The sequence below is a fragment of the Aeromonas sp. 55A genome (genome assembly GCF_051919665.1).
In the GTDB taxonomy this organism is placed as follows: Bacteria; Pseudomonadota; Gammaproteobacteria; order Enterobacterales; family Aeromonadaceae; genus Aeromonas; species Aeromonas veronii.
Genome location: NZ_JBQBEH010000008.1, coordinates 1,055,766 through 1,157,500 on the forward strand (window position 1 = coordinate 1,055,766; position 101,735 = coordinate 1,157,500).

At 59.2% G+C, this 101,735-nt stretch carries 93 protein-coding genes, 1 tRNA gene, 2 rRNA genes, 1 other RNA gene and 1 pseudogene (2 of these 98 cut by a window edge); 34 read left to right on the forward strand and 64 right to left on the reverse strand.

Annotated elements, in window-relative coordinates; all coding sequences use genetic code 11:
• Positions 1 to 1,258, reverse strand: the 5' portion of a protein-coding gene (mdtD, locus tag ACTG2G_RS08895) for a multidrug transporter subunit MdtD (protein WP_439985377.1). It extends 146 nt beyond the left edge of the window; the window shows 1,258 of its 1,404 coding nt (coding positions 1-1,258); the start codon lies at positions 1,256 to 1,258; its stop codon lies beyond the left edge, outside the window.
• A gap of 11 nt (positions 1,259 to 1,269) precedes the next feature.
• Positions 1,270 to 1,878, reverse strand: coding sequence for a TetR/AcrR family transcriptional regulator (locus tag ACTG2G_RS08900; RefSeq protein WP_005355070.1), 609 nt, complete (start codon positions 1,876 to 1,878; stop codon positions 1,270 to 1,272).
• A gap of 90 nt (positions 1,879 to 1,968) precedes the next feature.
• On the opposite strand from ACTG2G_RS08900, the gene ACTG2G_RS08905 reads away from it, so the two are divergent.
• Both ACTG2G_RS08905 and ACTG2G_RS08910 read left to right on the forward strand, forming a co-directional pair.
• Complete coding sequence (locus tag ACTG2G_RS08905; RefSeq protein ID WP_439985378.1) at positions 1,969 to 3,069, forward strand: efflux RND transporter periplasmic adaptor subunit; 1,101 nt, start codon at positions 1,969 to 1,971, stop codon at positions 3,067 to 3,069.
• Positions 3,066 to 6,173 (forward strand): efflux RND transporter permease subunit, encoded by a 3,108-nt coding sequence (locus tag ACTG2G_RS08910; RefSeq protein ID WP_421387550.1) that lies wholly within the window; start codon positions 3,066 to 3,068, stop codon positions 6,171 to 6,173. Before ACTG2G_RS08905 ends, ACTG2G_RS08910 begins: the two co-directional genes overlap by 4 nt.
• Here ACTG2G_RS08910 and ACTG2G_RS08915 read toward each other — a convergent pair.
• The 5 genes and pseudogenes from ACTG2G_RS08915 to ACTG2G_RS08935 all read right to left on the reverse strand — a co-directional run bounded on the left by ACTG2G_RS08915 (position 6,158) and on the right by ACTG2G_RS08935 (position 15,798).
• On the reverse strand, positions 6,158 to 7,285 hold the full coding sequence (locus ACTG2G_RS08915; RefSeq protein WP_005355076.1) for a CobW family GTP-binding protein: 1,128 nt from the start codon (positions 7,283 to 7,285) through the stop codon (positions 6,158 to 6,160). The genes ACTG2G_RS08910 and ACTG2G_RS08915 overlap by 16 nt on opposite strands.
• 9 nt (positions 7,286 to 7,294) lie before the next feature.
• A complete protein-coding gene (locus tag ACTG2G_RS08920; protein WP_421387549.1) occupies positions 7,295 to 8,689 on the reverse strand; it encodes a D-arabinono-1,4-lactone oxidase in 1,395 nt (464 codons plus the stop codon).
• 162 nt (positions 8,690 to 8,851) lie between these two features.
• Positions 8,852 to 10,437 (reverse strand): annotated as a pseudogene (locus ACTG2G_RS08925) (EAL domain-containing protein).
• Between the two features lie 278 nt (positions 10,438 to 10,715).
• Entirely contained in the window at positions 10,716 to 13,313 is a 2,598-nt protein-coding gene (gene acnB, locus ACTG2G_RS08930; protein ID WP_439985379.1) for a bifunctional aconitate hydratase 2/2-methylisocitrate dehydratase, read from the reverse strand.
• Positions 13,314 to 13,542: 229 nt separating this feature from the next.
• On the reverse strand, positions 13,543 to 15,798 hold the full coding sequence (locus tag ACTG2G_RS08935) for a patatin-like phospholipase family protein (protein WP_407959346.1): 2,256 nt from the start codon (positions 15,796 to 15,798) through the stop codon (positions 13,543 to 13,545).
• A 234-nt stretch (positions 15,799 to 16,032) separates the two neighbouring features.
• On the opposite strand from ACTG2G_RS08935, the gene ACTG2G_RS08940 reads away from it, so the two are divergent.
• Entirely contained in the window at positions 16,033 to 17,943 is a 1,911-nt protein-coding gene (locus tag ACTG2G_RS08940; RefSeq protein WP_439985380.1) for a methyl-accepting chemotaxis protein, read from the forward strand.
• Positions 17,944 to 18,027: 84 nt separating this feature from the next.
• On the opposite strand, the gene ACTG2G_RS08945 is transcribed toward ACTG2G_RS08940, so the two are convergent.
• From ACTG2G_RS08945 to ampD, 6 genes are all read right to left on the reverse strand, one after another.
• A complete protein-coding gene (locus ACTG2G_RS08945; protein ID WP_421387546.1) occupies positions 18,028 to 18,990 on the reverse strand; it encodes a sensor domain-containing diguanylate cyclase in 963 nt (320 codons plus the stop codon).
• Positions 18,991 to 19,114: 124 nt separating this feature from the next.
• On the reverse strand, positions 19,115 to 20,542 hold the full coding sequence (gene lpdA / locus ACTG2G_RS08950) for a dihydrolipoyl dehydrogenase (protein ID WP_005341659.1): 1,428 nt from the start codon (positions 20,540 to 20,542) through the stop codon (positions 19,115 to 19,117).
• A 148-nt stretch (positions 20,543 to 20,690) separates the two neighbouring features.
• Positions 20,691 to 22,577 (reverse strand): pyruvate dehydrogenase complex dihydrolipoyllysine-residue acetyltransferase, encoded by a 1,887-nt coding sequence (gene aceF / locus ACTG2G_RS08955; RefSeq protein WP_421292530.1) that lies wholly within the window; start codon positions 22,575 to 22,577, stop codon positions 20,691 to 20,693.
• A gap of 119 nt (positions 22,578 to 22,696) precedes the next feature.
• The gene (aceE, locus tag ACTG2G_RS08960) at positions 22,697 to 25,357 is read right to left on the reverse strand and encodes a pyruvate dehydrogenase (acetyl-transferring), homodimeric type (RefSeq protein ID WP_439985381.1); all 2,661 of its coding nucleotides are present in this window, start codon (positions 25,355 to 25,357) and stop codon (positions 22,697 to 22,699) included.
• An 84-nt stretch (positions 25,358 to 25,441) separates the two neighbouring features.
• Entirely contained in the window at positions 25,442 to 26,206 is a 765-nt protein-coding gene (pdhR, locus tag ACTG2G_RS08965; protein WP_005336127.1) for a pyruvate dehydrogenase complex transcriptional repressor PdhR, read from the reverse strand.
• Positions 26,207 to 26,484: 278 nt separating this feature from the next.
• Positions 26,485 to 27,060, reverse strand: a complete 576-nt coding sequence (gene ampD / locus ACTG2G_RS08970; RefSeq protein WP_439985382.1) for a 1,6-anhydro-N-acetylmuramyl-L-alanine amidase AmpD — start codon at positions 27,058 to 27,060, stop codon at positions 26,485 to 26,487.
• Between the two features lie 130 nt (positions 27,061 to 27,190).
• On the opposite strand from ampD, the gene ACTG2G_RS08975 reads away from it, so the two are divergent.
• From ACTG2G_RS08975 to yacG, 9 genes are all read left to right on the forward strand, one after another.
• Positions 27,191 to 27,661, forward strand: a complete 471-nt coding sequence (locus tag ACTG2G_RS08975) for a retropepsin-like aspartic protease family protein (RefSeq protein ID WP_005336129.1) — start codon at positions 27,191 to 27,193, stop codon at positions 27,659 to 27,661.
• Between the two features lie 3 nt (positions 27,662 to 27,664).
• Positions 27,665 to 28,540, forward strand: coding sequence for a carboxylating nicotinate-nucleotide diphosphorylase (gene nadC / locus ACTG2G_RS08980; protein ID WP_439985383.1), 876 nt, complete (start codon positions 27,665 to 27,667; stop codon positions 28,538 to 28,540).
• A 314-nt stretch (positions 28,541 to 28,854) separates the two neighbouring features.
• The gene (locus ACTG2G_RS08985) at positions 28,855 to 29,274 is read left to right on the forward strand and encodes a pilin (RefSeq protein ID WP_439985384.1); all 420 of its coding nucleotides are present in this window, start codon (positions 28,855 to 28,857) and stop codon (positions 29,272 to 29,274) included.
• Positions 29,268 to 30,983: a PilB family type IVa pilus assembly ATPase TapB gene (tapB, locus tag ACTG2G_RS08990; protein WP_439985892.1), complete on the forward strand. Its 1,716-nt coding sequence runs from the start codon at positions 29,268 to 29,270 to the stop codon at positions 30,981 to 30,983. Before ACTG2G_RS08985 ends, tapB begins: the two co-directional genes overlap by 7 nt.
• Positions 30,984 to 31,223: 240 nt before the next feature.
• Positions 31,224 to 32,465: a type II secretion system F family protein gene (locus ACTG2G_RS08995; protein WP_005336136.1), complete on the forward strand. Its 1,242-nt coding sequence runs from the start codon at positions 31,224 to 31,226 to the stop codon at positions 32,463 to 32,465.
• A 61-nt stretch (positions 32,466 to 32,526) separates the two neighbouring features.
• Positions 32,527 to 33,399 (forward strand): prepilin peptidase, encoded by an 873-nt coding sequence (locus tag ACTG2G_RS09000; RefSeq protein ID WP_279464203.1) that lies wholly within the window; start codon positions 32,527 to 32,529, stop codon positions 33,397 to 33,399.
• Positions 33,400 to 33,412: 13 nt separating this feature from the next.
• Positions 33,413 to 34,027 carry a dephospho-CoA kinase gene (coaE, locus tag ACTG2G_RS09005; protein WP_236356081.1) on the forward strand — a complete coding sequence of 205 codons (615 nt, stop codon included), beginning with the start codon at positions 33,413 to 33,415 and terminating at the stop codon, positions 34,025 to 34,027.
• Positions 34,028 to 34,064: 37 nt separating this feature from the next.
• Positions 34,065 to 34,787, forward strand: coding sequence for a cell division protein ZapD (gene zapD / locus ACTG2G_RS09010; RefSeq protein ID WP_236356082.1), 723 nt, complete (start codon positions 34,065 to 34,067; stop codon positions 34,785 to 34,787).
• A 9-nt stretch (positions 34,788 to 34,796) separates the two neighbouring features.
• Entirely contained in the window at positions 34,797 to 34,991 is a 195-nt protein-coding gene (yacG, locus tag ACTG2G_RS09015) for a DNA gyrase inhibitor YacG (RefSeq protein WP_005336142.1), read from the forward strand.
• 78 nt (positions 34,992 to 35,069) lie between these two features.
• Here yacG and mutT read toward each other — a convergent pair whose 3' ends face one another.
• The 20 genes from mutT to rsmI all read right to left on the reverse strand — a co-directional run bounded on the left by mutT (position 35,070) and on the right by rsmI (position 57,970).
• Positions 35,070 to 35,474: an 8-oxo-dGTP diphosphatase MutT gene (gene mutT / locus ACTG2G_RS09020; RefSeq protein ID WP_040068921.1), complete on the reverse strand. Its 405-nt coding sequence runs from the start codon at positions 35,472 to 35,474 to the stop codon at positions 35,070 to 35,072.
• A 74-nt stretch (positions 35,475 to 35,548) separates the two neighbouring features.
• Positions 35,549 to 38,269 carry a preprotein translocase subunit SecA gene (gene secA, locus ACTG2G_RS09025; protein WP_005336144.1) on the reverse strand — a complete coding sequence of 907 codons (2,721 nt, stop codon included), beginning with the start codon at positions 38,267 to 38,269 and terminating at the stop codon, positions 35,549 to 35,551.
• 59 nt (positions 38,270 to 38,328) lie between these two features.
• Complete coding sequence (locus ACTG2G_RS09030) at positions 38,329 to 39,234, reverse strand: M23 family metallopeptidase (RefSeq protein WP_005355107.1); 906 nt, start codon at positions 39,232 to 39,234, stop codon at positions 38,329 to 38,331.
• Between the two features lie 140 nt (positions 39,235 to 39,374).
• Positions 39,375 to 40,298, reverse strand: a complete 924-nt coding sequence (gene lpxC / locus ACTG2G_RS09035; protein WP_005336146.1) for a UDP-3-O-acyl-N-acetylglucosamine deacetylase — start codon at positions 40,296 to 40,298, stop codon at positions 39,375 to 39,377.
• Positions 40,299 to 40,397: 99 nt separating this feature from the next.
• Positions 40,398 to 41,549, reverse strand: a complete 1,152-nt coding sequence (ftsZ, locus tag ACTG2G_RS09040; RefSeq protein ID WP_005336147.1) for a cell division protein FtsZ — start codon at positions 41,547 to 41,549, stop codon at positions 40,398 to 40,400.
• 39 nt (positions 41,550 to 41,588) lie between these two features.
• Positions 41,589 to 42,848: a cell division protein FtsA gene (ftsA, locus tag ACTG2G_RS09045; protein ID WP_005336148.1), complete on the reverse strand. Its 1,260-nt coding sequence runs from the start codon at positions 42,846 to 42,848 to the stop codon at positions 41,589 to 41,591.
• Entirely contained in the window at positions 42,829 to 43,581 is a 753-nt protein-coding gene (locus ACTG2G_RS09050) for a cell division protein FtsQ/DivIB (protein ID WP_005336149.1), read from the reverse strand. Before ACTG2G_RS09050 ends, ftsA begins: the two co-directional genes overlap by 20 nt.
• A 97-nt stretch (positions 43,582 to 43,678) precedes the next feature.
• Positions 43,679 to 45,133, reverse strand: coding sequence for a UDP-N-acetylmuramate--L-alanine ligase (gene murC / locus ACTG2G_RS09055; RefSeq protein WP_421387532.1), 1,455 nt, complete (start codon positions 45,131 to 45,133; stop codon positions 43,679 to 43,681).
• Between the two features lie 111 nt (positions 45,134 to 45,244).
• Positions 45,245 to 46,327, reverse strand: coding sequence for an undecaprenyldiphospho-muramoylpentapeptide beta-N-acetylglucosaminyltransferase (murG, locus tag ACTG2G_RS09060; RefSeq protein ID WP_236280266.1), 1,083 nt, complete (start codon positions 46,325 to 46,327; stop codon positions 45,245 to 45,247).
• Positions 46,327 to 47,508, reverse strand: coding sequence for a cell division protein FtsW (gene ftsW, locus ACTG2G_RS09065; RefSeq protein ID WP_107684326.1), 1,182 nt, complete (start codon positions 47,506 to 47,508; stop codon positions 46,327 to 46,329). The genes murG and ftsW overlap by 1 nt, the downstream gene beginning before the upstream one ends.
• Positions 47,505 to 48,788, reverse strand: coding sequence for a UDP-N-acetylmuramoyl-L-alanine--D-glutamate ligase (gene murD, locus ACTG2G_RS09070; RefSeq protein ID WP_335853974.1), 1,284 nt, complete (start codon positions 48,786 to 48,788; stop codon positions 47,505 to 47,507). The genes ftsW and murD overlap by 4 nt, the downstream gene beginning before the upstream one ends.
• A 4-nt stretch (positions 48,789 to 48,792) precedes the next feature.
• Positions 48,793 to 49,875 (reverse strand): phospho-N-acetylmuramoyl-pentapeptide-transferase, encoded by a 1,083-nt coding sequence (mraY, locus tag ACTG2G_RS09075; RefSeq protein ID WP_005355120.1) that lies wholly within the window; start codon positions 49,873 to 49,875, stop codon positions 48,793 to 48,795.
• Positions 49,869 to 51,224 carry a UDP-N-acetylmuramoyl-tripeptide--D-alanyl-D-alanine ligase gene (locus ACTG2G_RS09080; RefSeq protein ID WP_421269953.1) on the reverse strand — a complete coding sequence of 452 codons (1,356 nt, stop codon included), beginning with the start codon at positions 51,222 to 51,224 and terminating at the stop codon, positions 49,869 to 49,871. Before ACTG2G_RS09080 ends, mraY begins: the two co-directional genes overlap by 7 nt.
• A complete protein-coding gene (murE, locus tag ACTG2G_RS09085; protein WP_421387529.1) occupies positions 51,221 to 52,753 on the reverse strand; it encodes a UDP-N-acetylmuramoyl-L-alanyl-D-glutamate--2,6-diaminopimelate ligase in 1,533 nt (510 codons plus the stop codon). The genes ACTG2G_RS09080 and murE overlap by 4 nt, the downstream gene beginning before the upstream one ends.
• Positions 52,686 to 54,440, reverse strand: coding sequence for a penicillin-binding transpeptidase domain-containing protein (locus tag ACTG2G_RS09090; protein ID WP_216952212.1), 1,755 nt, complete (start codon positions 54,438 to 54,440; stop codon positions 52,686 to 52,688). The genes murE and ACTG2G_RS09090 overlap by 68 nt, the downstream gene beginning before the upstream one ends.
• Positions 54,437 to 54,751: a cell division protein FtsL gene (gene ftsL, locus ACTG2G_RS09095; protein ID WP_216952213.1), complete on the reverse strand. Its 315-nt coding sequence runs from the start codon at positions 54,749 to 54,751 to the stop codon at positions 54,437 to 54,439. Before ftsL ends, ACTG2G_RS09090 begins: the two co-directional genes overlap by 4 nt.
• 3 nt (positions 54,752 to 54,754) lie before the next feature.
• On the reverse strand, positions 54,755 to 55,693 hold the full coding sequence (gene rsmH, locus ACTG2G_RS09100; RefSeq protein ID WP_421206666.1) for a 16S rRNA (cytosine(1402)-N(4))-methyltransferase RsmH: 939 nt from the start codon (positions 55,691 to 55,693) through the stop codon (positions 54,755 to 54,757).
• Entirely contained in the window at positions 55,694 to 56,152 is a 459-nt protein-coding gene (gene mraZ / locus ACTG2G_RS09105) for a division/cell wall cluster transcriptional repressor MraZ (RefSeq protein ID WP_013723406.1), read from the reverse strand.
• Between the two features lie 441 nt (positions 56,153 to 56,593).
• An RNA gene (gene rnpB, locus ACTG2G_RS09110) (RNase P RNA component class A) lies at positions 56,594 to 56,980 on the reverse strand.
• 156 nt (positions 56,981 to 57,136) lie between these two features.
• Positions 57,137 to 57,970, reverse strand: a complete 834-nt coding sequence (gene rsmI / locus ACTG2G_RS09115; protein WP_421387527.1) for a 16S rRNA (cytidine(1402)-2'-O)-methyltransferase — start codon at positions 57,968 to 57,970, stop codon at positions 57,137 to 57,139.
• A 199-nt stretch (positions 57,971 to 58,169) separates the two neighbouring features.
• Between rsmI and ACTG2G_RS09120 the strand changes: the two genes are divergently transcribed.
• The 4 genes from ACTG2G_RS09120 to dolP are packed head-to-tail and all read left to right on the forward strand — an operon-like array spanning position 58,170 to position 61,453.
• Positions 58,170 to 59,957, forward strand: coding sequence for a penicillin-binding protein activator (locus ACTG2G_RS09120; protein WP_421387525.1), 1,788 nt, complete (start codon positions 58,170 to 58,172; stop codon positions 59,955 to 59,957).
• Positions 59,899 to 60,270 (forward strand): YraN family protein, encoded by a 372-nt coding sequence (locus ACTG2G_RS09125; protein ID WP_005355127.1) that lies wholly within the window; start codon positions 59,899 to 59,901, stop codon positions 60,268 to 60,270. Before ACTG2G_RS09120 ends, ACTG2G_RS09125 begins: the two co-directional genes overlap by 59 nt.
• 9 nt (positions 60,271 to 60,279) lie before the next feature.
• Positions 60,280 to 60,870 carry a D-sedoheptulose-7-phosphate isomerase gene (locus tag ACTG2G_RS09130; RefSeq protein ID WP_005336275.1) on the forward strand — a complete coding sequence of 197 codons (591 nt, stop codon included), beginning with the start codon at positions 60,280 to 60,282 and terminating at the stop codon, positions 60,868 to 60,870.
• 4 nt (positions 60,871 to 60,874) lie between these two features.
• Positions 60,875 to 61,453: a division/outer membrane stress-associated lipid-binding lipoprotein gene (gene dolP, locus ACTG2G_RS09135; protein WP_043821894.1), complete on the forward strand. Its 579-nt coding sequence runs from the start codon at positions 60,875 to 60,877 to the stop codon at positions 61,451 to 61,453.
• Positions 61,454 to 61,495: 42 nt separating this feature from the next.
• Here dolP and ACTG2G_RS09140 read toward each other — a convergent pair whose 3' ends face one another.
• From ACTG2G_RS09140 to zapE, 8 genes are all read right to left on the reverse strand, one after another.
• Entirely contained in the window at positions 61,496 to 61,921 is a 426-nt protein-coding gene (locus tag ACTG2G_RS09140; RefSeq protein WP_265061980.1) for a ClpXP protease specificity-enhancing factor, read from the reverse strand.
• Positions 61,918 to 62,547, reverse strand: coding sequence for a stringent starvation protein SspA (gene sspA, locus ACTG2G_RS09145; RefSeq protein ID WP_005336279.1), 630 nt, complete (start codon positions 62,545 to 62,547; stop codon positions 61,918 to 61,920). The genes ACTG2G_RS09140 and sspA overlap by 4 nt, the downstream gene beginning before the upstream one ends.
• Before the next feature lie 87 nt (positions 62,548 to 62,634).
• Positions 62,635 to 63,369, reverse strand: coding sequence for a cytochrome c1 (locus tag ACTG2G_RS09150; protein WP_421387521.1), 735 nt, complete (start codon positions 63,367 to 63,369; stop codon positions 62,635 to 62,637).
• Entirely contained in the window at positions 63,366 to 64,583 is a 1,218-nt protein-coding gene (locus ACTG2G_RS09155) for a cytochrome b (RefSeq protein ID WP_005336282.1), read from the reverse strand. Before ACTG2G_RS09155 ends, ACTG2G_RS09150 begins: the two co-directional genes overlap by 4 nt.
• 2 nt (positions 64,584 to 64,585) lie before the next feature.
• Entirely contained in the window at positions 64,586 to 65,176 is a 591-nt protein-coding gene (petA, locus tag ACTG2G_RS09160; RefSeq protein ID WP_005336284.1) for a ubiquinol-cytochrome c reductase iron-sulfur subunit, read from the reverse strand.
• Positions 65,177 to 65,471: 295 nt separating this feature from the next.
• A complete protein-coding gene (rpsI, locus tag ACTG2G_RS09165) occupies positions 65,472 to 65,864 on the reverse strand; it encodes a 30S ribosomal protein S9 (protein ID WP_005336286.1) in 393 nt (130 codons plus the stop codon).
• A gap of 15 nt (positions 65,865 to 65,879) precedes the next feature.
• Positions 65,880 to 66,308, reverse strand: a complete 429-nt coding sequence (gene rplM, locus ACTG2G_RS09170; RefSeq protein ID WP_005336289.1) for a 50S ribosomal protein L13 — start codon at positions 66,306 to 66,308, stop codon at positions 65,880 to 65,882.
• A gap of 266 nt (positions 66,309 to 66,574) precedes the next feature.
• A complete protein-coding gene (gene zapE / locus ACTG2G_RS09175; RefSeq protein ID WP_216952218.1) occupies positions 66,575 to 67,669 on the reverse strand; it encodes a cell division protein ZapE in 1,095 nt (364 codons plus the stop codon).
• Between the two features lie 140 nt (positions 67,670 to 67,809).
• Between zapE and ACTG2G_RS09180 the strand changes: the two genes are divergently transcribed.
• The 3 genes from ACTG2G_RS09180 to degS all read left to right on the forward strand — a co-directional run bounded on the left by ACTG2G_RS09180 (position 67,810) and on the right by degS (position 70,867).
• The gene (locus ACTG2G_RS09180) at positions 67,810 to 68,190 is read left to right on the forward strand and encodes a YhcB family protein (RefSeq protein ID WP_216952219.1); all 381 of its coding nucleotides are present in this window, start codon (positions 67,810 to 67,812) and stop codon (positions 68,188 to 68,190) included.
• 81 nt (positions 68,191 to 68,271) lie between these two features.
• Positions 68,272 to 69,633, forward strand: coding sequence for a Do family serine endopeptidase (locus ACTG2G_RS09185; protein WP_216952220.1), 1,362 nt, complete (start codon positions 68,272 to 68,274; stop codon positions 69,631 to 69,633).
• A 109-nt stretch (positions 69,634 to 69,742) separates the two neighbouring features.
• Entirely contained in the window at positions 69,743 to 70,867 is a 1,125-nt protein-coding gene (degS, locus tag ACTG2G_RS09190; RefSeq protein ID WP_216952221.1) for an outer membrane-stress sensor serine endopeptidase DegS, read from the forward strand.
• Positions 70,868 to 71,013: 146 nt separating this feature from the next.
• Here degS and npr read toward each other — a convergent pair whose 3' ends face one another.
• The 10 genes from npr to ACTG2G_RS09240 all read right to left on the reverse strand — a co-directional run bounded on the left by npr (position 71,014) and on the right by ACTG2G_RS09240 (position 77,830).
• On the reverse strand, positions 71,014 to 71,286 hold the full coding sequence (npr, locus tag ACTG2G_RS09195; protein ID WP_005336318.1) for a PTS phosphocarrier protein NPr: 273 nt from the start codon (positions 71,284 to 71,286) through the stop codon (positions 71,014 to 71,016).
• A 20-nt stretch (positions 71,287 to 71,306) separates the two neighbouring features.
• Complete coding sequence (rapZ, locus tag ACTG2G_RS09200; RefSeq protein ID WP_005336320.1) at positions 71,307 to 72,173, reverse strand: RNase adapter RapZ; 867 nt, start codon at positions 72,171 to 72,173, stop codon at positions 71,307 to 71,309.
• 45 nt (positions 72,174 to 72,218) lie between these two features.
• Positions 72,219 to 72,665, reverse strand: coding sequence for a PTS IIA-like nitrogen regulatory protein PtsN (ptsN, locus tag ACTG2G_RS09205; RefSeq protein WP_005336322.1), 447 nt, complete (start codon positions 72,663 to 72,665; stop codon positions 72,219 to 72,221).
• Between the two features lie 2 nt (positions 72,666 to 72,667).
• Positions 72,668 to 72,955, reverse strand: coding sequence for a ribosome hibernation promoting factor (hpf, locus tag ACTG2G_RS09210; protein ID WP_005336323.1), 288 nt, complete (start codon positions 72,953 to 72,955; stop codon positions 72,668 to 72,670).
• Positions 72,956 to 72,975: 20 nt separating this feature from the next.
• Positions 72,976 to 74,415: an RNA polymerase factor sigma-54 gene (locus ACTG2G_RS09215; RefSeq protein WP_439985385.1), complete on the reverse strand. Its 1,440-nt coding sequence runs from the start codon at positions 74,413 to 74,415 to the stop codon at positions 72,976 to 72,978.
• Between the two features lie 65 nt (positions 74,416 to 74,480).
• Positions 74,481 to 75,206 (reverse strand): LPS export ABC transporter ATP-binding protein, encoded by a 726-nt coding sequence (gene lptB, locus ACTG2G_RS09220; RefSeq protein WP_439985386.1) that lies wholly within the window; start codon positions 75,204 to 75,206, stop codon positions 74,481 to 74,483.
• A gap of 3 nt (positions 75,207 to 75,209) precedes the next feature.
• Complete coding sequence (lptA, locus tag ACTG2G_RS09225) at positions 75,210 to 75,737, reverse strand: lipopolysaccharide transport periplasmic protein LptA (protein ID WP_040068817.1); 528 nt, start codon at positions 75,735 to 75,737, stop codon at positions 75,210 to 75,212.
• Complete coding sequence (gene lptC, locus ACTG2G_RS09230) at positions 75,724 to 76,284, reverse strand: LPS export ABC transporter periplasmic protein LptC (protein WP_047438732.1); 561 nt, start codon at positions 76,282 to 76,284, stop codon at positions 75,724 to 75,726. The genes lptA and lptC overlap by 14 nt, the downstream gene beginning before the upstream one ends.
• Positions 76,281 to 76,835: a 3-deoxy-manno-octulosonate-8-phosphatase KdsC gene (kdsC, locus tag ACTG2G_RS09235; protein WP_335827826.1), complete on the reverse strand. Its 555-nt coding sequence runs from the start codon at positions 76,833 to 76,835 to the stop codon at positions 76,281 to 76,283. Before kdsC ends, lptC begins: the two co-directional genes overlap by 4 nt.
• A complete protein-coding gene (locus ACTG2G_RS09240) occupies positions 76,835 to 77,830 on the reverse strand; it encodes a KpsF/GutQ family sugar-phosphate isomerase (RefSeq protein ID WP_021231835.1) in 996 nt (331 codons plus the stop codon). The genes kdsC and ACTG2G_RS09240 overlap by 1 nt, the downstream gene beginning before the upstream one ends.
• Before the next feature lie 207 nt (positions 77,831 to 78,037).
• Between ACTG2G_RS09240 and mlaF the strand changes: the two genes are divergently transcribed.
• From mlaF to murA, 7 genes are read left to right on the forward strand one after another with little or no spacing between them, the layout of a single operon-like run.
• Entirely contained in the window at positions 78,038 to 78,838 is an 801-nt protein-coding gene (gene mlaF / locus ACTG2G_RS09245) for a phospholipid ABC transporter ATP-binding protein MlaF (RefSeq protein WP_005336343.1), read from the forward strand.
• Positions 78,838 to 79,617: a lipid asymmetry maintenance ABC transporter permease subunit MlaE gene (gene mlaE / locus ACTG2G_RS09250; RefSeq protein WP_005336345.1), complete on the forward strand. Its 780-nt coding sequence runs from the start codon at positions 78,838 to 78,840 to the stop codon at positions 79,615 to 79,617. Before mlaF ends, mlaE begins: the two co-directional genes overlap by 1 nt.
• Positions 79,618 to 79,624: 7 nt before the next feature.
• Positions 79,625 to 80,122: an outer membrane lipid asymmetry maintenance protein MlaD gene (gene mlaD / locus ACTG2G_RS09255; protein WP_005336348.1), complete on the forward strand. Its 498-nt coding sequence runs from the start codon at positions 79,625 to 79,627 to the stop codon at positions 80,120 to 80,122.
• Positions 80,123 to 80,124: 2 nt separating this feature from the next.
• Positions 80,125 to 80,757: an MlaC/ttg2D family ABC transporter substrate-binding protein gene (locus ACTG2G_RS09260; protein ID WP_005336350.1), complete on the forward strand. Its 633-nt coding sequence runs from the start codon at positions 80,125 to 80,127 to the stop codon at positions 80,755 to 80,757.
• A complete protein-coding gene (locus tag ACTG2G_RS09265) occupies positions 80,754 to 81,026 on the forward strand; it encodes an STAS domain-containing protein (protein WP_005336352.1) in 273 nt (90 codons plus the stop codon). Before ACTG2G_RS09260 ends, ACTG2G_RS09265 begins: the two co-directional genes overlap by 4 nt.
• Positions 81,026 to 81,283 carry a BolA family iron metabolism protein IbaG gene (gene ibaG / locus ACTG2G_RS09270; RefSeq protein WP_005306001.1) on the forward strand — a complete coding sequence of 86 codons (258 nt, stop codon included), beginning with the start codon at positions 81,026 to 81,028 and terminating at the stop codon, positions 81,281 to 81,283. Before ACTG2G_RS09265 ends, ibaG begins: the two co-directional genes overlap by 1 nt.
• Positions 81,284 to 81,301: 18 nt before the next feature.
• Positions 81,302 to 82,558, forward strand: coding sequence for a UDP-N-acetylglucosamine 1-carboxyvinyltransferase (gene murA, locus ACTG2G_RS09275; RefSeq protein WP_005336355.1), 1,257 nt, complete (start codon positions 81,302 to 81,304; stop codon positions 82,556 to 82,558).
• Positions 82,559 to 83,136: 578 nt separating this feature from the next.
• Here the strand turns inward: murA and ACTG2G_RS09280 are convergent.
• A complete protein-coding gene (locus tag ACTG2G_RS09280) occupies positions 83,137 to 84,390 on the reverse strand; it encodes a phospholipase D-like domain-containing protein (RefSeq protein WP_421338871.1) in 1,254 nt (417 codons plus the stop codon).
• A gap of 72 nt (positions 84,391 to 84,462) precedes the next feature.
• On the opposite strand from ACTG2G_RS09280, the gene ACTG2G_RS09285 reads away from it, so the two are divergent.
• Positions 84,463 to 84,639 (forward strand): hypothetical protein, encoded by a 177-nt coding sequence (locus ACTG2G_RS09285; RefSeq protein WP_005339947.1) that lies wholly within the window; start codon positions 84,463 to 84,465, stop codon positions 84,637 to 84,639.
• Here ACTG2G_RS09285 and ACTG2G_RS09290 read toward each other — a convergent pair.
• The 3 genes from ACTG2G_RS09290 to tatA form a co-directional block, all read right to left on the reverse strand.
• Positions 84,617 to 86,038 carry a transglycosylase SLT domain-containing protein gene (locus ACTG2G_RS09290; RefSeq protein ID WP_421387511.1) on the reverse strand — a complete coding sequence of 474 codons (1,422 nt, stop codon included), beginning with the start codon at positions 86,036 to 86,038 and terminating at the stop codon, positions 84,617 to 84,619. The two genes, ACTG2G_RS09285 and ACTG2G_RS09290, sit on opposite strands and share 23 nt — an antisense overlap.
• Positions 86,039 to 86,266: 228 nt before the next feature.
• Entirely contained in the window at positions 86,267 to 86,569 is a 303-nt protein-coding gene (locus tag ACTG2G_RS09295; protein ID WP_227341809.1) for a YfcZ/YiiS family protein, read from the reverse strand.
• A gap of 16 nt (positions 86,570 to 86,585) precedes the next feature.
• Complete coding sequence (tatA, locus tag ACTG2G_RS09300; protein ID WP_005339944.1) at positions 86,586 to 86,747, reverse strand: twin-arginine translocase TatA/TatE family subunit; 162 nt, start codon at positions 86,745 to 86,747, stop codon at positions 86,586 to 86,588.
• A gap of 276 nt (positions 86,748 to 87,023) precedes the next feature.
• On the opposite strand from tatA, the gene ACTG2G_RS09305 reads away from it, so the two are divergent.
• On the forward strand, positions 87,024 to 87,992 hold the full coding sequence (locus tag ACTG2G_RS09305) for a LysR family transcriptional regulator (RefSeq protein WP_005357635.1): 969 nt from the start codon (positions 87,024 to 87,026) through the stop codon (positions 87,990 to 87,992).
• A gap of 75 nt (positions 87,993 to 88,067) precedes the next feature.
• Here the strand turns inward: ACTG2G_RS09305 and ACTG2G_RS09310 are convergent, their stop codons facing one another.
• Entirely contained in the window at positions 88,068 to 88,667 is a 600-nt protein-coding gene (locus ACTG2G_RS09310) for a YhgN family NAAT transporter (RefSeq protein WP_013724175.1), read from the reverse strand.
• Positions 88,668 to 88,766: 99 nt separating this feature from the next.
• Positions 88,767 to 89,012: a YecH family metal-binding protein gene (locus tag ACTG2G_RS09315; RefSeq protein WP_005357633.1), complete on the reverse strand. Its 246-nt coding sequence runs from the start codon at positions 89,010 to 89,012 to the stop codon at positions 88,767 to 88,769.
• Between the two features lie 209 nt (positions 89,013 to 89,221).
• On the opposite strand from ACTG2G_RS09315, the gene ACTG2G_RS09320 reads away from it, so the two are divergent.
• On the forward strand, positions 89,222 to 90,505 hold the full coding sequence (locus ACTG2G_RS09320) for a dicarboxylate/amino acid:cation symporter (protein WP_252413143.1): 1,284 nt from the start codon (positions 89,222 to 89,224) through the stop codon (positions 90,503 to 90,505).
• 11 nt (positions 90,506 to 90,516) lie between these two features.
• Here ACTG2G_RS09320 and ACTG2G_RS09325 read toward each other — a convergent pair whose 3' ends face one another.
• Together ACTG2G_RS09325 and ACTG2G_RS09330 are read right to left on the reverse strand one after the other, a co-directional pair.
• A complete protein-coding gene (locus ACTG2G_RS09325) occupies positions 90,517 to 90,831 on the reverse strand; it encodes a putative signal transducing protein (RefSeq protein ID WP_005339933.1) in 315 nt (104 codons plus the stop codon).
• A 10-nt stretch (positions 90,832 to 90,841) separates the two neighbouring features.
• The gene (locus tag ACTG2G_RS09330; protein WP_374807511.1) at positions 90,842 to 91,744 is read right to left on the reverse strand and encodes a LysR family transcriptional regulator; all 903 of its coding nucleotides are present in this window, start codon (positions 91,742 to 91,744) and stop codon (positions 90,842 to 90,844) included.
• Positions 91,745 to 91,840: 96 nt separating this feature from the next.
• Here ACTG2G_RS09330 and ACTG2G_RS09335 point away from each other — a divergent pair, with 96 nt between their 5' ends.
• Together ACTG2G_RS09335 and ACTG2G_RS09340 are read left to right on the forward strand one after the other, a co-directional pair.
• Positions 91,841 to 92,893 (forward strand): HlyD family secretion protein, encoded by a 1,053-nt coding sequence (locus ACTG2G_RS09335; protein ID WP_005348510.1) that lies wholly within the window; start codon positions 91,841 to 91,843, stop codon positions 92,891 to 92,893.
• A complete protein-coding gene (locus tag ACTG2G_RS09340; RefSeq protein WP_123173948.1) occupies positions 92,893 to 94,446 on the forward strand; it encodes a DHA2 family efflux MFS transporter permease subunit in 1,554 nt (517 codons plus the stop codon). The genes ACTG2G_RS09335 and ACTG2G_RS09340 overlap by 1 nt, the downstream gene beginning before the upstream one ends.
• Positions 94,447 to 94,522: 76 nt before the next feature.
• Here ACTG2G_RS09340 and ACTG2G_RS09345 read toward each other — a convergent pair whose 3' ends face one another.
• The gene (locus ACTG2G_RS09345) at positions 94,523 to 95,149 is read right to left on the reverse strand and encodes a lysoplasmalogenase (RefSeq protein ID WP_005348507.1); all 627 of its coding nucleotides are present in this window, start codon (positions 95,147 to 95,149) and stop codon (positions 94,523 to 94,525) included.
• Between the two features lie 175 nt (positions 95,150 to 95,324).
• Here ACTG2G_RS09345 and ACTG2G_RS09350 point away from each other — a divergent pair, with 175 nt between their 5' ends.
• Positions 95,325 to 95,480 (forward strand): hypothetical protein, encoded by a 156-nt coding sequence (locus ACTG2G_RS09350; protein ID WP_143233536.1) that lies wholly within the window; start codon positions 95,325 to 95,327, stop codon positions 95,478 to 95,480.
• A 344-nt stretch (positions 95,481 to 95,824) separates the two neighbouring features.
• Here ACTG2G_RS09350 and ACTG2G_RS09355 read toward each other — a convergent pair whose 3' ends face one another.
• Complete coding sequence (locus tag ACTG2G_RS09355) at positions 95,825 to 96,943, reverse strand: fatty acid desaturase (protein WP_158113647.1); 1,119 nt, start codon at positions 96,941 to 96,943, stop codon at positions 95,825 to 95,827.
• 147 nt (positions 96,944 to 97,090) lie between these two features.
• On the opposite strand from ACTG2G_RS09355, the gene fabR reads away from it, so the two are divergent.
• Together fabR and ACTG2G_RS09365 are read left to right on the forward strand one after the other, a co-directional pair.
• Entirely contained in the window at positions 97,091 to 97,711 is a 621-nt protein-coding gene (gene fabR / locus ACTG2G_RS09360) for an HTH-type transcriptional repressor FabR (RefSeq protein WP_005339921.1), read from the forward strand.
• 19 nt (positions 97,712 to 97,730) lie between these two features.
• Complete coding sequence (locus ACTG2G_RS09365; RefSeq protein ID WP_139732161.1) at positions 97,731 to 98,090, forward strand: YijD family membrane protein; 360 nt, start codon at positions 97,731 to 97,733, stop codon at positions 98,088 to 98,090.
• Positions 98,091 to 98,577: 487 nt separating this feature from the next.
• On the opposite strand, the gene ACTG2G_RS09370 is transcribed toward ACTG2G_RS09365, so the two are convergent.
• The 3 genes from ACTG2G_RS09370 to ACTG2G_RS09380 form a co-directional block, all read right to left on the reverse strand.
• Positions 98,578 to 98,654 (reverse strand) — tRNA-Asp (locus ACTG2G_RS09370).
• A 96-nt stretch (positions 98,655 to 98,750) separates the two neighbouring features.
• Positions 98,751 to 98,865 (reverse strand): 5S ribosomal RNA (gene rrf / locus ACTG2G_RS09375).
• A 123-nt stretch (positions 98,866 to 98,988) separates the two neighbouring features.
• A 23S ribosomal RNA gene (locus ACTG2G_RS09380) occupies positions 98,989 to 101,735 on the reverse strand; it runs 143 nt beyond the window's last position.

Sequence of the window (101,735 nt, forward strand, 5' to 3'; positions counted from 1 at the left end):
CCGAGAAGAGCCCGAGCAGGCTGGCGGCAATCGCCACCCCCAAACTCATGGAGAGCTGCATCACCACCGAGAGCAGACCGTTGCCACTGCTGGCCAGGGTCGGGCTGAGATCTTGCAGCGTGAGAGTGTTCATGGCGGAGAACTGCAGCGAGTTGATGGCGCCGAAGATCGCCAGCCAGCCCAGCAGGACCCCGTAGGGGAGCTGGTTGTCGATAAAGTAGAAGCTGGCGATCATCGCCCCCAGCAACAGGGTGTTGCCGATCAGAATGCGGCGATAGCCCACCTTCGGAATCAGCTTGTTCACCAGTGTCTTGGTCAGCATGGCGCCAATCACGGTGGGGATCATGGTCATCCCTGCCTTGCTCGGGGAGAAACCGAGCCCCAGCTGCAGAAACAACGGAGTGAGGAAGGGCATGGCGCCGCTGCCGAGGCGGGCAAACAGGTTGCCCCAGATGCCGATGGCAAAGGTGGCGGTCTTGAACAGGTTCAGGCTAAAGAGCGGCTGCGGTGCATTGGCGGCATAGAGCCAGTAGCTCGCCATCGCCGCCAAGCCGAAGATCAGTGCAAACAGCGCCCAACCGGTGGAGATGCTGTGCTCCCCCAGCCCCTGCAAGCCGACCGACACCAGCACCATGCCGACGCTGAACAGCACAAATCCCTGCCAGTCGAACCGGGCGGTCTGCTGCCGCAGCTCCGGCATAAAGTGCCAGCTGGCGATAAAGCCGAGCAGCCCCACCGGCAGGTTGATGAGAAACACCCAGTGCCAGCTCGCCACTTCCACCAGCCAGCCACCGAGCGCCGGCCCCATCAACGGGCCAAGCAGCCCCGGAATGGTGACAAACGACATCACCCGCAGCAGCTCGTGCTTGTCATAGACCCGCAGCACCGCCAACCGTCCCACCGGCATCAACAGCGCACCGCCAATCCCCTGAAGCACACGGGCGGCCACCAGCATGGAGAGGGAATTGGAGGCGGCGCAGGCGATCGAGCCGAGGGTAAAGAGCGAGATGGCAGCCAGATAGATGCGGCGGGTGCCGAATCTGTCAGCCAGCCAGCCGGAAGCCGGGATCAGCAACGCCACCGTCAACATGTAGGCAATGATCACCGACTGCATCTGCAGCGGGCTCTCTCCCAAGGTCTCGGCCATGCTGGGCAGGGCGGTGTTGAGAATGGTGCCATCCAGCGCCTGCATAAAGAAACCGACCGCCGCCAGCAGGGGCAGCCACTTGCGCTGGGCATCTGTCACTGTGTGGCTCATTGCCACCTCCATTATTTTTGCGGGGGAGCGGCGGCGGTCAGGAAGAGATCGACACAACTCAGAGTCCAGGCATCCTGCTCGGCAGCGCTCTGGGTCAACGGCAGACCCAGCTCACGGAGCATGCGCTCCTTGCCCTGCCACATGAGCAACAGCTGCAAGGCGGCCTGTTCGCTGTCTTGATGGCACAGCAGGCCTTGCTGCTTCTGCTGCTCCAGCCAGTTGGACAGCATCTCGGTCACATAGAGCGGGCCCGCCTCGAAAAAAAGGGTGGCCAGCTGGGCATCGTTGCAGCTGATGCAGGTGCGAAAGATATTGATGGCATCATCGCTCAGGATCAACTTGCGAAAGCTGCGACCAAAGGCAATCAGGCTCTCCCGTACGTTGTTGCCACGCAGCAACACCTCCGGCATCAGCTCACTGCTGACGCACTTGCTGCCCACCGCTTCGGCAAACAGCGACTCCTTGTTGGCAAAATGGCTGTAGACCGTCTGCTTGGAGACGCCCGCTTCACTGGCCACCATGTCCATGCTGACCAGATGCAGACCGTGCTGACAGAAGAGCCGCCCGGCAGCATCGAGGATCGCAGCCCGCTTCTGCTGACTACGGGGTGAAATGTTCATTTTTCCTCCACAATCAAACTGGACAGTCTAGTTTCGAAAAACTAGACTCACCGGTGTGATTTGATGTTATGTCAACCAGAGGATGATGTCATGACACTTTGCTTAATCCTGCTGGCGCTGTTACTGAGTGGCTGCAGCCCGGTCACAGAGTCAGAAGAAACATCCGCCCTGACCCGGGTGATCGCCCAGCCGCTGCAAGCCAGCGATCACTACCCGGTGCTGCACCGCTTCAATGGCCGGGTGATCGCCCCCGAGCACAGCCAGATAGGCTTCGAGCTGGCAGGGCGGATCGCTACCCTGCACAAGGGACGCGGAGAGCCGGTCGCGGCCGGCGAACTGCTCGCCACACTGGACACCCGGCTGCTGGCAGTGGAAGCCAAAGAGCTGGCCGCCCGGGCCGCCCAGAACGAGGCCGAGCTGACCCTTGCCCGGCAGACGCTCGATCGACTCACCGCCCTGCGCCAGCAGCAGTTCAGCTCCCGTCAGGCGCTGGATGAACAGCAAGGCAAAGTCCGCATGCTGGAGGCAAGCGCCAACCAGCTGGCCGCCGCCCTCGAAGCCAACCGGGTCAAACAGGAGAAATCACAGCTGCGCGCCCCCTTCAACGGGATTGTGGTCAGCCGCGAGCAGGCATTGGGGGCCGTGGTAGCCGCAGGCCAGCCTCTCTTCTCCCTGACCCGCAGCGGCCAGTGGGAGGCCGATATCGGCGTGCCGGTGAAACAGGCCGAGTCCCTGATCGTCGGCCAACACTACCCCCTGCAAAGCGGGGAGCAATCACTGGAGGGGCGCCTGCTTAATCTGGGGGTACAAGTGGACGGGCAGACCCACACCCGCACCGCCCGCTTCCAGCTGATCCGGGGCGGCGAACAACTGGCAGAGGGGCAACTGATCACCCTGCTGCATCAGACCCGCGAGCCCACCCGCGCTTACGAAGTGCCGCTCACCGCACTGACCCAGGGATTGCGCGGCAGCTGGACCCTCTACCTGCTCAACGATGAAACACCACCCCGGGTGGTCAGCCGGGACGTCACCTTGCTGCAGCAAGATGGCGAACGAGCCTGGATCAGTGGAGCCCTGAATGGACAAGAACAGCTGGTGACCGATGGCCTGCATAAACTGGTGCCGGGCCAGCAGGTCACCCTGACAACCAGCGTGGATCATCAGGCGGCGCATCCGGAGCCACAGTCATGATCCGCCCGTTTATCGAGAATGGCCGCCTGCTGCTGTTGACGGTCGCGCTGCTGCTGACGGCCGCCCTTGCGGCATTGCAGACTCTGCCCAGAACCGAAGATCCCCAGCTCACCAGCCGTTTTGCCAGCGTAGTTACCCACTTCCCCGGGGCCAGTGCCGAGCGGGTGGAGGCGCTGGTGAGCGAGCCCATCGAGAACCGGCTGCGGGCCCAGAGCGAGATCAAGCTGATCGAGTCGAGCTCTCGCCCCGGTCTCTCCATCATCAATCTGGAGCTCAAGGATGAGGTCAGCGATGTCGAGCCCGTCTGGTCCAGAGTCCGTGACCGGCTGGCAGATCTTGCCGCCGGACTGCCAGCCGGCGCCAGTGCCCCCAAGCTGGATGACGAGAAGGGCTACCCCTTCACCCGGCTGGTCAATGTGGTCTGGCGCGGGCCGGGCCAGCCGCAGCTGGATCGCCTCGCCCGCTACAGCGCCGAGCTGGAACGCCGGGCTCGCCAGCTGCCGGGCACCGAATACGTCGAGCGGGTCGGGACACCACAGGAGGAGATCGAGGTGCGGTTCGATCCCCTCGCCCTCAGTGCCAGCGGCATGAGTGGCGAACAGCTTGCCCAGGCGCTGAGCGGTGCCGATGCCAAAGTAACCGCCGGAGAGTTGCAGGGCAGCCACAATCGCTTTCAGGTGGAGATCCGCGGCGCCCTCGATACCCTGGAGCGGATCCGCCAGATCCCGCTGCGTACCGGCGAGCAGGGCCAGACCCTGCGCCTTGGCGATCTGGCCGAGGTAAGACGTACCCTGCACCAGCCGGAGAGTCAGCTGGCCTTTGCCAATGGTGAACGGGCCGTGGTGGTCGGCCTGCGGATGGCACAGGATCACCGCATCGACCTCTGGTCGGCACGGGTCGATACAATGCTGGCCAAGCTGCAACAGGACTTGCCGGATAATATCGGCCTCGTCACCAGCTTCGATCAGCAGCGTTATACCGATCAGCGGCTCGATACCCTGCTGCTCAACATTGTGCAGGGCTTCCTCATCATAGTGGCAGTGCTGCTGGTGACCTTGGGAGTCAAGGCCGCCATTATCGTGGCCCTGTCGCTGCCGCTTACCGTGGCGTTCTCTTTCGCCTGCATGAACCTGATCAATCTGCCCATTCACCAGATGTCGGTCACCGGTCTGGTGGTGGCGCTCGGGATCATGGTGGACAACGCCATCGTCATGGCGGATCGGGTGCAGTATCAGCGCCGCCACGGCATGGCCATGAGTGCCGCCGCACTGGAAGCCATCGGCCACCTCTGGCTGCCACTGCTGGGCTCCACCCTCACCACCATGCTCGCCTTTATGCCGATCATTCTGATGCCGGGCCCGGCGGGCGAGTTTGTCGGCGGCATCGCCTGGGCGGTGATCTGTTCGCTGCTGGGATCCTACCTCATCGCCCACACCCTGGTGGCTGGCCTCGCAGCCCGCTGGATTGGCAGTGACCAGGGGGGGCGCTGGTATCAGGATGGCTTGCACCTGCCCCGGGTGAGCGCCCGTTTCCAGCAGAGCATCGCCATGGCGCTGGCTCACCCCTGGCGTACCCTGCTGCTGGTCAGTCTGCTGCCCCTGCTCGGTTTCTGGGTGGCGGGCCGCCTCACCGAACAGTTCTTTCCCCCTGCCGACCGGGACATGATCCACATCGAGGCCGGCCTCTCCCCACAGGCGAGCCTGGCGCGCACCCGCGAGCTGGCTCTGGGGATCTCCGCCGAGCTGGCCAGTCTCCCCGAGCTGATTCGTCAGGATTGGGTGGTGGGCGACAACGCCCCCAGCTTCTACTACAACCTGGTGCCCAGAAAACAGGGGCGGGCCGATTACGCCCAGGGGATGATCACTCTGCAGGATGCCGATGCTGCCGAGCGGCTCATTCCACAACTGCAGCAGCGGCTCGATGCAACATTTCCCGAAGCGCAGATCCTGGTGCGCAAGCTGGAACAGGGGCCACCTTTCAATGCCCCGGTCGAGCTGCGGCTGTTTGGCCCCGACCTTGAACAACTACACCGTCTGGGAGAGGAGCTGCGCAGTCTGCTCGCCAATACCCCGGCCGTGGTGCAGACCCGCGCCACCTTGCAGGCAGGGGCACCCAAACTCTGGTTGCAGGTCGATGAGGAGGCCGCCCGACTGGCAGGCATGAGCCTGACCGATGTTGCCTCCCGGCTGGCTGGCGCACTGGATGGCAGGTTGGGCGGCACTGTGCTGGAAGGCACCGAGTCAATCCCGGTAAGAGTGCGGCTGGCAGAGCCCTTGCGTCAGGATCCGGATGCGCTGCTCAATGTGCCGCTATCGCTCACCGGCACCGGCCAGCAAGGGGCTGCCAATCTCACCTTGCGGGCACTTGCCAGCCCCGAGTTGCTGCCAAGCTGGGGGGAGATCAGCCGTCGGGATGGTGAGCGGGTCAATGTGCTGGAGGCCTATCTGGCGGTCGGCGTACTGCCGCAAACCGTGCTGGAGCAGGTCAAAGAGCGGCTGGCCGCCAAGGCGCTGGCGTTGCCGCCGGGCTATCGACTGGAGTTTGGCGGAGAAGCCGCCAAGCGGGATGAATCGGTGGGCAATCTGATGGCCCATGTCAGCCTGGTCGCCGTGCTGCTGGTGACCGTGCTGGTGCTCAGCTTCAACTCGTTCCGGCTGGCAGGCATCGTCACCCTGGTGGCGATCCAGTCGGCGGGGCTCGGCCTGCTGTGGGTCTGGCTGCTGGGGTACCCCTTCGGGTTTACGGTGATCATCGCCCTGCTGGGACTGATGGGGCTGGCCATCAACGCCGCCATCGTCATTCTGGCCGAGCTGAAGGCAGACCCGCTGGCACAACAGGGCAATCTGCCGCAGATCCGTGACCTGGTGGCCGGTTGCAGCCGCCACATCGTCTCAACCACCATCACCACGGTGGGCGGCTTCATCCCGCTATTGCTGGGGGGCGGCGGCTTCTGGCCCCCCTTTGCCATCGCCATCGCCGGTGGCACAGCGCTGGCGACCCTGCTCTCGTTCTACTTTGTGCCGGTGGCGTTTGTGCTGTTCAACCGTCGCCGTCCTGACCCGATGCAGGAGAGCTGCAACGCGCAAGATCAGTTGTCGGGCTGACCCAGCATGGCTTTGAGCCGCTCTTCCAGAGTGGGCTCGGGGGCCTTTAAGGTCGCCATAAAGAGCTGCTCGATACCGGCCTTGTCCTGACTTTTCACGATAAACACCAGTCGGGACTGGGCCTTGCCCTCCGGCCAGTCGCCCAGCGCCTGCAGCGGATAGAGCTGGCCGTGGACGCCGTGGATCACCACCGGCTGGCTCTCTCCCTCCAGCTGCAAGATCCCCTTGAGCCGCAGCAGGGCATCGCCGTATTGGGCCTGCACCGCATCGATGGCGGCCAGCAGGCGGGAGGGCTTGAGCGGCTCGCCGATACGCAAAGAGAAACTCTCGATGTTGCCGTGCTCGAAGTGGGTGGGCGCAGCTGTGCCCACCTTGGCTGCAAACGGTTGCATCTTCGGCTGCATGGGGGACGCCAGCCCCTGCTTGGGGGATTCGGTGCGCAGCCAAGCAAGGAGCTGGCGCACATCGCGCCCCGCCGCTTCGTTGTAGGCGCCGAGCTTCTCCAGCACTGCTGGCGACAGTTCGCCATTGGTCACCTGCTGGATGGGGGCCGCAGGATTGAGTGCCGCCAGCTGGGCTTCGACCCGTGCCAGCTGTTCGCCATCCACCAGATCCCCCTTGCTCACCACCAGCAGATCCGCCAGCGCCACCTGTTTCACCGCCTCATACTGGGCCGCCAACTGCTGCTCAATATGACCGGCATCCACCACGGTGACGGTGCCATCGAAGCGGTAGCGCTGGGCGATAAAGCCCTCTTCGCGCAGGGTAAAGAGCACGGGAGCAGGATCTGCCAAACCGGTGGTCTCGATAATCAGCCGCTTGAACGGTTTGATTTTGCGCTGGATGGCCTTCATAAACAGCCCCTGCAGCGCCTCCACCAAAGAGCCCTGCACCGAGCAGCAGATGCAGCCAGAGTCGAGCAGCATCACCTGCTCATCCACCTGTTGCACCAGATGGTGATCCAGCCCCACCGAGCCGAACTCGTTGATCAGCACGGCGCACTCACCGAGCTCCGGCTGCTTGACCCAATGGTTGAGCAAGGTGGTCTTGCCGCTGCCGAGAAAGCCGGTCAGCAGGGTCACGGGAATTCGAGTGTCTTGCATATCGGTCATGTCAGATCCTTACCGGTTGGCAAACAGGTCGCTGAGCCAGCGGTTTTCAAAGCGGCCGTGGGGGTCGAGCTCGGCTTTCAACGCAACAAAGTCGTTCCAGCGCGGCAGCAAGGCCGGGAAGTCGTAGAGATCCATCGCCAGATGCTTGCCGAAGTGGGGAATGCCGCCGAGCGGCACCAGCAGTTGCTGCAGCTCGCGCATCTGCTCCATGGAGCCGTTGACGAAGGTGCCGTCCGCAGCCAGATAGACCAGAAAACCGATCCAGCAGACCGGCTGGCCATAAGCGGCGCTGAGCCAGGCCTCGGAAGGGCCAGTGCAGCGCAGGATAAAGGGGTAGTGCAACACGCCGGGGTTGGCCTGCTGCCACGCTTGCAGAGTCTCCAGCGCCTCGTTCATGCGATGCAGCGGCACCGCCACCTCACAGTTGATCTGAGGTGCCGGGATCCCCTTGCAGAGAATTTGGTAGACGTTGCCCACCAGATCGGAGGCATCCTTGAAGCGGCGTACTGTCTCGAAGTGCTCACCGGCCAGCGCCTCATCCTTGGTGTCTTTCGCCATCTTCTGCAAAGTGGCATCAATGGTGGCATTCATGCGGGCGTCGATATCGCCATCCAGCAGCAGCGGCTCGCTGCCACCGGCACGATAACGGGCAACCTCCTCCTCGGAGGCGGGATCCACCAGCCAGATGTGGCTTTCGCCGGTCCAGGCAAACCACCAGCTCTTCACAAAGCCGTGCTCGCGGTTGAGCCGCTCGTTGTGTTCCAGCAGGAAGGGGTAGTCGGTGGTGAACTTGGTGCAGCGCATAATGCGGTTCGGCACGGTACGCAGGGTAACGTCGAGCAGGATGCCGAGCATCCCCATCCCCATCACGAAGGCACCGAAACGCGGGTCGGTGCGATCCACCCGGATGATGTCGCCATTGGCCAGCATAACCGTCATCGCCTCCACCGCATCGCAGAGGGCAGACTGGTGCAGCCCCTGACCGTGGGTGCCGGTGCTGAGGGCGCCGCCCAGGGTCTGGATGCCGATAACGCCGGGGGATGCGGGCAGCATCCGCTCCATGGCGATCAGCCCGGCATAGACGGTATCGAGGGGCGTCCCCGCCTGATAGGTCACGGTATCGGCAGTTTTCGCCAGCTGGCCGCGCAGGTGGTGCAAGTCCACCAGCAGCGCCTGACTGCCTTCGGCATAGACGCTGTGGATGGGTTCAAAAGAGAGGCCGGAGCCGATAAGGCGCAGCTTGCGCTCGGGGTGTTCCCGCAGCAGCGCTTGCAACTCGTCGCGGCTTTTCGGGCGCCACACCTGATCCAGCGCCCCGAGAGGATTGGTTCTCGACCAGTTGAACAGCACCTCCCGATTACCGATCGCCTTGATGCTGTGAAATGCCTGGAACTGAACCGTCATACCGCGCCTCATCTTTTACTGACGTCAAAATGAGCGCTGATTCTACCGAAAAGCGAGCCGCAAGGCATGAAAAACAAGCCCCTGCATTCGAGGGGGGATAGGGATAGAGCACTTCCCTACCCTGCCAGAGGGGAGCTTGGCCGCCCGTCTGTCACCGATAAATCAGGTGGCGTTCGAGATGCCTCGCACCCCATCTGGCTGGCGGGTCTGAGCCTCTTCCGGCAGCAGCTCCTCGCAGAACTGGCGCAGCGGCATGGGGCGGGCAAACAGGTATCCCTGCAGATAATCGACCCCTTTGGCCCTGAGGTAGTCAGCCTGACGCTCGCTCTCCACCCCTTCCGCCACCAGCGCCAGACCGAGCCGGGTCGCCAGATCGATCACGTTGTCCACGATATGTTCCGAGAGCGACTCGGTACCGATGCGGGCGATAAAGGATTTGTCGATCTTGAGGTAATCCACATGGAACTGCTGCAGGTAAGCCAGGCTGGAGTGGCCGGTGCCAAAGTCGTCGATGGCGAGTTTGACCCCCATCTCGTCCAGCTGGCGGAACAGGGAGAGGGTCTGGGGATCTGACATCAGCAGCTCCCGCTCGGTCAGCTCCAGCACCAGTACCACCTTGCCGGGGAGGAAGTGGCCGAGGAAGGCGCGACACTCGGCCAGCAGGGCAAAATCGTGGCAATGGGCTGCGCTGATGTTGAAGCTGATATGAAACCCATCGGGCAACTGCTCCTGAGAGCGGTTCAACCGTGTCGCCACCTGCTTCATGATATGGGTGGTCATGGGAACGATCAGTCCCGACTCCTCCGCTTGCGGAATAAAGAGATCGGGCCGGATCACCCCTTCATTGACATGTTCCCAGCGCATCAGCACCTCGGCGCCCATCATCTTGCCGTCGTGGCTGGCAATCAGCGGCTGCAGATAGGGGACAAACTCCCTGGCCCGCAGGGCTCGTCGCAACTCATCTGTTGGCGAGCCGGGCCGCCCCAGCACCCACCACACCAGCCAGGCCAGCAAAAGCGAGGAAACCGCCAGCCACGACAGCGCCACATGGCGCGCGGCCCACAGCGACTTCCAGTAGACCGGCATGGCATAACCGGCATGGATGGTGAAAGGATAATGGGATGAGGTGAGGGCCTGGCTGATCCCGCGATGGAGGGTGGGCGCCTCGCTCAGATAGCTGCCAGACTCATTGAGCCAGGCCGACCCCACCTGCAGATAAAGCGCACTGGATTTTCCGCTCATGGAGAGCATGAAGCTGAGCTGGGTGCTGTCGATGGCGCTCAAAGCGGCATCCTTGCCCCGCTCGGTGCGCACCACCAGCAGCGGGTGATTTTGCCGCACCCGGTTGCCACTCATCAGCAGCAGCTTGCGGCCGGTGTAGATCTCCGGCTCATCGGCATCATCAGCTTCACCAAACAGCGAAGTGCAATTGATGATGCCGTTTCGCACCAGATTGACCGAACGCAGGAAGGGCTCGATGGCGACCTTCTTGCGCAGCACCAGCAGGTTGTCGCGACAGGGAGCCTTCACCAGAGGCAGCACGGAGCGATTGGCCTGCTCCGCATGATCCAGCATCGACTCCATCAGGGTTCTGGCCTTGTGGGCCGAGGCGCTGGATTCCGCTTTCAGCTCCTGCAGATAAGTACTGTGGATGACCGCCCCCCCCCCAGCAGCGGCAGAGCAAAAACCAGCAAGGCACCGCCGAAGCGTAACCCGGTTCGGGAGAGATCGATCCTGAACAGAAACATAAAGAACCACGCCGCAATTTGTCAGGCCTGCCAACGCAAGCACCCAGTGAACAGATAAACACTTTCCCTCGATAACGATGCCTCATCATTACCGCACATAGCCGAGCAACATAACCCAAAGCGTTTATAAAACGAACCACCCAACAGGTGATTGACCTTCTCGAGCAGGAACATTTAAGCCCCCCCAAGAAAGACGACAAATAACGCTCAAATAAATAATGCCGCGTAAATACGCGGCATTATTGGCTTCTTATCGCGCAAATCGCGCAAGAACTCCGTTAAACGGCTTGCTGCAGGATCACCCCATCGGCCTTCTTGGTGTAGGAGGCGATCTCGTTGAAGTTGAGGTAGCGGTAAGTATCTGCCGCAGTGGCATCGAGCGCCTTGGCGTACTGCAGGTACTCCGCCACGGTCGGGATCTTGCCGAGGATGGCGGCAACGGCGGCCAGCTCTGCTGAGGCCAGATAGACGTTGGCACCTTTACCCAGACGGTTCGGGAAGTTACGGGTGGAGGTGGAGACCACGGAGGCTCCTTCCGCTACCCGCGCCTGGTTGCCCATGCACAGGGAGCAGCCCGGGATCTCGATGCGGGCACCGACGCGACCAAAGATGCCGTAGTAGCCCTCTTCGGTCAGCTGATCCTTGTCCATCTTGGTGGGCGGTGCGATCCACATGCGGGTCGGCAGCTCGCCCTGATACTTCTCGAGCAGTTTACCGGCAGCGCGGAAGTGACCGATGTTGGTCATGCAGGAACCGATGAACACCTCGTCGATCTTGTCGCCAGCCACGTCGCTCAGCAGACGGGCGTCGTCCGGATCGTTCGGCGCACACAGGATTGGCTCCTTGATGGTGGCCAGATCGATCTCGATGATTTCGGCGTACTCGGCATCCTTGTCCGCTTCCATCAGCACCGGGTTGGCCAGCCACTCTTCCATCCCCTTGATACGGCGGGTGATGGTGCGTACGTCGCCGTAGCCTTCGGAGAGCATCCATTTCAGCATCACGATGTTGGACTTCAGATACTCGATGATCGGCTCTTTATCCAGCTTGATAGTGCAACCGGCAGCGGAACGCTCGGCGCTGGCGTCCGCCAGCTCGAATGCCTGCTCCACTTTCAGGGTCGGCAGACCTTCGATCTCGAGGATACGGCCGGAGAAGATGTTCTTCTTGCCCGCTTTCTCGACGGTCAGCAACCCCTTCTGGATGGCGGCATAGGGGATGGCATGGACCAGATCACGCAGGGTGATACCCGGTTGCAGCTCGCCCTTGAAGCGCACCAGCACGGACTCCGGCATGTCCAGTGGCATCACGCCGGTAGCAGCAGCGAAAGCCACCAGACCGGAGCCCGCCGGGAAGGAGATACCGATGGGGAAACGGGTGTGAGAGTCACCACCGGTACCCACGGTATCCGGCAGCAGCATGCGGTTCAGCCAGGAGTGGATGACGCCGTCACCCGGACGCAGAGAGACACCGCCGCGGTTCATGATGAAGTCCGGCAGGGTGTGGTGGGTCTGTACGTCGATGGGCTTCGGATAGGCGGCAGTGTGGCAGAAGGACTGCATGGTCAGATCGGCGGAGAAGCCGAGACAGGCCAGATCTTTCAGCTCGTCGCGGGTCATCGGGCCCGTGGTGTCCTGGGAGCCGACCGTGGTCATCTTGGGCTCGCAGTAAGTGCCGGGGCGAATGCCCTTCACGCCGCACGCCTTGCCCACCATCTTCTGGGCCAGGGTGAAGCCTTTACCGGTATCGGCCACCGGCTGCGGGCGACGGAATACGGTGGAGAACGGCAGCCCCAGCGCTTCGCGGGCCTTGTCGGTCAGGCCGCGGCCGATGATCAGCGGGATACGGCCACCGGCGCGCACTTCGTCGATCAGTACATCGGTTTTCAATTCAAACTGTGCCAGCACCTGTTCGGTGCCGTGTTTGCAGATCTTGCCGGCATAGGGGTAGATGTCGATTACATCGCCCATTTCCAGCTTGGAGACGTCCACTTCGATAGGCAGAGCGCCGGCATCTTCCATGGTGTTGAAGAAGATCGGGGCAATCTTGCCACCCAGACAGACACCGCCAGCGCGCTTGTTCGGCACGAACGGAATGTCGTCGCCCATAAACCAGAGCACCGAGTTGGTGGCGGATTTACGGGAAGAGCCGGTACCGACCACGTCACCCACATAGGCCAGCGGGAAGCCTTTCTCTTTCAGGGCATCGATGGTCTTGATGGGGCCGACGGCGCCATCCTTGTCCGGAGTAATGCCGGGACGGGCGTTTTTCAGCATCGCCAGCGCGTGCAGCGGAATGTCCGGGCGGGACCAGGCGTCCGGTGCCGGCGAGAGATCGTCGGTGTTGGTTTCGCCGGTCACCTTGAACACGGTGACGGTGATCTTCTCGGCCAGCTCCGGGCGGGAGAGGAACCACTCGGCATCAGCCCAGGATTGCATCACTTGCTTGGCGTGGACATTGCCCGCCTTGGCCTTCTCTTCCACGTCGTGGAAGGAGTCGAACATCAGCAGGGTGTGGGAGAGCCCCTTGGCGGCAAGCGGCGCCAGGGTGGCGTGATCCAGCAGGTCGATCAGCGGTTGAATGTTGTAACCACCCTGCATGGTGCCCAGCAGTTCAACGGCTTCGGCGGCAGTCAGGATGGGAGAGTGGGCTTCGCCCTTGGCGACGGCGGTGAGGAAACCGGCTTTGACATAGGCCGCTTCATCAACACCGGGGGGAATACGGGAGGACAACAGCTCTTTCAGAAAGTCTTCTTCGCCAGCGGGCGGGTTCTTGAGCAGCTCAACCAGGGCGGCGACCTGCTCTGCATCCAGAGGTTTGGCAACCACGCCCTCGGCGGCACGTTCTGCGACGTGTTTACGGTATGTTTCAAGCACGACTAATTCCTCTTTGGTCTTTTTTTGGGGTTCGCCCACGCTCGCGGCGATCGTCCTTGCGGGATACCCCGTAGGGTGCTCCCCACTATATAAGTTTTAACGACTAATTAAAATCCAAACCCTGTTTACTTATTCACCACAAAATCGTAACCAATTAAACAGGCTGGTATTTTTTGAAAATTAATTGAACGCCCTCAACCAGAGTTAACAAATTGGCATCATTTCAGCATTATTCGAACGTACTGCCCAATTGCAGATAGAAGACGTCATTGCCCCCCTCAGCCATGCCGTAGCCGAGGAACACAGGGCCGAGGAAGCTCTCCACCCCGACATAAAGCGACCCGGCGGTGAAGGAGCTCTCCAGACTGATATCCTCACCCTTGTTCCAGACCCCGCCCTGCTCCAGAGATCCACCCAGATAGAGCGGCATCTTGAGGGCACCGAAGTCGTTGTCCGCCACCCGATAGATGTAGCGCAGGCCACCAAACAGGCTATAGCGACCGCTCAGCTGGTAGCGTTGGAAACCGGAGAGGCGGAACAGTCCGCCCAGATCCTGAATATGCAGCGGCACCACCTCTTCACTGCCCGAGCCGCCCCCTTCGAGGATCAGGTTGAGGCTGTGCCTGTCCCATGACCAGGGCTTGATCATCGAGAGCTGATAATTCCAACCTTCACTGCGGCCATCTGCTGACTCGAGTCCATCCACACTGACGTGTGAGTGGCCCAGTTTCATATCCCACTTCACCCCCTGATAGGGGAAATAGCGGCTATCCAGATTGTCGTGTTCAAAGCGGACATAGGGGCCCCACGCCGTGGCATCCCCTTGCAGCTCTTTGAAGTTTTTGATCTCGATACTGCCCGTCTGCCCTTCCAGCCCCATAGACAGGCGGCTCCAGGGCTGACGATTCCAGCCGACCGCCAGATCGGCGCTGAAGAAGGAGTACTCGGTATCGAGATAGGTAAATATCGGTTCGTCCGGATCCGGATTAAAGAGGCTTCTCTGGGTCTGGTCATAGGCCAGGCTCGCCTCGCCATAGAAGGTCTGGGAGGGCTCCAGCGGTGTATAGAAGTCGGTCTTGATATGTTTGGCCGTGCCCAGTGATGCCTCGGTCAACCACTCGGCCCCCCACTCGTTGACGTTGGTGAGGGTGTAGGACATGCCGACGTTGTAGTTGGAGGTATTCTCGAAGTCATCGGTGAAACCGAACTGGAAGTTGAGGTAACCAGGCCCCCAGTTCTTCTCGCTGGCATCCACTACCAGCACGTTCTCCCCATCGCGCTCCTCCACTTCATAGGTGATGCGGTCAAACGACTCCAGCGCATAGAGGCGGCGAATGCCAGCCTCCAGACTCTCGTTGGTCTGGATCTTGTCCGGCCGAACCTTCAGCATGGCGTGCACCGTCTCGTCGGAGAGGCGCGACTTGTTGATGATCTCCACCTTGTCGATGAAGTAGGCGGGTTGACCACTTCGCTCGGCACGGCGGCTCAGCTTCTGGTTGCGATAGGCGTTGTACTGCGCCTTGGTGAGCGACAGCTTATCGAGTTGCAGCGACGCCTTGTACGCCGCCGCCTCACCCATTTTGATCCCCTCCGGCATGCGGGCAAAGTCGGCGATCCCCATATCGCCAAACTCGGGAGCGATCAGTATGTCTTTCGGCCCCATCAGCGCCTTCTGCTTGTCGGTACCCACCTGGGTCATGTAGGTGGTGAGCTGGTCGATCATCGCCAACCCTGACTTGAGTGATTCACGGGTACGCAGCTTGGCACCGATATCCACCGCGATCACCACGTCGGCCCCCATTGCCTTGGCGACATCCACCGGCATGTTGTTGACGCTACCGCCGTCCGCCAGGATGTGCCCCTCCCACTCCACCGGCTTGAGGGCACCGGGAATGGACATGGAGGCCTGCATTGCCTTGGCCAGGCTGCCGTGATCCAGCACAAAGGGGGTGACCGTCTCCATGTCGGTCGCCATGGCGCGGTAGGGAATGGGGAGATCGTCGAAGCTCTCCTGTACCGGCAGGTTGGAGGTGGCCCCCCGCAGCAGGCTGGCCATGGATTGGCCCTGGAAAAAACCGTCCGGCAGCTGGGTGGTGTCGCCATTCACCCCGATATCGGTGCGCAGCTGATACTGCTCGTTCTGCTGCTTTTTACGCAACGACAGCTCGTCGCGGCCCACCTTGTCCTGATAGCCCTTGTTCCAGTCGATGGCCAGGGTAGTGCGCTCCACCTCCTCGGCACTGAGCCCCATGGCGTACATCCCCGCCACATAAGAGCCCATGCTGGTGCCGACTATGATGTCGACCGGAATCCGTTTCTGCTCCAGCACTTTGAGGATGCCGATATGGGCCGATCCCTTGGCACCGCCGCCGCTGAGCACCACCGCAATTTTCGGGCGCTCCCCCTGTGCCGCCACAGCCAGCAGCGGGCAGGCCGCCAGCATCACCAAAAGCAGACGGGTCCATCCCGCACCTAAGCTGCGCATCATATTTTCCATATTATTCAGAGGGTCAGTCACCAAGGATGGCCTCTACTATAAGGGGCCCGGCAGTTAGCGCAACCGTCAATCCGCCTCCCGCCTGTGCTGCATGGCGAAGGGGCGAGTCGCCGCCCCTGTGAGCGCAAACGTAATCCGCAAATAAAGGGCTGCAAGCCTCATGGGTAGCGCCGCGCTGCCGCTAATATGAGCGTCGTCAATCTCAACCTTTTGAGCACCTTTATGCTGGCAACCCTCACTCTTAAACAGAAAATACTGGCCACGGTCATCCTGGCCGTGGTCGTCTCCTGCCTGCTGGTAGGCTACTTCAGTCAACGCTCGGCCCAGCAACTGATCGAAAACCGGATGTTCGAGCAGGAGCTCCCCAACCTGACCCAGCGGATCAGCAAGGAGATTGAACAGGATCTCCACGGCATCGCCCAGGCCGCCCGCCAACTGGCCACCGACCGCTTCATTCTCGACTGGGTGGATCGGGGCATGCCCAAAGAGCAGGAGCCGATCCTCATCAACCAGCTCAAGGATGTGGCCAACCAGTATGGTCTGGTGACCGCCTCCTTCGCCGATCGCCAGACCGCAGCCTACTACAACCAGGATGGCTTTCTGCGCAACCTGACCCCAGCGCAGGACGCCTGGTTCTATGACTACACCAAGAGCCAGAAGGAGATGACCCTCAGCATCTTCCGCGAGAGCAACGGCGAGGTGAAGCTGTTCGTCAACTTCCAGCAGCTCAACGGGCGCGGGCTGGCCGGCTTTGCCAAATCCCTCGACACCATGGTGACCATGGTCTCCAACTTCCGGCTGGAAGAGAGCGGCATCGTCTTTATGGTCGATGGCAGCGGCAAGGTGAAGCTGCACCCCGAGGCCAACCGCATCGAGCGTGATACCCTTAGCAACATTGCCAGCGGTGATACCGGCAGCCTGCTGGCCAAACGCCCCTTTGCCGTCATCAACGCCGAGGTAAATGGCGAGCCCATGGTACTGGCCAGCAGCTATATCCCGCTGCTCGACTGGTATCTGGTGGCCCAGGTGCCAGAAGCCGAGATCTATGCCGAACTGGATCAGACCCGCAACGAGATCCTGATGATCTCGCTGGTGATTGCGCTGGCCATGGGGCTGATGGGGATGCTGCTGGCAGGCTCGGTCAGCCGCCCGCTCAACGAGCTGGCCCGCCTGTTCAAGGAGCTGGGCAGCGGCGATGGGGATCTCACCCAGCGCCTCAAGGTGGAAGGACGTGACGAGCTGAGTCAGGTCGCCACCGGTTTCAACAACTTCGTCGCCAAGATCCACGGCTCCATCGAGCAGGTGGCGGAGAACTCCCGCCAGCTCGCGGCCACCGCCAACGAGGTGGCCAACAAGGCGCAGCTGACCCAGCACAACTGTACTGCCCAGCGCGATCGCACCGTGCAGGTGGCCACCGCCATCCACGAAATGGGGGCCACGGTGAGCGAGATCGCCGGTAACGCTTCGCTGGCAGCCGAAGTAGCCAGACAGGCCAACGATCAGGCCGATGCAGGGGCAGTAGTGGTAGCGCAGGCACGCCACGGCATCGTCGACCTCTCCGGTGAGATTGAGCAGGTGGCAGGGGTTATCGAGTCGCTGGCGAGCCAGACCGACTCCATCGGTAGCATCCTCGAAACCATCCGCAGCATCTCGGAGCAGACCAACCTGCTGGCACTGAACGCCGCCATCGAGGCCGCTCGCGCCGGTGAACAGGGTCGCGGTTTCGCCGTGGTGGCAGATGAGGTACGCAATCTGGCCAACCGCTCCGCCGCCTCGACCGCCGAGATCCAGGGGATGATCAACCGCTTGCAGGAGCAGAGTGCCCGCGCGGTCAGCGCCATGGCGCAGGGGCGTAACCAGAGTCTGGAGGTGGTGAGCCAGGCCGATGAGGCCAACGCCGCCCTCGGCCAGATCACCGCCCACATTACCCAAATCAACGACATGAATATCCAGGTCGCCACCGCCACCGAGGAGCAGTCCAGTGTGGTCGGCGAGATCAACCGCAACGTGGAAGATATCAACCAGCTCACCATGGAGACCGCCGATATCGCCCACCAGCTGACCGAATCGAGCCGCAGCCTGCAGCAGCTCTCCGGTCAGCTGGACAAGCTGGTTGGCAACTTCCGACTCTGACCCCGACCTTGACCTAAGTCATCAACAACAGAGAGCGCCGTGGCGCTCTCTGTTGTTTTGGTGGCGACTAATCCGGCATAGCCGTCAGCCCTTGCCCTCCCGTTTGCGCTGATACATCAGCTCATCCGCGCGAGTGAGCAGCTCGGCCAGGGAGACACAGCCGTGCCCGTCATAGCAGACAATTCCGGTGCTGCAGGTCAGCGCATAACCGCAACCACTGTGCTGATTGTGCTCGGCCAACATGGCATTGAAACGCTCATAGGCCAGTTGCGCCTGCGCCTCCACCACATTGGGCAACAGGACGGCGAACTCATCGCCGCCCATGCGGGCAAACACGTCGGCGCCACGAAAAGCCTGCTTGAGCAGAGTGGCAAAGGCGATCAGGGCCCGATCCCCTTCTGCATGCCCCCACCGATCGTTGATCCCCTTGAAGCCATTGAGATCCAGATAGAGCAGTGCCAGTGGCATCTGCAAGCGACTGGCAAGCGAGAGGCTCTTCTCCGCCAGCATCACGAACCCGCGCCGATTGGAGATCAGGGTCAACTCATCAATGGTGGCCAGCTGCACCGCTTCGAGCTCCCGCACCACCATCGCCGCCAGATCCTTGAGCAGCCCCACATCCTCATCGCTCAATTCCCGCGGCACCGTATCGATGATGCAGAGTGTCCCAAGTTTGCAGCCGTTGGCGATCCGCAGTGGCTGTCCGGCATAGAAGCGGATGCCGGGCCCACCCACCACCAGCGGATTGTCGGCAAAGCGGGGATCCTGCGAAGCATCCGGCACGATAAAGGTCTCATCACCCATGATGGCGTGGCCACAGAACGAGATGTCCCGGGCGGTCTCGCGGACCTCCAGTCCGATACAGGATTTGAACCACTGGCGATCTTCATCCACCAGACTCACCAGCGCGATGGGGACATTGAACACCCGTCGGGCCATGCGGGTCAGCCGATCAAACCGCTCCTCAGCCTCGGAATCCAGCAAAGAGAGCCGCCGCAGGGTCTCCAACCGCAATGCCTCATCGGGTGGAATGGGTGCTTCTAGCATCGTGCCTCTCTCGTCAGTGCCAAAACCTATCTTTAGCATATTGGGCTTTGTCGAAGTCGGGGCAGCAAGGAGAAAACAAAAAGCCGCTCATTCGAGCGGCTTTTTAGACAAGCGGGGAAGAAAATTACTTTTTCTTCTTGGCCTTGGCGTTCGGCAGGTCGGTGATGGAGCCTTCGAACACTTCGGCAGCCAGACCCACGGACTCGTGCAGAGTCGGGTGAGCGTGGATGGTCAGCGCGATATCTTCGGCGTCAGCACCCATCTCGATGGCCAGACCGATTTCACCCAGCAGTTCACCACCGTTGGTACCCACGATGGCACCACCGATGACGCGGCCGCTCTCCTTGTCGAAGATCAGCTTGGTCATACCGTCGGAGCAGTCGGACGCAATGGCGCGACCGGAAGCAGCCCACGGGAAGGTGGCGACTTCGAAGTTCAGGCCCTGTTGCTTGGCTTCCTTCTCGGTCAGACCAACCCATGCCATCTCTGGCTCGGTGTAGGCGATGGACGGGATCACTTTCGGGTCGAAGTAGTGCTTCTTGCCGGCGATAACTTCAGCGGCAACGTGACCTTCGTGCACACCTTTGTGTGCCAGCATCGGCTGGCCCACGATGTCACCGATGGCGTGGATGTGCGCCACGTTGGTACGCAGCTGCTTGTCCACCTCGATGAAACCGCGTTCGGTCACGGCAACGCCAGCTTTCTCGGCATCCAGCATCTTGCCGTTCGGCACACGGCCTACGGCAACCAGCACGTTGTCGTAACGAACCGGCTCGGCCGGGGCGTGTTTGCCTTCATAGGAGACGTACAGGCCGTCTTCGCGCGCTTCAACTGCGGTGACCTTGGTCTCCAGCATGATGTTGAATTTCTTGGCCACACGCTTGGTATAGATCTTGACGATGTCTTTGTCGGCAGCCGGAACCAGCTGGTCGGCAAATTCCACCACGTCGATCTCGGAACCCAGAGAGGAGTAAACGGTACCCATCTCCAGACCGATGATGCCGCCACCGATAACCAGCAGTTTGCCGGGAACGGTTTTCAGCTCCAGCGCATCGGTAGAGTCCCATACGCGCGGGTCATCGTGGGGGATGAACGGCAACTTCACCGGACGGGAACCAGCCGCGATGATGGCGTTGTCGAAGGTCACGGTAGTCTTGCCGTCTTCCCCGGTCACTTCGAGCGTGTTCGGGCCGGTAAATTTACCCAAGCCGTTAACAACCTGAACTTTACGCATCTTGGCCATGCCAGCCAGACCGCCGGTCAGCTGGTTGATAACCTTCTCTTTCCACAGACGGATCTTGTCGATGTCGGTCTGCGGGGCACCGAAGACGATGCCGTGCTCGGCCAGCGCCTTGGCTTCTTCAATCACTTTGGCAACGTGCAGCAGCGCCTTGGAGGGAATGCAGCCCACGTTCAGGCAGACGCCACCCAGGGTGGAGTAACGCTCGACGATAATAGTATCCAGACCCAGATCGGCTGCACGGAAAGCAGCGGAATAACCGGCAGGGCCAGCACCCAGTACTACGACCTGGGTTTTGATTTCTTTACTCATCATGACCTCTTTGTCGTTCTTATATCCCCGGACAGCGCAGTCTTATACCGAAACGGGTGGCTGCAGCCGTGAAAAAAACGGGGCAAGTTTACGATCATGTTAATGAAATGAGAAGTAAAAAGGGCAGGCTCTGGGCCCGCCCTCTCACTTACAGGACCAGTCGACGAATGTCGGACAGCACGCCGTTCATAGTGGTGATGAAGCGAGCCCCATCGGCACCATCGATCACGCGGTGGTCGTAGCTCAGAGCCAGCGGCAGCATCAGGCGCGGCGCAAACTCTTTGCCATTCCACTTCGGCTTCATCTCGGACTTGGAGACACCGAGGATGGCCACTTCCGGCGCGTTGACGATCGGGGTAAAGCTGGTACCGCCGATGCCACCCAGGCTGGAGATGGTGAAGCAACCGCCCTGCATGTCGGCAGCGGTCAGCTTGCCGGCACGGGCCTTCTTGGAGATCTCGGCCAGATCGCGAGACAGCTCCATGATGCCCTTCTTGTTAACATCGCGCACCACGGGCACAACCAGACCGTTGGGGGTATCTACCGCCACACCGATGTGGATGTACTTCTTCATGATCAGCTTGCTGCCATCTTCGGACAGGGAGCTGCAGAAGCGCGGGTGAGCTTCCAGCGCCTTGGCGGCGGCTTTCAGGATGAACACCAGCGGGGTGATCTTCACGTCTGCCTTCTGCTTCTCGAGCATCGCGTTCTGCTCTTTGCGGAACGCTTCCAGCTCGGTGGTATCGGCTTCGTCGAACTGGGTGACATGAGGGATCATGACCCAGTTACGGTGCAGGTTCGGACCGGAGATCTTCTGGATGCGGGTCAGCTCGACCTCTTCCACATCACCGAACTTGCTGAAGTCTACTTTCGGCCACGGCAGTACGCCCAGACCGTTGCCACCGGCTACGCCAGCAGAGGCAGGAGCGGACTCGGCACGCTTGATGGCATCCTTCACGTAGGCTTGCACGTCTTCTTTGACGATGCGGCCCTTGCGACCGGAGGCTTTCACCTTGGCCAGGTTGACGCCGAACTCGCGCGCCAGACGGCGTACTGCCGGAGAGGCGTGCACGTAAGCGTCGTTGGCAACGAAATCGGTCGCAGCGGCAGTAGCCTGGGCAACCGGAGCCGGAGCAGCGGCAACAGGTGCTGCAGCGACCGGAGCGGCAGCTTGAGCAACCGGCGCGGCGGCAGGAGCAGCGCCAGCTACTTCGAAGACCATGATCAGGGAACCGGTGGAGACCTTGTCACCCGCCTTCACCTTGATCTCTTTGACCACACCGGCGAACGGCGCAGGCACTTCCATGGAGGCCTTGTCACCTTCCACGGCGATCAGGGACTGGTCGGCTTCAACCTTGTCACCCACCGCAACCATGATCTCGGTGACTTCCACTTCGTCGCCACCGATATCCGGTACGTTGACCTCTTTGGCAGCAGCGGCAACCGGAGCAGCAGCCACAGGCGCGGCAGCTTGAGCCGGAGCAGCAACGGCAGGAGCAGCGCCAGCCACTTCAAATACCATTACCAGAGAGCCGGTAGAAACCTTGGCGCCAGCGGCGACCTTGATCTCGACTACGCGGCCTGCGAACGGTGCCGGTACTTCCATGGAGGCCTTGTCACCTTCCACGGCGATGATGGACTGGTCGGCTTCAACCATGTCGCCCACGGCAACCATGATCTCGGTGACTTCAACTTCGTCACCACCGATGTCCGGTACGTTGACATCTTTGCGCACGGCAGCGGCAGGTGCGGCGGCCGGAGCAGCAGCAACCGGTGCAGCCACTTCAGCAGGGGCGGCAGCGCCTTCGGCTTCGAAGATCATGATCTGGGAACCGGTGGCAACCTTGTCGCCAACCTTGATCAGGATCTCTTTGACGATACCGGCGGACGGGGCCGGTACTTCCATGGAGGCCTTGTCGCCTTCTACCGCGATGATGGACTGGTCCAGCTCGACCTTGTCACCCACGGCCACCATGATCTCGGTGACTTCAACTTCATCGGCGCCGATATCCGGCACCATAATCTGTTTGGACATTGTGCTTTATCCTCTTGCGTCGATCCGCGTGGCTGGCTGATGCCGCCACGCACATCTCGCGTTAACCGTTTTAAATCCTGGCGGGGTCGCGCTGTATGACGGCGCGACCCTTGATCCACTTACGCGTACAGCGGGTTGACTTTGTCGGCATCGATGCCGTACTTGGCGATGGCGTCGGCCACAACCTGCTTGTCTACCTCGCCGCGCTTGGCCAGTTCGGTCAGAGCAGCAACCACCACGTAGAACTCGTTCACTTCGAAGTGACGACGCAGGTTGGCACGGCTGTCGGAACGGCCGTAACCGTCGGTACCCAGCACACGGTAGTTCTCGGTCGGAACGAAGGCGCGAACCTGATCGGCGAAGGACTTCATGTAGTCGGTCGCAGCGATGGTGGCTTCGGAACCCAGTACCTGAGCGATGTACGGTACGCGAGCTTCGGCAGTCGGGTGCAGCATGTTCCAGCGATCCGCGTCCTGACCGTCACGGGCCAGCTCGTTGAAGGAGGTGACGCTGAACACATCGGAACCGATGCCGTACTCGCTGGCCAGGATCTGGGCAGCCTTGCGCACGTGACCCAGGATGGAACCACAACCCAGCAGCTGAACTTTCGCCTTGGCACCGGCTACGGATTCCAGCTTGTAGATACCCTTGCGGATGCCTTCCTCGGCGCCTTCCGGCATGGCCGGCATGGCGTAGTTCTCGTTCAGGGTGGTGATGTAGTAGAACACGTTCTCCGGGTTCTCACCGTACATGCGGCGCAGGCCGTCCTGTACGATCACCGCCACTTCATAGGCGTAGGACGGGTCGTAGGAGATGCAGTTCGGGATGGTGTTCGCCAGGATGTGGCTGTGACCATCTTCGTGCTGCAGACCTTCGCCGTTCAGGGTAGTACGACCGGAGGTCGCACCCAGCAGGAAGCCACGGGCTTGCTGGTCACCGGCTGCCCACGCCATGTCGCCGATCCGCTGGAAGCCGAACATGGAGTAGTAGATGTAGAACGGGATCATCGGGCAGTCGTTGGTGCTGTAAGAGGTCGCAGCAGCCAGCCAGGAGGACATGGCGCCCAGCTCGTTGATACCGTCTTGCAGAACCTGACCCTGCTTGTCTTCCTTGTAGTAGGAGACGATGTCGCGGTCTTGCGGGGTGTACTGCTGACCGTGCGGGCTGTAGATACCGATCTGGCGGAACAGACCTTCCATACCGAAGGTACGGGCTTCGTCAGCCAGGATCGGAACGATGCGCTTGCCGATGGACTTGTCTTTCAGCATCACGTTCAGGGAACGCACGAACGCCATGGTGGTGGAGATTTCGCGCGCCTGCTCACCCAGCAGCGGGCCGAAGGCATCCAGTGCCGGGATTTCCAGCTTGGTGGTGCTTTCGCGCAGACGGGTCGGCACATAGCCTTTCAGGGCAGTGCGACGGTCGTGCAGGTATTTGTGCTCGGCAGAACCGGCTTCGATCTTCAGATACGGCAGATCGGCCAGCTGCTCGTCGGCCACCGGCAGGTTGAAGCGGTCACGCAGGTGACGCACGGAGTCCAGCTCCATCTTCTTGACCTGGTGAGCGATGTTCTTGCCTTCGGCCGCTTCACCCATGCCGTAACCCTTGATGGTCTTGGCCAGAATAACGGTCGGCTTGCCCTTGGTCTGGGTCGCCTTGTTGAACGCGGCGAACAGTTTGCGAGGATCGTGACCACCGCGGTTCAGGGCGAAGATCTCCTCGTCGGTCATGTCTTTGACCAGCGCGGCAGTTTCCGGATAACGGTTGAAGAAGTGCTCGCGGATGTAGCCACCGTCGCGGGACTTCATGGTCTGGTAGTCACCGTCCACGGTCTCGTTCATCAGCTGGATCAGCTTGCCAGAGGTATCCTTGCGCAGCAGCTCATCCCACTTGCGACCCCAGATAACCTTGGTCACGTCCCAGCCGGCGCCCGCGAACAGGCCTTCCAGCTCGTTGATCACCTTGCCGTTACCGACAACCGGACCATCCAGACGCTGCAGGTTGCAGTTGACCACGAATACCAGGTTGTCGAGCTTTTCACGCACGGCAACGGTCAGGGCACCCTTGGCTTCCGGCTCGTCCATCTCGCCATCACCCAGGAAGGCGTAAACGGTCTGCTCGGAGCAATCCTTGATACCACGGTCGGTCAGGTACTTCAGGAAGCGAGCCTGATAGATGGCGGCGATGGGGCCCAAACCCATGGATACGGTCGGGAACTGCCAGAAGTCCGGCATCAGTTTCGGGTGCGGGTAGGAAGGCAGACCCTTGCCGTCTACTTCCTGACGGAAGTTGTCCAGCTGCTCTTCGGTCAGACGACCTTCGGCAAAGGCGCGAGCATAGATGCCCGGGGAGATGTGACCCTGGAAGTAAACCAGATCACCACCATCCTTCTCGTTGCGAGCACGGAAGAAGTGGTTGAAGCAGACATCATAGATGGTCGCAGAAGAAGCGAAGGAAGACATGTGACCACCCAGGTCCAGGTCTTTCTTGGAGGCGCGCAGCACGATCATCATGGCGTTCCAGCGGATGATGGCGCGAATGCGGCGTTCCATCTCCAGATCACCCGGGTAGCCCGGCTCGTCGCTGGACGGGATGGTGTTGATGTAATCGCGATTTGCCTTGGCAGCCACGTCCACACCGCTTGCGCGGGCTTTCTCGGCCAACTGTTCAAGGATGAACTGAGCGCGTTGCGGACCCTCTTCACGCAGCAGGGATTCCAGAGAGGCAAGCCACTCCAGCGTTTCTATCGGGTCCACATCGTTCTTCAGGATATCAGACATGGCTGGTTCCTATGTTGTTGTGATTGCACGGCATTGCACGGCGAAGGGCGCAAGCATTCGACAATAAAAGAAAGCCTTGTGGGATTAGTTTTCCTGCTGACGGATCCGACGCATGGATCGCTGGATCCGGCTGTCTTCCCTCTGCATATCCAACAAGGTGTCCTCGATAAAGGCCAGATGCTCATGACAAGCTGTTCTGGCCCGCTCCGGAGCCCCCGACAGGATGGCTTCGATCAGATTCGCACGATGGCGTCGGATCTTGGCTACCACTCCCGGGCGGCGATTCAAAATCTCGTTATTCTGCAGAATGTTCTGCTCGAGCATCGGGCTCATGGCCCGCAGCAGGTGCAGCAGCACCACGTTGTGGGACGCCTCGGCCACCGCCAGATAGAACTGGGTCACGGCTGCCGATTCGGCCACCAGCGAGCCCAACTGGCCCGCCTCTTCGATGGTGGTTTGCACCTGGCGAATGCGCTCGAAATCAGACCCGGTTCCCCGCAAGGCCGCGTAGTAGGCACAGATGCCTTCAAGCGCGTGACGAAACTCCAGCAGGTCATACTGGGCTTCCGGGTGGGTACTGAGCAGTTCGAACAGGGGATCGGCGATCCCCTTGCTCAGGGCATTCTGCACATAAGTGCCGCCGCCCTGACGGCGATAGAGCAACCCGCGCGCTTCCAGTCGCTGGATGGCTTCGCGCAGGGAGGGGCGCGATACCTGAAACTGGATGGCGAGTTCCCGCTCGGGAGGCAATTTCTGCCCCGGCTGCAAACTGCCTTCCAGAATCATCTGTTCCAGCTCGGCGACAATGGAGTCGGCCAGCTTGGGTTGCGTAATCTTGCGATAGGGCATGAGGCTACTTTGTTAAATTGGTATTACCAATTTCATGGATGGGGCGAAAATTAGCAGAGGCCTTTTGAAAAGTCCACTCAAAAGATGATCTGAGTCAAGAATCCACCTCACCACTTAAGGGGTAAAGCAGAGGAAACATGATTTAGCTCATAGAAAATGGTCTGACCAATATTCTTGACCATGCTCACAAATAACATTTGCGCAACCAGAGACAAAAATGGCCTGCCAGATAGGCAAGCCATTGATTTTAAAATCCAAACTAAATTTGAATATTTGCTTTAGCTGTTTAGCAACTGCCGGTAGTAATCCCACTGGAAACTGGCGCCGGGATCCGTCTTGCGCCCTGGCGCTATATCGCAATGGCCGACAATTTTTTCGTGGGTGATGGCCGGATAGCGCTCCGAAATGGCTCGGGTGAGCCTCACCAAAGCCCGGTACTGAGCCTCGGTATAGGGTATTTCGTCGGTCCCTTCCAGCTCGATGCCGATGGAGAAGTCATTGCATGCCTCCCTCCCCTGCCAGCTCGATACTCCCGCATGCCAGGCTCTGGCACCAAACGGCACATACTGCACCAGTTCACCATCGCGCCGGATCAAACAGTGGGCCGAGACCCGCAGCTGATGGATACCGGCAAAATAGGGATGAGCGTCGGGGTCGAGCCGCCCCATAAAGAGATCGTCGATAAAGGGGCCACCGAACTCCCCCGGTGGCAGGCTGATGCCATGCACCACCAGCAGGGAGATATCATCCGGCGCTGCCCGTTCGTTGTGATGGGGAGAAGGCACCCGGCGCGCCTGCTGGCACCAGCCTGCGGCATCGATAGAGAAACAAGGTTGCGAAGCGAGTTGAGTCATCGGCTACTCGAGTTGGCTGATAAATGGCGATAAAACGAAGATACCTGATAGGCAACCCGGCACCAACACACTGAATCAACGGGAAATGGTATGTTAGGCTGAGTCATCTTCCGCTCGATATGGATGGGGTATGCAGCACACGGCACGCTGGATGTGGTTACTGGCCTGGCTCTCTTTGATGGGCCTGCTGACCCTCTATTTTCACTCCCGCAACCAACCCAGCGTCACCGCCAGCGGCGAGCTGTTGCTGCGGGCCGACCAGAGCGGCCACTATCGTCTGGAGGGTGCCATCAACGGTCAGCCGGTGCAACTGCTGCTCGATACCGGCGCCACCCGTATCACCATCCCGCAGCAGGTTGCCGAGCGGCTCGGCCTGACCGCTTATGGCAGCAGCCAGGTCAATACCGCTGCGGGGCAGATCCGGGTCGGCAACGGCACCATCGAAACGCTGGCGATGGGGCCATTGACCTTGTACGATCTGGCCATCTTTATCAATCCGGCGGCAGACGGTGACGAAGTGCTGGTTGGCATGAACGCCCTCGGTCGGCTGGAGCTGGTTCAAAAGGAGCGGCAACTGCTGCTCAGACCCTTGCAGGAATAAGGCATGTTTCAACAGGATGTCAGCCGCGCCGTGCGCGCCGCACTACTCGAAGATCTGGGCGATGCCCTCACCACGCTGGACCAACCGGATGCCAGCGTAGATATCACCGCCCAGCTGATCCCGGCCGACCGGATGGCCAGCGCCCGGGTGATCACCCGCGAAGCCGGCATATTCTGCGGCCAGCCTTGGGTGGATGAGGTCTTCTTGCAACTGAAGACCCAACTCGGCGGCGAGGTGAAGGTGGAATGGAAGGTGCAGGATGGGGAGGTGCTCTCCCCCAATCAGGAGCTGTTCCGCCTGCACGGCCCTGCCCGCCTGCTGCTGACCGGCGAACGCAATGCGCTGAACTTTGTCCAGACCCTCTCCGGCGTCGCCACCCTCACCGCCCGCTATGTGGCAGAGCTGGAGGGCACCGACTGCCGGCTGCTCGACACCCGCAAGACCATCCCCGGCCTGCGCACCGCCCAGAAGTACGCGGTCACTTGTGGCGGCGGCAAGAATCACCGCATCGGCCTCTATGACGCCTACCTCATCAAAGAGAACCATATCCTCGCCTGTGGCGGCATCGCCGAGGCAATTAGCGAGGCTCGCCATCTCAATCCGGGCAAACCGGTGGAGGTGGAAGTGGAATCACTGGCAGAACTCGAACAGGCGCTGGCGGCAAAGGCCGATATCGTGATGCTGGACAACTTCGAGGTGACCATGATGCGGGAAGCGGTCGCCATCAATCAGGGCCGCGCCAAGCTGGAAGTCTCCGGCAATGTCACCCTCGACACTCTGGCCGAGTTTGCGGCCACCGGCGTCGATTTTATCTCGGTCGGGGCGCTCACCAAGCATGTGCGGGCGCTCGATCTCTCCATGCGTTTTATCCAGCAGTGAGATTCCCCCCACAGGCTTGAGCAAACACTCGATATAACCGGACAAACAACTTGCAAAAGGCGCCAGAGGCGCCTTTTCTTTATGCAGGATCCCTCGGCAAAGGAGTGTACAGACGGACCCTAATCCGGCCACAGAAAGAGTCATAGGAAGCCACTTCTTTTATGACACGCATCAAGTTTTTGCTAAATGAAAGAAGTGTAATTAACAAAATGGACAATCTCTGTTGCCACCCCTGACAGCTCGGATAAGATACTGACGTGCGGATGGTTTTCTACCGCCACTTCCCAGGAACCAAGGACAAAAGGATAGTTGAAATGAAAAAACAATCAGGCTTTACCCTTATTGAATTGATGATCGTGGTCGCGATCATTGCCATTCTGGCCGCCATTGCGCTACCCGCCTATCAAAACTATACCGCTAAAGCTAAAGCCACGGCAGTGTTGGCAGAAGCTGCGCCTTACAAAACAGCGGTTGCCGTTTGCTTCCAGACTAACTCCGCTCTCGACCTATGTGATGGCGGTTCAAGTGGTGTCCCCGCTGCATCCTCTGCTGCAGGAACTTTAGGTGTTAATAAAGTTGATAACGGTACAATTACTATGAGCATTCCTCTTGGCCCCGTCTCTGCGGCAAAAGTAACTCTGAAGCCAGACACCAGCGATACAGCCAAAATGACATGGGAGATTACGTCTACTTCGGAGTGTGCTGAGTTTATTCCTGGTTGCACTAAATCCTAATAATGACCTCTAGTCCCAATAGCGGCCTGGCGTTAAGCCTGGCCGCCTCTTCGCTGATCAGTGAAGAGGACTCCCAGCGCTATCTAAGCCAGGCCAAGGCCCAGCGCAAACCCTTTGTCACATTTCTGATAGAGAACGAGATCCTCGACAGCAAGGCGCTCGCCGATTTTTGCGAGCTGGAGTATGGGGTACCTCTGCTGGATCTTGCCGCCTTCGATTTGGCCGAGATCCCGCAGAAGTTCCTCAATCAGAAGCTGATCGACAAGCACCACGTGCTGCCCATCTACACCCAGGGCCACACCCTCTATATCGCCATGTCGGATCCGACCAATGTCTCGGCACTGGAGGACTTCGGCTTCAGCTTCGGTCTGCATACCGAGGCGCTGCTGGTGGAGGAGAACAAGCTCACCGCCGCCATCGGCAAGCTCTTGGAGAGCGAACACGACGCCCTCGGCATGGAGGAGATCGACGAGGCCGAGATCTCCGAACTCGAGGTCTCCGACGAGAACAGCCGGCTGGACGAAAGTGTCAATACCGCCGATGACGATGCCCCCATCGTCAAGTACATCAACAAGATCCTGATGGATGCCATCAAGCGCGGCGCCTCCGACCTGCACTTCGAGCCTTACGAGTTCAAGTATCGGGTGCGCTTTCGCATCGATGGCATTCTGCATGAGATCGCCACACCACCGGTTAACCTCTCCAACCGCTTCTCCGCTCGCCTCAAGGTGATGGCGCGGCTCGATATCGCCGAGCGGCGGCTGCCACAGGATGGCCGCATCAAGCTGAAGCTGTCGCGCAACAAGTCGATGGATATGCGGGTCAACACCCTGCCCACCATGTGGGGGGAGAAGATCGTTATCCGTCTGCTCGACTCCTCGGCGGCACGCCTCAATATCGAGCAACTCGGCTTTGATGATCGGCAGAAGGCGCAGTACCTGCGCGCCCTCTCCAAGCCACAAGGGATGATCCTGGTGACCGGCCCCACCGGCTCGGGCAAAACGGTCTCGCTCTATACCGGCCTCAATATTCTCAACACCACCGAGGTGAATATCTCCACCGCAGAAGACCCGGTAGAGATCAACCTGCCCGGCGTCAACCAGGTGCAGGTCAACCCCAAGGCGGGGCTCACCTTCGCCAGCGCCCTGCGCTCCTTCTTGCGGCAAGATCCGGATGTGGTGATGGTGGGGGAAATTCGCGATCTCGAAACCGCCGAAATCGCTATCAAGGCGGCCCAGACCGGTCACCTGGTGCTCTCCACCCTGCATACCAACTCCGCCGCAGAGACCCTGACCCGGATGATGAACATGGGGGTACCGGCCTTCAACATCGCCTCCTCGGTCACCCTGATCATGGCCCAGCGGTTGGCCCGTAAACTGTGCGACCACTGCAAGGCACCGGAAGTGGTACCGGAAGCCGAACTGCTGGAGCTGGGCTTTACGCCGCAGCAGCTGGCGGCCGGGCTGCGACTGTTCAAACCGGTCGGCTGCAAGGAGTGTTCCGGAGGCTACAAGGGGCGGGTCGGCATCTACGAAATCATGCTGATGTCAGAGAACATCGCCAAATTGATCATGCAGGGGGCAAACTCCCTGCAAATCGCCGCTATCGCGCAGAAAGAGGGGATGCGTACCCTGCGCACCTCGGGGCTGGAGAAGGCCCGGCTCGGGATCACCAGTCTGGCCGAGGTCAATCGGGTCACCACCAACTGATCCATGTGGCGGAACGACCCGCCGGTTTGGTTGGCAGAACGAATTCGTCGTTCACGAACACGGAACGGATGATAGTCCGAACGACAGAGTAATCAGATATTCAAGTGACCGGGCTGGCGCCAAGAAGGTACCACCCACCCTATCAGTACCCCGCAGGCATCAAGCCAGTCGGGCACCTTGACCAGGTTGGTGACGCGCAGAGTCCGACTCTGACAACCAACCCCATTGCAGGATGCAAAGATGGCAACCCTAACGAAAAAGAACAATGCCCCCAAGAAAGTCTTCGCCTTCCGCTGGCACGGGGTAAACCGCAAGGGGCAGAAGGTCTCCGGCGAGCTGCAGGCCGACAGCATCAACACCGTCAAGACCGAACTGCGCAAGCAGGGGGTCAACGTCACCAAGGTGGCCAAGAAATCCCAGGGGCTCTTCTCCAAGGGCGGCGCCAAGATCAAACCGATGGATATCGCCATCGTCTCCCGTCAGATCACCACCATGCTCTCCGCTGGCGTACCACTGGTGCAGAGCCTGCAGATTATCGCCCGCAGCCACGAGAAAGCCTCGATGCGCGAGCTGATGGGGCAGATTGCCGCCGATGTGGAGACCGGTACCCCCATGTCGGAAGCGCTGCGTCGCCATCCTCTCTATTTCGATGATCTCTACTGCGATCTGGTGGAAGCCGGTGAGCAATCCGGTGCACTGGAGACCATCTACGACCGTATCGCCACTTACCGGGAAAAGTCGGAAGCGCTCAAGTCGAAGATCAAGAAGGCGATGTTCTACCCCACCATGGTCATTCTGGTCGCCATCGTGGTCACCTCAATCCTGCTGCTGTTCGTCATTCCGCAGTTCGAGGATATCTTCAAGAGCTTCGGCGCCGAGCTGCCGGTGTTCACCCAGTTTGTTATCGGCATCTCCCGCTTTATGCAGAACTGGTGGTATGTCTTCTTTGGTGGCACCGCCCTTGGTATCTTCCTTTACGTGCGGGCCTGGCGGGCCTCCCAGAAGGTGAAAGACAATACCGACAAGTTCGTCCTGACCATTCCGGTGGTCGGGATGATCCTGCACAAGGCGGCCATGGCTCGCTTTGCCCGCACCCTGTCGACCACCTTCTCCGCCGGTATCCCGCTGGTAGATGCGCTGATTTCGGCGGCTGGGGCCTCCGGTAACTATGTCTATCGCACCGCGGTCATGGCGATCCGCAACGAGGTGGTGGCCGGTATGCAGATCAACGTGGCGATGCGCACCGTCGATCTCTTCCCCGACATGGTGATCCAGATGGTGATGATCGGTGAGGAGTCCGGCGCCATCGATGATATGCTCTCCAAGGTCGCCACCATCTTCGAACAGGAGGTGGATGATCTGGTCGATGGCCTCACCAGCCTGCTGGAACCCCTCATCATGGTGGTGCTCGGGGTGCTGGTCGGCGGTATGGTTATTGCCATGTACCTGCCCATCTTCAAGCTTGGCGACGTGGTAGGCTGATTCATCAGGGCATGGCTCCACAACCATGCCTTCCCCCTCATTTTATGACTGACGGTTGGTTATGACACTTCTTCTCGAGCTGGCTCACAGCTTGCCCTGGCTCTACTTCTCGCTGGTTTTTCTCTTCTCCCTGATGATCGGCAGTTTCCTCAATGTGGTGATCCACCGCTTGCCCATCATGCTGGAGCGGGAGTGGCAGGCCGAATATCACGGCTACTTTTCCCCCGATGAGGAGGCCACTGCGCCAGAGCGCTACAACCTAATGGTCCCCCGCTCCGCATGTCCTCACTGTGGCCACGCCATCACTGCGCTGGAGAACATCCCGCTGTTGAGCTGGCTCTGGCTCAAAGGGCGTTGCCGCGACTGTCAGGCCCCCATCTCGGCCCGCTATCCGCTGGTAGAGCTGCTGACCGCCCTGCTCTCGGTGGCCGTTGCCATGGTCATAACGCCGGGCTGGGGGACGCTGGCCGCCCTGTTGCTGACCTGGGTGCTGGTCGCCCTCACCTTCATCGATCTCGACAAGATGCTGCTGCCCGACCAGCTCACCCTGCCACTGCTGTGGGGTGGGCTGCTGTTCAACCTGGCAGGCGGCTTCGTGCCGCTGGCGGATGCCGTGATCGGTGCCATGGCGGGCTATCTGGTGCTCTGGAGCCTCTACTGGGCTTTCAAGCTGCTCACTGGCAAGGAGGGGATGGGCTATGGCGACTTCAAGCTGCTGGCGGCGCTGGGCGCCTGGCTCGGTTGGCAGGCGCTGCCCATAATTCTGCTGCTCTCATCTCTGGTCGGTGCCGTGATCGGCATCAGCCTGATCGCCTTGCAAAAGCATCATCAGGGCAAACCCATTCCCTTCGGCCCCTACCTCGCCATCGCGGGCTGGATCGCCCTGCTATGGGGCGATACCATCACCCGCTGGTATCTCTCTACCCTGCTTTGAGCAAGAGGCCCCCATGTATGTAGTTGCTATCACAGGTGGTATCGGCAGCGGCAAGACCACTATCGCCAATCAGTTTGCCGCGCTGGGTATCGAGGTGGTGGATGCCGATGTGATCGCCCGTGAGGTCGTAGAGCCGGGCACCCCGGCCCTTGCCGCCATCGCCGACCATTTTGGCCCGGATGTGATTGAACCTAGCGGTCAACTCGACCGTCGCGCCCTGCGCGAGCGGGTCTTCAGTAACCCACAGGCCAAGGAGTGGCTCAATGCTTTGCTCCACCCGCTGATTCGCAGCGAAATGCTGCGCCAGTGCGCCGCGGCCAGTTCACCTTACTGCCTGCTGGTGGTACCGCTGCTGGTGGAGAACAAACTCACCGGCCTAGCCAATCGGGTACTGGTGATCGATGTGGACGAAGCCACCCAGATTGAGCGCACCTGCCGTCGGGATGGGGTATCGGCCGAGCAGGCCAAGGCCATCATCGCCGCTCAGGCGAGCCGGTCGGAACGTCTCGCCGCGGCGGATGATGTCATCGAAAACCACAATGGCAGCGAAATGGCGATTAAAACGCGGATTTTGGCGCTGCACGAGACATATCTGGCAATTGCCTCTCAACAAGGCCGCCAAGTGTGAGTACACTAGGCCGGTTTATGGCTGGCCAGGATTAGGCATGATTTACGATTTCCCCCTCAATGAAAAAAGCCGGACCTATCTTCGTCTGGAGTCCCTGTTTTCCCAGATCCGCGACAATCTGGAGAGTGAACAATCCTGGGCACATATCGCCTTCTTCAAAGGGCTGTTCGATCTGCAGGAGTTGCTTGAGCGTGGTGACCTGCGCGCCGACCTCATCAAGGATCTGGAGCGTCTCGGCCAGCGTCTGAGCCACTGGGCCAGCCTGCCCGACGTCGATCTGGAGCAGATCAAACTGATGCAGCAAGAGAGCAGCCAGCTCTCCCGCAACCTGCTCAATTCGCCACGCCCGGGTGCCCGCCTGAAAGAGGATCGTCTGCTCGGCTCCATCCGCCAGCGCTTCTCCATCCCTGGTGGTCTGTGTGCCTTCGATGTGCCGCAGCTGCACCACTGGCTCGGTACCCCGGCCATCACCCGTCACCAGCAGATGCAGGGCTGGCTGAGCGATATTAACCTGCTGATGAATGCCATCACTCTGCTGCTGCGCCTGTGGCGTGAATCAGGCAGCTTCAGTGAGCAGGTTGCCAGCAACGGTTTCTTCCAGGACACCGCCGAGAGCGCCGAGCTGATCCGCATCAAGCTGCCGGGCAATCTGTGCTGCTACCCAACCCTGAGCGGCCACAAGAACCGCTTCGCCCTGCGCTTTCTGCCCACCGCAGAACAGCCGATTGGCGACGTGCCATTCCAGCTCGCCTGCTGCTAAGGAGGGCTTATGGTCACCAAGGTAAAGTGTCCGACCTGTCAGAGCGAAGTGGAGTGGGGCCCACAGAGTCCGTTCCGCCCCTTCTGCAGCAAGCGCTGCCAGCTGATCGATCTCGGCGAATGGGCCGATGAAGAGAAGCGCATCCCGGGGGAGATCAACCCGGATCTGCTGCCGGAGCCGGAAGAGGGCGATCAGTGGCTATAAGCCCCTGGTCACTCGCCTCTGCAACATCAAAAAAAGGGCCTATTGGCCCTTTTTTGATGCTTGTTGATTGCTACCAGCTCACGCCAGCAGACCCTGTAGCCGCGCTACAATCGGGCCATTGGCATCGGGGAAGTGGTAGTTGTTCAGCTCGGCCACCGGCACCCACAGACAATCCTGCCCCTCCTTGCCGAACGGCTCACCGCTGAAACGGGTCACCTTCCAGATATCCAGCAACACCTGCTTCTCGGGGTAGTCGTGCTGCAGTTCCATAAAGGGGGCACAATCCAAAACCCGGATGCCAATCTCTTCCCACAGCTCCCGATCCAGCGCGGTGAGCAGATCCTCGCCCGACTCCACCTTGCCACCGGGAAACTCCCAGCGATCCCCCTGATGGCGATCGGAGGAGCGCCTGGCGATGAAGATATCGCCCCGTTCATTCTCGATGACGCCAACCGCCACCCAGATCCGTTTTTTCTGTTCCATCAATTACCTCTGTTCGCTTGTTGCCACCAATAACAAGGCGGGCACTTGGCCCGCCTGTTATGGCATAGCGTCGATCAGGTCAACTGACCGTGGCAGTGCTTGTACTTCTTGCCGGAGCCGCACGGGCAGGGATCGTTGCGACCGACCTTCTGCTCGTCACGTACGAAGGTGGTGTGCCCCTCTTCGCCTGCGGCCTGTTCATCGGCCAGCTGGCTCTCGGCAGCGGCGTGGGTATAGGTGCGGGGAGCGGCTTCCGCCTGCTGGCGCTGCTGCTCTTCCATCGCTTCCACATCGCGCTCCTGCACCTGAACACGGCTCAGGATGCTGACCACGTCGCGCTTGAGGGTTTCCAGCATCTGGGTGAACAGATCGAAGGATTCGCGCTTGTACTCCTGCTTGGGGTTCTTCTGGGCGTAACCGCGCAGATGGATGCCCTGACGCAGGTGATCCATGGCCGCCAGATGCTCTTTCCACAGTCCATCCAGGGTTTGCAGCATCACCGCCTTCTCGAAGTTGCGCAGCACCTCTTTGCCGACCAACTCTTCCTTGTGGGCATAGAGCTTGGTGGCTTCATCCAGAATGCGCTCGCGCAGCTTCTCTTCATACAGCTTGTCATCTTCCGCCAGCCACTGTTGCAGCGGCAGATCCAGCGCGAAGTCCGCCTTCAGGCGTGCTTCCAGGCCCGGCACGTCCCACATCTCTTCCAGAGACTGGGGCGGGATGTATTCGTCGATCACTGCGCCGTAGACGTCGTCACGGATAACGTGGATGGTCTCGGAAATGTCGTTGGTATCCAGCAGCTCATTGCGCTGCTCGTAGACCACCTTGCGCTGGTCGTTGGCAACGTCATCAAACTCCAGCAAGCTCTTGCGGATGTCGAAGTTGCGACCTTCCACCTTGCGCTGGGCGTTTTCGATCGCCTTGGTGACCCACGGGTGCTCGATGGCTTCGCCCTCTTCCATGCCCAGCTTCTTCATCATGCCGGTCACGCGATCGGAGGCGAAGATCCGCATCAGGGTATCTTCCATGGAGAGGTAGAAACGGGATGAGCCCGGGTCACCCTGACGACCGGAACGGCCGCGCAGCTGGTTGTCGATACGACGGGATTCGTGACGCTCGGTGCCGATAATGTGCAGGCCACCGGCGGCTAGCACCGCATCGTGACGCACCTGCCAGGCGGCTTTCAGCTCGGCAATCTGCTCGCTGGTCGGGTTCTCCAGCTTGGCAATCTCTGCCTGCCAGTTGCCGCCCAACACAATGTCGGTACCACGACCGGCCATGTTGGTGGCGATAGTGACCGCGCCAGTCTGACCGGCCTGGGCAACGATCTCCGCTTCCATGGCGTGGAACTTGGCGTTCAGCACCTTGTGCGGGATCTTCTCTTTGGTCAGGATGCCAGAGAGCAGCTCGGAGTTCTCGATAGAGACAGTACCAACCAGTACAGGCTGGCCCTTGGCCACGCACTGACGGATATCTTCGATGATGGCGGCATACTTCTCGTTGGCGGTCAGGTAGACCAGATCGCCCATGTCCTTGCGCACCATCGGCTTGTTGGTCGGGATAACCACGGTATCCAGGCCATAAATCTGCTGGAATTCAAAGGCTTCTGTATCTGCAGTACCTGTCATCCCCGCCAGCTTGTTGTAGAGACGGAAGTAGTTCTGGAAGGTGATGGATGCCAGCGTCTGGTTCTCGTTCTGGATCTTCACCCCTTCCTTCGCTTCAACGGCCTGATGCAGACCATCGGACCAGCGACGACCCGGCATGGTACGGCCGGTGTGCTCATCGACAATGACGATCTCATCTTTCTGGACGATATAGTCGACGTTGCGCTCGAACAGGGTGTGAGCGCGCAGACCGGCGTTGACGTGGTGCAGCAGGCTGATGTTGGAGGCGGAGAACAGGGAGTCGTTCTCATCCAGCAGCCCCTCTTTCTTGAGCAGCTCTTCCACGAAGATCTGACCGTTTTCGGTCAGCAGGGCCTGACGGTTCTTCTCGTCTACTGTGTAGTGACCGTCGCCGGTGTACTCTTCGGTGTCTTCCTTGTCCTGCTTGACCAGCAGCGGGATCAGCTTGTTGACGCGAATATAGAGCTCGGAGCTATCTTCGGCCGGACCGGAGATGATGAGCGGAGTCCGGGCTTCATCGATAAGCACCGAGTCGACTTCGTCCACCAGCGCGTAGTTGAGCGGACGCTGCACGCGCTGCTCCGGCGAGAACGCCATGTTGTCGCGCAGGTAGTCAAAACCGAATTCGTTGTTGGTACCGTAGGTGATGTCGGCGGCGTAGGCGTCACGCTTCTGGGATGCGTCCATACCGGGCACGTTGCAATCGACAGTCATGCCGAGGAAGGCGAACAGCGGACGGTTCGCTTCCGCATCACGCTTGGCCAGGTAGTCGTTCACCGTCACGACGTGGACGCCACGGCCGCTCAGGGCGTTCAGGTAAGCTGGCAGGGTGGCGGTCAGGGTTTTACCTTCACCGGTTTTCATTTCCGCGATGCGGTTGGAGTTCAGCACCATGCCGCCGATCAGCTGCACGTCGAAGTGGCGCATGCCAAACACCCGCTTGGAGGCTTCACGCACGGTCGCGAACGCTTCCGGCAGCAACTGCTCCAGGGTCTCACCCTGCTCGATACGCTGACGATATTCAGCCGTTTTGGCCTGCAACTCGGCATCGGAGAGAGCCTCGAACTGCGGCTCCATGGCATTGATCTGTTTTACAATTTTGCGCAAAGCCTTGAGCGTTCTGTCGTTCCGGCTGCCGATAATCTTGGTAAGCAGTGTGCTAATCATGGGTACCAACTATTTCTGGTTATAAAAGCGTTCCGTCACTGGAACCTGAAGAAAAAAACCTAACCCCGTCTGGCACTGAGAAAGCGTGCGGGGTTGACCTGACGACCATCTTTCAACACTTCGTAATGCAGATGGACCCCGGTCGCGCGACCGGTGCGTCCCATCAAGGCAATCTTCTGACCCTGATCAACCAGGGTGCCCACCTCGACCAGCAACTTGGAGTTGTGGGCATAGCGGGTGACCAGGCCATTGCCGTGATTAATCTCCACCATATTGCCAAATTCCGGATGACGGCCCGCCCAGCTGACAATGCCGGGCCCGGTGGCCAGAATCGGGGTTCCGGGTTTGCCACGGAAATCGACCCCTTTGTGCATCTTGGCACGCCCGTTGAACGGATCGACCCGTCCACCAAACCCGGACGAGACCCAAACTCGCTCCTGTTTGACTGGCGTGCCGGAAATAAAACCGGCATCGGTGATATGGTGATTCATGATGAAAGATTCAAGTACCGACAGCTGCTCTTCACGGCTGCTGAGCTGCTGGCTGAGGTGCTTCATCGAGGCTTGCAGCTCGTTGAGGCTCACTTCCAGCTCTTCATCATAAGAAGGGCCGCCCATGGGGGGCAGCTCTTTGAAATTGAACTCGTCGGGATCGAGATCGGCCTGCTCGGTCAATCGTTCACCGAGGGCATTGAGACGGCCAAGCTGACCCTGCATGGTGCCCACCTGAGCAGCCAGCATCGCCAACTGTTCACGGGCTTCGTCACCACTCTGGTCAACGGACTGTTGCTCGGCAACGGCAAGCGCCACTTCCAGCGCCTCCATTTTCTGGTGCCAGCTCTGCCAGAGCCAACCACCACCAAGGGCCAACAGGGAGAAGAGAATACCGCCGACCCAGGCCAGACGTTGTTTGGGCAGGTGCAACTTGCGTCGCTGCTTGCCGTGGAGGATCAGGGTAATGCTCATAGAAATCAGTCTGCTCGGTCAGGTGCGGCCAGGAGCCTGCACGGGAAATAAAACCGGGAGATAATCGGTATTAAAGGATGGAGTAAACAAATGACGGAACGTCGGTGCGGAGAGAGGACCGACGTTCCGTTGCACAGCTATCAGGCCAGAACCAGACCGTTATCGTAGTAAGCGATAGGCGCTTTGTCGCCCTCACCCTCGAAGGTCACCAGTTCCCAAGCCTCCTGCTCGGCCAGCAAGGCACGCAGCAGCTTGTTGTTCAGGGCATGTCCGGTCTTGTAGGCACGGAACTCACCGATGATGCTGCGGTTACACATATAGAGGTCACCGATCGCGTCCAGCATCTTGTGCTTGACGAACTCGTCCTCATAACGCAAACCGTCTTCGTTCAGCACCCGATAGTCGTCCAGTACCACGGCGTTTTCCAGGCTTCCGCCCAGCGCCAGGTTCTGGGAACGCAGGTACTCGATATCACGCATAAACCCGAAGGTACGGGCACGGCTGATCTCTTTCACGAAGGAGGCACCGGAGAAATCCAGTACGCAACGCTGATTGCGCCCTTCAAAGACCGGATGCTGGAAATCGATCTCGAGATCCATCTTGAAGCCGTTGCGATAGGGGTGGAATTCCGCCCACTTGTCGCCGTCTTCAACCCGGATGCTCTTCTTGATCCGCACAAACTGCTTGGCAGCATTCTGCTCACGGATCCCGACTTCCTGCAGCAGGTAGATAAAGGGATGCGCACTACCGTCCATTACCGGGATCTCGGGCGCGTCAACCTCAACGTAGAGGTTGTCGATCCCCATCCCGGCCAGCGCGGCAGAGAGGTGCTCAATGGTAGAGACACGGACACCGGCTTCGTTGACCAGAGCGGTACAGAGCACGGTATCGCGCACCTGATCGGCATTGGCTGGCAGCTCCACCACAGGATTCAGGTCGGTACGCAAGTAAACGATCCCTGTGTTCACAGGCGCCGGACGGAACGTCATGGTGACTTTCCGGCCCGAATGCAGGCCGACACCAGTCGCCTGTACACTCGTTTTCAAGGTTCTTTGTCTAATCATGGGTGTACCCTAAACAGCTTAAAATCCGGACCAGATGGTCGTTGGCAGACCATCTTAGCACATTCCTTGAACAACAAACAAACGAGAGCCATAAGAGACTTAGTCAGCTTGCTTGCGCAGGAACGCCGGAATATCCAGGTAATCCGGTTCACGACGAGCTTGCGGCTCGGCGTTGACCACCTTGGCCGGGGCTTCGTCCATCACGCGGCCTTGCATCATGTCGCTAACCAGCGGCTGACGCACCGGGCGCTCTTGCACCTGGCTGCTCTTGACCAGGGTGATGTCCGGCTTGCGCTCGGCACCGATACCGGTAGCAACCACGGTCACACGCAGTTCGTCGTGCATTTCCGGATCGATTACGGTACCCACAACTACAGTGGCGTTCTCGGAAGCGAAGGCCTTGACCGCGTTACCCACGGTTTCGAACTCTTCGATGGTCATGTCCATACCGGCGGTGATGTTGACCAGGATGCCACGGGCACCAGCCAGATCCACATCTTCCAGTAGCGGGCTGGAGATGGCTTTCTCGGCCGCTTCTTCGGCACGGTCATCACCAGAGGCGGAACCAGTACCCATCATGGCAGTACCCATTTCGCGCATAACGGTACGCACGTCCGCGAAGTCGACGTTGATCAAACCCGGACGGGTGATCAGCTCGGCAATGCCCTGGACCGCGCCAAGCAGTACATCGTTGGCCGCCTTGAAGGCATCCAGCAGGGAGATACCGCGACCCAGCACCTTCAGCAACTTGTCGTTGGGGATGGTGATCAGGGAGTCGACGTTTTTGGAGAGCTCTTCGATACCGTGGGCGGCGAAACCCATCCGCTTCTTCCCTTCAAAGGAGAACGGCTTGGTCACCACAGCAACGGTCAGGATGCCCATCTCGCGTGCCACTTCGGCCACGATCGGCGCAGCACCGGTACCGGTACCACCGCCCATACCGGCGGCGATGAACACCATGTCGGAACCGGTCAGCAGCTCACGCAGCGCTTCGCGATCTTCCATGGCCGCATCACGACCCACTTCCGGATTGGCGCCGGCACCCAGACCCTTGGTGATGCCACCGCCGATCTGCAGGGTAGTGTTGGCGCTGGAGTTACGCAGTGCCTGGGCGTCGGTGTTGACGGTAATGAACTCAACACCCTCAATATTTTGACGAACCATGTGCTCGACAGCGTTACCGCCGCCGCCACCTACACCGATCACTTTAATGACGGCTTCGTCAGTGTGGCTATCCATAAATTCAAACATGTTGTCTCTCCGCTTTATTTGCCTGACTCAGCAAAATTCTTAGAACTCGCCACGCAGCCAGTTGCTAACCCGTTTGACCAGGCCACCGACGCTTGCCTTGGCGGCATATTCTTTATTGCTACCTGTGGCTTGATGGGTGCGGCCATATTGCAGCAACCCGACCGCAGTCGAGTACACCGGTGCCTGCACGTAATCACTCAAACCACGTATGTTCATGGGCTCTCCCACCCGGACCTGGCTCTGGAAGATCTGCTCTGCACACTCCACAATGCCTTCAATCTGGGCAGCGCCGCCGGTCAAGACCACACCGGCTGCCAGCTGATGCTTGACCCCCTGCGCTTTCAACTCGCTTTGTACCCGCACCAGCTCATCATTCACCATGGAGAGCAACTCGGTGTAACGGGGCTCAATCACTTCAGCCAGTGTCTGCCGTTGCAGGCTGCGCGCCGGGCGACCGCCGACACTGGGTACTTCAATATTGTCTTCCTTGCTGACCAGACGGCCGAGGGCGCAACCGTAGCGCACCTTGATCGCTTCCGCGTCGAGCGGCGGCGTGCCGAAGGCGTAGGCGATGTCGCTGGTCACAGTGCTGCCAGCGTACGGGATCACCTTGGTGTGGCGCAGGGCACCGCCGGTAAACAGCGACATGTCCATGGTACCGCCACCGATGTCCACCACGCAGACACCTAGCTCTTTCTCGTCTTCGGTCAACACCGCATAGCTGGAGGCCAGCGCGGAGAAGATCAGTTGATCCACGCGCAAGCCGACCTTCTCCACACATTTCTCAATGTTGCGAGCCATGTCGTTGTGGCAGGTGATCAGGTGAACCTTGGCTGCCATCCGCACACCGGAGAGGCCGACCGGATTCTTGATCCCTTCCTGATAATCGATGGCAAACTCCTGAGGCAGTACATGCAGCACACGCAGCTCATCGGAGAGGCGAACCGACTTGGCAGTGTGGATCACGTTGTCCACATCCTCCTGGGTCACCTCTTCATCGGAAATGGGCACCATGCCGGTCTCGTTGCGGCAATCAATATGCTTGCCGGACAACCCCAGATAGACCGAGCTGATCTGGCAATCCGCCATCATCTCGGCCTCTTCCACCGCACGGCGCAGTGACTTGACCACGGAGTCGAGGTCATTGACCCCGCCCTTCTCCATTCCGCGAGAAGCGTGACTGCCCATACCGATGACGTTCAGTTCACCGTCCGGCAATACTTCCCCGACCAGAACCGCCACCTTGGTTGTGCCGATATCCAGTCCGACAATCAAATTCCTATCTGCGGTGTTGGTCATGCACTTTCTCTTCGCTCTTCTTCCAGCCAACTGCCATTCCGGTGTCGTATCGAAGATCCACGTAGGCGACTTGCGCACGAGGTTCGATAACCGGGAAGGCATCGATAAACCGCTGCAGCCGGAGCGCAATGTCATTGCGTCCCAGGAACAGCTTGATATTGCCATCCAGGGTCAGTTCCCAGGCATGGCGGGGGGTCAGATTCACCCCCAGCAACTTGTATCCCTTGGCAGCCAGTTGCGACTCGTACTGCCGACTCTCTTTCAACACCCGGGCGGCCTGGTCATCCGGCCCTGACAGCTGCAACAGCGGTGTCTTGACCCGATCCGGGGCACTGAATACCTTGCCCTTGGTGTTGACGAAGCGGTTGCCATTCCAACGCGCCGCCACATCTTGTTCCGTGAGGTAGATCTTGATCTTGTTCGGCCACTTCTTTCGTACCGAGACCGAGGCCACCCATGGCAGGGCGTTGAGCCTTGCCTGCAATTCGTTGACGTCCAATTCGAAGAAGTTGCGCAGCTCGGCGCCATCCAGTACGGCCATCCGCAGCTCTTCGGTTTGCAAATACTGGTGTTGCCCCTGCAGCAACAGCTCGCTCATGGGCAACCGGTTGGCATCTGTCAGCCAACCTTTAACATCCAGCGCCGTCCGGTAGCAGCCCCATATCACCAGCAGGAAAAATGCTACCCCTGCGATGAAGCCACCCTTGGTGCGCCCCTGTGCCCTTGCCTCCACCCGTTCGATCCCCGTGTAACGCGCTAAACCGGCCTTTGACAGACCGGTTCGCCATTATATAGGCCCCGGCTTGGCGGTCAAAATACTCATTGGGCCCTCAGGCACCAGATTTCATGCTATCTATGCTCAATTTCATCTCGCCAAGACGACGAGCCAGCGCCCCGACGTTCCCCGCCCCCTGGGTCAGCACCAGATCCCCTTCACCAATCAGGTCAGCCAGTACCGCCGGTACGTCATCCGGGGTGGCAACGAAGATGGGTTCCAGGTTGCCGCGCGAGCGAATGGAGCGGCACAGCGCACGACCGTCAGCCCCCGGGATCGGATCCTCGCCGGCAGCATAAACCTCCAGCATCACCAGCACGTCTACCTTGGAGAGCACATCGGCGAAGTCCTCGTAGAGGTCGCGGGTGCGGGTATAACGGTGCGGCTGGAACACCATCACCAGACGCTTCTCGGGCCAACCGGCACGGGCGGCATTGATAGTGACCTTCACTTCGCTCGGGTGGTGTCCATAATCGTCCACCAGCATCGCCTTGCCGCGACCGGTTTCAAACTCGCCATACTGCTGGAAGCGACGACCGACCCCTTCAAATTTGGCCAGAGCAGAGATGATGGCCTCGTCGCTAACACCGTCCTCTGTCGCGACAGCTATCGCCGCTGCGGCGTTCAATGCGTTGTGAATACCCGGCAAATTGAGGGTCACCAGCAGCTCACCCGCCTCTCTGCGGCGAACACGGAAGCAGCTGTGGTTGGTGGTCTGGACAAAATCCAGCACCTGCACATCCGCATCGTCAGAGAGACCGTAGGTCAGGGTCGGACGGGCAATCTCGGGCAACATGCCACGGATCACCGGATCATCGATGCAGACCACCGCCAGTCCGTAGAAGGGCAGATTGTGCAGAAACTCGATGAAGGTGGCCTTCAGCTTGGAGAAATCACCGCCGTAGGTGTCCATGTGATCCGCTTCGATGTTGGTCACGATAGAGACCATCGGCTGCAGATGCAGGAAAGAGGCGTCGCTCTCGTCCGCTTCGGCAATCAGGTAGCGGCTGCTGCCCAGGCGGGCATTGGTGCCGGCACTGTTGAGCAGGCCACCGATGACGAAGGTCGGATCGCGGTCGGCTTCGGCATAGATGCTCGCCACCAGACTGGTGGTGGTGGTCTTGCCGTGGGTACCGGCAATGGCGATACCGTGACGGAAACGCATCAGCTCGGCCAGCATCTCGGCGCGGCGCACCACCGGGATCCGCAGTTCACGGGCAGCCAGCAGCTCCGGGTTGTCCTGCTTGATGGCGGTAGAGACCACCACCACGCTGGCACCCTCAACGTGTTCGGCACTGTGGCCGACAAAGATGTGGGCGCCCAGTCCGGCCAACCGCTCGGTCACGGCGTTGCGAGCCAGATCAGAACCCGTTACCTGATACCCTTCGTTGGCAAGCACTTCGGCGATCCCGCCCATACCGGCACCACCGATGCCGATAAAGTGGATACGACGCACGCGACGCATTTCGGGGATCACAGTACGCAGTTTTGCCAGTTCAACCTTGGTCATAATCGTCTCTTTAGTCTGCCGCAGGCCATGTGCCGTCAAAGCGCGGCTGCACGGCGGCATCAATACATACAGGTACAAGGCTGCACGGTGTCACCGCTGCAACCTTGCTCATCAATCTTTACCACGCTGCCCGGTTGCGAGCTGTTTGCACTCATCTGCAACCCGCTCGGCCGCATCGATGATGGCGACGCGGCGAGCCGCTTTCGCCATGTTAAACAGGGTCTCCCTGCGACCAGCCAGCCAGGTCAGACGCGCCGCCAGCGATGCGGTATTCAGCTCGGACTGGGGCAGAAACTCGGCGGCACCGCCGTCGACCAGGGTCAGGGCGTTACGGGTCTGGTGATCATCCACCGCATGGGGCAGCGGCACGAAAATGGCGGCCACACCGGCGGCAGCCACTTCGGAAACAGTCAGCGCACCGGCACGGCAGACCACCAGATCGGCCCAGGCGTAGGCGCTGGCCATATCCTTGATAAATTCGCTCACCTCGGCATTGATGCCGTGCTGGGCATAGGCAGCAGAGACAGCCTCGGCATTGCCCTTGCCACACTGGTGACGCACTTCAATGGGCACGCCGGATGCCGCCACCGCAGCAGGTACCTGCTCGTTGAGCACCCGCGCCCCCAGGCTGCCACCCACGATCAGCAGATGCAGTGGTTCATCCCCGCTGCGCAGTTGCGGATCCGGCAGGGCAACCACTTCGGGACGTACCGGATTGCCCACCACGGCGGTGCGACGGCTCGGCGCGAAGGCACCTGGAAATGCCATCAGCACCCGCCTGGCGATACGGGCCAGCAACTTGTTAGTCATGCCGGCAGCAGCATTCTGCTCATGGAGCAGCAGCGGGATGCCGGAGAACCAGGCCGCCACGCCACCCGGGCCGGAAGCAAAACCGCCCATGCCGAGCACCACATCAGGGCGAACGGTCTTGAGCACCTGACGCGCCTGCAGGATCGATTTGACGATGCGATAGGGTGCCACCAGCAGTCGCTTGATGCCGTTGCCACGCACCCCCTGAATATCGATGAAGGAGATGGGATAACCGTGGGCGGGCACCAGCTCCGCCTCCATCCGGTCGGCAGTGCCGAGCCAGTGGACAGTCCAGCCCTGGGCCTTCAGGCGATCGGCCACAGCCAGACCGGGGAACACATGCCCACCGGTACCACCTGCCATCACCAACAGAGTCTTGCTCACTAAACCTCCCGCACGCGCGCCTGGGCTGTCGCCTGACGCAACTCAAAATCGATTCGAATCAACATGCTCACCGCCACCGACATGATGATGAGACTGGAACCACCGTAACTGACCAGCGGCAGGGTCAAGCCCTTGGTCGGCATCATACCGCTGGCCGCGCCAACGTTGACGAAGGTCTGGAAGCTGAACCAGATGCCGATACCGATGGCCAGATAACCGTCATAGAGCCGCTCGGCCACCAGCGCGCGATGCCCCAGCTTGAGCGCCTTGACCGCCAGCGCAAAAATCAGGAACAGGGCGCCCAGCACCCCGACGTAACCCAGCTCTTCACCGAGGATCGCAAACACGAAGTCGGTGTGCGCTTCCGGCAAGTACTCCATCTTCTGGATGGAGTTGCCAAGCCCTTCGCCAAACCAGCTGCCACGACCAAACGCCATCAGCGACTGGGTCAACTGGTAGCCACTACCAAACGGATCGGCCCAGGGGTCCATAAAGGAGGTCACCCGCCGCATCCGGTAGGGCTCGACGATGATCAGCATCACCACAGAGCCGAGGCCCGCGCCGATCAGGGTCAAAAACTGTCCCAATCGGGCACCAGCCAGAAACAGCATGCCGAACGAGGTAACGAACATCACCACGGTGGAACCCAGGTCCGGCTGCAACAGCAGCAAGACCGCCAGCACCCCGAACACCGCCAGCGGTTTCAGGAAGCCGATCCAGGCTTCACGAACTTCGCTCTGGCGCCGCACCAGATAGCCGGCCAGATAGACAAACAGCGCCAGCTTGCCAAACTCGGCAGGCTGCAGGTTGAAGGGGCCGAGCGGCAACCAGCGCACCGCACCGTTGACGTTCCGCCCCACCAGCAGCACCAGCACCAGCATCAAGATCGCCAGCAGCAACATGGGGCCGTTGTGCTGTTGCCAGCGCGCCATCGGCACCTGCAACACAAACCAGGAGATACCGAGCGCCATCACCAGAAACAGGGCGTGACGTTTCACAAACATGAAGGGGTCATCCCCCAGCGCAATCCCTTCGGGGATCGACGCCGAGGCCACGATGACCACCCCGACCGCCATCAGGGAGAGCGCCAGCAGTACCAGCTGCCGATCGTAGAGACCGGCAGGACGCGCTGGTAACAACCAGCGCTGGAACAGACCTGCTGCTACGCGAAGGGCGTTCATAGTGCCAGCACCATCTCGGTGAAACGATCGCCGCGCACCTCGAACGACTTGAACTGATCGAGGCTGGCACAGGCTGGCGCCAGCAGCACCCAGTCACCGGGCTTGGCATCGGCAGCCGCTTTGGCAACCGCAGCGGCCAGGTCGGCCACCCGTTCGGTCTGCTCGCCCAGTGCCAGCAGCACCTCGGCATCCTGACCGAAGCAGTACATGTGATCGATCTGGTTGCCCAGCAGCGCCTGGATCGGGCCAAAATCCTGCCCCTTGCCCTGACCACCGGCCAGCAGCAGCAGGCGTCCCTTGACCGACTCGCGCACACCGGCAACGGCGGCCAGCGTGGCTCCCACGTTGGTGGCCTTGGAGTCGTTGATCCAGCGCACCCCGTTCACCTCGCGCACGAAGCGGGCACGATGGGGCAAGCCCTCGAAACGACGCAGCACGGTAAGCTGAGCCGCACGGGGAATACCGACCGCATCGCACAGCGCCATGGCGGCCAGCGCGTTGGCCTGATTGTGGGCACCGACGATCTTCATCTCGTCTACCGCCAGCAGCGGCTCGCCGTGCAGGGTCAACCAGTAGCGGCCATCCAGCAGGCAACGGCCATAGCCATTGCAATCGAGACCAAAGCTCTGCCACACCTGACCCACATCGGGCAGGGTCTGGGCATCGTCACGATTGACCAGAATGTGTTTGGAGTGCTGATGGATCTCCATCTTGGCGGCGCGATAGTCGGCCATGCCCTGATAGCGATCCATGTGATCTTCTGAGAGGTTCAGCACCACAGAGGCGGCAGCACGCAAACTGTGGGTAGTTTCCAGCTGGAAGCTGGAGAGCTCCAGCACGCAGAGATCCATCGGCTGCTTGAGCAGCTCCAGCGCAGGCGTGCCGATATTGCCGCCCACGCCGACATTGAGGCCGGCTTCGGCAATCATCTCGCCCACTAGCGTGGTAACGGTGCTCTTGCCGTTGGAGCCGGTAATGGCAATGACCGGAGTCTGGGTCTCGCGCACAAACAGTTCGATATCACCGACAATCTGCACACCACACTCGGCAGCTGCTTTCAGTTCGGGGGTCGCCAGCGCGATACCCGGGCTCGCGACAATCATGTGCGCCTGCTTGAGCAGCGCCTCGTCGAGACCGTGAATGAGCTCTACCTCAGGCGGCAGTTGCTCCTTGCCGGGCGGGTTGGCGCGGGTATCCATCACCAATGGCGTCACGCCACGGCCGAGGAAGTAATCGACACAGGAGAGTCCGGTTTTGCCCAATCCGATGATGATGACCATGGCCTTACCTCACCTTCAGGGTGGCAAGACCCAGCAGTACCAGCACGAGGGTGATGATCCAGAAGCGCACGATGACGCGCGGCTCCGGCCAGCCCTTCTTCTCGTAGTGGTGATGGATCGGCGCCATGCGGAAGATCCGCACGCCGCGCAGTTTGTATGACCCTACCTGCAGGATCACCGAGACGGTCTCCATCACGAAGACGCCGCCCATGATCACCAGCAGGAACTCCTGACGGACCAACACGGCGATGGTGCCAAGCGCGCCGCCCAGCGCCAGGGAACCAACGTCGCCCATGAAGACCTGCGCCGGATAGGTGTTGAACCAGAGGAAACCCAGACCCGCCCCGACGATGGCGGTACAGACGATCACCAGCTCGGAGGTATAGGGCACGTAGGGAATGTGCAGGTAGTTGGCAAAGTTGACGTTACCGGTGGCCCATGCGATCAGGGCAAAGCCCCCCGCCACCATCACGGTCGGCATGATGGCCAAGCCATCGAGACCGTCGGTCAGGTTGACCGCATTGGAGGTACCAACGATGACAAAGTAGGTCAGCACGATAAACATCAGACCAAGCTGCGGCATCACATCCTTGAGGAAAGGCACCACCAGCTGGGTCTGTCCCTCATGGGTTGCGGTCGCATAGAGGAACACAGCCACCGCCAGCGCTACCGCGGATTGCCAGAAATACTTCCAGCGTGCGATCAGGCCGTCGGTATTCTTGCGCACCACCTTGAGGTAGTCGTCGGCAAAGCCGATGGCGCCATAGGCACCCAGCACAAACAGCACCAACCAGACATAGGGGTTGTCGAGGCGGCACCAGAGCAGCACAGACGTGAAAATCGCAGCAATGATCATCAGGCCACCCATGGTCGGGGTGCCCCGCTTGCTGAGGTGGGACTCGGGACCGTCGTTGCGGATCACCTGACCAAACTTCAGGATCTGCAGACGGCGGATCAGGCGTGGCCCCATCCAGAGGGCAACCCCCAGTCCGGTGATGATCGACAGGATGGCGCGAAACGTCAGGTAGGAGAAGACGTTGAAGAAGGTGAAGTGCGGGGTGAGCAGTTCAGCCAGCCAGACTAGCATGTGGCTGACTCCTGATGGCCTTTGACCATCTCGACGATATCTTCCATGCGGGAGCCACGGGCCCCCTTGACCAGAATCGAAATTTCCTGATGTGTATTTATCATTTGCGCAAGCACTTCAAACAACGACGCCTTGTTATCGAAATGTCGGCCAGCCGCGGCATCTGCGGTGTGGCGACTCTCTTCCCCCACTGTCAGCACGGCATCCAGACCGCGCTCGCGGGCATGATGGCCAACCCGGGCGTGTTGCTCGGCAGACTCCTCACCCAGTTCCCGCATATCACCAAACACCAGCACCTTGAAGCCGCTCATGGCGGTCAGGGCATCGATGCCCGCCAGCACGGATTCCACGCTGGCATTGTAGGTATCATCCACCAGAGTCAGCCCCCCCCAGCGCTGCACGCAGAAGCGCCCCTTGACCGGTGCCATCTGTTCCAGCCCCGCCTTGACGGAGCCGAGGGATGCGCCGAGGGCCAGACAGCCCGCGGCGGCAGCCAACGCATTGGCCACGTTGTGGCGACCCGGGATCGCCAGAGTCAGGCTCAGCTCGCCTTGCGGGGTCACCATCACGAACTCGGCACAACCCTGAGCGTTTAGAACCACATCGCGAGCATGGAACGGCTGGCTCTGATCGTCGATGGAGAAGGCGCACTGAATGCCGCGTTCCCACCACTTCGGCCAGAATTCGTTGTCGGCGTTGACAATGGCCGTGCCGCCCTCGCTCAGCCCCTCAAAGATTTCGCTCTTGGCGTGGAACACCCCTTCCAGCGAGCCGAAACCCTCCAGATGGGCCGCCGCCACGTTGTTGATGATGGCGGCATCGGGTTTGGCCAGTGAAGTAGTCCAGGCGATTTCGCCCGGATGGTTGGCCCCCAGCTCCATCACCGCAAACTTGTGCTGCGGCTCGAGGCGCAGCAGGGTGAGCGGCACGCCCACCTCGTTGTTGAAGTTGCCAGCGGTGGCCAGCACTTCCCCTTCGTTGCGCAGGATGGCGGTTGCCATCTCCTTCACCGTGGTCTTGCCGCAGCTGCCGGTAATGGCCAGCACTTTCGGGTTGATGCGCTCACGCACCAGTTTGCCGAGACGGCCCAGCCCCTTGAGGCTGTCCGCCACCACCAGCTGAGGGATGGCCAACGGCAGCTCACGCTCGACCAGCAGGGCAGAGGCCCCTGCCTGAACGGCCTGCTCGCAAAAATCGTGGGCATCGAAGCGCTCGCCGCGCAAGGCAACGAACAGGGCACCCGCGCCCAGAGTGCGGGTATCGGTACTGACGACGGTGATCTCGCCATCGTTACCAATCAGACGGGCATCGAGTACCTGCGCCAGCTCGGCAAGCCTGAGGGTCATCATTTGAATGACTCCAATAATGTATGCAAGGCGGCCGCGACGGTTTCCCGGTCGCTGTAGTGCCGCTTGTCGGTTCCAATGATCTGATAATCCTCGTGACCCTTACCGGCCACCAGGATGATGTCCTGTTTGCTCGCCTGACCGATGGCCAGCGCAATCGCCTTGACCCGGTCGTGCTCCACCTGCACCGCAGCAGGATCGCGAAGACCCGCCACCATGTCGGCCATGATCCGGGCCGGCTCCTCGGTACGGGGATTGTCGTCGGTCAGGATCACGCGATCCGCATACTGCTCGGCCATGGCGGCCATCATGGGGCGCTTGCCGCGATCGCGGTCGCCACCACAGCCGACCAGACACCAGAGCTGGCCTGTGCAGTGCACCCGCAGGGCCTGCAATGCCTTCTCCAGCGCATCCGGGGTGTGGGCGTAATCGACCACCGCCAGCGGCGTATCGCCACCGCCAAAGCACTCCATGCGACCGGTCACCGGCTGCAACTGAGGCGCTGTCGCCAGCAGTTCGTTGAAGTCGTAACCGAGCACCAGCATCACGCCCATCGCGGCCAGCACATTGCTGACGTTGAAGCGCCCGAGCAAGGGGGCGGATAATACACCATTCCCCCAGCTGGAGTTAATCTGCGCGCGAAAACCTTGCTGGTGAAAATCGAGCTGCTGCGCCGTTAATTGACGGCCAGAATGGTGTTCAATCGGGCCATTAACACTGAACGCCACCGCTGCCGGGTACTTTTCGAGCCACTTGGCACCCAGCTCGTCATCGCGGTTGATCACCGCATTCAACTCATCGACCAGCTGCAGCAACTGTTCTTTGGCCGCGCCATAGGCTTCCATGGTGCCGTGGTAGTCGAGGTGATCCCGGCTCAGGTTGGTGAAAACGGCGGCGGCAAACGGCAGTGCGGCAACACGATGCTGCACCAGACCATGGCTGGAGACCTCCATCGCCACCAGATCCGCCCCCTGCGCTTGCAGCGCAGCCAGATTGGCTTGTAGCTGCACGGCGCTGCCAGTGGTATTTTCCGCTTCGATCAGATGGCCAAACAGGCCGTTGCCGATGGTGCCCATCACCCCGGCCTTGCCACCCAGCAGGGTGCGCCAGTTGGCGACCAGCAGTGCAGTGGTGCTCTTGCCGTTGGTACCGGTGATCCCGACCAGCGCCAGTTTTTTGGCGGGCTGGTCGTAGAAATACCCGGCAAGCGCAGAGAGATGAGCGGGCAGATCCCGCATCCCGATACAGGGAACCGGAGTCGATGGTGGGATAAATTCACCATCCTCCTCAAACACAACAGCGGTCGCTCCCTGAGCCACCGCCTGTTCGATGAAACGTCTGCCATCCACCTGATGACCGCAAATGGCCACGAAGAGCGTGCCGGGCCTGACCCGCCGACTATCCAGCTGGATATCGGTCAGAGTGAGCGCCGGCGCCTGAATACCGAAGGGGCGCAGTAATGCATCAAGTGCGCGGGACAAGAGGAGCCTCCGTACGGGCAAGTTTGGCGGGCACCGCTGTGGGCACCGCATCAGGACGAATATTGAAGAGTTGCAGTACCCCGCCCATGGCCTCTGCAAACGGCGGGGTCGCCACGGCACCGCCATAGTAGGCACTACCTTTTGGCTCGTTAATCACCACCACCATGACGAAACGGGGATTACTGGCAGGGGCAAAACCGGCAAACCAGGCCATGTAATCCTTGCCGTAGCCTCCGGCAACGGCGACCTTGGCGGTACCACTCTTGCCACCGACCCGATAACCCGGAATCTTGGCCTTGGGAATAGCGTTGTCGACTACGTACTCCAGCGCCTGCAGCATGGCGGAGGCGTTATTGTGATCGATCACCTGCTCACCCTTGGGCGGCGTGGTCACCTTGACGATGGAGATGGGCACTCGCTTGCCCTTGTTGGCCAGGGTGGCGTAGGCGGAAGCCAGTTGCAGCGGGGTAACCCGCAGACCATAACCAAACGAAAGGGTCGCCCGCTCGATATCGGACCAGCGCCGACGCTGAGGCAACATACCACCGCTCTCGCCCATCAGTCCGCTACCGGTATCCATACCGAAACCGAACATACTGAGGGTGTTGATCATCTCTTGGGCCGGCATCCGCAGGGCAATGCGCGACATGCCGATGTTGGAGGAGTAGCGCAGGATATCGTAAAGGTTGGTCGCCTTGTGAATACTGACGTCCTTGATCTGCTTGGCACCGATAAAGAGCGGACCACCGGGAATGAAATCCTTCCAGCTGGTGACACCCGCCTGCAAGGCACTTAGCAAAATCAGCGGCTTGACTGTGGAGCCCGGCTCGTAGGTATCGGTCACCACCCGGTTGCGTACCCGGAAACTCTGATACTGGCCGCGGTTGTTCGGGTTATAGGAGGGGGTATTGACCATGGCGAGCACTTCGCCGGTCTTGATATCCAGCATCACCATGGAGCCGGACGTTGCCTTGTTCTCGTCGGTTGCCCGCTTGAGGGCACGGTAGGCCAATGCTTGCACCCGCTGATCGATGCTGAGCTGCAGATCGTTGGCGTTCTTGCCCTCTTTGACGATACCAAGACGCTCGATGACCCTGCCCTGCCGGTCCTTGCGCACCCGCATCTCGCCCGGTGTCGCCGTCAGCCACTCGTTGTAGCTGCGCTCGATCCCCTCGATCCCGTTGCCATCGATGTTGGTTACCCCCACCAGGTGGGCACTGATTTCGCCAGTCGGATAGAAGCGGCGCGACTCGGGACGCAGATAGACACCACCCAGCTTGAGCCCCTTGATGTATTCAGAGACAGCGGGCGTTACCTGACGCTGCAGATAGACGAAGCGCTTGCTGGGGTTGGCGATACGTTGCTTGAGAGTATTGATATCGATTTTGAGGACTGCTGAGAGCGCCATCCAAGCCCGCTCATTGTGGATAGCGCCGGACTCGTGCACAGTCTTGGGATCGGCCCAGACCGCCTCGACCGGAACGGAAACAGCCAGCTGTTCACCATTGCGATCGGTGATCATGCCGCGCACCGCCTGGGTGGAGGTGGTTCGCAGAGAGCGCATGTCCCCCTCCTGACGCAGACGATCCGGATTGATCACCTGGATCCAGGCCAGACGGAGGATCAGCCCGACAAAGGCGATGCCGATGAATACCACCAGCGTGCGGAAGCGCCACGGATAGATAGATGGCGCTTTAACGTTCGCTTTAGCGGTTTTGGCTGTAGCCTTCCGTTTCATGGCAGAGTAATTACCTTCTCGGTGGTCACCAGAGGGCGACCCATTTGCAACTTGTCCATGGCCAGCGTGGCGACCCGGGAGTGTTCCGCCAGAGTGCCCTGCTCCAGCAAGAGGTGGCGCCATTCGATATTGAGGCGATCCTCTTCCGCCATTAGGTCGTTCTGTTTGGCGGTGAGGCCACGGGTCATGTTGGTCACCAGGATCACGGCAAACGCGGTCACCAGTACGGCAACCGACAGAAAAATCTGCAGCTTGTGCCGCCAGAGATCGGCAACTATCTCCTTGGCTAGGTGGACACGTACTTCGCTCATCGCTTACTCCGCCAGCCGCTCGGCGACCCGCAGCACCGAGCTGCGCGAACGGGTGTTTTCAGAGACCTCATGATCAGAAGGCTTGAGCGCCTTGCCGACCGACTTCAATTTGCGACCGCCAGCCAGCTGGGCCTCGGTCAAGGGAATGCCGTAGGGTACTTCCGGCCCCTTCTCGTGCTTGCGAATGAAGTGTTTCACCAGCCGGTCTTCCAGCGAGTGGAAGCTGATCACCGACAGACGGCCATGTGGTGCCAGCACGTCCAATGCACCGTTGAGCGCGGTTTCGATCTCGTCCAGCTCGCTGTTGATATAGATGCGGATGGCCTGGAAACTGCGGGTTGCCGCATGCTTGCCCTTCTCCTTGCTCGGATTGACCCGGGCAATCATCTCAGCCAGCTGACGGGTACGCACGTAAGGCTCGGTCACCCGGTCGTGGACGATGGCGCGGGCGATCTTCTTGGCAAAGCGCTCCTCACCGAAGGTCTTCAGCACCCAGGCGATATCATCCACATCGGCCTTGGCAAGCCACTCGGCGGCGCTCTGGCCGGAGGTGGGGTCCATCCGCATATCGAGCGGACCATCTTTCATAAAGCTGAAGCCGCGCTCGGCATCATCCAGCTGGGGTGAAGAAACCCCCAGATCCAGCAGGAAGCCATCCACTTTGCCCAGCAAACCGCGCTCATCCAGATAGGAGGCGATGCCGGAGAAGGGACCGTGCACGATTTCGAAACGGGGATCCTGGATCTTGGCGGCCTCGGCGATCGCCTGGGGATCGCGGTCGATGGCGATCAGGCGGCCATTTGGGCCAAGGTGCTGCAGGATCAGACGAGAATGACCACCACGGCCAAAAGTACCGTCGACGTAGACACCGTCCGGCTTGATGGCCAGACCTTCAACGGCTTCGTGCAGCAGCACTGTGATGTGTTCAGCGGCTTGGGTCATTTATAAAGAGAAATCCTGTAGTCGTGGTGAGCTTGCCCAATCGTCCCCGGGCAGACCCAAGATGTCGTCATTGACCTGTTGTTGCCAGCGGGCTTCATCCCACAGCTCAAACTTGTTGAGCTGGCCCACCAGCATGATTTTCTTGTCCAGCCCCGCATGGTTGCGCAGTGGCTGGCTGAGCAGCAGACGGCCATTGCCATCCAGCTCGCATTCGGTTGCATGTCCCAGCAGCAGTCGCTGCAAACGGCGCTCTTGCGGATTCATGCTGGAGAGAGTCTTGAGCTTGCGCTCGACCTCTTCCCATTCATTCAGGGGATAAAGCAGCAGACAGGGATGGGCAATATCGATGGTGCAGACCAGCTGGCCGTCGCTTTCATCGCGCAGCCAATCACGGAATTTGGTCGGAATTGCCAGCCGCCCTTTACTGTCCAGGCTGATGGCATGAGCGCCACGCAACAAATTGCAGTCCCTGAAGGTGAGTGAGCAGGAAGATTGCCCCTCTAAAAACCACTTTGATCCACTTTTCCCCACCTTGAAGTTTAAGGACGTGCAGGGGGCTTTTCAAGCAAGGAGATGGGACAGAGGGAACATATTGACGCAGCAATTGCATACCGCAGATTGAGTGGGTTGATTTTCCACAAGTTATTTGGCGTTAGGCTCTGGCGATTAATTGAAATAAGTGAATGAACTGAGAACACACACAATATGCGGGGGCGAACAACCATCCTCGGTTCTATCACCATCTATCGCTGCCATCGTGCCAAATACAAAACTATTCGATTGATTTAAAACATATAATTTCATTCAAAATGACGAGAACAAAAATATCCCGTCAACGAAGCCATATTTCCCATGCATAAAAAAGAGCCCCGCGATAAATCGCAGGGCTCTTCGGAATGAGGTCGGAGTCGGCCTGTAAGCCGGGTTCTGTACCGGGTTTCCCCGGGTAGCAATCATTCCTCTAGGCCAGCAATCGCTCGCTGGCTCAAGCAACCTACCCGCCCCCAACGCGGGCCGCGCCAATAGGGGCCTATTTGGTCTTGCTTCGGGTGGAGTTTACCGTGCCACGAACTGTTACCAGTCGCGCGGTGCGCTCTTACCGCACCCTTTCACCCTTACCTGATCCCTTGCGAGCCATCGGCGGTCTGCTCTCTGTTGCACTGGTCGTAGGCTCACGCCCCCCAGGCGTTACCTGGCACCCTGCCCTGTGAAGCCCGGACTTTCCTCCCCTCCGCCCGTCTGTCCCGAGGGACACAACGACGAAGCAGCGATTGCCCAGCCAACTCCGAGGCGCGGATTATAGCCTTGCGATACGCACGGGGTAAACCGGCAATTCCCGTTTACAGCCATTTATCGCACTTTGCTCCCCGTTTACAGGCTGACTGCTTGTCGGTATGGGGGATTGCAGAGGTCAAAAAACAGTCTGACGACCGATTAACCGACTCAATAGTGCTCGAGACCGTACTTGTAGAGGGCATTCTTCTTCACACCGTGAATCTCGGCGGTCAGGGCGGCCGCTTTTTTCAGTGGCAGCTCGGCCACCAACAGACCCAGAGTACGGATCGCCTCGGCTGGCAGCTCCTCTTCATCTTTGGCGGCGCCAGCCACGACCAACACGATCTCGCCGCGGCAGCGGTTGTCATCCTCGCCAAGCCAAGTCAGCATTTCGGACGCTGGCAGACCGTGGATCGACTCGAAGGTCTTGGTCAGCTCACGGCACACCACCACCTGGCGCTCGCCGAGAATGCGAGCAATCGCTTCCACTGTATCCTGCACACGGCGCGGGGATTCGTAGAACACTAGCGAGCGGGTGTCTTCAATAACGGCTTGCAGGCGATCGTCACGTCCTTTGCTCTTGGCGGGCAAGAAGCCTTCAAAGGCGAAGCGATCGGTGGGCAGACCGGCCGCGCTTAGCGCGGTGATGGCAGCACAGGGACCGGGCAGCGGCACCACCTTGACCCCGGCTTCACGACAGCGGGTGACCAAGTGATAACCGGGGTCGCTGATCAGCGGGGTGCCGGCATCGGAGACCAGCGCAACACTCTTGCCCTCTTTGATCCGGCCGATCAGCACATCGGCTTTCTGCTGCTCGTTGTGATCGTGCAGGGCGAAGGTCGGCACCGAGATTTGGTAGTGGCTGAGCAGGATACCGGTATGACGGGTATCTTCGGCTGCCACCAGATCGACACTGCGTAAAATGTCCAATGCACGCTGGGTGATGTCCGCCAGATTGCCGATCGGAGTGGGGACTATATACAGGGTTGGGATGTCACTCATGGGATCTCCGAGTGCCCCGACAATTGTGTCGCCATATTGGCCCGTTTACACTATGGGGAACTTCAACACTGGTCGGGGAATGAACTTGAACCGGGTTACAAAGCAGCTAAGTGTATCACGACTCTTCGGCATCATACTCGCGGCAGTACTGCTCGCCGCCTGTGCGTCGGAGCCCAATCAACCGTCAGGGCAGTCAGGCATGCCCTCTGCGTTCTCCAATCTGACCAAGAATGCCCAGTGGTATCTTGAGCAGGTGGACCCGGCCAAGCCGGCCGAGGCCTTTACCTGGCAGATGCTGGCGGCACGCAGCTATCTGGCGCTGGGCCAGGCCAAACCGGCCTCGGCACTGTTCCAGCAATTGCAGAAGCAGGCCAAGGATCCCGTTCAGAAGGCGCAGTTGCAACTGCTGCAAGCCCATCTGTTGCTGGCGCAAGGCCACGCCAATCAGGCGCTGATCCTGCTGGAAGGCAAACCCGAGGTGGTGCTGGATGCCGATACCCAGAAGGATTGGTATCGCCAGCGCGTGGTGCTGCAGCTCGACATCAACAACAAGTTTGGCGCTGCCAAGTCGTTGATTGCACTGGAACCCTACCTCAATCAGAGCGAGCAGGCGACCAACCATCAGCAGATCTGGTCGTTGCTCAAAAGCATGACCCCCTCCACCCTGCAAGCGCTGGAAGAGGCTCCGGCCCCTGATGTGACCACCGGCTGGTTGCGACTGGCGGCACTGGTCAACGAGTTTGGCGCCCAGCCGAACCTGCTGGCCCGCCAACTGGCAGGCTGGAAGCGCGACTTCCCCAACCATCCAGCCCAGAAGGATATGCCGGCAGGATTGGGCGATCTGGCGGCCACTGCCAGCACCTCGGTGCAACAGATCGCTGTGCTGCTGCCCCTCTCTGGCAATCTGGAGCCGCAGGGTGCCGCCATCCGTAACGGTATGCTGATGTCTTATAAGGAAAATCAGGGGCAATTCACCCTGAACTTCTACGACACCCAGAGCAAGTCGACCGGCGAGCTTTACAAGCAGGCGATTCAGGAAGGGGCAGACATGATCATCGGCCCGCTGCTGAAAGACCGGGTCGAGGAGCTGCTCAAGGCCAATCCGACCGTGCCAGTACTGGCACTCAACGAGCTGGACAAGCCGGTCGTCAACGACACCACCTACTACTTCTCCCTCTCTGCCGCCGCAGATGCCGCGCAGGCAGCTCAGTACCTTTACACCCAGGGCTACCGCAAACCGCTGCTGATCGCCGCTCAGGGGCGGATCGGTTACAGCAGTATCAAGGCGTTCGAGCAGAGCTGGGCTACCCTGAGCCAGGATAAGCCGGTCGTTGCCACCTTCGGTGCCCGCAACGAAGTGCAGGGGATGGTCAAGAATGCCCTGAGCGGCCGCTCTACCGCCCGAGCTGGTGAAGTGGTGCAACTCTCTGATGCCGCACCGCGCAGCATCGATGCCGTTTATGTGGTGGCCAACAGCCTGGAAACCCGGATGATCAAGCCCTACGTGGATGTATCGGTCAATCCGATGGGCAGCCTGCCCATCTACACCAGCTCCCGTGGCTACGACAGCGCCGCCACCGAGGTCGCCTCCGAGCTCAACGGCATGCATATCGCCGATATGCCGCTGCTGCTGGGCGGCTACGAGAAACAGCGCGAGCAGATCGCCCTGCTCTGGCCGCAGACTCAGGGTGACCTGCTGCGTCTGTTTGCCATGGGCTACGATGCCGTCAGTCTGGCTGAGAACCTGCAGCAGATGCGCAAGGTGGGCGGCATGCAGCAGGCCGGCATGAGCGGTCAGCTGAGCGTGGATGCCCAGGGCAATATCGTACGTCTGCTGAGCTGGGGTACTTACCAGAACGGCAAACTGGTCGACGAGAACGCCGTTCAGCAACTGGAGGAGCCCTCCAATGAAGGAACTATGGAAACGGATGCGCCAGCAGTTGCCGAGCCTGTTCCCCTCACCAACGAGCAAGGGACAGCACTTTGAACAAGTCGCTGAACGCTGGTTGCAGGCTCGAGGCCTGCAACCGGTAGCTCGCAACTACCGCTGTCGTGGCGGTGAAATAGATCTCATCATGCACCAGGGCCAGACCCTGGTGTTTGTTGAGGTGCGCTACCGGGCCACCGGCAGCCATGGCGGGGCCGCCAGCTCGGTCACCCGCAGCAAACAGCACAAGATCATGCTGGCAGCGCGCCACTATTTGAAGCAACATGCCATCAACGAGGCCAATCAGGCCTGCCGATTCGATGTGATTGCGTTCGAGGGCGACCAGCCAGCCTGGATCCAGAACGCATTTTAAGAGGACCCTATGACTGACCGCATCAAAGAGAACTACACCGAAAGCATCCAGACCAAGATAGCCGCCGCCGAGGCGCTGCCGGATGCCATCCATACTGCAGCCCAGATGATCACCATCTGCCTGCTCAATGGCCACAAGGTGCTGGCATGCGGTAACGGTCCTTCTGCCGCACTGGCGCAACTGTTCATCTCCGAGCTGGTCAACTGCTACGAGACCCAGCGCCCCTCCCTGCCCGGCATGGCCCTGACCCCGGACATGGCGACCATCAGCGCCATCGCCACCGACCACGGTTTTGAAGAGGTCTACGCCAAGCAGATCCGCGCGCTGGGCCAGCCTGGCGACATTTTGGTGGTCATCACCACCTCTGGCCACAGCCGCAGCCTGATCAAGGCCGCCGAGGCTGCCCTCTCCCGCGACATGACCATAGTGGTGCTGAGCGGGGGGGACGGTGGCGAAATGGCAGGTCTGCTCGGCCCGAACGATGTGGAGATCCGTGTTCCCTCCGCCCGTCGCCCTCGCATTCTGGAAGTGAACCTGTTGACCCTGCACTGCCTGTGTGATCTCATCGACCAGACACTTTTCCCGCAACAGGAAGATTGAAACCATGAAAAAGCACACTATCCTGCTCGGTCTGCTGGTTAGCACCCTGCTGCTGCAAGGCTGCGCAGCCCTGGTTGTTGGCGGCGCCGCAGGGACTGCCAAGGCCTCTGGCGATCGCCGGACGCTGGGCGCGCAGTGGGATGACCAGACCATAGAGCTGAAAGCGGCCAATCTGCTGGCCGACAACAAACCCCTCAGTGCAGCCAGCAAGATCAGCGTCTACAGCAACAATGGCCGCGTTCTGTTGGTCGGCCAGACACCTTCTGACGTTTACAAGATTGAGGCGGGCAAAATTGTCAGTCGCATCGAAGGGGTTCGCCACGTCTACAACGAATTGCGCATCGGCCAACCTGCCAGTTTCACCACTCGCAGCAATGACTCCTGGATCACCTCCAAGGTGAAAGCCGATATGTTCGGCACCAAGAACTTCGACAGCACCAAGGTCAAGGTGGTCACCGAGAACAGCGAGGTGTTCCTGATTGGTCTGGTGACTCGCCAGGAGGGAGAGCAGGCAGTCAACATCGCCCGCCATGTCACCGGCGTGAAGCGCGTGATCAAGGCCTTCGAATTCGCCCAGAACTAAGCCAACGCGGCATAAAAAACGCAGCCAATCGGCTGCGTTTTTTTATTTGATCACCTTCAGGGTCGGACGACCGCTTGGACGCGGCGGTTCCGGCTCAGGCTCCACCGGCGCTTCGGCCTGCTCCAGCCAGATATCGTAACCCGGCTCGGGCGGGAACATGGTGCCCACGCCGTTCTCCCGGGCATGAATAGCCAGTACGGCTGCCATCGGGATGTAAACCTGCTGGGAGACCCCGCCAAAGCGAGCACTGAAGCTGATAGCCTCGGTATCCATGTGAAATTGCATCACGGCTCGGGGCGCGATATTCAGTACAATTTGCCCGTCCTGAGCAAACTGCATCGGCACCATCACATGGGGAATGTTGACGTTGACCACCAGATGAGGGGTCAGATCGTTGTCCAGCAACCAGTCAAAGAACGCCCGTAACAAGTACGGGCGGCTCGGTGTCATTGTCGGTTCCATGCTCATACGCCAGCACGGATCTCGCGTTCGGCTTCGGTCAGGGAAGCCTGGAAGGACTCACGCTCGAACAGACGAACCATGTAGGCCTTCAGCTCTTTGGCGCCACGACCGGTCAGGTCGATACCAAGACTCGGCAGACGCCACAGCAGCGGTGCCATGTAGCAATCCACCAGACCGAACTCTTCGCTCATGAAATAGGGCATTTCACCGAAGATCGGCGCGATGGCCAGCAGGTTGTCACGCAGTTCGTTGCGTGCTGCTTCAGCATCGGTACCGGCCATGATCTTGTCGGCCAGGGAGTACCAGTCCAGCTCGATGCGGTGCATCATCAGACGGCTGTTACCGCGGGCAACCGGGTAAACAGGCATCAGGGGCGGATGCGGGAAGCGCTCGTCCAGATACTCCATGATGATGCGCGAGGTGTAGAGCGCCAGCTCGCGATCCACCAGGGTCGGTACAGAGTTGTACGGGTTCAGCTCGGCCAGCTCATCCGGCAGATTGGCTGGATCAACCTGGCAGATATCCACGCTAACACCCTTCTCCGCCAGGACAATACGCACCTGATGGCTGAACATATCGTTGGCACCGGAAAACAGCGTCATTACCGAACGCTTATTGGCAGCTACAGCCATTGAACCCTCCCGTCATTAAAAAGCAGAAACGGCAATGAAGCATCTTGGTCTTCATTGCCGTGCATTATATTACCCGTATCTGGTCGCTTAGTGAACGTCGCGCCAGAATTCCTTCTTCAACAGCACAGTGAAGATGAAGAAGATCACGATGAAACCAAGCACCCAGAAGCCCATGCGTTCACGCTCCTGTTGTACCGGTTCAGCCGAGTAGACCAAGAAGTTTACCAGATCCAGTACCGTCTGATCATACTCTTCGTCATCCATTTCACCATTACCGTCAGATTTGATGCCGACAACCTGCTGGGTTTCCACTCCATCGACCGTGTGAGTAGCGAACTCTGCACGGGGGGTTCCCTGCAACGGCTCCAGCACATGGGGCATGCCCACGGACGGAAACACGGCGTTATTCACCCCGAACGGACGGGTCTCATCCACGTAGAAGGAACGCAGATAGGTGTAGATCCAGTCTGCACCGCGCACCCGGGCAACCAGCGTCAGATCGGGGGGCGGCGCACCAAACCACTTGGCGGCATCCTTCTCTGACATGGCACTCTTCATCAGATCACCGACCTTTGCACCGGTGAAAATCAGGTTCTCTTTCATCAAATCTTCGGGGAGCCCGAGATCTTCTGCGACCCGGTTATAGCGCTGATACTGGGTAGAGTGGCACCCGGCGCAATAGTTCATGAAGGTGGCCGCGCCGCGTTGCAGCGATGCCTTGTCACTCAGATCGTAATTGGCTTTGTCCAGATGAACAGCTCCGCCACTTGCAAATACCAGAGATGGCAGCAGGGTCAGCACTGCAAATATTATTCTTTTCATTTAAATGTCACCCTCTCCGGCAGCGGCTTGGTGCTTTCATTCTTGCTATAGAAAAACAGCAGGACGAAGAACCCGAAATATCCCAGTGAACAGATCTGGGCAACCAGCGTCAACGTCGGCGTCGATGGCAGCACCCCCAACACCCCCAAGATGATGAAGCAGACCACAAACTGGGCAATGTTCAGCTTGTGCAGCATGCTGCGATAGCGTACTGAACGCACCTTGCAGCGATCCAGCCACGGCAGCAGGAACAGTACCACGATGGAGAGACCCATCATGATGACGCCAAGCAGCTTGTCCGGCACCGCCCGCAAAATGGCGTAAAACGGCGTGAAGTACCACACAGGCGCAATGTGCTCCGGGGTTTTCAGGCCGTTGGCCACTTCAAAGTTCGGCTTCTCGAGGAAGTAACCCCACATATCCGGTTTGAAGAAGATGATGGCGCAGAAGAAGAACAGGAAGCCTGCCACACCGATCATATCCTTGACGGTGAAGTAAGGGTGGAACGCCACCGCATCCAGCGGCCAGCCGTTTTCGTCCTTGTGCTTCTTGATGTCGATACCGTCCGGGTTGTTGGAGCCCACTTCGTGCAGCGCCAGAATGTGCATGGCAACCAGCATCACCAGCACCAGCGGCAACGCGATGACATGCAGCGCGAAGAAGCGGTTCAGGGTCGCACCGGAGATCACGTAGTCACCGCGGATCCATAGGGTCAGATCGTCACCGATGACCGGAATGGCGCCAAACAGCGAGATGATGACCTGAGCCCCCCAGAATGACATCTGGCCCCAGGGCAGCAAGTAGCCCATAAAGGCCTCTGCCATCAGCACCAGGAAGATCAGCATGCCGAAGATCCACAACAGTTCACGAGGCTTCTGATAAGAGCCATAGATCATGCCGCGGAACATGTGCATGTAGACCACGATGAAGAATGCAGACGCACCGGTTGAGTGCATGTAACGCAACAACCAGCCGTACTCCACATCGCGCATGATGTACTCCACGGACGCAAACGCACCTTCCGCGGAGGGGTTGTAGTTCATGGTCAGCCAGATACCGGTGATGATCTGGTTAACCAGCACCAGCATGGCCAGCGAGCCGAAGAAGTACCAGAAGTTCAGGTTCTTCGGTGCCGGATACTTGGCCATGTGGTCGTTGTACATGGCCGTGAGCGGGAATCGATAATCGATCCAGCCCATCAGTTTACTCAACATGGTCAGGCCTCCTTGCCATCGGCACCGACCTGGATGGTGGTGTCATTAATGAATTGATAGGGCGGAATGACCAGGTTCAGCGGTGCAGGCACCCCCTGGAACACACGGCCGGCCATGTCGAACTTAGAGCCATGGCACGGGCAGAAGAAGCCGGACGTAACGCCCTGCACCTGCTCGCCAAAGCTGTCAGGCAGATAGGAAGGTGAACACCCCAAGTGGGTGCAAATACCGACCGCGACAAAAATTTCGGGCTTGATCGATCTGTACCCGTTATGGGCATAGTCAGGCTGCTGCGGCTCTTCAGATGAGGGATCCCGCAGCTTGTCATCATGCGCGGCCAAGGCATCCAGCGTCTGTTTGGTGCGTTTCACCACCCAGACAGGCTTGCCTCGCCACTCGACACGGATGAGCTGACCCGGTTCCAACTTGCTGATATCGACTTCAACCGGCGCACCGGCTGCTTTGGCCTTGGCGCTCGGATTCCATGACTTTATAAACGGCACTGCGGTAAACGCAGCTCCTACCCCACCAACGGCAACCGTTGACCAGGTAAGAAATCTGCGGCGACCGGTATCAACTGGCGCATTGCTCATCCAAAAACTCTCCCATGTGGACTCCGCACATTCTTATAGTGTCCCTGTTCCCCATTTTTCCCGTGACAACAGCGGCGGAAGCTGGATTTACAATTGCCACAGAAAACAGGGGAAATTTTAAAGAAAAGATAACAACTTGACAAGAAAGAGCGGTGAGCAATGAAAACAATAAAGAAACAATTTTTTGTCTTTTGTGACGCGTGGTTAGCATTGATGTCGGTAATATTACCAATAAAAAAAGCCTGGCAACCGCCAGGCTTTTTTGACACTCGAAAGAGTGAGTACCAAAAGCGAATTAACGCTTGGAGTACTGCGGACGCTTACGAGCTTTGTGCAGACCAACTTTCTTACGCTCAACCTTACGGGCATCACGAGTAACAAAGCCAGCTTTACGCAGTTCGGAACGCAGGGTTTCGTCGTACTGCATCAGAGCACGAGTGATACCGTGGCGGATCGCACCAGCTTGACCGGAGATGCCACCACCGTTAACGGTGATGTACAGGTCCAGTTTCTCGGTCATCTCAACCAGTTCCAGCGGCTGACGAACTACCATGCGGGCAGTCGGACGGCCGAAGTACTGCTCCAGGGAGCGCTGGTTGATTACGATCTTGCCGCTACCCGCTTTGATAAATACGCGAGCAGTGGAGCTTTTGCGACGGCCGGTACCGTAGTATTGATTTTCTGCCATGTTGCCAGTTCCCGATTAGATATCCAGTACTTGAGGTTGCTGAGCAGCATGAGCATGCTCGGCGCCTGCGTAAACTTTCAGTTTACGGAACATGGCACGGCCCAGAGGACCTTTCGGCAGCATGCCTTTGACGGCTGCTTCGATTACCATTTCCGGTTTACGCTGAATCAGCTTGTCGAAGCTGATTGACTTGATACCACCCGGGAAACCGGAGTGAGCGTGGTACATTTTGTCGGTAAATTTCTTACCGGTTACGTGTACCTTCTCAGCGTTTACAACGATGATGTAATCACCGGTGTCAACGTGCGGAGTGTACTCAGCTTTGTGCTTACCACGCAGACGAGCAGCGATCTCGGTTGCGATACGACCCAGAGTTTTACCTTCTGCGTCCACAATGTACCAGTCACGTTTTACGGTTTCTGGCTTGGCAACGAAAGTTTTCATTAAGTTAAACCCAATTACCTGTTACAGACCCAATTGCTTATGGGGGCTCTCCCACAAACAACAAACGATGGCCTACCTGTACCCCTTCGAATACAAGTAAAGCTTAAAGTGTTGCTGTCTTATCGACAGCTGTAACGTGGGCCGGGCGATTATAAGTGAAGTTGCCTTAAATATCACCTGCTAATTTCACTGCCATGAAACCAGCAAATGTCGCCCGGCCCTACCTGCCGCAGATGCCCATCCGACTGGCAGGCGCGGTATTGTGACTAAGGAAGGTGCACTCTGGCAAGGTATTCGTGCGATTGCATTTCCTGAAGCCGCGAAAGACAGCGTTGGAATTCGAAATTCAGCAGCCCTTCGCCGTAGAGTTCTGTCATGGGAACCGCCGCCGACATGATGAGTTTGACGTGCCGTTCGTAGAACTCATCGACCATGGCAATGAAGCGGCGAGCCGCGTCATCCGTGCCTGTGCCCATTGGCTGCACATTCGCCAGCAGAACAGTATGGAATAGCCTGGCCAGCTCGATATAGTCGTTCTGGGAGCGGGGAGTACAGCAAAGTTGCTCAAATTCCATATAGAGCACCCCTTCCCCCATTCCGAGCGACGTCAGCTGACGATGATTGACCTCGAACGCCCCCTCGCAAGCCGTATGCCCACCGGTTAATTGCTGAAAATAGCGGTCAAGATTGGCTTTTGCCTGCAAATCCAGCGGGCAGTGATAAATCTCGGCTTGTTCCAGCGTACGCAGGCGATAGTCGATACCGCCATCTACGTTAAGTACCTCGCAATGAAGCTCGATCAGCTCGATAGCTGGCAGAAAACGAGCTCGCTGCAGCCCGTTGCGATAAAGATCCTTTGGCGGAATATTTGAAGTGGCGACCAGCACAACACCGTGACCAAACAGCTCCTGAAACAGCGTGCCCAGCAACATGGCATCGGTGATGTCGGAGACAAAAAATTCGTCGAAACAGATGATGTCTGTCTCGCTGGCAAGCTTGCTGGCCACCAGTTTGAGGGGATCGGACTGCCCGCTCAACCCCTGCAATTCATCGTGAATGCGGTGCATGAAACGGTGGAAATGGCTGCGCATCTTGCGCGTCCCCGGCAGGCTGTCGAAAAAGGTATCCATCAGCCAGGTCTTGCCTCGGCCCACTCCGCCCCACATATAGATACCGAGGACGGGCTCCGGCTGCTTGGGCTTTTGCAGCCAACCCAGCAACCCTCGAGATCTGGTCGGAGTCGGGCGCCGTAGCAAATCCTGATACAGTCGCTCCAGCCTGCTAATGGCCATCCCCTGCGCGGGGTCGGCCACAAAGCCGGGGCGCAGCAGATCCTGCTGGTATTTTTGCTGCGGTGTCATCCTTGAGCGCCTCTCCAAGTCCCTGAATCGAGGACAAAATGGTATCACGGCCTCAGGACGCACGGTATAGTGCCATCAAGGCATGGCGGTTATGACGACCGCATAAACCCACTCTGTTTTAGCTGTAACAAGGAGCATCTATGAGTCTGTTAACTGGGATCCTGCTGGCTGTCGCGGCCCTGATTATCGGTATCGTTCTCGGCCGTTTTTCGGTACGCAGCCGCGATGCCGGCCGTCTGGAACAGGAACTGAAAAAGGCCCACAAGGAGCTTGAAAGCTATCAGGGCCAAATCAATACCCACTTCGCCGACAGCGCCGCGCTGATGGAGCAACTGGCCGAGCAGTATCAGACCCTCTATCGCCACATGGCCGAGCAGAGCAAATTCCTGGCCAAGGCACAGGAACCGCTGTTCCGTGAATCATTGGTAGAAGAAGCCCCAACCAAAGAAGCAGATGAGCCGGGCGTCCCGCCTCGCGACTATGCCGGCGCCTCTTCCGGACTGCTCAAACAACCAAATTAGTTCCTCGCGGAACTAATTGGCCAGCCCTGTGGTCTGACCTTGACGATTGCAATGCAACTTTTTCTGGGAGCTGTTTTTCATATGCGTAAACCTCTTTCCATGCTCAGTGTGCTAGCCCTCAGCGTCGGTATCGCCATGTCTGCGGCCCCTGCTCAGGCCGCACTGCCTTCCCTGTTAGGCTCTAATCAGGAGATGCCAAGTCTGGCCCCCGTTCTCGAACAGGTCACTCCTGCCGTAGTTAATATCTCTGTCTCCGGCAAGAAGATCACCCGCCAGCGTCTGCCGGAACAATTCCGTTTCTTCTTCGGTCCCAATATGCCCGATGAACAGGTGAGCGAGCAGCCGTTCCAGGCACTCGGCTCCGGTGTCATCGTCGATGCCAAGAAGGGTTACGTGATCACCAACGCCCACGTGGTTCACGAGGCGGACGAGATCAAGGTCACTCTGAAGGATGGTCGTGAATATGCGGCCAAGAAGATCGGTGAAGACAAGCAGTCCGACATCGCCCTGCTGCAAATCAAGGCCGAGGATCTGGTGCAGATCAAGTTCGCCGACTCCGACGAGCTGCGGGTGGGTGACTATGCGTTGGCAATCGGCAACCCGTTTGGTCTGGGTCAGACCGTCACATCAGGTATCGTCAGCGCGCTCGGTCGCAGCGGCCTCAACATCGAGAATCTGGAAAACTTCATCCAGACCGATGCGGCCATCAACTCAGGTAACTCGGGCGGTGCCCTGCTCAATCTGCGTGGCGAGCTGATCGGTATCAACACCGCGATTCTGGGCCCGAACGGCGGCAACATCGGCATCGGCTTTGCCATCCCCTCCAACATGGTGCGGGATCTGACCGAGCAGATCGTCAAGTACGGTGAAGTGCGTCGCGGTCAGCTGGGCATTACCGGTACCGAACTCACCTCAGACATCGCCAAGACCTTCGGCTACAACAAGAAGGATGGCGCCTTCGTCAACCAGGTCATGCCTGACTCCGCCGCAGACAAGGCGGGCATCAAGGCGGGCGATATCATCGTCAGCATCGATGGCAAGCCGGTTCGCTCCTTCGGCGAGCTACGTGCCAAGATCGCCACCATGGGCGCTGGCAAGCAGGTCGAGCTGGGACTGATCCGCGATGGCAAGTCACAAACGGCCAAAGTGACCCTGAAGCAGGCCGATGACAGCGAAGTGCGCGCCAGCGCGCTGCATCCGGCACTGGAAGGGGCCAAGCTGAGCACCACTACCGATCCGGTCTCCGGCGTCGCCGTGGCCGACATTGATCCCCGTTCTCCGGCAGCCGCTTCCGGCCTGCAGAAGGGGGACATCATCATCGGGGTCAACCGTCTGCGCATCAACACGTTGGGCGAGCTGAGCAAGGCGCTCAAGAACAAGCCTGACGTACTGGCGCTCAATATCCAGCGCGGCGACTCCTCGCTCTATCTGGTGATCCGCTAACCCCCTGATGGTTCAACAACCTCTCTATCACCCGCGGCCTTCGCCGCGGGTGATTTTTATCCATCGATAGTGTTATTCTCTGCCCGCAGCCTGTACGGATGAGAATGACATGAAAATTTTCCCTTTAGTCAGTTACTTGGGCAAGTCTGTCGGTTTCGGTTTGACCGTCGCGGCGCTGCTGTTGCTGCTGTTTCCCAATTTTCGCGGTGGCGCCCAACTCCCGGGGCTCATCACCAATGCCCGAGAACTGAGTTTCTCCTATGCCGCTCATCGGGCCGGCCCCGCCGTCGTCAACATCTACACCCGCAGCTTTGCTCCTAACCAGGGCAATCAGGGAGAACTGCGTCCACAAGGACTGGGCTCCGGCGTCATCATGACCCAGCGCGGCTACGTGCTGACCAACTACCACGTCATCGCTGACGCCGACCAGATCATCGTAGCCCTGCAGGATGGCCGGGTTTTCAGTGCCGAGCTGGTCGGCACAGACCCGCTGACCGACCTTGCCGTGCTCTATATCGAGTCAGATAACCTGCCGGTAATCCCGCAAGATCCGGAGCGGTTGCCAGAAGTGGGCGATGTAGTACTCGCCATCGGCAATCCCTACAACGTCGGCCAGACCATCACCCAGGGCATCATCAGCGCGACTGGCCGCACCGGTCTCTCCAGCATGGGGCCGGACAGCAATGGCCGGCAGGATCTGCTGCAGACCGATGCCGCCATCAACGAGGGCAACTCGGGTGGCGCGCTGGTCAACGGCCGTGGCGATCTGGTGGGCATCAACACCGCCACTTATCACCTCAACGGCAATCAGGAGAGCTACGGCATCAGCTTTGCCATCCCCTACCGGCTGGCGAAGCGGATCATGGATGAGCTGATCACCAATGGCAGGGTCATTCGCGGCTACCTTGGGATATCCAGCGTCGAGATCAACCCGATAATCGCGCGGATGATGAATCTCGGCGATCTGCGTGGTCTGGTAGTGAAGAGTCTGGATCCCTACGGTCCAGCAGCCAAAGGCGGTCTGCAACGAGGGGATGTGCTGCTCAAGATCAACGGCGAAGCCATCAGCGGTCCCAGAGCCGCCTTGGACAAGATCGCCGAGAGCCGCCCCGGCACCAAGCTGACCATATCGGTGTTACGCTCCGGCAAGCCGCTGGAAGTGGTGGTCACCATTGAAGAGGATGTGCGCTATCAGAACCGGGCTGGAGTCAGCAATGTCTCATCGGCCAGCTAACGCGGCAAAGGTCTATTGCATCAGCCTGCAGCCTGTTAGGCTGCGCCTAACTCTCATTTCTCCATGGAACTACATAGTCAGCCATGTCATGCCGCAATAGCGCGACCGAATACAAGTGAAAGGAATAGAAGAAGAACGAGGAGTGACTACTCCTCGTTGAAGCCGGAGGTGAACAGCTCCACCACGGCTGCCAGGGCCTCGACCTCTTCGGGCCCCTCAACCTGTACTTCCACCTGCCGCCCTTGCGCGGAATCCAGCATCAGCAGGCCGATGATGCTGTCAGCATCGGCCTCCACACCATCTTCATTGCGCAGCAGCACGTGGGCATCGAAACCCTGCACCAGCTCGAACAGCATCATGGCTGGTCTGGCATGAATACCCAGCTTGTTTTTCACTTCAACCGAGGCGGAAACAGTCATCGGGTCGTCCTATTGGTCCGTCAGGATTGGGGGGCACTCTTGTCGAGAGTACGGTGGCGGATCTGCACGTTCTTGCCGAGCAAACGGAATGCACTGGCCAGCCGTTCTGCAATAAAGACCGAGCGGTGCTGACCGCCGGTGCAACCGATGCCGACCGTGAGGTAGCTGCGATTGTTGCGCTCCAGATGGGGCAACCAGGTCGCCAGCATGTTCTCGATCTGCTGGGTAAACAGCATCACGTCAGCTTGCGCCGAGAGGTAGTTGGCGACCGGCTCATCCTTGCCGGTGAACGGCTTGAGCTCGGGGATCCAGTGCGGATTGGGCAGGAAGCGAGCATCGAACACGAAGTCGGCATCCTTGGGAATGCCGTACTTGAAGCCGAACGACTCGAACACCAGCACCAGCTCGTTCTCTTTCTTGCCGAGTACCCGGGTCTTGATGAGCTCGCTCAGGTCATGAATGCTGAGGGTGGTGGTGTCGATACGCAGGTCAGCGGTCGAGGAGATGGGCGCCAGCAGGTGGGTCTCCTCCCGAATCGCCTCATCCAGCGACAGCTTGTTGCGTGAGAGGGGGTGCAAACGGCGGCTCTCGCCATAGCGCTTGAGCAGGGTGCCGTTGTCGGCATCGAAGAAAAAGCTGGAGAACTCAACCCGCCCCTCATTGCGCACCTGAGCCAGCAGATTTTCCAGTTTCTCCGGATCGCTCGGCAGGTTGCGCACATCGATACTGACCGCCAATTTGTCGTACTGGCTCTCCACCGAGACAATCAGCTGGGGCAGCAGATTGACCGGCAGGTTGTCCACACAGTAGTAACCCAGATCTTCCAGCACTCGCAGGGCTACCGTTTTACCGGAGCCCGAACGTCCACTTACCACGATTAACTGCATCTTGTTCCCTCACGCCAAAACGGGTGTCTCATCCTTGGCCTGCTGTCAGGCCGAGGTCATGATCTGATAGAGCTCTTCGTCACTGGTTGCCTGACGCAACTGGCGGCAAACCGCCTTGTCACCCAGCTTGGAAGCCATCAGAGAAAGGGTCTTGAGATGCTGCTTGCACTCGCTTTCCGGCACCAGCAAGGCAAACAGCAGGTCAACCGGTTGATTGTCGATGGAGTCGAAAGGAATAGGGTCGGCAAAGGTCATCAGGATCGCGGTTGGCGGGAACTCATCGTCAATGCGACCGTGGGGGATCGCAATACCGGCACCGATCCCGGTACTACCCATTTTTTCGCGGGCCAGCAAGCATTCAAACAGCGCCTGACGGGAGGTGCCAAGGCGTTCGGCGGCCAGCTCGCTGATGATCTCGAGGGCGCGTTTCTTGCTGGTACAAGGGACTGCACTCTTGGTGCAGTCCCGACTCAGTATGTGTTCAAGTTGCATGGTTATTTTTTATTTAACTTATCTTTGTGCTTGATGATCTGCCTGTCCAGCTTGTCGAGCAAGGTGTCTATCGCAGCATACATATCGGCATGTTCAGAGTTGGCAAACACTTCGCCACCGCTGACGTGCAATTTGGCTTCCGCTATCTGGTTCAGTTTTTCCACGCTAAGCACCACATGAACATTGTTGATGTGGTCGAAGTGACGCTCGAGTTTGGCAAATTTGTTATTCACATAATCACGCAGAGCTTCGGTGATCTCGACATGGTGTCCGGTCAGGTTAATTTGCATAACATCATCCTTTTGTTTGCCTAAACCAGGCGTTTGCGCTGATTGGAAGGTGGGATAAACAAGGATTCGCGATACTTAGCGATCGTGCGTCTCGCCACCATAATACCCTGTTCGGCCAGCAAATCCGCGATCTTGCTATCACTTAACGGCTTGGCAGGATTCTCTGCCGTGACCAGCTTCTTGATGAGCGCGCGAATTGCGGTCGATGAGCACTCTCCTCCTCCTTCGGTGTTCACATGGCTGGAGAAAAAAAACTTCAATTCGAAGATACCACGGGGGGTATGCATGTACTTCTGGGTTGTCACCCGGGAGATGGTCGACTCATGCATCTCCACCGCTTCGGCGATGTCATTGAGCACCATCGGCTTCATCGCCTCTTCACCATACTCGAAAAAGCCCTGTTGCTGCTCGACAATGCAACTGGCCACTTTCAGCAGGGTGTCATTGCGACTTTCCAGGCTCTTGATGAACCACTTGGCTTCCTGCAAATGGGAGCGGATAAACTGGGTGTCGGTGCTGCTGCGGGCGTTGCGGGCCATGGCGGCATAGGTCTCGTTGACCCGGATGCGGGGGGCTGAGTCGGGATTGAGCTCGACCACCCACTTGCTACCCTTCTTGACCACGGAGACGTCGGGGATCACGTACTGGGAGTCGCTCTGGATGATGCCGTTACCGGGACGCGGCTCCAGCAGCTGGATCAGATCCAGCACCTCCTTGAGGTCGCTCTCTTTGAGTTTTGTCTTGCGAGCGAGGGTGCGGTAATCCCGGTTGCCGAGCAGCTCCATGTGCTCGAGGATCACCTCCTTGGCCTCGTTGAGCCAGGGGGTCTGCGGGTCATACTGATCCAGCTGGATCAGCAAACACTCCTGCACAGAACGGGCAGCAATACCGACCGGATCGAAGTGCTGCACCCGCTTGAGTACCGCCTCGACCTCATCGAGTTCCACCTCTACGTCATCGCTGGTGACGGCAGCCTGGATATCCTCCAGCGCAACGGTCAGATAACCGGATTCGTCGATGGCATCGATGATGGCGAGCGCAATGGCGGCATCCACATCGCTAAACGGTGTGAGCCGCATCTGCCACAGCAGATAATCCTGCAGGTTTTCGGTGGTTTCACCCTGATAGACGCTATCTTCCCCATCATGGATGGGGCCTGCACTCTGGGCTGTGCCGGCAGAGTAAACCTCGTCCCAGGTCGTATCCACCGGCAACTCGTCCGGCATCTGCTCCTGGGCCATGGCATCGCTGGAATCCAGCTGGCTGGCATCGACCGGCGCTTCCGGTGTGGTCTCTTGCGCCTCGCTCTCTTCCTGCTCCAGTAGAGGGTTATTTTCGAGCGCTTGCTGAATTTCCTGCTGAAGTTCCAGAGTGGAGAGCTGGAGCAGACGAATCGCTTGTTGTAATTGCGGCGTCATGGTCAGGGACTGACCGAGACGCAACTGTAATGTCGGCTTCATCTACGTCGGGATATCCTTATGTTCAGCGAAGCATTCGTCAAAGGAAATGAAGGCATGCCTCCTTACTATAGACTGAATTGATCGCCCAAATAGACGCGCTTGACCTGCTCATCGGCAAGGATCTCAGCCGGTGCACCTTCGGCAATCATCTTGCCGTGGCTGACGATATAGGCCTTCTCACATACGTCCAGAGTCTCTCTGACGTTGTGGTCGGTAATCAAGACGCCAAGGCCTCTATCTTTCAGATGCTGAATGATCTTCTTGATGTCTATCACAGAAATCGGGTCAACCCCTGCAAAGGGTTCATCCAGCAGAATAAAACGCGGCTCGGCCGCCAGCGCACGGGCAATCTCGACCCGGCGGCGCTCACCGCCGGAGAGACTCTGCCCCAGATTGTCGCGAATATGGGTGATATTGAACTCTTCCAGCAGTTGCTGAACCTTGTCCTCACGCTCCTCACGGCTCAATCCTTTGCGAGTCTGCATCACCCCCATCAGGTTGTCGAACACCGACAGGCGACGGAAGATGGAGGCCTCCTGCGGCAGGTAACCGATGCCGTTGCGGGCCCGCACATGCATGGGCTGCAAGCTGATGTCCTGATCGTCGATGGTGATGAGACCGGCATCGCGCTGTACCAGCCCCACGATCATGTAGAAGGAGGTGGTCTTGCCCGCCCCGTTGGGGCCGAGCAGGCCGACAATCTGGCCGGTGCCCACTTCAAGGCTGACGTCACTCACCACCATGCGGCGCTTGTAGCTCTTCTGCAGGCCCACTGCTTTCAACACTGCCATGGCTTATTTTCCCTGCTTCTTCTGGTCGGCGGGCTTGTCGAAATTCTCTACCTGATCCGGCAGGAACACGGTTTTGACCCGCTGGCTCGGGCTCTTGCTCTCGGCAATCATCTTCTGTTTGACGATGTCGTAGCGGATCAGATCGCCATTGACCTGGCTATCTTCCTGCTTGAGCTGACCGTTGCCGGTGATGGTCACCAGACGGTTCTTCAGCTCGTAGCGGATGGTATTGCCGTGGGCATTGACCGGCTTGCCGTTATCCAGGATCTGGAAGAAGGTGGCGGGTTTGCCGTAGGCAGTCATCACCTCGGCCCCTTTCTCACCGGAACGGGTCACTACCACCTTGTCAGCTTTGATCCGGATGGTGCCCTGATTGATGGTCACATCCTCTTCGAAGGTGATGCGGTTGTCCTGCATCTCGGCCACCTGTTTGACGGCATCGACGTAAACCTTCTCGGCAAAGTCGGACTCTTTGGCAGTCACCGCACCACACAACAACAGGGCTGCGAGGGCCAGATTAGCGTTTTTCATTGAAATAGATGGCATGGCCTTGATCCAGTAACTCAAAATATTTGCGGTCCAGATGGCCCTTGAGGCCAACCCCTTGGGTCTGGAAATCCCGACCCAGAATGTTCACTTCCCGGTTGCTGCGCACATCCTGTGTCACCAGATCCAGCTCCAGATAGGATGTATCCAGTGTGGAGATGAAAGAGGTAGGTAGCAGACCATCCAGATGCACCTTGTCCCGCAGGATGACGTTGTCGCCGGTGTTGAGCACGCCGGTTTCAGCGGTCACCTTCCACTCTGCGGCACCCTGATCGTCATACATGTAGACCACCGGCTTGTCGAAGGTGGCCTGCTCGAGGATTTGATAATACTCGGCGTAGGTCGACTCCAGCCGCTCGGTGCGCTTGCCGTTGATATCAAAACGGGTGGTGACCAGATCTTTGGCGACAAAATCCGGCTGATAGTTTTCGATTTTGACGGCGCTCTCAGGCACCAGCTCAACCTTGCCCAACTGCCAGGCAACCAGCGCGACCAGAAACAGCAGGGCAAACAACAGGGTCTGTCTGCTCATACCGAGGCCTCGGGCTGATAATCGCCGTGGCCCTGCGCCTGCAAAATGAGGTCACACACCTCGCGCACCGCGCCCATGCCACCGCCAAGCCGGGTCACCATATCGGCACGACTCAGCACCAGCGGATGGGCATCGGCCACCGCGATACCCAGGCCGCAAGCGGCCATCACCGGCAGATCGATGGTGTCATCGCCCATATAGGCGGCCTGTTCAGCAGTCAGCCCCAGCTTGGCCAGCAGCGCTTCGAAGTGAGGCAGCTTTTTATCAGCCCCCTGCACCACATGAGCCACCCCCAGGCTTTTCATCCGATCGCTGACGATACGGGAATTGCGCCCGGTGATGATGGCGATCTCGATCCCGGCATTGAGCAATGCTCGCATGCCCGCACCATCGCGGGTACAGAAGGTTTTCAGCTCTTCGCCGTTGTTTCCCATGTAGATGAGGCCGTTGGAGAGCACCCCGTCCACATCGCACACCAGCAGGCGGATTTGCGCCGCCTTGTCGAACTGGCTGCGCGTCACCGGACCATAGAGGGTCGGTACGTTTTGCATCAAATTACTCCGGCTTTCAGCAGGTCGTGCATGTTGAAGGCGCCGAGCAGGCGTTTCTCTTCATCCACGACCAGTAATCCGTTGATTTTTCTCGTTTCCATCAGCTTGACGGCTTCTGCAGCCATCATCTCTGGACCTACGGTAACACAGTTGGCCGTCATCACACGGCTGATGGGGGTGTGATGGATATCGATCTGCTGGTCAAGAATGCGGCGCAGGTCGCCATCGGTAAAGAGCCCGGCCAGCAGGCCATTGCCATCGACCACCGCCGTCATACCGAGCCCCTTGCGGCTCACTTCCAGCAGCGCTTGGCTGATGGTGGCATCTATCCCCACCCGGGGCAACAGCTCGCCGCTGTGCATCAGATCGCCAACCCGCAGCAACAGACGCTTGCCAAGGGAACCGCCCGGGTGAGAGAGGGCGAAGTCATCGGCGGTAAAACCGCGTGCTTCCAGCAGGGCGACCGCCAGGGCATCGCCCATGACTAAGGTTGCCGTGGTGCTGGAAGTGGGTGCCAGACCCAGCGGGCAGGCCTCTTTCTCCACCTTGATACACAGGTGCACGTTGGCCTCTTTGGCCATGGTGGAGGCCGGATTACCGGTCATGCAGATGAGCGGAATGCCGCGGCGCTTGAGTACCGGCAGCAGGGCCAGGATTTCGTCGCTCTCGCCGGAGTTGGAGATGGCGATGATAAGATCGCCACTGGAAATCATCCCCAGATCGCCGTGACTCGCTTCTCCCGGGTGAAGGAAGAAGGCCGGTGTGCCGGTGCTGGCGAGGGTGGCGGCGATCTTGCTGCCGATATGGCCCGATTTGCCCATGCCGGTGACCACTATCTTGCCACCGCAGCGCAGCACCATTTCGCACGCCTTGTCGAAGGCGTCGTTCAGATACTGATAGAGTCCATCAATGGCTTGCTTTTCTGTGTCCAGCACCGCGCGGGCACTGCGACGAAAATCGAACAGTTCAGACACTTTCTCAGGCTTTACAGACATAAAGACACAGCTCCGGGCCGAAATTAGCTGCGGGATTATAAAAAAGTCTGCCCGGATAAGCGAATCGGATGGCAAGTCCCGCTCTCAATGACGCACTTTGTTACAGAAAACTGTCGTGCAAATGGGCTTGCAGCCTGTTCAATAGTTGTTCCTTGCTGTTGCTTAGACCTAGACTACCCCATAAAATTCGCACCTCATTTACACCGGATGGACAATTGTTTGAACAATGACCTGATCACCATCTCCGACCTGACCTTCAGTCACGGAGATCGGCTGTTGTATGACGGGATCAACCTGACCATTCCTCGTGGCAAGGTCACCGCCGTCATGGGCCCGAGCGGCATCGGTAAAACCACCCTGCTGCGGCTGATCGGTGGCCAGCTCAAGCCGGAGTCCGGTCACATTCTGTTTGACGGGGAAGATATCCCCACCCTCTCCCGTTCGCGCCTCTATGAAGTGCGCAAGCGGATGAGCATGCTGTTCCAGAGCGGCGCCCTGTTTACCGGCATGACGGTCTACGACAACGTAGCCTTCCCGCTACGGGAACACTCCGGCCTGCCGGAGGAGCTGATCCACACCATCGTCATGATGAAGCTGCAGGCGGTGGGCTTGCGCGGCGCAGCAAAACTGATGCCCTCCGAACTCTCCGGCGGCATGGCGCGCCGGGCGGCGCTGGCACGGGCAATTGCGCTCGATCCTGACCTCATCATGTATGACGAGCCGTTCGTCGGGCAGGACCCCATCACCATGGCGGTGCTGGTCAAGCTGATCAAGGAGCTGAACGATGCCCTCGGTATCACCTCCGTCATCGTCACCCACGACGTGAAAGAGGTGCTGAGCATCGCCGATTACGCCTACATCATTGCCAATCGCAAGGTGGTGGCGCACGGCACGCCGGATCAGCTGCGCGAGGAGCACAATCCCGAAGTCGAGCAGTTCCTCAAAGGATTGCCCGATGGTCCTGTTCCGTTTCATTTTCCGGCAGGCGATCTGCTACAGGATCTCTGATGTTGATAAGTCAAATAAGCAAGCTGGGGCGGGTCGGAGTGCGGTTTATCAGCTCCGTCGGTCGCGCCACCATCATGTTGTTCCATGCGCTGGCGGGCAAACCCGAGCCGCGCAAGCACTTCCCGCTGCTTGTCCAGCAGTTGTATGTGGTGGGCGTACAGTCGGTGGCCATCATTCTGGTCTCAGGCCTGTTCATCGGCATGGTGCTCTCGCTGCAGGGTTACAACGTATTGAAGGATTTCGGCGCCGAGCAGAGTCTGGGGCCGCTGGTTTCCCTCTCCCTGCTTCGGGAGCTGGGCCCTGTGGTCACGGCGCTGCTGTTTGCCGGCCGTGCCGGTTCGGCCCTGACCGCTGAAATCGGCCTGATGAAGGCCACCGAGCAGCTTTCAAGCCTCGAGATGATGGCGGTCGACCCGCTACGCCGGGTGGTTGCTCCCCGCTTCTGGGCTGGCGTCATCAGCATGCCGCTGCTGGCCTTTATGTTCAGCCTGATCGGCATCTTCGGCGGCAAGCTGGTCGGTGTGGACTGGCTCGGCGTGGACGAAGGGGGCTTCTGGTCTGCCATGCAGGCCTCCGTCGACTGGCATGAAGACATCATGCAGGGCGCCATCAAGAGCCTGATTTTCGCCCTGGTGGTCACCTGGATTGCGCTCTTTAACGGCTATGATGCCAAGCCGACCTCGGCCGGGATCAGTCAGGCCACGACCCGTACCGTGGTCCACTCATCCCTCGCCGTGCTCGGCCTGGATTTTATACTCACTGCAGTCATGTTTGGATAAGGTAAAGATGAAGTTCAGCAAAGTAGAATTCCTGGTCGGCACCTTCATGCTGGCTGGCATCGGTGCCATTCTGGCACTGGCCCTGCAAGTGGCCGGTTTGAGCTTCAAACCGGAAGGAGAAACCTATACCCTGCGCGCGCATTTCGATAATATCGGCGGCCTGAAAGTCCGTTCGCCGGTCAAGGTCGGCGGCGTGGTGGTCGGTCGGGTCAGCGACATCGTACTGGACCCGAAAACCCAGGTGCCCGAAGTCACCCTGATGATGCAAAAGAGCGCAGGCGAGTTTGCCGATACCAGCTCCCTCTCCATCCTCACCTCCGGTCTGCTCGGCGAGCAGTACATCGGTCTGGCCCCCGGCTTCAGCGATGAGGAGATGGGCACCGAGATGCTCAAGGATGGCGACCTGATTGAAGACACCAAATCCGCCATCGTGCTGGAAGATCTGATTGGCAAGTTCCTCTACAGCCAATCCTCCGACAGCAAATCAGACAGCAAGAAGGAGTAACCATGTTCAAGAAAATCGCCCTGCTGCTGGGCCTGATGACCAGCATGCTCTTTTCCCTGTCTGCCCAGGCCGCAGTCGATGCCACCGACCCCAACGCGCTGGTGGATCAGGCTGCCAAGCAGACCTTTGCCCGCCTGAAGGCCGATCAGGCCCAGGTGAAGAGCAATCCGGATCACCTGCGGGTAATCATCCGCGAAGAGCTGCTGCCCTATGTGGACAACCGCTTCGCCGCCTACAAGGTGCTTGGCAACCAGATTAAAGAGACCACCGAAGCGCAGCGCAATGCCTTCGTCGAGGTGTTCACCGAGTACATGGTGAGCTCCTACGCCGATGCGCTGGCCCATTTTGACAAGCAGACCGTCAAGGTCGAGCCGGGCAAAGCTCCCAGCGGCAATATCACCGCCGTCAACGTCAGCGTGAAAGAGGCCGGCAAGCCGGACATCTTCCTCGAGTTCAAGCTGCGCAAGAACAACAAGACCGGCGAGTGGAAAGCCTTCGACATGGTGGCAGAGGGGATCAGCCTGCTCTCCGCCAAGCAGAGCGAGCTGGGCGGTTTGATCCGCCAGAACGGCATCGATGCGGTGATCGCCCAGTTGCGCGAGCACAACGCCAAGCCGCTGGTACTCAAACCATGACTCTCAGCGGTGAGCTGCAGGCGCCACAGGTCAATGACCTGTGGCAACGCCGCGCCGAATGGTGGCAGGACGACCAGCTCGAGCTCGGCGGCGTCACCACCCTCGACTCTGCCGGACTGGCCCTGCTGGTCAAATGGGCCAAAGCCGTATTAGCGCGAGGCGCCACACCGCAACTGGTGGGCGCCTCCAGTGATTTCTATACCCTGGCCAACCTCTACGGGGTGGCCGGGCTGTTTCAGTCAACCCCGCTCACAACTGAGGACGCATAATGCAAGTCTCTGAAATTGAAGCGATACTCCTTGAGGCTCTGCCATTGTCCGAAGTCCATGTCAAAGGGGACGGTAGTCACTACCAAGTGATCGCCGTCGGTGACATGTTTGACGGCATGAGCCGGGTCAAGAAGCAACAGGCCATCTATGCCCCGCTGATGGACAAGATCGCCAGCAACGCCATTCACGCCCTCTCCATCAAAGCGTTCACCGACGCCGAGTGGAAACGCGAACGTAAATTCCTATTGCCCTCCTGATTTGGTAACGAAGTAAAAATGGACAAATTCAAAATCGATGGTCGTTGTACTCTCAACGGCGAAGTGACCATCTCCGGCGCCAAAAACGCCGCGCTGCCGATCCTGTTCGCGACCCTGCTCTGTGATGAAGAGGTACACCTCTCCAACGTGCCGCGCCTGAAAGATGTGGGCACCACCATCAAGCTGCTGGAGATGCTGGGCGCGACCACCAAGGTCAACGGCAACGTCACCGTGCTGACCGGTGCGGTGAACAACCACGTCGCCCCCTACGAGCTGGTGAAGACCATGCGCGCCTCCATTCTGGCGCTGGGCCCGCTGGCTGCCCGTTTCGGCGCTGCCGACGTCTCCCTGCCCGGCGGCTGCGCCATCGGTGCCCGTCCGGTCAACCTGCACGTCCACGGCCTGGAGCTGATGGGTGCCAAGATCACCATCGAAGATGGTTACATCAAGGCCCGTGTCGATGGCCGCCTGAAAGGCGCCCACATCCTGATGGATATGGTCTCCGTGACCGGTACCGAAAACCTGATGATGGCTGCGACCCTGGCTGATGGTCGCACCGTGATCGAAAACGCCGCACGTGAGCCGGAAGTGGTCGATCTGGCCAACTTCCTCAATACCCTGGGCGCCAAGATCCAGGGGGCGGGCACCGACACCCTGACCATCGACGGTGTCGAGCGTCTGCACGGCGGCAACTACAGCGTGCAGCCTGATCGCATCGAAACCGGTACCTTCCTGGTGGGTGCAGCGGTCACCGGCGGCAAGATCACCTGCCGCAAGACCGACCCGACTCTGCTGGAAGCGGTACTGGTCAAGCTGGAAGAGGCTGGCGCCCTGATTGAGAAGGGTGAAGACTGGATCACCCTCGACATGACTGGCCGCACCCTCAAGCCGGTCACCATCAAGACTGCCCCCTACCCGGCCTTCCCGACCGACATGCAGGCACAGTTCACTGTGCTGAACGCCGTCGCCAAAGGCACCGGCATGGTCACCGAGACCATCTTCGAGAACCGCTTCATGCACGTTCCCGAGCTGGTACGGATGGGTGCAGACATCGAACTGCAGGGCAACGTAGCCATCTGCCGTGACACCGAGCAGCTCAAGGGTGCCCAGGTAATGGCGACCGATCTGCGCGCCTCCGCCAGTCTGGTACTGGCCGGCTTCGTAGCCGAAGGCTCCACCATCGTCGACCGTATCTATCACATCGACCGTGGCTACGAAGACATCGAGCAGAAGCTGCAGGGTCTGGGTGGCCGCATCGAACGCATCAAGGGCTGATATCTCCCTGATCGCTGGCCGATAAAAAGGCCCCCTCGCTAATGCAAGGGGGCCTTTTTACATTCACCTGGGCTGCCGAGATTCAATGCGGTCGAGAGTGGTCCATATCGTGTCAGGCTATTTACCAGCCCCCTGGCGGCCAACGTTCATTGGCTCGAGACTCGCCAAAGAACCAAAAAAGTGGGGTGACATGTCTATGTCACCCCCTCGCAAATAGCATGTTCCATATTGGAGTCCGGCCACGCCAGGTCTCTGTTTCACTTTCCGATAGTTCGCGACCTATCTTAAGTGCGCGCCAATTGCAGCAATGCAACCGACCAGCTACCCGTTACAACCTTCGTCCACACGGCAGACAAGCCACCGTGTTTGTCCTTGCGACTGAAATATTACGCATAAAAACAAAATAAAAAACGTTTTTATGCTAATTCCATTCACATCGGAGTACAAAAAACAGCCTTATCATCACCGATAAATTGTTATAAAACAGCAAGATAGATTCATGCATGGTTATTCACCCGCAAAGGGCATCAGCAATGGCTTACAAGGCTTTGCGAGATCTCGCACAAAAAATGGCCGCCTCACAGCCAACGGCGCAGTGGCAACCAGTCGCTCAGGCGGGCTATCAGTCGCCTTGACCACCCTTCAGGTTTGCGCGGCAATCCACCCGCCTGCTCCTGCCAGCGAGCCAGCCACATTCGCAACGCCTCGCAGATCGGCGGGCAATGCAAATGCAGCATCAGCTCGGTATTGAGAAACAGCGAGCGGGGATCGAGGTTGAGGCTGCCAAACAGCGCCCGCTCCCCCCCCAGCAGGATCAGCTTGGCGTGCAGGCTGCCGTGGCCGTGGTCAAACTCGGTGACCCGGATCCCGCTGCGCAGCAACCAGCCGAGATAGCGTTGGTAGGCGCCATAGACCAGTGGCACATCGGTGCTGGCCAGCGAGTTGGTGAGAATGTCGATGGCGACCCCCTGCTGGCGCAGCCGCGCCAGACGGTGCCGGAACCCACGAGTAAGGATGAGGTAAGGGGTCACCAGCCCCAACGAGCCGGGATTGTCAGCCAGCTGGCGCCAGAGCTGACGGGCGGTGGTGGGACGGGAGATCAGCCCCTTGCCGGGACGGTCGAACCACACCTCGGCCCGCCCCTCATGCCATTGCAGCGGCACATCGCGCTCGTCAAACAGCGCCGCAGGCAGATCGTAGACCGTCGCCACCGCCGGATCCGTCATGGTAAACAGGAAGTCGTTGACCACCTCTATTTCGGCGGGCAGCAGCTCGCGGCGCAGCAGATGGCGGATGGGGTGACTCCAGCGGCTGTGCCAGAACTGCTCGAACCCCTGCGCCATCTGCTGGCACAGTCCCCCCTGACAGGCGAGATCGAGATCCACGAAGGGCGCTTGCGGATCCAGACCGAAGTAGCGATCGCCGATGTTGCGCCCGCCGATCAGCGCCAGCTTGCCATCCACCAGCAGCAGTTTGTTGTGCATCCGGTGGTTGATGCGGCGAAAGCTGAGCAGTCCCTCCAGCAGCAGTGCCAGCGGGCGCCAGCCCCGCAGCCAGAAGGGGTTGAATAGCCGCACCTCGATCCCCGGGTAGTGAGCCACCATTTCCAGAAAGCGGTTGTCACCGGCATAGAGATCATCCACCAGCAGCTGTACCTTGACGCCACGCCGGGCGGCGTGAAGCAGCTCGCTCAGCAGCAGCTTGCCGCTGCTGTCCTCCTCCCAGCTGTAGTACTGCGCCTGGATCCGCTCGCGGGCATGGCGGATCCAGTGACAACGCACCTTGAGCGCCAGCTGGGGATCGTCGATCAGGGCAAAGGATCCGGGGATCATGGTGTCATCCTGCTGTCATGGCCGGGTGTCATAACGCTGGCGAGCCTCTCACATACTCAAAAGGAGTTGCTGATGGAACTGCATGATACCCCGATGTTGCGCTATCTGGGCCAGCTCAGCCAGCCAGATCTCATCCCGGCCACCGGCCCCGCCCACTGGTTTTTGCAACACAGGGACGGTGGCTGGCAATTGCCGACCGTGCAGGCGACCTTGCCGGTCAACCGGCTCAGGGCTGAGCCGCTTCGATAGCGGCAGCCTTGCCCTCGATCTGGGGCAGGCTGAAACGATAGGCTACGTAGTACTTGTAGATGGTGCCGACATAGTTGATCGGCCCCTGTCCGACTTCGTTGGCCACCAGCTGATCCACGTTACCGAACCAGACGTTGGGATCGAGCCCCAGCTTCTCCGCCTTGCCTCGCAGCGCCTGCACCCGGTTCGGCCCGGCGTTGTAGGCGGCGAGGGCAAACAGGTGGCGGTTGAGCCGATCCAGCTTGGGATCATTGAAGTAGGTATCGAGGATCAACCGCATGTAGCGACAGGCGGCCTCCACATTTCCCTCCAGCGTGGTGAGTCTGGCGCCGTTGATGCCGACCTCCCGCCCTGTGCTGGGCAGCAGCTGCATGAGGCCCACGGCCCCCTTGGGCGAACGCGCCTTGGGATTGAGGCCGGACTCCTTGTAGCCAAGCGCCGCCAGCATCAGCCAGTCGAGATCGTATTTATTGGCGTACTTCTCCAGCACTTTGCGAATGGTCGCGAGGCGCCCCATGGGGTCCGGCGCCAGGATATTGCTCATCTGATCGCTGCGAACCAGCAAGCGGCGCAGGGTCATGTCGCTGTAGAGGCTGTTGCGGCTGACGCTCGCCAGATAGCCATTGACCGCTTTCAGCAGCTCGGGGCTGTTCTTGCGCAGCGCCCAGCCACTGGTGCCGTTGCTGCGCAGGGGGATCAACTTGTGAGCCTTGAGACCGGAGATCATGCCACTCAGCCAGATCCGCCCCTTGTAGCTGTCGGTCACCGTCAGGGGAATAATGCCGGCGGCCACCATCTCCAGCAGATCGCCATCCTGTAGATATTCGGGCACCGTCTCGATATAGACGGGGGGCAGCCCCAACTCGCGAAACAACCAGTTGAGCTGGCGCAAGCTCTCGTAGTAGCTGGAGCTGGCCCGCACCCAGACCCGCCTGCCGGAGAGCTGGGTAATGCGGCTGAAGGCGGGCAGGCTGTTCTGGCTAACCACCCACTCCTCGATGGAAGAGATGAGCGGCCGGGAGAAGGCCACCTGTTCACGCCGGGTCGGGGTCACCGTCATGGTCGCCGCCACCAGATCCCCACGCCCCTCGGTCAGATAGTCCAGCAGCTTGTCCTGCCGCACCGGGATGTAGACCACCTTGAGTTTGACCTTCTCTTTAGCGAGATAGGTGTTGTTCAGCCAGCGCTCGAATCCTTGCAGCTGATTGACCAGAATGCCGTACTGGGTGCCGCGATCGAGAAAATAGAAACCGCGCTCATAGACCACCAGAGCCCTGAGTTCGCGCTTTTGCAGAATGCTTTCGAGGTCCCCGGGTTGGGGCAAACGCACCGGCTTGAGCTCAGCCGCCAGCAGGGAAAAACAGCAGAGGGCCAGCAGAGCCCAAATCCAGCGTCGCATCACGATGGCTGCCCCTGTGCTGAGGTCACGCCTGCTGCCTGTTGGCAGCACGGATCACGATAGAGGGTGGGATTGGGGGCAGAGATCCATCGCTGCGTCATGATATTTACGCCTTCTGTTGGCCGACTCGCGCCGGGCAAAACGTCTGTGGGATAGAGTAACTATAGAACGCCGACCCACAGCAGAAGGGTCAACACGGCAGGCAAACCTGCCGCGTTATCAGACAACTCAGATAGAGCGGGCCCGCATTTCGAAAATCAGTTTTTCGGCGGTGCAGGTGAATTGCAGGCGGGCTTTCAGGATCACGCCGTTGGCGCCCTGGGTCAGTTCGCTGCTCACTTGAGCTTCGGCGGTGACCTGTTTGGCCAGTACTTCATAGGCAGCCAGCTTGGCGCGGGCATCCGCCTCGGCCGCGGCTTCAATAACCAGCTCCATCACATCGTCGCCTTCGCCGATGATGGTGCCGATCTCGGCAAAACAGCCGCAGCTGTCACAGGTTTCGTTCAGTTCAACTTTCTCGTCTACAGACATTTTCTACTCCTACTGCTTATTTCGGATGATTTGCGTCGTCACGCATCGCCTTGCGAAAATCTTTGATGGCGGTCCCCAGATCCTCACCTGCACTGGCAAGACGCTTGCTGCCGAAGACCAGCACAACGACCAGCAAGAGGATCAGCATATGCCAGATATGAATTCCACCGAGTCCCATAGGGATACTCCCTCACAAAGAGATATCTGTTACTTGTATCAAAATAGAGCGCAGGGATTGTTGGGCAAAATCAAGGCAGGTGCAAGTGAGCAAATAAATCATAGCCAAAAAATAGGGCGACCCTGAGGTCGCCATATTGATTGTGCTACATGTCCCCTCAACCGCTACATCCTGTACCAGTGGTTCATGCGAACCTGAGACCATTCGAGGATAAGATCGCCAAGATATGAAAACAAATGGTATAAATTCATCTTAGAATTGAAGAGGATTCATATCATGCTGCTGGAACAACTGGGTCGCATCGACCTCAATTTGCTGATTATCCTGCAGGTATTGCTGGAAGAGCGCAACGGCAGCAAGGCGGCACGCCGCCTTCATCTGAGCCAGTCCGCGGTCAGTAAAGCCCTCGGCCGTCTGCGCGATACCTTCAATGATCCCCTCTTCATCCGATCTGCCTACGGGCTGGAACCCACCGGCCGTGCCCTTGCACTGCAGCAGCAGTTGCAACCCATCCTGCTGTCGCTGGATAACCTGATCCAGCCGCCCGAGTTTGACCCCGCCAGCTCGGAGCGGGAATTCGTCATCGCCAGCATGGACAGCGCCTTTACCCTGTTTGCCCCGCTCTACCTGAGCGAGCTGAAGCGGCAGGCACCAAGGATCCGCTTGCGTTACGAGGAGTGGACCGAGAACAGTCTGACCGAGATGAGTCAGGGACAGGTGGACATCGCCTTCGCGGTGCGAGAGAACTGCATCAGCTCCGATTATCGGCTCGATACCCTGCCCGACAGCATCTGTCAGCGAGTGCTGGCGGTCGATGATCTCACCTGTCTGGTGCAACAGCACCACCCCGCGCTGCGGGAGCCCAACTGGAATCTGGAGCACTACCTCAGCTATCCCCATGTGCAGACTTACTGCGAGGGGCGGGACCGCTGGATGCTGGATCACAAGCTGGCAGAGCAGGATCTCTACCGACGTATCGAGGCAACCGTGCCCTCCTTCGAGGCGGCGCTGCGGATGGGCATGCACTCCGACATGATAGTGACGCTATCCCGGCTCTACGCCCGCCACGCCACCCAGGTCTATCCGCTGTTACAGCTGCCGCTGCCCATCGGGTTGGACAGCATCTCCCATCTGCTCATCTGGCATCAGCGTCACAGCGAGGATCCGGGCCACCGCTGGCTGCGGGAATTGCTGCTCTCCCTCATCATGAGCAAACTGGAACCCGCTGCGACCACTCACGGGTGACCGCCCCCCTTCTCGGCGGCACAAAAAACGGGGCTCTGCGTAGCCCCGTTTCATTCACTTCAAGATGTAAACCGCTCAGCCCTGACCGGTCACCGCCAGATAGTGATGTACCCCGTCCAGCAACATCTGGACCGAGATCATCACCAACAGCATGCCCATCAGCCGTTCCACCGCAGTGAGTCCCCGCTCACCCAGCAGCTTGTTGAATACCTCGTAGAACATCAGGATCACCGCACTGGCAGCCCAGGCCAGAAAGAGTGCCAGCGACCAGTCCACCATCCGGGTCGGCTCCTGATTGGCCAGCAGCATCAAAGAAGCCAAGATAGAAGGACCGGCGATCATCGGGATCGCCATCGGCACCAGGAAGGGCTCCTCGCCCGCCGCCAGCCCGGTCACGCCCCCTTCACTCGGGAAGATCATCTTGATGGCGATCAGGAACAGGATAATGCCCCCCGCAATGCTGACCGCCTCCTGCCGCAGGTTGAGGAAACCGAGGATCTGCTGACCGACGAACAGGAACAGCATCATGATGGCCAGCGAGAAGAGCAGCTCGCGCACCATCACCTTGCGGCGTCGCTTGGGATCGATATGACGCAGTATAGAGAGGAAGACCGGCAGGTTGCCCAGCGGGTCCATGATCAGAAACAGCATGACTGCGGCAGAGAAAGTATCCATACAACGCCCGGGCTACGCCCTGAATAGGGAAAAGAGAGGGGGCGAAATATAGCAAAGGGCGAAGAATTGAGCGAGCGCCATGATGCGCTCGCAGCGGGATTAACCGTGGTTGCAGATCTTGTCGGCACGGGTCTGGAAACCCTCGGCCGAGTCGATGAATTTGCCGCGGGCGGCCAGAAAGTCGATCAGCGCTTCCGCATCCATCTCGCTGGCGCTGCAGGTATGAAAACGGGCCTCGGCACCGAACCGCTCGGCCATCGCCTGTTTCAGGCTGGCACGGGTAAATTGCCCCCCTTGCGCCAACATCATCTCCATCACTTCGTGACCATGAACCGATTGCGACATCTCTCACCTCAATAATGAACATATTTAATGCCAATTAAATATCTCCCCGCCCGGAGGGATCTTGATATAGGCCAATAAATTGCGCATTACCTGGTCAGGGGAGTGGTCACCGCCACCGCTTTGTCGATAATGTGGCAACCCGCGTCAGGGATCGCTACACTGGCGCCCCTTTTTGGCCATCGCAGACAATGTATAAGGATATTGGCGTCATGCTGTTCCATGGAGAGGCTCTCAAGCCCTGGCAGATCTGGACCCGCCGACCACTCTGGCTCAAGACCCTGATCGGCATGCTGACAGGGGTGGGTCTGGGCGTCGGCTTTGAAGAGCAAGCCCTGCTGCTCAAGCCCCTTGGCGTCCTGTTCGTCAACACCATCCAGATGCTGATGGTGCCCCTCATTTTCTGCTCGGTCATCGCCGGTCTCACCTCGCTGCTCAAGGGCAAGGCCCTCGATCGCATCGGCAGCAAGGCGATCTGCCTCTACTTCTGCTCGACCGCCATCGCCATCTGCATCGGCCTGATGATGGGCTGGCTGCTGGAGCCCGGCATGGGTGCCGACATGGGCCCCTATGAGCGGATCGGCATGTCGGAACCACCCACTCTGGCCAGCGTGCTGAGCCATCTGGTGCCGAGCAACCCGGTACAGGCGATGGTGGATGGCAAGATCCTGCAAGTGATCGTCTTTGCGGTGGCGCTGGCGGTCGCCCTAAACGCCAGCGGTCGCCGTGGCCGTCCCGCCATCCTCTTCTTCACCTCGCTGGCAGAGGGGATGTTCAAGCTGACCCAGATGGTGATGGCGCTCGCCCCTTACGGTGTCTGCGCCCTGATGGCCTGGATGACCGGCAAGTACGGCCTCGACCTGCTACTACCGCTGCTCAAGGTGATCGGCGCCGTCTACCTCGGCTGCCTGCTGCACGTGCTCGGGGTCTACAGCACCCTGCTGCTCCTGCTGGCACGGCTCAATCCGCTGCACTACTTCAAGAGCATCGTTGACGCTCAGGCGGTGGCCTTCACCAGCAGCTCCAGCAACTCCACCCTGCCCATCAGTCTGGCCTGCGCCGAGAAGCGGCTGGGAGTCTCCCCCGCCATCACCGCCAAGGTGCTGCCCATCGGCGCCACCATCAACATGGATGGCACCGCCCTCTATCAGGGAGTGACTGCGCTGTTCGTAGCTCAGGCATTCGGGGTGGATCTGCACATGATCGATTACCTGACCATCATCAGCATCGCTACCCTGGCCAGTATCGGCACCGCTGGCACCCCGGGCACCGGATTGATGCTGCTGACCCTGACCCTGACGGCGGTGGGCTTGCCGCTGGAAGGGGTGGCACTGATTGCAGGCATTGACCGGATCCTCGACATGGCGCGCACCACGGTCAATGTATCGGGGGATATTCTGGTGTCGGTGCTGATCGCCCGCAGCGAAAACGAACTGGATCTGGCGACCTATCACGATGCCAGCGCAGGGGAAGATATCGAGTTCCCGCCGCGCTAGCGGAAGAAAGCTCAGCTGTCGTGGGGATCGTGATGACAGCGCCAGCAGACGTCGAAGTTGGCGCCGTTCTCCTCCCCGCACTGGCCGCACAGCCAGCCGTTACCCTGACGCTGCTGGTAACGCTCAATGACCCGTCCTGCCTTGCTGCGATCCTCGGCCCGCACCATCAGGGTCACCTGCAACATGTCGACCGGCAGTTCGCCAAGGGCGCCCGACAGCCCCTCGCCATTGAGGCGCACCAGCACCCCTTCCGCCTCCAGCGCCCCTTTCAACGCGTGTGCCTCCAGGGTGTGTGAGGCGCGATAGAGATTGATCCAGTTATCCATAGCTCCCCCCTTACAACAACTTGTCGATGCCAAACTCGGCGCCGTTCTCAATCATGAAATCGATGAATGCCCGCAACTTGCGCGGCATCAGTTGCCGCTCCGGAAACAGCAAATAAATCGGCACCCTGGGCTGCTGCCACTCTGGCAGCAGAATCACCAGCTCGCCGCTGGCCAGCTCATCCTGACAGAGCATAGCGGGTAACGAGGCCAACCCCAGCCCCGCCTTCGCCGCCTCCCGGGCACAGGTAATATTATTGACCCAAAAACGGGATGGGGGGTCAACCAGCACCTCTCTGCCATCCAGCTCGAAGCACCAGTGAGAGGCGAGAAACCCGCTGCTCACCGTCACCCGCTCGTGGTTGGCCAGATCCTCCGGCCGCTCGATGACCGGACTACGGGCCAGATAGTCCGGGCTGGCACAGAGCAGCCTCCCGGTGCTCCAGAGTCGGCGCGCCGCCAGATTGGAGTCGCTCATGTCGCCAATCCGCACCACCGCATCCAGCCCTTCGCTGATGGGATCCACCACCCGGTTGGTCAGCTCCAGCTCCACCTGCAGGGCGGGATAGGCCTGCAAAAACTTGGCGACCAAGCGCCCGACCACCAGTTGCCCCGTCTCGATGGGCACCGCCAGTTTGAGGGTGCCGGTCACCTCCTGCTGGCTGGCGCTCAGCATCAGCTCGGCTTCGGTCAGGGCATCGACCGCCTTGCTACAGTGCAGGTAGTACTTCTCCCCCTCCTCAGTCAAAGTGAGCTGACGGGTGGAGCGATAGAGCAGACGCACTCCGAGCCGCTGTTCCAGTTCGGCGATGCGGCGGCTGACCATCGCCTTGGTCATCCCCAGCTCGCGGGCAGCCCCCGTAAACGAGCCCTTGTCGACGATACGCACCAGAATTAACGCGGCATTGAGATCCATTGTTGCACCAGTGAAACTGTATATCTCGTGAACCAATACTAATCGAAACAGTTGACCAGTGTTAGCCTGCGCCCCTTAAGTTCAGGAATCACAAAAATGAGTCAACACAAGAAAATTCCCCTGCTGGCAGCCATGATATTGGCGCTGCTCGGTCTGCTGTTCGCCGGTTACTGGTATCTTCACGGCCGCTATTTTGAAAGCACCGACAACGCCTATCTGCAAAGTGAAGTGACCGGGATCAGCTCCAAGCTGCCCGGCTATATCCGCGAAGTGCTGGTCACCGACAACCAGCCGGTCAAAGCGGGTCAGCTGATCGCCCGTCTCGATGATCGCGAATACAAAACCAGGGTCGCGGAGGCCGAAGCCGACCTGCGCCTCAATCAGGCGACGGCCGAAAATCTGGCCGCCACCCGCACCCAACAACTGAGCCTGATCCAGCAGGCCGAGGCCAAGGTCGCCTCCGCCAATGCCGAACAGCTGCGTGCCAGCCAGCAGGTCAACCGGATCAGTCAGCTCAACCAGCGCCACTACAGCTCGCAAGACAGTCTGGACGAGGTGCGTGCCGGCCTGCAGGTCAATCAGGCGCAAGCCCGGGAGGCCCAAGCCGCCCTGCAAGCGGCCCGTGAGCGACTGCTGGTACTGGATGCCGAGCGCAAACAGAATCTGGCCAAGCTGGCATTGAGCGAAGCGCAACTGGAGCAGGCCAAGCTGGAGCTAGGTTATACCGAGCTGCGGGCACCGGCCGATGGCATCATCGGCAAGCGCAGCCTGCGGGAAGGGCTCTACGTCCAGTCCGGTATGCAGGTCGCCAGCCTGGTGCCGCTGCAGCAGGTGTGGGTCGAGGCCAACTTCAAGGAGACCCAGCTCGCCCATATGCAGCCGGGCCAGAAGGTCGAAGTGGTACTCGATGCCTACCCGGATCAACCGGTCGAGGGGATCATCGACAGCTTGGCTCCGGCGACCGGCGCCAAGTTCGCTCTGCTGCCGCCGGAGAATGCCACCGGCAACTTCACCAAAATCGTGCAGCGGGTGCCTGTGAAGATCCGCATCCCCGAGCCGGGCCCGCTGGCAGGCAAGCTGCTGCCGGGTCTCTCGACCGAAGTGATCGTGGATACCCGCACTCCTGATCCCGTGGTGGCTGCCAACTGATGGAACCCATTCCACGTCGCAACTGGATCGCGGTCATGGGGGGCCTTATCGGCGCCTTCATGGCCATCCTCGATATCCAGATCACCAATGCCTCCCTGAAGGATATTCAGGGGGCCCTGTCGGCCACCCTGAGCGAGAGCTCCTGGATCTCCACCTCCTATCTGGTGGCGGAGATGATCGCCATCCCCCTGAGCGGCTGGTTGAGCCGGGGGCTGAGCGTGCGCCGCTACCTGCTCTGGACCACCGGTGCCTTTATCGCCGCCTCTGTGCTCTGTTCGTTCAGTTGGAACCTCACCAGCATGATCGTCTTCCGGGCGCTGCAGGGCTTCACCGGCGGGGCGCTGATCCCGATGGCCTTCTCCCTCATCGTCACCCTGTTGCCGCTACAGAAGCGGGCCACCGGCATGGCGCTGTTTGGCCTCTGCGCCACTTTCGCCCCCGCCATCGGCCCGACCCTCGGTGGCTGGCTCACCGAGCAGATGTCGTGGCACTACATCTTCTATCTCAACGTGCCGCCAGGACTGCTGGTGATGGCCATGCTGGCCCACGGGCTGGATAAAAAACCGGTGGACTGGGCCGTGATCAAGCGGGTCGACCTTATCGGGATTGTCACCATGGCGCTTGGCCTCGGCTTGCTGGAGGTGGTACTGGAAGAGGGCAACCGGGAAGACTGGTTCGGCTCAAGCTTCATCGTGCGACTGGCAGTCATTTCGGCGGTGGCGCTGGTGTTCTTCGTCATCAGCCAGCTGATCCGCCGTCACCCGCTGGTCAATCTGCGGCTGCTGCACAACCCGCGCTTCGCGCTGGCCTGCTTCGCCTATCTGATCCTCGGCATGGCGTTGATGGGCTCCATCTATGTGCTGCCGCTCTACATGACCCAGATCCACAACTACAACGCGCTGGAAATCGGCGAAGTACTGATGTGGATGGGGCTGCCGCAACTGCTGGTGCTACCGCTGGTGCCCAAACTGACCCACAAGATAGATCCGCGCTATCTGGTGAGCTTCGGCTTCCTGATCTTCGCCGTCAGCTGCTTTATGAACGTCAACATGAGTGCCGACTACGCCGGGCCGCAGCTGATCCAGTCGCTTATCGTGCGGGCGCTGGGGCAGCCCTTCATCATGGTGCCGCTCTCCCTGGTCGCCACCGCCAGCCTGAGCCACGACGAGATCCCCTCCTCCTCGACCCTGCTCAACGTGCTGCGCAACCTCGGTGGTGCGTTCGGTATCGCCATCATCGCGACCATGCTCGATAACGATACCCGCACCCATGTGCTGCAAATTGGCAGCACTCTGGCCGCCAGCAGTATCGAGGGGCAAAACTATCTGCTGCAACTGGCCCAGAGCATGATGGCGCAGGGTTCAGGCCCCGAGATTGCCCAGCAGCAAGCACGGGCCATGCTGGCCAATACCATCAACCGGGAAGCGGCCATCATGGCCTACAACCAGGTGTTCTACATCATGGGGATCTTCTTGCTGATCGCCAGCGGCCTGATGTTGTTGCTCAAATCCCCCGCCCCACGGGCAGCGGATGCCGAACCGCTAGAGGCGTGAAAAACGCCGGGCATAAAACGAAAACGGGCCAATGCCCGTTTTTCGTTATCTGTTACCTGCACTCAACCAGAAGGTGTTATCCCGCCAGCGACCCTGCAATCAGGAATTGCGCTGCGAAGTAGCTGCTCATCACCCAGGCGCGGGCGTGGGGAAAGGGGCGGCGGAAGCGATCGAGCGCCAGCATGCTGTCGGAGAAGAGGAACATCAGCGCCCCCACCAGAGCGGCGGCCGAACCGGCTGTGAGAGAGGCGTGCCAGGCCCCGGCAGCCACCCAGGCCATGCCAATGATCACCAGCATGTAGCAGAAGACCGGGATCCGCATCTCCCCCAGCTTGCCCCACAACAGGCCGAATACCATGCCGGCGATCAGCAACAGCAGCAAACCATCCACCAGATTGAGCAGCAATGGCCCTTGGGCAAAACCGACGATATAGCAGAGATGCGCGACAAGAAATGCCGCCAACCCCTGAATGAAGCGATCGCTTGGCAGCATCAGCAGCACATCGCCCGCCAGCGAGAGACAAAGGCCAAGCAGGATCCAGGCGTGTGAACCGTCGTGGTCATAACTCTGGTAGCCGAACGCCAACGCGATGATAAGCAACATGGTCAGTGGCTTGCTGATATAGAACTGGCGGCTGTCTGAACCGTAGGCCGCACGGATGTGCCACCAACCTGAAGCGATGATCAAGAAACTCAATAACATGCCCTGCTCCTCACCTGTTGCTCGCAGTCATACGGCAACCGTTTTTATCATGGTGCAGGGTAACAAATTCCCTCCCCCAGTGGCAGGGGTGCTGATCAAATGGACAGACTAAGCCTAAAGTCTAATTGCCGCCCCGAGTGGTTCAGGGCATAAGTGACGGGTCTGGAGGATCACCATGGAAGAAGCTATGAAGAACTATCTGCCCGCCATCGATATCATGATGTGCCATCTGGGGATCAGCTTTGAGCAGGCCTGTGAACAGCTGGGCCTCAGCCAGCAGGAGCAGCAGGCACTGGATCAGTTGCAGCAACAGCAGGGCCAAGCCAACTAAGCCCTCCCGTTATTGGATATCATGATGTGCCATCCGAGGGTCAGTTTGAGCAGGCCTGCGAACAACTGGGTCTTAGCCAGCAGGAGCAACAGGCGCTGGATCAGTTGCAGCAACAGCAGAGCCAAGCCAACTAAGCCCTCCCGTTATTGGATATCATGATGCGCCATCTGGGGATCAGCTTTGAGCAGGCCTGCGAACAGCTCGGTCTCAGCCAGCAGGAGCAACAGGCACTGGATCAGTTGCAGCAACAGCAGAGCCAAGCCAACTAACTTGAGTTGAATCATAAAAGAGAAGACCGCCAGCTGGCGGTCTTCTCTTTTAGTCTCTGTGATAACCGGACGGCATCATGCAATACCTGCCAGCAAACGACTCCAGTTGCGTTTACCAGCGATGAAGCCGTCACGCAGGGCCCGGTACTCCAGTTGCAGCTTGAGGCGGTCATAGCGCGCCAGCGCCTTGCGCTTGCGCAGCTCCAGCAGCCGCTTGCGACTGGCGTAATAGTGTTGCAACTGCTGGCTCAGCTTGTCGTATTCCTCCTGCAGCAGCGCCTGCCACAGTTCGCGATCTTCCTGCTTGCGCAACTTGGCTTGTGCCCGTTTCAGCTGCATCTGCAGCCGGGCTTGTTCGATACGCTCCTCCGGCGAGGATCTGAGATCCCCCGCCAGACCGCACCAGGAGGCGAGCCGAATCAACCACTTGGTCGGATCGAACTGCCACCAGTGAATGCCGTTGCGGTAGTCATTCTCGAACAGGTGGTGAAAGTTGTGGTACCCCTCGCCAAAGGTGAAAAAAGCCAGGATGCCGTTATCGCGAGCGGTATTGCGGTCGGTATAGGGCTGACTGCCCCAGATGTGGGCCAGCGAATTGATGAAGAAGGTGGTGTGGTGAGTCATCACCATCCGCAGTACGCCCGCCAACAGCAACATGCCGAGCATATCCCCGTGCCATAGGCCGAGCAGCAGCGGCAGCCCCAGATTGGCAGCCAGCGCCAGCGTCAGATAGTGACGGTGCTGAAACGCGACCACCGGGTTGTTTTGCAGGTCTCGCACATTGCTGTAATCGCCATAGCGATCTCCCTGATGCTCCCGCAGCATCCAGCCGATGTGCGAATACCAGAAGCCGCGCCCCGCGCTGTAGGGGTCTTTATCGTTGTCATCCACATGACGATGGTGACGGCGGTGATCGGCCGACCAGTGCAGGGCAGAATTCTGCAGCGCCAACGCACCGCCGATGGCAAATAACCACTGCAAAGCGGGGTGCGCCTTGTAGGCCTTGTGCGACCAGAGCCGGTGATAGCCTGCGGTGATGGAGAGACCACTCAGGCAGAACAACAACAGGAAACTGGCCCACTGCCAGAGATCGTAACCGTGGCTCATGCCGTACCAGGGCACGACAATCAACGCCACTATCCCGGAGAGGGAGAACAGCAGGGTATTGGTGAAAATAATGGGGGGTCTGGCCATCTCATTGCATCCTTTCAGCGAACAGCTGTTAGCCATTTTCTATGGTGATTTCCTCACGGTCAATGGTAAAAAAGTAGGATACAAACCTGATCCTGAGGCGCCTTCGGGTTATCATTTGGCCTCAATAAGCTGAAGGTGACTGATTTCGTGGGTATTCGCGCTCAACAAAAAGAAAAAACCCGGCGTACATTGATCGATGCTGCATTCAGCCAACTGTGCGCCAATCGGAGTTTCTCCAATCTCAGCCTGCGGGAAGTCGCTCGCGAAGCGGGTATCGCTCCTACCTCTTTCTATCGCCACTTTCGCGATATGGAGGAGCTGGGCCTGACCCTAGTTGACGAAGGAGGTCTTACCTTGCGCCAACTGATGCGACAGGCACGCCAGCGCATTGCCGGTGGTGGCAGTGTCATCAGCACCTCGGTGCAGACCTTTATGGAGTTCGTCGAGAACAACCCCAACATCTTTCGGCTACTGCTGCGGGAACGCTCCGGCACCTCGGCCGCCTTTCGTCAGGCGGTGGCTCGCGAAATCCAGCACTTTATCGCAGAGCTGACCGATTATCTGGAAGCCACCACAGAAGCACCACGGGAAGATGCCTACATCCAGGCAGAAGCCATGGTCACCATCGTCTTCAGTGCCGGTGCCGATGCGCTCGACATGACCAGCGAAGAGTGCCGGGCACTCTCCGACCGAACAATTCGCCAACTGCGGATGATCGCCATGGGCGCGGAGGTACAAAACCAGAAGCGCCGTGAACCTCACCCATGACCACAGGATGGAGAACGACATGCCTGAACAGCTTATGATCCCGAAAAAACCGCTTGCCATGGCCATGCTGATTGGTATCTGTGGCGATGCATCTCTGGCCGTGCTGACCAACTCGGTCGTACCTTTCTCCTTCTTTCCGCTGATTGCCCTCTGGCTGGCGGCCTATCAGCTGTTCCAGCACTATCGCCATGAACCCATGGTGGGCAACACCCCCATCTGCACCCTGCTCTGCTTCTTTATCGGTGTCTTCGGTCACTCCGCGCTGCTCAAAGTGCAATACCCGGAGCTTGGCAGCAACTTCTTCTCCCTGATCATGATGCTGCTGTTACTGGCAGCCCTCTCCATCAAGCTCGGCCTGAGCATTGGCAACAAAGAGTAAGCCCTGATAAATCGACCGAGTGATGGTAATCAGCTGATAGATAAAACAAAGAGGCCTTCCCGTCGGGAAGGCCTCTTTGCTTGAACGGTACCTGATTAATCCGGCAATCTCGGTATTCCCAACCTAGCCAAGCTGCTGGGTTTCAAGATCGACGTGCAGATGGAAGCGGAGGTGGTCAATATGGAACTTCCCTGCAACCAGCAGGCGGCAGAAGGCTGATTTGGCCGCCTGTAAACTCGCCCAAACCGCCTCAAATAAACCCTAAAAGGCTCGGGTATAGCCAGAAAATGGTGGAAATAACCGGCTATCTGGCCATCCTTCCGACAGGTAAAAGCGAACCATTGGCTGGTTTAACAAGCTAAAAACACCAAAGCCCGGTCATGAAGCCGGGTTTTTGTATTCGTTCTGGTATACAAACCTGTGGGTCTTATGGACAAAAAAGCCCATAGCAAAAAGGCCTTCCCATCTGGGAAGGCCTTCAAATTAGTGGCGGAGCGGACGGGACTCGAACCCGCGACCCCCGGCGTGACAGGCCGGTATTCTAACCGACTGAACTACCGCTCCGCATTCGGTTAGCTTTCGCTAAATCATGTGCCGCTTCTATGAGGTGTCATCCTCGCAGCCAGCGTCGTGATTCTTCACATCGCTGTTTAATTAGGTGCCTGGCAGTGTCCTACTCTCGCATGGCGAATGCCACACTACCATCGGCGCTACCGCGTTTCACTTCTGAGTTCGGCATGGGATCAGGTGGTTCCACGGCGCTATGGCCGCCAGGCAAATTCTTAATCTAGAAAGCTGACGTGAGTAGTGATGTTTCGCTTGGCTTGTCACTATCACTGAATTTTGAGTAGTTCGCTTGGTATTTGCTACAAGCCTTAGAACACTTCTTGGGTGTTGTATGGTTAAGCCTCACGGGTAATTAGTATGGGTTAGCTCAACACGTCGCCGCGCTTACACACCCCACCTATCAACGTTGTGGTCTCCAACGGCCCTTTAGGACCCTCAAGGGGTCAGGGATGACTCATCTCAGGGCTCGCTTCCCGCTTAGATGCTTTCAGCGGTTATCGATTCCGAACTTAGCTACCGGGCAGTGCCACTGGCGTGACAACCCGAACACCAGAGGTTCGTTCACTCCGGTCCTCTCGTACTAGGAGCAACTCCCTTCAATCATCCAACGCCCACGGCAGATAGGGACCGAACTGTCTCACGACGTTCTGAACCCAGCTCGCGTACCACTTTAAATGGCGAACAGCCATACCCTTGGGACCGACTTCAGCCCCAGGATGTGATGAGCCGACATCGAGGTGCCAAACACCGCCGTCGATATGAACTCTTGGGCGGTATCAGCCTGTTATCCCCGGAGTACCTTTTATCCGTTGAGCGATGGCCCTTCCATTCAGAACCACCGGATCACTATGACCTACTTTCGTACCTGCTCGACCTGTCCGTCTCGCAGTTAAGCTGGCTTATGCCATTGCACTAACCTCCTGATGTCCGACCAGGATTAGCCAACCTTCGTGCTCCTCCGTTACTCTTTGGGAGGAGACCGCCCCAGTCAAACTACCCACCAGGCACTGTCCGCGAGCCCGATTCAGGGCCCTGCGTTAGAACATCAAACATACAAGGGTGGTATTTCAAGGACGGCTCCAGCGCAACTGGCGTCACGCCTTCAAAGCCTCCCACCTATCCTACACATGTAGGTTCAATGTTCAGTGCCAAGCTGTAGTAAAGGTTCACGGGGTCTTTCCGTCTAGCCGCGGGTACACCGCATCTTCACGGCGAATTCGATTTCACTGAGTCTCGGGTGGAGACAGCATGGCCATGGTTACACCATTCGTGCAGGTCGGAACTTACCCGACAAGGAATTTCGCTACCTTAGGACCGTTATAGTTACGGCCGCCGTTTACCGGGGCTTCGATCAAGAGCTTCGCTTGCGCTAACCCCATCAATTAACCTTCCGGCACCGGGCAGGTGTCACACCCTATACGTCCACTTTCGTGTTTGCAGAGTGCTGTGTTTTTGATAAACAGTCCCAGCCATCTGGTCACTGCGACTCCCAACTGCTCCATCCGCAAGGGACTTCACTGTCAGGAGCGAACCTTCTCCCGAAGTTACGGTTCTATTTTGCCTAGTTCCTTCACCCGAGTTCTCTCAAGCGCCTTGGTATTCTCTACCCGACCACCTGTGTCGGTTTGGGGTACGATGACTTGTAATCTGAAGCTTAGAGGCTTTTCCTGGAAGCAGGGCATCAATGGCTTCCACACCGTAGTGCGTTCGTCTCGTGTCTCAGTGTTGTGTCTCCGGATTTGCCTAGAAACACCACCTACGCACTTTCACCAGGACAACCGTCGCCTGGCCCACCTAGCCTTCTCCGTCCCCCCATCGCAATTACAAGTCGTGCAGGAATATTAACCTGCTTCCCATCGACTACGCCTTTCGGCCTCGCCTTAGGGGTCGACTCACCCTGCCCCGATTAACGTTGGACAGGAACCCTTGGTCTTCCGGCGAGGAGGCTTTTCACCCCCTTTATCGTTACTTACGTCAGCATTCGCACTTCTGATATCTCCAGCATACCTCTCGATACACCTTCGCAGACTTACAGAACGCTCCCCTACCACTCACACATAAGTGTGAATCCGCGGCTTCGGTGCCTGGTTTGAGCCCCGTTACATCTTCCGCGCAGGCCGACTCGACTAGTGAGCTATTACGCTTTCTTTAAATGATGGCTGCTTCTAAGCCAACATCCTAGCTGTCTGAGCCTTCCCACATCGTTTCCCACTTAACCAGAACTTTGGGACCTTAGCCGGCGGTCTGGGTTGTTTCCCTCTTCACGACGGACGTTAGCACCCGCCGTGTGTCTCCCGGATAGTACTTACTGGTATTCGGAGTTTGCATGGGGTTGGTAAGTCGGGATGACCCCCTAGCCCAAACAGTGCTCTACCCCCAGTAGTATTCGTCCGAGGCGCTACCTAAATAGCTTTCGGGGAGAACCAGCTATCTCCGAGTTTGATTGGCCTTTCACCCCCAGCCACAGGTCATCCCCTAACTTTGCAACGTTAGTGGGTTCGGTCCTCCAGTTGATGTTACTCAACCTTCAACCTGCCCATGGCTAGATCACCCGGTTTCGGGTCTACACCTTGCAACTAGACGCCCAGTTAAGACTCGGTTTCCCTACGGCTCCCCTATACGGTTAACCTCGCTACAAAATGTAAGTCGCTGACCCATTATACAAAAGGTACGCAGTCACCCCGAAGGGCTCCCACTGCTTGTACGTACACGGTTTCAGGTTCTATTTCACTCCCCTCACAGGGGTTCTTTTCGCCTTTCCCTCACGGTACTGGTTCACTATCGGTCAGTCAGGAGTATTTAGCCTTGGAGGATGGTCCCCCCATATTCAGACAGGATGTCACGTGTCCCGCCCTACTCGATTTCACATCAAGGTTGTTTTCGTGTACGGGGCTATCACCCTGTATCGCCGGCCTTTCCAGGACCGTTCCACTAACTTCCAAGATGCTTAAGGGCTAATCCCCGTTCGCTCGCCGCTACTGAGGGAATCTCGGTTGATTTCTTTTCCTCGGGGTACTTAGATGTTTCAGTTCTCCCGGTTCGCCTCTGTTACCTATGTATTCAGTAACAGATACCCGA

Bases quoted from the DNA above. Each gene is read 5' to 3' on its own strand.
- ACTG2G_RS08900 (WP_005355070.1), bottom strand. From the start codon at position 1,878: ATGAACATTTCACCCCGTAGTCAGCAGAAGCGGGCTGCGATCCTCGAT.
- ACTG2G_RS08905 (WP_439985378.1), top strand. From the start codon at position 1,969: ATGACACTTTGCTTAATCCTGCTGGCGCTGTTACTGAGTGGCTGCAGC.
- ACTG2G_RS08910 (WP_421387550.1), top strand. From the start codon at position 3,066: ATGATCCGCCCGTTTATCGAGAATGGCCGCCTGCTGCTGTTGACGGTC.
- ACTG2G_RS08915 (WP_005355076.1), bottom strand. From the start codon at position 7,285: ATGACCGATATGCAAGACACTCGAATTCCCGTGACCCTGCTGACCGGC.
- ACTG2G_RS08920 (WP_421387549.1), bottom strand. From the start codon at position 8,689: ATGACGGTTCAGTTCCAGGCATTTCACAGCATCAAGGCGATCGGTAAT.
- ACTG2G_RS08935 (WP_407959346.1), bottom strand. From the start codon at position 15,798: ATGCGCAGCTTAGGTGCGGGATGGACCCGTCTGCTTTTGGTGATGCTG.
- ACTG2G_RS08940 (WP_439985380.1), top strand. From the start codon at position 16,033: ATGCTGGCAACCCTCACTCTTAAACAGAAAATACTGGCCACGGTCATC.
- ACTG2G_RS08945 (WP_421387546.1), bottom strand. From the start codon at position 18,990: ATGCTAGAAGCACCCATTCCACCCGATGAGGCATTGCGGTTGGAGACC.
- lpdA (WP_005341659.1), bottom strand. From the start codon at position 20,542: ATGAGTAAAGAAATCAAAACCCAGGTCGTAGTACTGGGTGCTGGCCCT.
- aceF (WP_421292530.1), bottom strand. From the start codon at position 22,577: ATGTCCAAACAGATTATGGTGCCGGATATCGGCGCCGATGAAGTTGAA.
- aceE (WP_439985381.1), bottom strand. From the start codon at position 25,357: ATGTCTGATATCCTGAAGAACGATGTGGACCCGATAGAAACGCTGGAG.
- pdhR (WP_005336127.1), bottom strand. From the start codon at position 26,206: ATGCCCTATCGCAAGATTACGCAACCCAAGCTGGCCGACTCCATTGTC.
- ampD (WP_439985382.1), bottom strand. From the start codon at position 27,060: ATGACTCAACTCGCTTCGCAACCTTGTTTCTCTATCGATGCCGCAGGC.
- ACTG2G_RS08975 (WP_005336129.1), top strand. From the start codon at position 27,191: ATGCAGCACACGGCACGCTGGATGTGGTTACTGGCCTGGCTCTCTTTG.
- nadC (WP_439985383.1), top strand. From the start codon at position 27,665: ATGTTTCAACAGGATGTCAGCCGCGCCGTGCGCGCCGCACTACTCGAA.
- ACTG2G_RS08985 (WP_439985384.1), top strand. From the start codon at position 28,855: ATGAAAAAACAATCAGGCTTTACCCTTATTGAATTGATGATCGTGGTC.
- ACTG2G_RS08995 (WP_005336136.1), top strand. From the start codon at position 31,224: ATGGCAACCCTAACGAAAAAGAACAATGCCCCCAAGAAAGTCTTCGCC.
- ACTG2G_RS09000 (WP_279464203.1), top strand. From the start codon at position 32,527: ATGACACTTCTTCTCGAGCTGGCTCACAGCTTGCCCTGGCTCTACTTC.
- coaE (WP_236356081.1), top strand. From the start codon at position 33,413: ATGTATGTAGTTGCTATCACAGGTGGTATCGGCAGCGGCAAGACCACT.
- zapD (WP_236356082.1), top strand. From the start codon at position 34,065: ATGATTTACGATTTCCCCCTCAATGAAAAAAGCCGGACCTATCTTCGT.
- yacG (WP_005336142.1), top strand. From the start codon at position 34,797: ATGGTCACCAAGGTAAAGTGTCCGACCTGTCAGAGCGAAGTGGAGTGG.
- mutT (WP_040068921.1), bottom strand. From the start codon at position 35,474: ATGGAACAGAAAAAACGGATCTGGGTGGCGGTTGGCGTCATCGAGAAT.
- secA (WP_005336144.1), bottom strand. From the start codon at position 38,269: ATGATTAGCACACTGCTTACCAAGATTATCGGCAGCCGGAACGACAGA.
- ACTG2G_RS09030 (WP_005355107.1), bottom strand. From the start codon at position 39,234: ATGAGCATTACCCTGATCCTCCACGGCAAGCAGCGACGCAAGTTGCAC.
- lpxC (WP_005336146.1), bottom strand. From the start codon at position 40,298: ATGATTAGACAAAGAACCTTGAAAACGAGTGTACAGGCGACTGGTGTC.
- ftsZ (WP_005336147.1), bottom strand. From the start codon at position 41,549: ATGTTTGAATTTATGGATAGCCACACTGACGAAGCCGTCATTAAAGTG.
- ftsA (WP_005336148.1), bottom strand. From the start codon at position 42,848: ATGACCAACACCGCAGATAGGAATTTGATTGTCGGACTGGATATCGGC.
- murC (WP_421387532.1), bottom strand. From the start codon at position 45,133: ATGACCAAGGTTGAACTGGCAAAACTGCGTACTGTGATCCCCGAAATG.
- ftsW (WP_107684326.1), bottom strand. From the start codon at position 47,508: ATGAACGCCCTTCGCGTAGCAGCAGGTCTGTTCCAGCGCTGGTTGTTA.
- murD (WP_335853974.1), bottom strand. From the start codon at position 48,788: ATGGTCATCATCATCGGATTGGGCAAAACCGGACTCTCCTGTGTCGAT.
- mraY (WP_005355120.1), bottom strand. From the start codon at position 49,875: ATGCTAGTCTGGCTGGCTGAACTGCTCACCCCGCACTTCACCTTCTTC.
- ACTG2G_RS09080 (WP_421269953.1), bottom strand. From the start codon at position 51,224: ATGATGACCCTCAGGCTTGCCGAGCTGGCGCAGGTACTCGATGCCCGT.
- murE (WP_421387529.1), bottom strand. From the start codon at position 52,753: ATGCGGTGCCCACAGCGGTGCCCGCCAAACTTGCCCGTACGGAGGCTC.
- ACTG2G_RS09090 (WP_216952212.1), bottom strand. From the start codon at position 54,440: ATGAAACGGAAGGCTACAGCCAAAACCGCTAAAGCGAACGTTAAAGCG.
- ftsL (WP_216952213.1), bottom strand. From the start codon at position 54,751: ATGAGCGAAGTACGTGTCCACCTAGCCAAGGAGATAGTTGCCGATCTC.
- rsmH (WP_421206666.1), bottom strand. From the start codon at position 55,693: ATGACCCAAGCCGCTGAACACATCACAGTGCTGCTGCACGAAGCCGTT.
- rsmI (WP_421387527.1), bottom strand. From the start codon at position 57,970: ATGAGTGACATCCCAACCCTGTATATAGTCCCCACTCCGATCGGCAAT.
- ACTG2G_RS09120 (WP_421387525.1), top strand. From the start codon at position 58,170: ATGCCCTCTGCGTTCTCCAATCTGACCAAGAATGCCCAGTGGTATCTT.
- ACTG2G_RS09125 (WP_005355127.1), top strand. From the start codon at position 59,899: ATGCGCCAGCAGTTGCCGAGCCTGTTCCCCTCACCAACGAGCAAGGGA.
- ACTG2G_RS09130 (WP_005336275.1), top strand. From the start codon at position 60,280: ATGACTGACCGCATCAAAGAGAACTACACCGAAAGCATCCAGACCAAG.
- dolP (WP_043821894.1), top strand. From the start codon at position 60,875: ATGAAAAAGCACACTATCCTGCTCGGTCTGCTGGTTAGCACCCTGCTG.
- ACTG2G_RS09140 (WP_265061980.1), bottom strand. From the start codon at position 61,921: ATGAGCATGGAACCGACAATGACACCGAGCCGCCCGTACTTGTTACGG.
- sspA (WP_005336279.1), bottom strand. From the start codon at position 62,547: ATGGCTGTAGCTGCCAATAAGCGTTCGGTAATGACGCTGTTTTCCGGT.
- ACTG2G_RS09150 (WP_421387521.1), bottom strand. From the start codon at position 63,369: ATGAAAAGAATAATATTTGCAGTGCTGACCCTGCTGCCATCTCTGGTA.
- ACTG2G_RS09155 (WP_005336282.1), bottom strand. From the start codon at position 64,583: ATGTTGAGTAAACTGATGGGCTGGATCGATTATCGATTCCCGCTCACG.
- petA (WP_005336284.1), bottom strand. From the start codon at position 65,176: ATGAGCAATGCGCCAGTTGATACCGGTCGCCGCAGATTTCTTACCTGG.
- rpsI (WP_005336286.1), bottom strand. From the start codon at position 65,864: ATGGCAGAAAATCAATACTACGGTACCGGCCGTCGCAAAAGCTCCACT.
- rplM (WP_005336289.1), bottom strand. From the start codon at position 66,308: ATGAAAACTTTCGTTGCCAAGCCAGAAACCGTAAAACGTGACTGGTAC.
- zapE (WP_216952218.1), bottom strand. From the start codon at position 67,669: ATGACACCGCAGCAAAAATACCAGCAGGATCTGCTGCGCCCCGGCTTT.
- ACTG2G_RS09180 (WP_216952219.1), top strand. From the start codon at position 67,810: ATGAGTCTGTTAACTGGGATCCTGCTGGCTGTCGCGGCCCTGATTATC.
- ACTG2G_RS09185 (WP_216952220.1), top strand. From the start codon at position 68,272: ATGCGTAAACCTCTTTCCATGCTCAGTGTGCTAGCCCTCAGCGTCGGT.
- degS (WP_216952221.1), top strand. From the start codon at position 69,743: ATGAAAATTTTCCCTTTAGTCAGTTACTTGGGCAAGTCTGTCGGTTTC.
- npr (WP_005336318.1), bottom strand. From the start codon at position 71,286: ATGACTGTTTCCGCCTCGGTTGAAGTGAAAAACAAGCTGGGTATTCAT.
- rapZ (WP_005336320.1), bottom strand. From the start codon at position 72,173: ATGCAGTTAATCGTGGTAAGTGGACGTTCGGGCTCCGGTAAAACGGTA.
- ptsN (WP_005336322.1), bottom strand. From the start codon at position 72,665: ATGCAACTTGAACACATACTGAGTCGGGACTGCACCAAGAGTGCAGTC.
- hpf (WP_005336323.1), bottom strand. From the start codon at position 72,955: ATGCAAATTAACCTGACCGGACACCATGTCGAGATCACCGAAGCTCTG.
- ACTG2G_RS09215 (WP_439985385.1), bottom strand. From the start codon at position 74,415: ATGAAGCCGACATTACAGTTGCGTCTCGGTCAGTCCCTGACCATGACG.
- lptB (WP_439985386.1), bottom strand. From the start codon at position 75,206: ATGGCAGTGTTGAAAGCAGTGGGCCTGCAGAAGAGCTACAAGCGCCGC.
- lptA (WP_040068817.1), bottom strand. From the start codon at position 75,737: ATGAAAAACGCTAATCTGGCCCTCGCAGCCCTGTTGTTGTGTGGTGCG.
- lptC (WP_047438732.1), bottom strand. From the start codon at position 76,284: ATGAGCAGACAGACCCTGTTGTTTGCCCTGCTGTTTCTGGTCGCGCTG.
- kdsC (WP_335827826.1), bottom strand. From the start codon at position 76,835: ATGCAAAACGTACCGACCCTCTATGGTCCGGTGACGCGCAGCCAGTTC.
- ACTG2G_RS09240 (WP_021231835.1), bottom strand. From the start codon at position 77,830: ATGTCTGTAAAGCCTGAGAAAGTGTCTGAACTGTTCGATTTTCGTCGC.
- mlaF (WP_005336343.1), top strand. From the start codon at position 78,038: ATGGACAATTGTTTGAACAATGACCTGATCACCATCTCCGACCTGACC.
- mlaE (WP_005336345.1), top strand. From the start codon at position 78,838: ATGTTGATAAGTCAAATAAGCAAGCTGGGGCGGGTCGGAGTGCGGTTT.
- mlaD (WP_005336348.1), top strand. From the start codon at position 79,625: ATGAAGTTCAGCAAAGTAGAATTCCTGGTCGGCACCTTCATGCTGGCT.
- ACTG2G_RS09260 (WP_005336350.1), top strand. From the start codon at position 80,125: ATGTTCAAGAAAATCGCCCTGCTGCTGGGCCTGATGACCAGCATGCTC.
- ACTG2G_RS09265 (WP_005336352.1), top strand. From the start codon at position 80,754: ATGACTCTCAGCGGTGAGCTGCAGGCGCCACAGGTCAATGACCTGTGG.
- ibaG (WP_005306001.1), top strand. From the start codon at position 81,026: ATGCAAGTCTCTGAAATTGAAGCGATACTCCTTGAGGCTCTGCCATTG.
- murA (WP_005336355.1), top strand. From the start codon at position 81,302: ATGGACAAATTCAAAATCGATGGTCGTTGTACTCTCAACGGCGAAGTG.
- ACTG2G_RS09280 (WP_421338871.1), bottom strand. From the start codon at position 84,390: ATGATCCCCGGATCCTTTGCCCTGATCGACGATCCCCAGCTGGCGCTC.
- ACTG2G_RS09285 (WP_005339947.1), top strand. From the start codon at position 84,463: ATGGAACTGCATGATACCCCGATGTTGCGCTATCTGGGCCAGCTCAGC.
- ACTG2G_RS09290 (WP_421387511.1), bottom strand. From the start codon at position 86,038: ATGCGACGCTGGATTTGGGCTCTGCTGGCCCTCTGCTGTTTTTCCCTG.
- ACTG2G_RS09295 (WP_227341809.1), bottom strand. From the start codon at position 86,569: ATGTCTGTAGACGAGAAAGTTGAACTGAACGAAACCTGTGACAGCTGC.
- tatA (WP_005339944.1), bottom strand. From the start codon at position 86,747: ATGGGACTCGGTGGAATTCATATCTGGCATATGCTGATCCTCTTGCTG.
- ACTG2G_RS09305 (WP_005357635.1), top strand. From the start codon at position 87,024: ATGCTGCTGGAACAACTGGGTCGCATCGACCTCAATTTGCTGATTATC.
- ACTG2G_RS09310 (WP_013724175.1), bottom strand. From the start codon at position 88,667: ATGGATACTTTCTCTGCCGCAGTCATGCTGTTTCTGATCATGGACCCG.
- ACTG2G_RS09315 (WP_005357633.1), bottom strand. From the start codon at position 89,012: ATGTCGCAATCGGTTCATGGTCACGAAGTGATGGAGATGATGTTGGCG.
- ACTG2G_RS09320 (WP_252413143.1), top strand. From the start codon at position 89,222: ATGCTGTTCCATGGAGAGGCTCTCAAGCCCTGGCAGATCTGGACCCGC.
- ACTG2G_RS09325 (WP_005339933.1), bottom strand. From the start codon at position 90,831: ATGGATAACTGGATCAATCTCTATCGCGCCTCACACACCCTGGAGGCA.
- ACTG2G_RS09330 (WP_374807511.1), bottom strand. From the start codon at position 91,744: ATGGATCTCAATGCCGCGTTAATTCTGGTGCGTATCGTCGACAAGGGC.
- ACTG2G_RS09335 (WP_005348510.1), top strand. From the start codon at position 91,841: ATGAGTCAACACAAGAAAATTCCCCTGCTGGCAGCCATGATATTGGCG.
- ACTG2G_RS09340 (WP_123173948.1), top strand. From the start codon at position 92,893: ATGGAACCCATTCCACGTCGCAACTGGATCGCGGTCATGGGGGGCCTT.
- ACTG2G_RS09345 (WP_005348507.1), bottom strand. From the start codon at position 95,149: ATGTTATTGAGTTTCTTGATCATCGCTTCAGGTTGGTGGCACATCCGT.
- ACTG2G_RS09350 (WP_143233536.1), top strand. From the start codon at position 95,325: ATGGAAGAAGCTATGAAGAACTATCTGCCCGCCATCGATATCATGATG.
- ACTG2G_RS09355 (WP_158113647.1), bottom strand. From the start codon at position 96,943: ATGGCCAGACCCCCCATTATTTTCACCAATACCCTGCTGTTCTCCCTC.
- ACTG2G_RS09365 (WP_139732161.1), top strand. From the start codon at position 97,731: ATGCCTGAACAGCTTATGATCCCGAAAAAACCGCTTGCCATGGCCATG.